At 46.1% G+C, this 115,343-nt stretch carries 98 protein-coding genes, 1 tRNA gene, 4 pseudogenes and 2 riboswitches (2 of these 105 only partly in view); of the genes and pseudogenes, 41 read left to right on the top strand and 62 right to left on the bottom strand.

The window, feature by feature from the left end; translation table 11 throughout:
* Window positions 1-852 carry the 3' portion of a PAS domain-containing protein gene (locus FS373_RS11115; protein ID WP_144045151.1) on the top strand. The gene continues 1,359 nt to the left of window position 1, outside the view, so only the last 852 of its 2,211 coding nucleotides appear in the window; its start codon lies beyond the left edge, outside the window; it ends in the stop codon at window positions 850-852.
* A 43-nt stretch (window positions 853-895) separates the two neighbouring features.
* Here FS373_RS11115 and FS373_RS11110 read toward each other — a convergent pair whose 3' ends face one another.
* The 8 genes from FS373_RS11110 to tkt form a co-directional block, all read right to left on the bottom strand.
* The gene (locus tag FS373_RS11110) at window positions 896-2,281 is read right to left on the bottom strand and encodes a hypothetical protein (protein ID WP_322619484.1); all 1,386 of its coding nucleotides are present in this window, start codon (window positions 2,279-2,281) and stop codon (window positions 896-898) included.
* A 385-nt stretch (window positions 2,282-2,666) separates the two neighbouring features.
* On the bottom strand, window positions 2,667-2,846 hold the full coding sequence (locus FS373_RS11105; protein WP_152829438.1) for a hypothetical protein: 180 nt from the start codon (window positions 2,844-2,846) through the stop codon (window positions 2,667-2,669).
* On the bottom strand, window positions 2,839-3,576 hold the full coding sequence (locus tag FS373_RS11100) for a winged helix-turn-helix domain-containing protein (RefSeq protein WP_152829437.1): 738 nt from the start codon (window positions 3,574-3,576) through the stop codon (window positions 2,839-2,841). Before FS373_RS11100 ends, FS373_RS11105 begins: the two co-directional genes overlap by 8 nt.
* A 362-nt stretch (window positions 3,577-3,938) precedes the next feature.
* Window positions 3,939-4,679 (bottom strand): DUF481 domain-containing protein, encoded by a 741-nt coding sequence (locus tag FS373_RS11095; RefSeq protein ID WP_144045147.1) that lies wholly within the window; start codon window positions 4,677-4,679, stop codon window positions 3,939-3,941.
* 203 nt (window positions 4,680-4,882) lie between these two features.
* Window positions 4,883-5,947, bottom strand: a complete 1,065-nt coding sequence (gene fba / locus FS373_RS11090) for a class II fructose-bisphosphate aldolase (RefSeq protein WP_144045146.1) — start codon at window positions 5,945-5,947, stop codon at window positions 4,883-4,885.
* 231 nt (window positions 5,948-6,178) lie between these two features.
* Window positions 6,179-7,354: a phosphoglycerate kinase gene (locus FS373_RS11085; protein ID WP_152829436.1), complete on the bottom strand. Its 1,176-nt coding sequence runs from the start codon at window positions 7,352-7,354 to the stop codon at window positions 6,179-6,181.
* A 651-nt stretch (window positions 7,355-8,005) separates the two neighbouring features.
* Window positions 8,006-9,028 (bottom strand): erythrose-4-phosphate dehydrogenase, encoded by a 1,023-nt coding sequence (gene epd / locus FS373_RS11080; protein WP_144045145.1) that lies wholly within the window; start codon window positions 9,026-9,028, stop codon window positions 8,006-8,008.
* 338 nt (window positions 9,029-9,366) lie between these two features.
* Window positions 9,367-11,361, bottom strand: a complete 1,995-nt coding sequence (tkt, locus tag FS373_RS11075) for a transketolase (protein ID WP_144045144.1) — start codon at window positions 11,359-11,361, stop codon at window positions 9,367-9,369.
* A 441-nt stretch (window positions 11,362-11,802) separates the two neighbouring features.
* Here tkt and metK point away from each other — a divergent pair, with 441 nt between their 5' ends.
* Together metK and FS373_RS11065 are read left to right on the top strand one after the other, a co-directional pair.
* Window positions 11,803-12,954: a methionine adenosyltransferase gene (metK, locus tag FS373_RS11070; protein WP_144045143.1), complete on the top strand. Its 1,152-nt coding sequence runs from the start codon at window positions 11,803-11,805 to the stop codon at window positions 12,952-12,954.
* Between the two features lie 240 nt (window positions 12,955-13,194).
* Window positions 13,195-14,232, top strand: a complete 1,038-nt coding sequence (locus FS373_RS11065; RefSeq protein ID WP_144045142.1) for a glucosaminidase domain-containing protein — start codon at window positions 13,195-13,197, stop codon at window positions 14,230-14,232.
* Between the two features lie 53 nt (window positions 14,233-14,285).
* Here FS373_RS11065 and FS373_RS11060 read toward each other — a convergent pair whose 3' ends face one another.
* Together FS373_RS11060 and FS373_RS11055 are read right to left on the bottom strand one after the other, a co-directional pair.
* The gene (locus FS373_RS11060) at window positions 14,286-14,798 is read right to left on the bottom strand and encodes a hypothetical protein (RefSeq protein WP_152829435.1); all 513 of its coding nucleotides are present in this window, start codon (window positions 14,796-14,798) and stop codon (window positions 14,286-14,288) included.
* Window positions 14,799-14,823: 25 nt separating this feature from the next.
* Entirely contained in the window at window positions 14,824-15,390 is a 567-nt protein-coding gene (locus tag FS373_RS11055) for a GNAT family N-acetyltransferase (protein WP_152829434.1), read from the bottom strand.
* A 560-nt stretch (window positions 15,391-15,950) separates the two neighbouring features.
* On the opposite strand from FS373_RS11055, the gene FS373_RS11050 reads away from it, so the two are divergent.
* On the top strand, window positions 15,951-16,922 hold the full coding sequence (locus FS373_RS11050) for a GGDEF domain-containing protein (protein WP_144045140.1): 972 nt from the start codon (window positions 15,951-15,953) through the stop codon (window positions 16,920-16,922).
* 275 nt (window positions 16,923-17,197) lie between these two features.
* Complete coding sequence (locus FS373_RS11045; RefSeq protein ID WP_152829433.1) at window positions 17,198-18,142, top strand: GGDEF domain-containing protein; 945 nt, start codon at window positions 17,198-17,200, stop codon at window positions 18,140-18,142.
* A 28-nt stretch (window positions 18,143-18,170) separates the two neighbouring features.
* Here the strand turns inward: FS373_RS11045 and FS373_RS11040 are convergent, their stop codons facing one another.
* Window positions 18,171-18,377: a hypothetical protein gene (locus FS373_RS11040; protein WP_152829519.1), complete on the bottom strand. Its 207-nt coding sequence runs from the start codon at window positions 18,375-18,377 to the stop codon at window positions 18,171-18,173.
* A gap of 89 nt (window positions 18,378-18,466) precedes the next feature.
* Between FS373_RS11040 and FS373_RS11035 the strand changes: the two genes are divergently transcribed.
* On the top strand, window positions 18,467-18,880 hold the full coding sequence (locus FS373_RS11035; RefSeq protein WP_144045139.1) for an META domain-containing protein: 414 nt from the start codon (window positions 18,467-18,469) through the stop codon (window positions 18,878-18,880).
* 161 nt (window positions 18,881-19,041) lie between these two features.
* On the opposite strand, the gene FS373_RS11030 is transcribed toward FS373_RS11035, so the two are convergent.
* Complete coding sequence (locus tag FS373_RS11030) at window positions 19,042-19,290, bottom strand: hypothetical protein (RefSeq protein ID WP_322619490.1); 249 nt, start codon at window positions 19,288-19,290, stop codon at window positions 19,042-19,044.
* A gap of 637 nt (window positions 19,291-19,927) precedes the next feature.
* On the opposite strand from FS373_RS11030, the gene FS373_RS11025 reads away from it, so the two are divergent.
* A complete protein-coding gene (locus FS373_RS11025) occupies window positions 19,928-20,383 on the top strand; it encodes a GNAT family N-acetyltransferase (RefSeq protein WP_144045137.1) in 456 nt (151 codons plus the stop codon).
* A gap of 198 nt (window positions 20,384-20,581) precedes the next feature.
* Here FS373_RS11025 and FS373_RS11020 read toward each other — a convergent pair whose 3' ends face one another.
* A complete protein-coding gene (locus FS373_RS11020) occupies window positions 20,582-21,949 on the bottom strand; it encodes an L-serine ammonia-lyase (RefSeq protein ID WP_144045136.1) in 1,368 nt (455 codons plus the stop codon).
* A gap of 108 nt (window positions 21,950-22,057) precedes the next feature.
* Window positions 22,058-23,350, bottom strand: coding sequence for a serine/threonine transporter (locus FS373_RS11015; RefSeq protein WP_144045135.1), 1,293 nt, complete (start codon window positions 23,348-23,350; stop codon window positions 22,058-22,060).
* A 600-nt stretch (window positions 23,351-23,950) separates the two neighbouring features.
* On the opposite strand from FS373_RS11015, the gene yjjX reads away from it, so the two are divergent.
* The 3 genes from yjjX (at window position 23,951) to FS373_RS11000 (ending at window position 27,319) form a co-directional block, all read left to right on the top strand.
* Entirely contained in the window at window positions 23,951-24,538 is a 588-nt protein-coding gene (gene yjjX, locus FS373_RS11010) for an inosine/xanthosine triphosphatase (RefSeq protein WP_152829518.1), read from the top strand.
* 372 nt (window positions 24,539-24,910) lie between these two features.
* A complete protein-coding gene (locus FS373_RS11005; RefSeq protein ID WP_144045134.1) occupies window positions 24,911-25,861 on the top strand; it encodes a GNAT family N-acetyltransferase in 951 nt (316 codons plus the stop codon).
* A 414-nt stretch (window positions 25,862-26,275) separates the two neighbouring features.
* A complete protein-coding gene (locus FS373_RS11000) occupies window positions 26,276-27,319 on the top strand; it encodes an NADP(H)-dependent aldo-keto reductase (RefSeq protein ID WP_144045133.1) in 1,044 nt (347 codons plus the stop codon).
* 28 nt (window positions 27,320-27,347) lie between these two features.
* Here FS373_RS11000 and FS373_RS10995 read toward each other — a convergent pair whose 3' ends face one another.
* On the bottom strand, window positions 27,348-27,965 hold the full coding sequence (locus tag FS373_RS10995; protein ID WP_152829431.1) for a class I SAM-dependent methyltransferase: 618 nt from the start codon (window positions 27,963-27,965) through the stop codon (window positions 27,348-27,350).
* A 458-nt stretch (window positions 27,966-28,423) separates the two neighbouring features.
* Between FS373_RS10995 and FS373_RS10990 the strand changes: the two genes are divergently transcribed.
* The 3 genes from FS373_RS10990 to FS373_RS10980 all read left to right on the top strand — a co-directional run bounded on the left by FS373_RS10990 (window position 28,424) and on the right by FS373_RS10980 (window position 31,955).
* Window positions 28,424-29,638: a cysteine desulfurase gene (locus tag FS373_RS10990; protein ID WP_144045131.1), complete on the top strand. Its 1,215-nt coding sequence runs from the start codon at window positions 28,424-28,426 to the stop codon at window positions 29,636-29,638.
* Between the two features lie 83 nt (window positions 29,639-29,721).
* Complete coding sequence (locus tag FS373_RS10985) at window positions 29,722-30,159, top strand: SufE family protein (protein WP_144045130.1); 438 nt, start codon at window positions 29,722-29,724, stop codon at window positions 30,157-30,159.
* 641 nt (window positions 30,160-30,800) lie between these two features.
* Window positions 30,801-31,955 carry a methionine aminotransferase gene (locus FS373_RS10980; protein ID WP_152829430.1) on the top strand — a complete coding sequence of 385 codons (1,155 nt, stop codon included), beginning with the start codon at window positions 30,801-30,803 and terminating at the stop codon, window positions 31,953-31,955.
* A 237-nt stretch (window positions 31,956-32,192) separates the two neighbouring features.
* Here FS373_RS10980 and FS373_RS10975 read toward each other — a convergent pair.
* The 5 genes and pseudogenes from FS373_RS10975 to FS373_RS10955 all read right to left on the bottom strand — a co-directional run bounded on the left by FS373_RS10975 (window position 32,193) and on the right by FS373_RS10955 (window position 37,655).
* Window positions 32,193-32,768, bottom strand: a pseudogene (locus FS373_RS10975) (YdeI/OmpD-associated family protein).
* Between the two features lie 60 nt (window positions 32,769-32,828).
* Window positions 32,829-33,347: an AAA family ATPase gene (locus tag FS373_RS10970; protein WP_152829429.1), complete on the bottom strand. Its 519-nt coding sequence runs from the start codon at window positions 33,345-33,347 to the stop codon at window positions 32,829-32,831.
* Window positions 33,348-33,781: 434 nt separating this feature from the next.
* A complete protein-coding gene (locus FS373_RS10965; RefSeq protein WP_144045126.1) occupies window positions 33,782-34,330 on the bottom strand; it encodes an HD domain-containing protein in 549 nt (182 codons plus the stop codon).
* Between the two features lie 268 nt (window positions 34,331-34,598).
* Window positions 34,599-36,563 (bottom strand): TRAP transporter permease, encoded by a 1,965-nt coding sequence (locus FS373_RS10960; protein ID WP_227992684.1) that lies wholly within the window; start codon window positions 36,561-36,563, stop codon window positions 34,599-34,601.
* Between the two features lie 165 nt (window positions 36,564-36,728).
* Window positions 36,729-37,655: a TAXI family TRAP transporter solute-binding subunit gene (locus tag FS373_RS10955; protein ID WP_144045125.1), complete on the bottom strand. Its 927-nt coding sequence runs from the start codon at window positions 37,653-37,655 to the stop codon at window positions 36,729-36,731.
* Window positions 37,656-37,888: 233 nt separating this feature from the next.
* On the opposite strand from FS373_RS10955, the gene FS373_RS10950 reads away from it, so the two are divergent.
* The 5 genes from FS373_RS10950 to FS373_RS10930 all read left to right on the top strand — a co-directional run bounded on the left by FS373_RS10950 (window position 37,889) and on the right by FS373_RS10930 (window position 45,189).
* The gene (locus FS373_RS10950; protein WP_144045124.1) at window positions 37,889-39,043 is read left to right on the top strand and encodes a membrane dipeptidase; all 1,155 of its coding nucleotides are present in this window, start codon (window positions 37,889-37,891) and stop codon (window positions 39,041-39,043) included.
* 87 nt (window positions 39,044-39,130) lie between these two features.
* Window positions 39,131-39,928 (top strand): metallophosphoesterase family protein, encoded by a 798-nt coding sequence (locus tag FS373_RS10945; protein WP_144045123.1) that lies wholly within the window; start codon window positions 39,131-39,133, stop codon window positions 39,926-39,928.
* A 493-nt stretch (window positions 39,929-40,421) separates the two neighbouring features.
* Window positions 40,422-42,134 (top strand): aspartate-alanine antiporter, encoded by a 1,713-nt coding sequence (gene aspT, locus FS373_RS10940; protein ID WP_144045122.1) that lies wholly within the window; start codon window positions 40,422-40,424, stop codon window positions 42,132-42,134.
* 33 nt (window positions 42,135-42,167) lie between these two features.
* Window positions 42,168-43,754: a bifunctional aspartate transaminase/aspartate 4-decarboxylase gene (locus FS373_RS10935; RefSeq protein WP_144045121.1), complete on the top strand. Its 1,587-nt coding sequence runs from the start codon at window positions 42,168-42,170 to the stop codon at window positions 43,752-43,754.
* Between the two features lie 253 nt (window positions 43,755-44,007).
* Complete coding sequence (locus FS373_RS10930) at window positions 44,008-45,189, top strand: AAA family ATPase (RefSeq protein ID WP_152829428.1); 1,182 nt, start codon at window positions 44,008-44,010, stop codon at window positions 45,187-45,189.
* Between the two features lie 69 nt (window positions 45,190-45,258).
* Here FS373_RS10930 and FS373_RS10925 read toward each other — a convergent pair whose 3' ends face one another.
* From FS373_RS10925 to norR, 5 genes and pseudogenes are all read right to left on the bottom strand, one after another.
* On the bottom strand, window positions 45,259-45,633 hold the full coding sequence (locus tag FS373_RS10925) for a PH domain-containing protein (RefSeq protein WP_144045119.1): 375 nt from the start codon (window positions 45,631-45,633) through the stop codon (window positions 45,259-45,261).
* A gap of 453 nt (window positions 45,634-46,086) precedes the next feature.
* A pseudogene (locus FS373_RS32730) lies at window positions 46,087-46,452 on the bottom strand (universal stress protein); the annotation flags it as partial.
* Window positions 46,453-46,712: 260 nt separating this feature from the next.
* Window positions 46,713-47,488: pseudogene (locus tag FS373_RS10915) on the bottom strand (YeiH family protein).
* Between the two features lie 675 nt (window positions 47,489-48,163).
* Window positions 48,164-48,481, bottom strand: a complete 318-nt coding sequence (locus FS373_RS10910; RefSeq protein WP_144045118.1) for a cupin domain-containing protein — start codon at window positions 48,479-48,481, stop codon at window positions 48,164-48,166.
* Window positions 48,482-48,555: 74 nt separating this feature from the next.
* A complete protein-coding gene (norR, locus tag FS373_RS10905) occupies window positions 48,556-50,181 on the bottom strand; it encodes a nitric oxide reductase transcriptional regulator NorR (RefSeq protein ID WP_152829427.1) in 1,626 nt (541 codons plus the stop codon).
* 283 nt (window positions 50,182-50,464) lie between these two features.
* Between norR and FS373_RS10900 the strand changes: the two genes are divergently transcribed.
* From FS373_RS10900 to hmpA, 3 genes are all read left to right on the top strand, one after another.
* Window positions 50,465-50,764, top strand: coding sequence for a hypothetical protein (locus FS373_RS10900; RefSeq protein WP_144045116.1), 300 nt, complete (start codon window positions 50,465-50,467; stop codon window positions 50,762-50,764).
* Window positions 50,761-52,077 (top strand): NnrS family protein, encoded by a 1,317-nt coding sequence (locus FS373_RS10895; protein WP_227992680.1) that lies wholly within the window; start codon window positions 50,761-50,763, stop codon window positions 52,075-52,077. The genes FS373_RS10900 and FS373_RS10895 overlap by 4 nt, the downstream gene beginning before the upstream one ends.
* Before the next feature lie 130 nt (window positions 52,078-52,207).
* Window positions 52,208-53,443, top strand: coding sequence for an NO-inducible flavohemoprotein (hmpA, locus tag FS373_RS10890; protein ID WP_144045115.1), 1,236 nt, complete (start codon window positions 52,208-52,210; stop codon window positions 53,441-53,443).
* 152 nt (window positions 53,444-53,595) lie between these two features.
* Here the strand turns inward: hmpA and FS373_RS10885 are convergent, their stop codons facing one another.
* The gene (locus FS373_RS10885; protein ID WP_144045114.1) at window positions 53,596-53,886 is read right to left on the bottom strand and encodes a winged helix-turn-helix domain-containing protein; all 291 of its coding nucleotides are present in this window, start codon (window positions 53,884-53,886) and stop codon (window positions 53,596-53,598) included.
* A gap of 212 nt (window positions 53,887-54,098) precedes the next feature.
* On the opposite strand from FS373_RS10885, the gene FS373_RS10880 reads away from it, so the two are divergent.
* The 3 genes from FS373_RS10880 to FS373_RS10870 all read left to right on the top strand — a co-directional run bounded on the left by FS373_RS10880 (window position 54,099) and on the right by FS373_RS10870 (window position 57,125).
* Complete coding sequence (locus tag FS373_RS10880; protein WP_152829425.1) at window positions 54,099-54,881, top strand: PH domain-containing protein; 783 nt, start codon at window positions 54,099-54,101, stop codon at window positions 54,879-54,881.
* A gap of 1 nt (window position 54,882) precedes the next feature.
* Window positions 54,883-56,466, top strand: coding sequence for a PH domain-containing protein (locus tag FS373_RS10875; protein WP_152829424.1), 1,584 nt, complete (start codon window positions 54,883-54,885; stop codon window positions 56,464-56,466).
* Window positions 56,467-56,585: 119 nt separating this feature from the next.
* Entirely contained in the window at window positions 56,586-57,125 is a 540-nt protein-coding gene (locus tag FS373_RS10870; RefSeq protein WP_152829515.1) for a DUF924 family protein, read from the top strand.
* A gap of 280 nt (window positions 57,126-57,405) precedes the next feature.
* Here FS373_RS10870 and FS373_RS10865 read toward each other — a convergent pair whose 3' ends face one another.
* The 11 genes from FS373_RS10865 to FS373_RS10820 form a co-directional block, all read right to left on the bottom strand.
* A complete protein-coding gene (locus tag FS373_RS10865; protein WP_227992715.1) occupies window positions 57,406-57,537 on the bottom strand; it encodes a GyrI-like domain-containing protein in 132 nt (43 codons plus the stop codon).
* Window positions 57,538-57,820: 283 nt separating this feature from the next.
* Window positions 57,821-58,027 (bottom strand): GyrI-like domain-containing protein, encoded by a 207-nt coding sequence (locus FS373_RS31950; RefSeq protein ID WP_322619483.1) that lies wholly within the window; start codon window positions 58,025-58,027, stop codon window positions 57,821-57,823.
* Between the two features lie 24 nt (window positions 58,028-58,051).
* Window positions 58,052-58,396 (bottom strand): hypothetical protein, encoded by a 345-nt coding sequence (locus FS373_RS31945; RefSeq protein WP_227992679.1) that lies wholly within the window; start codon window positions 58,394-58,396, stop codon window positions 58,052-58,054.
* Between the two features lie 109 nt (window positions 58,397-58,505).
* Window positions 58,506-58,853 carry a Fis family transcriptional regulator gene (locus FS373_RS10855; RefSeq protein ID WP_144045109.1) on the bottom strand — a complete coding sequence of 116 codons (348 nt, stop codon included), beginning with the start codon at window positions 58,851-58,853 and terminating at the stop codon, window positions 58,506-58,508.
* Between the two features lie 200 nt (window positions 58,854-59,053).
* A complete protein-coding gene (locus FS373_RS10850; protein ID WP_144045108.1) occupies window positions 59,054-59,464 on the bottom strand; it encodes a hypothetical protein in 411 nt (136 codons plus the stop codon).
* Window positions 59,465-59,470: 6 nt separating this feature from the next.
* The gene (locus tag FS373_RS10845; RefSeq protein ID WP_152829423.1) at window positions 59,471-60,409 is read right to left on the bottom strand and encodes a zinc metalloprotease; all 939 of its coding nucleotides are present in this window, start codon (window positions 60,407-60,409) and stop codon (window positions 59,471-59,473) included.
* A 316-nt stretch (window positions 60,410-60,725) separates the two neighbouring features.
* Window positions 60,726-61,217, bottom strand: coding sequence for a FlxA-like family protein (locus FS373_RS32565; protein WP_144045107.1), 492 nt, complete (start codon window positions 61,215-61,217; stop codon window positions 60,726-60,728).
* A gap of 517 nt (window positions 61,218-61,734) precedes the next feature.
* Window positions 61,735-62,247 (bottom strand): hypothetical protein, encoded by a 513-nt coding sequence (locus FS373_RS10835; protein WP_152829422.1) that lies wholly within the window; start codon window positions 62,245-62,247, stop codon window positions 61,735-61,737.
* Between the two features lie 295 nt (window positions 62,248-62,542).
* Window positions 62,543-63,208: a hypothetical protein gene (locus tag FS373_RS10830; protein WP_152829421.1), complete on the bottom strand. Its 666-nt coding sequence runs from the start codon at window positions 63,206-63,208 to the stop codon at window positions 62,543-62,545.
* Window positions 63,209-63,255: 47 nt separating this feature from the next.
* Complete coding sequence (locus FS373_RS10825; RefSeq protein WP_144048829.1) at window positions 63,256-63,951, bottom strand: HupE/UreJ family protein; 696 nt, start codon at window positions 63,949-63,951, stop codon at window positions 63,256-63,258.
* Between the two features lie 181 nt (window positions 63,952-64,132).
* Window positions 64,133-64,612 (bottom strand): hypothetical protein, encoded by a 480-nt coding sequence (locus FS373_RS10820; RefSeq protein ID WP_227992677.1) that lies wholly within the window; start codon window positions 64,610-64,612, stop codon window positions 64,133-64,135.
* Window positions 64,613-65,007: 395 nt separating this feature from the next.
* On the opposite strand from FS373_RS10820, the gene FS373_RS10815 reads away from it, so the two are divergent.
* The 3 genes from FS373_RS10815 (at window position 65,008) to FS373_RS10805 (ending at window position 69,607) form a co-directional block, all read left to right on the top strand.
* Entirely contained in the window at window positions 65,008-65,886 is an 879-nt protein-coding gene (locus FS373_RS10815) for an SRPBCC family protein (RefSeq protein ID WP_144045105.1), read from the top strand.
* A 26-nt stretch (window positions 65,887-65,912) separates the two neighbouring features.
* Window positions 65,913-68,414, top strand: coding sequence for a lipoxygenase family protein (locus FS373_RS10810; RefSeq protein WP_185976962.1), 2,502 nt, complete (start codon window positions 65,913-65,915; stop codon window positions 68,412-68,414).
* Window positions 68,415-68,587: 173 nt separating this feature from the next.
* Entirely contained in the window at window positions 68,588-69,607 is a 1,020-nt protein-coding gene (locus FS373_RS10805; protein ID WP_077754703.1) for a patatin-like phospholipase family protein, read from the top strand.
* Window positions 69,608-69,686: 79 nt separating this feature from the next.
* Here the strand turns inward: FS373_RS10805 and FS373_RS10800 are convergent, their stop codons facing one another.
* Window positions 69,687-70,739, bottom strand: coding sequence for an alkene reductase (locus tag FS373_RS10800; RefSeq protein ID WP_152829420.1), 1,053 nt, complete (start codon window positions 70,737-70,739; stop codon window positions 69,687-69,689).
* A gap of 184 nt (window positions 70,740-70,923) precedes the next feature.
* Here FS373_RS10800 and FS373_RS10795 point away from each other — a divergent pair, with 184 nt between their 5' ends.
* Window positions 70,924-71,505: a TetR/AcrR family transcriptional regulator gene (locus FS373_RS10795; RefSeq protein WP_144045102.1), complete on the top strand. Its 582-nt coding sequence runs from the start codon at window positions 70,924-70,926 to the stop codon at window positions 71,503-71,505.
* A gap of 217 nt (window positions 71,506-71,722) precedes the next feature.
* Here FS373_RS10795 and FS373_RS10790 read toward each other — a convergent pair whose 3' ends face one another.
* A complete protein-coding gene (locus FS373_RS10790) occupies window positions 71,723-72,166 on the bottom strand; it encodes a universal stress protein (protein WP_144045101.1) in 444 nt (147 codons plus the stop codon).
* A 72-nt stretch (window positions 72,167-72,238) separates the two neighbouring features.
* Entirely contained in the window at window positions 72,239-72,670 is a 432-nt protein-coding gene (locus FS373_RS10785; RefSeq protein WP_144045100.1) for a universal stress protein, read from the bottom strand.
* 759 nt (window positions 72,671-73,429) lie between these two features.
* Here FS373_RS10785 and FS373_RS10780 point away from each other — a divergent pair.
* Both FS373_RS10780 and FS373_RS10775 read left to right on the top strand, forming a co-directional pair.
* Window positions 73,430-74,866 (top strand): coniferyl aldehyde dehydrogenase, encoded by a 1,437-nt coding sequence (locus FS373_RS10780; RefSeq protein ID WP_185977050.1) that lies wholly within the window; start codon window positions 73,430-73,432, stop codon window positions 74,864-74,866.
* A gap of 57 nt (window positions 74,867-74,923) precedes the next feature.
* Window positions 74,924-75,499 carry a TetR/AcrR family transcriptional regulator gene (locus FS373_RS10775; RefSeq protein WP_152829419.1) on the top strand — a complete coding sequence of 192 codons (576 nt, stop codon included), beginning with the start codon at window positions 74,924-74,926 and terminating at the stop codon, window positions 75,497-75,499.
* A gap of 346 nt (window positions 75,500-75,845) precedes the next feature.
* Here FS373_RS10775 and FS373_RS10770 read toward each other — a convergent pair whose 3' ends face one another.
* The 10 genes from FS373_RS10770 to FS373_RS10730 all read right to left on the bottom strand — a co-directional run bounded on the left by FS373_RS10770 (window position 75,846) and on the right by FS373_RS10730 (window position 86,781).
* Complete coding sequence (locus tag FS373_RS10770; protein ID WP_152829418.1) at window positions 75,846-76,238, bottom strand: hypothetical protein; 393 nt, start codon at window positions 76,236-76,238, stop codon at window positions 75,846-75,848.
* Between the two features lie 133 nt (window positions 76,239-76,371).
* Window positions 76,372-77,034 carry a hypothetical protein gene (locus FS373_RS10765; protein WP_227992675.1) on the bottom strand — a complete coding sequence of 221 codons (663 nt, stop codon included), beginning with the start codon at window positions 77,032-77,034 and terminating at the stop codon, window positions 76,372-76,374.
* Window positions 77,035-77,073: 39 nt separating this feature from the next.
* Complete coding sequence (locus FS373_RS31935) at window positions 77,074-77,238, bottom strand: hypothetical protein (RefSeq protein WP_227992673.1); 165 nt, start codon at window positions 77,236-77,238, stop codon at window positions 77,074-77,076.
* A 1,038-nt stretch (window positions 77,239-78,276) separates the two neighbouring features.
* On the bottom strand, window positions 78,277-79,677 hold the full coding sequence (locus FS373_RS10760) for a sensor histidine kinase (protein ID WP_152829417.1): 1,401 nt from the start codon (window positions 79,675-79,677) through the stop codon (window positions 78,277-78,279).
* 78 nt (window positions 79,678-79,755) lie between these two features.
* Window positions 79,756-81,258 (bottom strand): sigma-54-dependent transcriptional regulator, encoded by a 1,503-nt coding sequence (locus FS373_RS10755; protein ID WP_144045094.1) that lies wholly within the window; start codon window positions 81,256-81,258, stop codon window positions 79,756-79,758.
* 474 nt (window positions 81,259-81,732) lie between these two features.
* Window positions 81,733-82,944 (bottom strand): FtsX-like permease family protein, encoded by a 1,212-nt coding sequence (locus tag FS373_RS10750; protein WP_144045093.1) that lies wholly within the window; start codon window positions 82,942-82,944, stop codon window positions 81,733-81,735.
* Window positions 82,945-82,978: 34 nt separating this feature from the next.
* Window positions 82,979-84,280, bottom strand: coding sequence for an ABC transporter permease (locus FS373_RS10745; protein ID WP_144045092.1), 1,302 nt, complete (start codon window positions 84,278-84,280; stop codon window positions 82,979-82,981).
* Window positions 84,281-84,291: 11 nt separating this feature from the next.
* Window positions 84,292-85,068 carry an ABC transporter ATP-binding protein gene (locus FS373_RS10740; RefSeq protein ID WP_144045091.1) on the bottom strand — a complete coding sequence of 259 codons (777 nt, stop codon included), beginning with the start codon at window positions 85,066-85,068 and terminating at the stop codon, window positions 84,292-84,294.
* A 113-nt stretch (window positions 85,069-85,181) separates the two neighbouring features.
* Window positions 85,182-85,508: a hypothetical protein gene (locus FS373_RS10735; RefSeq protein WP_144045090.1), complete on the bottom strand. Its 327-nt coding sequence runs from the start codon at window positions 85,506-85,508 to the stop codon at window positions 85,182-85,184.
* 10 nt (window positions 85,509-85,518) lie between these two features.
* Window positions 85,519-86,781 carry an efflux RND transporter periplasmic adaptor subunit gene (locus FS373_RS10730; protein WP_144045089.1) on the bottom strand — a complete coding sequence of 421 codons (1,263 nt, stop codon included), beginning with the start codon at window positions 86,779-86,781 and terminating at the stop codon, window positions 85,519-85,521.
* 707 nt (window positions 86,782-87,488) lie between these two features.
* On the opposite strand from FS373_RS10730, the gene FS373_RS10725 reads away from it, so the two are divergent.
* From FS373_RS10725 to FS373_RS10700, 6 genes are all read left to right on the top strand, one after another.
* The gene (locus tag FS373_RS10725) at window positions 87,489-88,559 is read left to right on the top strand and encodes an efflux RND transporter periplasmic adaptor subunit (protein ID WP_194165840.1); all 1,071 of its coding nucleotides are present in this window, start codon (window positions 87,489-87,491) and stop codon (window positions 88,557-88,559) included.
* A gap of 15 nt (window positions 88,560-88,574) precedes the next feature.
* Window positions 88,575-91,808 (top strand): efflux RND transporter permease subunit, encoded by a 3,234-nt coding sequence (locus FS373_RS10720; protein ID WP_152829416.1) that lies wholly within the window; start codon window positions 88,575-88,577, stop codon window positions 91,806-91,808.
* 66 nt (window positions 91,809-91,874) lie between these two features.
* A complete protein-coding gene (locus tag FS373_RS10715; RefSeq protein ID WP_144045087.1) occupies window positions 91,875-92,090 on the top strand; it encodes a DUF2892 domain-containing protein in 216 nt (71 codons plus the stop codon).
* A gap of 37 nt (window positions 92,091-92,127) precedes the next feature.
* Entirely contained in the window at window positions 92,128-92,475 is a 348-nt protein-coding gene (locus tag FS373_RS10710; protein ID WP_144045086.1) for a rhodanese-like domain-containing protein, read from the top strand.
* A gap of 507 nt (window positions 92,476-92,982) precedes the next feature.
* Window positions 92,983-93,081, top strand: a riboswitch (cyclic di-GMP riboswitch).
* Between the two features lie 65 nt (window positions 93,082-93,146).
* Window positions 93,147-94,565, top strand: coding sequence for an N-acetylglucosamine-binding protein GbpA (gene gbpA, locus FS373_RS10705; RefSeq protein ID WP_144045085.1), 1,419 nt, complete (start codon window positions 93,147-93,149; stop codon window positions 94,563-94,565).
* Between the two features lie 217 nt (window positions 94,566-94,782).
* Window positions 94,783-95,352 carry a cytochrome b gene (locus FS373_RS10700; protein WP_144045084.1) on the top strand — a complete coding sequence of 190 codons (570 nt, stop codon included), beginning with the start codon at window positions 94,783-94,785 and terminating at the stop codon, window positions 95,350-95,352.
* Between the two features lie 181 nt (window positions 95,353-95,533).
* Here FS373_RS10700 and FS373_RS10695 read toward each other — a convergent pair whose 3' ends face one another.
* Window positions 95,534-95,917 carry an MAPEG family protein gene (locus tag FS373_RS10695; protein WP_144045083.1) on the bottom strand — a complete coding sequence of 128 codons (384 nt, stop codon included), beginning with the start codon at window positions 95,915-95,917 and terminating at the stop codon, window positions 95,534-95,536.
* 109 nt (window positions 95,918-96,026) lie between these two features.
* Complete coding sequence (locus FS373_RS10690) at window positions 96,027-96,851, bottom strand: cobalamin-binding protein (protein WP_144045082.1); 825 nt, start codon at window positions 96,849-96,851, stop codon at window positions 96,027-96,029.
* Window positions 96,852-97,014: 163 nt separating this feature from the next.
* Between FS373_RS10690 and FS373_RS10685 the strand changes: the two genes are divergently transcribed.
* A tRNA-Leu gene (locus tag FS373_RS10685) sits at window positions 97,015-97,101 on the top strand.
* Between the two features lie 427 nt (window positions 97,102-97,528).
* On the opposite strand, the gene cobO is transcribed toward FS373_RS10685, so the two are convergent.
* The 9 genes from cobO to FS373_RS10640 form a co-directional block, all read right to left on the bottom strand.
* Window positions 97,529-98,182, bottom strand: a complete 654-nt coding sequence (cobO, locus tag FS373_RS10680; protein WP_416221759.1) for a cob(I)yrinic acid a,c-diamide adenosyltransferase — start codon at window positions 98,180-98,182, stop codon at window positions 97,529-97,531.
* Window positions 98,183-98,262: 80 nt separating this feature from the next.
* Window positions 98,263-99,888: a cobyric acid synthase gene (locus FS373_RS10675; protein ID WP_227992672.1), complete on the bottom strand. Its 1,626-nt coding sequence runs from the start codon at window positions 99,886-99,888 to the stop codon at window positions 98,263-98,265.
* A 217-nt stretch (window positions 99,889-100,105) separates the two neighbouring features.
* Window positions 100,106-100,660 (bottom strand): bifunctional adenosylcobinamide kinase/adenosylcobinamide-phosphate guanylyltransferase, encoded by a 555-nt coding sequence (gene cobU / locus FS373_RS10670; protein ID WP_144045081.1) that lies wholly within the window; start codon window positions 100,658-100,660, stop codon window positions 100,106-100,108.
* 79 nt (window positions 100,661-100,739) lie between these two features.
* The gene (locus FS373_RS10665; RefSeq protein ID WP_144045080.1) at window positions 100,740-101,543 is read right to left on the bottom strand and encodes an adenosylcobinamide-GDP ribazoletransferase; all 804 of its coding nucleotides are present in this window, start codon (window positions 101,541-101,543) and stop codon (window positions 100,740-100,742) included.
* A gap of 57 nt (window positions 101,544-101,600) precedes the next feature.
* Window positions 101,601-102,629: a nicotinate-nucleotide--dimethylbenzimidazole phosphoribosyltransferase gene (gene cobT, locus FS373_RS10660; protein ID WP_152829415.1), complete on the bottom strand. Its 1,029-nt coding sequence runs from the start codon at window positions 102,627-102,629 to the stop codon at window positions 101,601-101,603.
* Between the two features lie 88 nt (window positions 102,630-102,717).
* Complete coding sequence (locus FS373_RS10655; RefSeq protein ID WP_144048824.1) at window positions 102,718-103,782, bottom strand: FecCD family ABC transporter permease; 1,065 nt, start codon at window positions 103,780-103,782, stop codon at window positions 102,718-102,720.
* A 67-nt stretch (window positions 103,783-103,849) separates the two neighbouring features.
* Window positions 103,850-104,776 carry an ABC transporter ATP-binding protein gene (locus FS373_RS10650; protein WP_144045079.1) on the bottom strand — a complete coding sequence of 309 codons (927 nt, stop codon included), beginning with the start codon at window positions 104,774-104,776 and terminating at the stop codon, window positions 103,850-103,852.
* A 30-nt stretch (window positions 104,777-104,806) separates the two neighbouring features.
* Window positions 104,807-105,079, bottom strand: a riboswitch (cobalamin riboswitch).
* Window positions 105,080-105,299: 220 nt separating this feature from the next.
* Window positions 105,300-105,968: a histidine phosphatase family protein gene (locus FS373_RS10645; protein WP_152829414.1), complete on the bottom strand. Its 669-nt coding sequence runs from the start codon at window positions 105,966-105,968 to the stop codon at window positions 105,300-105,302.
* A 92-nt stretch (window positions 105,969-106,060) separates the two neighbouring features.
* Entirely contained in the window at window positions 106,061-108,883 is a 2,823-nt protein-coding gene (locus FS373_RS10640) for an ATP-binding protein (protein WP_144045078.1), read from the bottom strand.
* 549 nt (window positions 108,884-109,432) lie between these two features.
* Between FS373_RS10640 and metH the strand changes: the two genes are divergently transcribed.
* From metH to FS373_RS32725, 4 genes and pseudogenes are all read left to right on the top strand, one after another.
* Complete coding sequence (metH, locus tag FS373_RS10635; RefSeq protein ID WP_152829413.1) at window positions 109,433-113,203, top strand: methionine synthase; 3,771 nt, start codon at window positions 109,433-109,435, stop codon at window positions 113,201-113,203.
* A gap of 662 nt (window positions 113,204-113,865) precedes the next feature.
* Window positions 113,866-114,132, top strand: coding sequence for a hypothetical protein (locus tag FS373_RS31930; protein ID WP_227992670.1), 267 nt, complete (start codon window positions 113,866-113,868; stop codon window positions 114,130-114,132).
* Between the two features lie 93 nt (window positions 114,133-114,225).
* Window positions 114,226-114,471 carry a Fic family protein gene (locus FS373_RS31925; RefSeq protein ID WP_227992669.1) on the top strand — a complete coding sequence of 82 codons (246 nt, stop codon included), beginning with the start codon at window positions 114,226-114,228 and terminating at the stop codon, window positions 114,469-114,471.
* An 8-nt stretch (window positions 114,472-114,479) separates the two neighbouring features.
* Window positions 114,480-114,661 (top strand): annotated as a pseudogene (locus FS373_RS32725) (vitamin B12 dependent-methionine synthase activation domain-containing protein); the annotation flags it as partial.
* 479 nt (window positions 114,662-115,140) lie between these two features.
* Here the strand turns inward: FS373_RS32725 and FS373_RS10625 are convergent.
* Window positions 115,141-115,343, bottom strand: partial view of a GNA1162 family protein gene (locus FS373_RS10625; RefSeq protein ID WP_152829412.1) — the final stretch only. 475 nt of this gene lie beyond the right edge of the window; the window shows 203 of its 678 coding nt (coding positions 476-678); the start codon falls outside the window, past its right edge; the stop codon is at window positions 115,141-115,143.

Below are 115,343 nucleotides of genomic sequence, written 5' to 3'. Positions count from 1 at the left end.
GATGTCAGTGAGCTCAAACACGCACAGCAAGATGCCTACCTGAGTAGAGTCTTAAATAATAGTGGAGTGCCATCGGCCCTGGTTCAGGCTGACGGCACTATCATTCGTGCTAACCCCGCATTTGAACAGCAGATGCAGTCAAACACCGAATGTAGCAATATCATTGACACCTTACCCGATGATTTAGGTGATAAGTGGTCACAAATTTCTCAACTAATATTACTTCAGGGGAGTTGGAAAGGTCAGGTATTATGTTCCTCATCGAGTGCTAATACCTGCTTACAAGCCACACTTAAGGGTCATATCGATGCGTCCGGAGAGCTGGATTATATCGTCTGTACTTTCGAACAGGCGATCATCAAGAATAATCATGATGAATCCGGTGTGCTTGTGCCTCATCGCTCAACTATCTTAGTCAACTATAGAGATCTTGAAAGCTACTTCGATTCATTAGAGCACACGAGTAAAGATCGCTCCAGCCTACTCCTGTTGGACATCACCTCTGAGAGTATGCTGAGTCATATGAGTGATATAGGGCTGCTTGAGAGCAGGCAGAAAGAAGTTGAGATATTTCTCCTCAGAGAGCTGCCATCGAATTACCAGATGTCTCACTGGCAACTAGGTAAGCTTATCTTCATCTTGCCCGATACTGATGCAGACCAGGCACATTATTTCGCCATCAAGTCTTTAGCGAGTCTCAATGATATGGGGCTGGGCAAAGGTATCTGTATGGGCATAGCGTCTTTTCAACCAGAGCAAAATCTCGAACAGTACTTGAGTAATGCCGAGGTCGCACTTAAACGCGCTAAGCAAATAGGCGAACAAAATATCTGTCAGGCCTTTACGCGCTAAAGCTGAGAAAGAGTCTAGTTTCTAGTTTCTAGCATCTAGGCTCTTATCCTATCACTGCTATGCCTTCGGGCAGTTCACTCTGGCTGATATCGATAATCGTCGAGCGATTCATGGTGATCTTATAACGCGCATATTTCACTGCGTCTTTGCCGTCTTTCACCGCTAAGATCAGATTGATCTGGTAACGGCGTTCCACCGAATCATTGCTGATTTTACCATCCTGTTCCTTGTAGATCTTCGCCTTGCCCCGCTCCAGATAGCGGGCGAATGGAGCTAAGCTAAAGTTTACCTGCTCCTGTATCGACGTATAACCAGCCAGAAACTCTTTCTGGGTCACGCGGGTATGAATGCCGTAATGCAGCACTTCGGCATCGAGCTTATTTTGTCTGTGGCGCCGTTTAAGAATTTCAGCGACTGTATCCGGTAACTCGATCGTTTTCATAAAGTCTAACCAGACCAGCTGCTTAGCAATCGGGGCTTGGCTGTTGGTATCTCTGAGTAGTCTGCTCCACTTGGGCCTGCCCTTCTGAATCAGGCGCCAGAGTGCATTTCGAATATCTTCCTTAAAGATCTCACGAAAACCATAGATCACAGCCAGAGTTAACACTAAGGCTATGGTTAAGCCGCTAAATACACCCTGAGCCTTGATAATAAGCGCCGACACTACCAACATCACCATGGCCGTCGCAAAACCGGTAGTCATCTTCTTCAGGCCTGTGCCTAAAGTTTTCATCTCCTCTTTCAATACAACACCTTGTTGTATTAGGCGCCTGAGCAGCAACATCTTATTGGAGATGCGATTAGGATCATCCTTTGTCTGTTGAGAATTATACCGCTTAGTTTTTCTATGTTCGTTCTCAGCCCTACACAGGGCAATAGCCGAATCTAGAACCTCACTGTACTCGCTACTTCTAGGCGCTCTGGATAGCAGTTTCAGTAGACGCTGTTCACAGAACCAGGAAAGGTAATTGTCGGCGTTCTCAAAATAAGACTTCCATTTAGGATCGCTGGGCTCATTGCGACGAAACTTCTTCAGCAGTTGACTCACTAAGTCACACAGACCTTGCAGAGAATTGAAGAAGTCTTCAGGCTCTTCAATCTGTGCCAGCTCCTTGCTATCCGTCTCGATGGCAACAGAAAATTGATAGGCAAATAAATTCAAGTAGAGACGAAATTCTTCTACCGTACGTTTTTTCTGACTGGCAAAACGGCTCTGTACCAAGGGAAGGTGAAGACCGCTGGAATAATATGAGCGACGCCCCGTGATGGCCGAATGATAGTACTCCTCTTCATTTAAGCTCTGAGGACCTATTCCCATCTCTTTAGGCAAGAAGAAATAGAGATCCAGACGTCGGTTATCTCCCACCTTCATCTGATGGATGAACTTAATAGAGAGTGACTCTTCCTGCTTGACTCTAATCTTAGACACTTAGCTCCAATTTCCTTTAAATTCAGTATAATGCCTTATCGATCTAGCCTGTTCCCTCTACGTCATCATACTGTTCTTGAGAAAGAGCAGGCGATTATCTCAGGGGACAAGGTTAACAATTTACTATGGCAATGTTTGTGTGCTGCAAAGCACGATCTCTCCTCATATTCGCCTGAAAGGCCATACAGAGAGTAATAGTTTGATCACTTTCTCATGCAGAAAATACAAGAGGTGGATTTAGATAAAAGAGTTAGAAATTAATAGGATATTAGATCGTAAGTATAGTCTAAAACCTTATTAATACCATATCAGAAATAAGAGAAAACTTTACCGTGAAAGGCCTTTCTTAAGGTATCACCTATCAATAGCTTCAGTGCTAACACGATTAATTAAGATCGCAGATCCAGATACCATTACCAAGATTAAACTGAATGACAGCATAACCTTTAGCGCTATCCATATCCATAATGTGGAGATTTAAACTCGCTATTTTTGAATATGCTAAAGCTTGTTTCGCCGAATCGATGATGGAAGAGATTTTATTTTTCCAAGGAAAATCAGCCACAGATACCAGTCCTTTTTAACCATGTCTGGTCGATATAATCCTTACTAGCACCAGATGAAATACCTTTAACGTTTCTCACCTCTGTCCCCTCAGCGTTTTCCCGCTTTAACACTATACTGCTCACTGTCTCATTATGAGTAAATGAAACAAAAACATCGTCCCATAGTACAGTGTCGCAAAGCTCAAGCTGCTGTATAAAAAAGCTAGATAGATCCTCAATATCAGCAAGGCTTGCCCCTTCATTAGGCACAGGGTAATAAGATACGATACCTGTCGAGGTAGTTATTTCATGGTTATTCAATGGTTTAATTGATTTTTCAGGTTCGAAAATTGAATGCATGAAGATAATCAATAGCAGAATTTGTGCGATTAAAAGCCCATACTTCTGCTTAGTCATGCCCGCTAGGGGGCCTGAGAGAGTATGATTTATAGACGCCTTCATTCTAGTATGCAGAATGAAACCTTGATCATCTATAGTCTCTAACAACTGGGCTGATTGCTTGCCCAGAAAAAACCTGAGTCTATCGATCGCTTCTTGTAGCTTAGCCGGTGTTCTATGCTCTTCTGGTAGTCGTTGCAACAGCTGCTCTTTGGATAACACCTGATCCCTGAAACGTACTAAGAGTTCGAGTACAACAAACTCCACCAAAGGCATTTTCCAGCTGGTATCATTTTGCTGATTTGATAGTGTGGTTCGCTTTATATCAAACCAGCAGCAACCAATTTGCATAGTTAGCGGCCTAATTTATCTTATGGACAAACATTGTATCTATTCCCATCACTGTCGTCAGCGATCTCAATAACCTATCTATAACCAATGAAAGGAATCGTGACTGAGAGCACACAAGTGATTGATAGTAGTGAACAAGCATAGATACAAGTTAACGTAAGTGTAAATTTATAGTTAACAGCTATACACATTGACTTAAAAGAGAATAACCATTTCCTTTTAAGTCAATGTGCCTTGAATTGAAAATACTGAGAGTCTCTGAACTAACCAGATACTTATATGGAATGGTATTAGAGGCGTGTGGTGGAAGAGGGGAAGTAAGTTAACAAGCGCCATGATGACGCTTATTATTTTCAATACGACTAGAATGCGTAAAGCAAGGTCATATTGGTTTCTGTATCTGTACTCTCTTTATCATCGAGAGGCGAATCGTTGTAACGCACAATAATGGCAAATTTCATGGCTAAAGCACCTATGATATTGGCTGTGATCGAAGTTTCAGAGCGGCCTTCGAAACTTTCACCATAATCGGCAACAAACATCTGCTTAAACCTAGAACTCTCGGTTATATCAGTTTCAAAGTTCATCACCCCGTGAGCAACCCAGCTGTCTTCCGTGTCATAACCAGCTTCAGCCGCACTCTCAGTGTCTAAGCGTTTATACTTATAACCTGGACCGACTTCAACATTAAACAGAGTCTTACCATCATCAATAAACTTATGACCATAACCGGAAGAAACCGTCGAAGTAGAATCAAAACCAGTGAAAGGATCGATCTCATGGTTTCCGTTTACAAATATATAGCTTGTGTCGGTTAACTGATAATCGCCCTGGATCAGGCCGTAATAACGTTTACCAGTGACTTCACCCGTATCTTCTTTATATAGAGCTTCAAGCAAGTACTGGTTTTCCCAGTTACCAAACTCGTGCTTCATATCTAAACGGCCTTTTATTGAGGTCGTTTCCGTATTACCTGTGGTCAAGGTCGCACCTAGCTCAGCGTCGCCGCCGAAGGTCTTATCGCCTTCGACAAAATCAGCACCAGCTTCTGCAGCGAAAGGCGCTGCCATTAAAATAGCAGACGCTATCAGCATTTTTTTCATTTTTATTCTACTCCGAAAAATCATATCCCTTAAAATCGGCGCAATATTAACACTCACAAAACAGAATTGAAAATCTGTGATACACATTAATGCAATTAGGGGAAGCGCCTAAAAGGGGATAAAGACTGAAAATGTCTATAAACAAAACCCAGATACAAAAATGCCCGCGAGTAGCGGGCATTTTTAAAATATTCTATTTAGCTTTACTTAATCTGTGGATCTAACTCACCAGATTGATACGCCTTATACATGGCTTGCAGCGACTTAGGCTTAATCTTAGAGCCCATGCCAGCAGCGCCAAATGCTTCATAACGCGTGGTACAGATATCAGCCATGGCTTCCATAGACGCCTTAAGGAATTTACGCGGATCGAATTCGCTTGGATTCTCGGCCAGAAACTTACGTACAGCACCGGTTGATGCTAAGCGAAGATCGGTATCGATATTGACCTTACGCACACCGTGCTTAATACCTTCGACGATCTCTGCTAATGGCACGCCATAAGTTTCCGGGATCTCTCCGCCGTACTCGTTGATGATCTTCAGCCACTCCTGAGGCACAGATGAAGAACCGTGCATCACTAAGTGAGTGTTAGGGATACGTGCATGAATTTCCTTGATACGATCGATACGTAGTACTTCACCGGTAGGCTTGCGGCTAAACTTATACGCACCATGGCTAGTACCAATGGCGATCGCTAAGGCATCGACGTGAGTGTCAGATACGAAGCGCGCCGCTTCTTCCGGCGTGGTCAGCATCTGATCCATGGTCAATATGCCCGCAGCACCGATACCATCTTCTTCACCGGCTTCACCTGTCTCCAGACTACCCAGACAACCGATTTCGCCTTCAACAGACACACCACAAGCGTGTGCGAAAGCAACAGTCTTACGTGTTACATCGACGTTATATTCGTATGATGCTGGTGTTTTACCATCGGCCATCAAGGAGCCATCCATCATCACAGATGACATGCCAAGCTGAATAGAACGCTGACAGATATCAGGATCTGTACCGTGATCTTGGTGAATACACACAGGGATATCAGGATACTGCTCGAGAGCGGCAGCCATCAGATACTTGAGAAACTGAGGACGAGCATACTTACGTGCGCCAGCCGATGCCTGAACAATCACAGGACTGTCTGTCGCTTCGGCAGCTTGCATGATGGCACGCATCTGCTCAAGGTTGTTTACGTTAAAGGCTGGTACGCCGTAATTATGTTCTGCAGCATGATCAAGCATTTGTCGTAGGGAAATTAAAGCCATTTTTTACTCCAATAATAGGGTAACTCAAGCACTTAAGTTTTAGCACTCAAATTGTAGAGTCACCGAGGTCACTATCGTTTGGATTGATTTTTATATGCCTTGGCCAAACACAATACTCAGACCTAAGTCTTAGCATCTGGCTTAACCAAAGCACGGTTTCTTTTTATCGCTGATTTAGAGGATAATTATAATTTTAAGAGCGTTATTTCGCTCTAAATCAGTTTATGTTTGTTATTTTCCGCGAGATTCTAACATAGCTACGGCAGGAAGTTCTTTTCCTTCGAGAAACTCGAGGAAAGCACCGCCACCGGTAGAGATATATGAGATCTTGTCGGCAATGTCATATTTATCGACTGCCGCTAACGTATCACCGCCACCGGCGATAGAGAACGCCTTAGACTCGGCAATTGCCAGGGCGATACGCTTAGTACCTTCACCAAATTGATCGAACTCGAACACGCCTACCGGACCGTTCCACACTATGGTACCAGCACCTTCAATAATTTTTGCTAAGGCTCGCGCGCTGTCGGGGCCGATATCGAAGATCATATCGTCCTTGGTCACTTCACTCACGTCTTTGAGCGTCGCACTTGCTGTCGGACTGAATTCGCCGGCAACAACCACATCGGTCGGCACAGGAATATCACCACCACGACTCTGAGCATTAGCAACCAGACGCTTAGCCTCGTCGATGAGGTTGGCCTCATACAGAGACTTACCCACTTCATGTCCGGCAGCTGCAATAAAGGTATTAGCGATCCCCCCCCCGACTACGAGCTGATCGACTATGCCAGATAGACTCTCTAATACCGTAAGCTTAGTCGATACTTTAGAACCGCCTACAATCGCCACGAAAGGACGAGCAGGATTGTCCAATGCCTTACCTAAAGCGGCGAGTTCATTGGCAAGAAGTGGACCGGCGCAAGCTATTGGCGCATGCATACCCACACCATGAGTCGAAGCCTGAGCCCTGTGTGCGGTGCCGAACGCATCCATCACATAGACATCACAAAGAGCCGCAAGCTTCTTCGCTAAGGCTGCATCATTTTTCTTCTCACCGACATTGAAGCGTACGTTTTCAAATACAACCACTTCGCCGACGTTTGCTTCTACACCATCGAGATAATCATTAGCCAGACGCACAGGACAATCTAATGCCTTAATCAAGTAATCTACTACTGGCTTGAGGGAGAATTCAGCGTTGAATTCGCCTTCTGTAGGACGGCCCAGATGTGACATCACCATCACGGCAGCCCCTTTTTCCAGAGCAAGCTTAATCGTCGGCAATGCAGCCCTAAGACGTGCATCACTGGTGACAACGCCTTCACTCACAGGTACGTTCAGATCTTCACGGATAAGCACACGCTTACCTTGTAGATCTAACGCTGACATATTAATAATCGTCATTTACGTTTCCTTAAAAGTTAAAAATTAAAAGTTAAAATTAAAAATGGGTAAATCAATTCGGTTCACTCTGACCGCCGGGACAAAACACCGGGCCATCAGATAAAAATATTCAAATCAAAAACCAAGACGACGGGCTCCGCCCTGTTAGTAACAGCGAACAGCTCAGCGTCATCTTTTCTGTAGGAGGGTCCTTTAGCCCCGAAGACCATAGGCTCATTATCTCCCGGCTAAAGCCGGTCCTACAACTAAACGTAAACGGTTGAATAGCAAAGACGACGGCCTTCGGCCTATCGCTTCGCGGACGGCTACGCCTATTCGACGGGCTCTGCCCTGTTAGTAAAAGCGAACAGCAATAGCGTCTTCTTAGCTCCACCAGCGCAGCGTCATCTCAGCCTTACCAGCGCAGCGTCGTCTCAGCCTTACCAGCGCAGCGTCGTCTTAGCCTTACCAGCGCAGCGTCATCTCAGCCTTACCAGCGAAGCGTCTTCTTAGCTCCACCAGCGCAGCGTCATCTCAGCCTTACCAGCGCAGCGTCATCTCAGCCTTACCAGCGAAGCGTCTTCTTAGCTCCACCAGCGCAGCATCATCTCAGCTTTACCAGCGCAGCATCATCTCAGCCTTACCAGCGCAGCGTCATCTCAGCCTTATCCCTTACGCTCTTCTCGCCTTAATCATCTCTAAGCTGGTATCTAACATACGGTTGGCAAAACCCCACTCGTTATCGCACCACAGCAGTAACTTAACCAGATGACCGGCACTCACTCGGGTCTGAGTGCCATCGACGATGCTGGATCTTGGATCGTGATTGAAGTCACAGGACACCAGAGGCTCATTAGTATAGCCTAAAATGCCTTTATAGAGTCCCGTTGCCGAATCACGAAGCACCTGATTTACATGATCAATATCGACTCTTGAGGCTAAAGTTACCGACACGTCTATGGCGGTAACATTTATCGTTGGCACTCGCACCGAGATAGCTTCAAACTTGTCTTTCATTTGGGGGAGTATTCGCTCTATGCCTCGAGCCAGTTTAGTGTCCACAGGAATGATCGATTGACCCGCGGCTCGTGTACGACGCAGATCATCATGATAGGCATCGATCACCTGTTGATCGTTCATCGCCGAGTGTATGGTGGTGATTGCGCCGCTTTTCACACTAAAGTGTTTATCTAACACCTCGATGACAGGGACAATACAGTTTGTGGTACAGGATGCATTGGACACGACGGTATGCTCAGCCCGTAAAAGTTCATGATTCACGCCGTAGACAATAGTCGCATCTACATCACTCGATGAAGGATGGCTGATGAGTACCTGCTTGGCCCCCGCATGGATGTGAGCCTCACAGCTTGTTCTATCGGATAACACGCCAGTCGCCTCATAGACGATATCGATATCCAGATCCGCCCAGGGCAGTCTGCTGGCATCGCTTTGATGCAGTAACTTGATGACATCATCACCCACATGCAGGTAGTTTTCATCCGTACTCAGTTCTACTTGAGACTGAAAACGTCCATGAGTCGTGTCGTACTTGGTGAGATGAAGAATTGCTTCAGGTTTAGCCAGTTCATTGATAGCGACGATCTGGATCTGATCACGCTTACCTGATTCATAAACGGCACGGAGAATTGAACGGCCGATACGGCCATAACCATTGATTGCAACTCTGATCATTAAGCGCTTATACCCTATAGAAAAATATTGGAATCGACATCTGTAGCTCAACAAGAACCCCATGGGGCTAAGTTAAAGCAGCAATTTCAATTTGCTTATTTCAACATGCTTATTTCAACATATATGTAAAAAGACTATTTTAAAAACTGGCATTTATCAAAGGTCACTGACTGTATTCAATGACCTTTGATAAATATCCACAACAAGCGAGACGTACTCTATCAGATGTAACAACGGCCTACCCCATTATTTGTAGCTTAAAGTAAGCCACATGAGATAAGCCGTTAGTAAGATCACCTAGCCAAATAAGCTAGGTGATGCACCGCTAAATGAACCGATTAAACTAACTCGTTCACTGTAGCAACAACATTTTCAACGGTGAAGCCAAAATGCTTCAACAAGTCAGCACCCGGAGCCGACTCACCGAAGGTAGTCATGCCCACAACAGCGCCGCCGAATCCGACATACTTGTGCCAGAAATCAACGTGAGCCGCTTCGATAGCTACACGCTTAGTCACAGACTTTGGCAGTACAGATTCTCTGTAAGCCGCATCTTGCTTATCGAACTCGTTAGTAGAAGGCATAGAAACCACACGGACCTTGTTACCTTGCTCAGTCAGTGCAGCAGCTGAATCGACAGCCAGTTGAACTTCAGAACCAGTAGCAATTAAGATCAGGTCAGGTGTGCCAGCACAATCGATTAAGGTGTAGCCACCTTTAGCGACGTTAGCTAATTGCTCTGCAGTACGAGCCTGAGCCTTAAGACCCTGACGACTGAAGATGAGTGATGTTGGAGCATCACGACGCTGAATAGCAGACTTCCACGAAACCGCAGTTTCTGCCGCATCACATGGACGCCAAACAGTCATGTTTGGAGTCATACGCAAGTTAGCAAGTTGCTCTACCGGCTGGTGAGTCGGACCGTCTTCACCTTGACCGATAGAGTCGTGAGTATAAACCCAGATATTTTGGATACCCATAAGTGCAGACATACGTACCGCATTACGTGCGTACTCCATAAACATCATGAAAGTTGCACCATAGTTGATGAAACCACCGTGAAGTGATGCACCATTCATGATACCGCTCATACCGAATTCACGTACACCGTAATAGATGTAGTTACCGGCTGGATCGTCTTGAATACCTTTTGAACCAGACCAAAGCGTCAGGTTAGAACCTGCAAGGTCGGCAGAGCCACCTAACATTTCAGGCAAGATAGCAGCGAATGTGCCAATAGAATTTTGTGATGCCTTACGGCTGGCAATGCCTTCAGCCTTGTCTTGACACTCTTGAATGAAAGCTTGTGCTTTCTCTTCAAAATCTGCCGGTAAGTCACCCGTGATCACGCGGCGCTTATATTCTGCGGCAAGTTCAGGGAATGCAGCTTCATAGGCAGCAAACTTGTCATTCCAGCTAGCTTCGTTAGTCGCGCCAGCATCTTTAGCATCCCAACCTGCGTATACATTGTCAGGGATTTCGAAAGGACCGTGATCCCAACCCAAGAATTCACGAGTCGCTGCGATCTCGGCATCACCCAGTGGTGCGCCGTGGCAGTTATGCGTACCTGACTTGTTAGGAGAACCGAAACCGATAACCGTTTTGCAGCAGATCATAGTCGGCTTGTCGGTAACTAACTTAGCAGCTTCGATGGCGGCGCGAATAGCATCGCTATCATGACCGTCAACGCCGGCAATCACATGCCAACCGTAAGCCTCGAAACGCTTTGGCGTATCGTCGGTAAACCAACCTTCGACGTGACCATCGATAGAGATGCCGTTGTCATCCCAAAACATGATGAGCTTGCCAAGACCTAAGGTTCCCGCTAAAGAACAGGCTTCGTGTGAGATGCCTTCCATCAGACAACCGTCACCCAAGAAACAGTAGGTGAAGTGATCGACTATGTCGTGACCAGGTTGGTTGAACTGAGCCGCTAAGGTCTTCTCAGCAATTGCCATACCTACGGCGTTACTGATACCAGCGCCCAGTGGACCTGTGGTCGTTTCAACACCCGGAGTGTAACCATATTCAGGGTGACCCGGTGTCTTAGAGTGCAACTGACGGAACTGTTTAAGCTCTTCGATAGGCAGTGCATAACCTGTCAGATGAAGCAAAGAGTATATAAGCATAGAACCATGGCCGTTTGATAAGACAAAACGGTCACGATCAACCCACTCAGGGTTATTAGGGTTGTGCTTAAGGAAGTCATTCCAAAGCACTTCAGCGATATCAGCCATCCCCATTGGTGCACCTGGGTGACCAGAATTGGCTTTTTGAACGGCATCCATACTTAATGCGCGGATAGCGTTTGCGAGTTCTTTACGAGATGACATGCTCTCTCCTGCTTGGTTTTGAGGTCTAGATCATCGAGCGCCATATCAATCAGCACTTAAATTAGAAATCGATGTTCTACTGCAAATTTTGGAGCCATATTTTCGCCCACATAACAGACGGACGCAAACGATAATTCACCAAATCACAATATTTCCCTGTAAGTCATAGGGGCGAACCGCCATCTTCGAAACATAGGATTCGCCAAACGCCGCTTTTACCTCATTTAAAGCTGAATTAAATTCATCAGCTCTAGTGAAGCTATAACGCTGATAACTAAGAGGTTACAACTCAACAGCAAAATATATTTACATATTGAATGTCACAATATGTACTAATAATTAGTGAACGGGGGTGATCGCCGACTCATTTTGAATTAATATAGACGTCTAGATGTAGATACTTCTACACATTCAAATTGTTCAATGACGAGATTTCCCACCATGGCAAAGCACTTGTTTACTTCTGAGTCTGTATCAGAAGGTCATCCAGATAAAATCGCCGATCAGATTTCTGATGCGGTACTAGACGCAATCCTAGAGCAAGACCCTAAGGCTCGTGTCGCCTGCGAAACTTATGTAAAGACCGGTATGGTCATGGTCGGTGGTGAAGTCACGACTTCTGCTTGGGTCGATATCGAAGAGATCACCCGTAAAACAGTACGTGAAATTGGTTACACACATTCTGATATGGGCTTCGATGCCGACTCTTGCGCTATATTAAATGTCATTGGTAAACAGTCTCCAGACATTAACCAAGGTGTTGACCGTGCCGATCCTAAAGATCAAGGTGCCGGTGACCAAGGCTTGATGTTTGGTTATGCCAACAACGAAACCGACGTACTCATGCCAGCCCCTATTACCTATGCTCACGCTCTGGTAAAACGTCAATCAGAAGTACGTAAGAACAAGACTCTACCTTGGTTACGTCCTGACGCTAAAAGCCAAGTTACTTTCGCTTACGAAGACAACAAGATTGTCGGTATTGACGCAGTTGTTCTTTCGACTCAGCATTGCGACAGCGTGAATCAATCTGATCTGATTGAAGGTGTAATGGAAACCATCATCAAGCCAGTACTACCGGCTAAATGGTTATCTAAAGACACTAAATACTTCATCAACCCAACAGGCCGTTTCGTTATCGGTGGTCCAGTAGGTGATTGCGGTCTGACGGGTCGTAAGATCATCGTCGACACTTACGGCGGCATGGCTCGCCACGGTGGTGGTGCATTCTCGGGTAAAGATCCCTCGAAAGTCGATCGCAGTGCAGCATACGCGGCACGTTATGTGGCTAAAAACATAGTTGCTGCGGGTCTTGCCGATCGCTGTGAACTACAAGTTTCCTACGCTATTGGTGTTGCCGAGCCAACCTCTATCAGCATTGAAACCTTCGGTACCTGCAAGGTATCTGAAGAGCTACTAATAGCCTTGGTACGTGAGCACTTCGACCTACGTCCCTATGGCCTGACTGAGATGCTAGATCTGGCTCGCCCAATCTATCAAGCTACAGCGGCATACGGCCACTTCGGCCGTAATGAGTTCCCTTGGGAACGTACCGATAAAGCCGAGGCATTGAAAACGGCTGCTAAGCTATAAATTGGTTTATCCCGTCTAACGACTGTTAAACCCTAAAAACCGCCAAGTGGCGGTTTTTTTGTGCCTTTAATAGCTCACCTCATCCCCCTCGAAAATTCTCCCGACCATTTTCATTTTTTACTACAAAATTAGTGATAAATTAAGCTGCAGTTAAGCTAGAACTCGGTAAACTAGCACCTCATATTCGCCAATGTATTTATTGGTAACACTTTTTTGGGAGAGACTAAGGTTGGAGAGACAATGGGAACTAACATAGGAAAATTGGTACTCCTTGCCCTTTTAATAGGCACTTCACTCTATTGGGGAGCCGATAACTTCACCAGCGGACCCACCAATCTGAAAGATACAGATAAGCTAAAGCTAGAGGCAACAGATGAAAGCGGTGAGCAAACTGCATCACCAGATGTGGCACAACTGAAAAGCAATCATCCACAACTGAGCGACAATATCCCCACCAGCTTGGCTAAAGATGTAGTACTGGACTCACTAGACGATCTTATCGCCCTATTTGATTCATTGGACTACAACACCCAAAGCTGGCTCGACGGTAATCGCGAAGTACCGCGTCTCACCTTCGAAGGTGTCAGCGATAACTGGCATAAGACATCTAACGAAATCCCCGTTCAACAAAAGAAAATGGTTTTTTTCCGACTGATGGCCCCCCTAATTCTTGTGTCTAACGAGAAGATATTGCTAGAGCGTCAGATAATTGAACGAGCCGGGCTTGATGCCCCGGAGCTAAAGCGCATAGCGTTAAAATACCGAGCGATAACGGATAGTAAGCTTCCACTTACCGAGGAGCTGCGCATGAATTTATTAAATCAGGTCGATATATTGCCACCTTCCTTAGTGCTAGCTCAAGCTGCCGAAGAGAGTGGCTGGGCCACCTCAAGATTCACTTTAGAGGGCAATGCATTCTTCGGTCAGTGGGATTTTAGTGGCAACGGCATGATCCCCAAGCAACAGCGTAAAGAGTTAGGTAACTATGGATTGGCAAGATTCGATAGCCCGTTAGCATCGGTAGAAGGTTACATGTTTAACCTAAATACCAATAATGCCTACCTGAAACTACGCCATCTTCGTGCCGAGCTAAGAAAGAGTGAACAAGCAATTACAGGACCGGAGCTCGCCGGTACGTTAGATAAGTACTCGGAACGTGGTCAGGCATACATAGATGGCATTCGTGAGATGATACGTTTTAATAAGTTAGATCAGGTGGATCAAGCTTATCTCAGTAGCAAGGCCCCGCTGCATTTAATCGGTAAGAATCAAGACTAGTTCGGTTCTATAAATTTAAGCGCTAACTTTCAGGTTCGAGTTAGCGCTTAAATCTAGCAATGGTCAAAATGCGCATACTCCATACACATGAATTCAACTTGTTGTAGCGATAATACAGGTACATTCACTTGCCTCAATAAAGACGTCTCTATATGCATGATATCGAGTGTACCTGTAGTAATGGCATGCTCACCTTTGCCATCTGATGGACCTGGCTCCTTAATGTGCTGTACCTTACCATCATGAGTTATCAGCTGAATCGACGCGCTGTAATCATTGATGAGACCACAATTGATCCAAATCCTTTGCCATTTCACACAGTAAAATTGCTCACTGAACTCGCTCTTATCCCCTTCAATATCCGCGTGGTTATCCCTATGTAGAGTCACTTCATAGGCAATGCCAGACTCAAGTTTAATTGAATCATCTGCTCTCTTCTCCACATCTGCAGAAATAACAGCAATGACTAACTTCATATTATCGAAAGCCGACAGCGACTCTCTGGCATAGGGCGCGAGTAAACGTTGAACTTGCTGTAATATGTGTTTATCTGATCCGGAATTCATAATGACATTACCTGTGGAGGTTAATTCAAGTAGACAAGGCCAGTAAATAATAGTCTCTGTCATCGAAGGTAAAAAAATCCAACACCTGCATCGATGCTTTATTTGTGTGTGCCGAAAATGAAGCCATATTATCTTCGGCGATAAAGGTAAGCATAAATGGGAATTTAACTTGCACCTGAGTTTTTATCTCACTGACCAGAGCTTCAAAAATACCTTGACCACGATAATCCTTCTTAATCCAGATAGGACCATATTGGCATGAATTACTCTTAGTTAACTTGATCCCGCCAAGGCTGAATTCCTTTATTCTCTTAAGAATATGTCGGTACACAGGCCAAGATTCAAAAAAAGACCAAGTCCCCGCAATCACGTAGCCCACTATTTCACCATTCCCCCCATCGAAATCTTCGAGTTTTCGCTCAGCAACACAGATCCAATGGGAGTCAATCAGCTGTCTCAATTCAGCTTCCCCAAAAGCTTGCCCATCTAATGCGTAAGCTTGTGCTCCGTCACTGAGCTCGTCATTAAGATGTATTCGTTCGAGCTCTACCAACTGCTTGAGATCACCCATACGGGCTAGTCTGATGTTCATGGTGCAGGTATTGACCTTTTAATTATGAGTAAACAATTATACCATTCCGAGTAAGTATCTGATCATTCAGCGGGAGTTCAAAGCACTGTAGGCAAGGGCTATATTTGCTCCTGCAATATAGACATTCACCACATCCATGCGGCTTGCGAATGTTTGAAGCTAATAGTTATTCTCGGCAACAAGCTCCTGCGTTGCTCTACCTCCTGCATCCATGCAGTCGTATATCGAGAACATTTAACGTAGCATAAAGGGCTTTGCCCTTTTCTTTAAACATCAGCCGCACTGCGTGAGGCTCTCAGTGTTTCCACTTCGGTGTTACATTGACTTAAAAGGGAATAACCATTTCCTCATCAATGCGCCTTGAATTGAAAAAACTGAGGGCCTCTGAACTGACCAGATACTTATATGGAATGGTATTAGCCATGATTATAACTTAAAACTCTCCAGTGCTAGGTTAATTATCCGCTCTCGGAAAATGCCCAAACACGCCATCCATTTGCATAATGACGTTCTGACTACCACAATTAACGAAATAACATGATGACTTTACCTAGGTTCCCATGCTTCCTGAAAATGTTGATACCAGTATTAGTTTACTTGAAAGTGATAATACCCAGCTAAACTTAGTTCGCTGGATGCACCAGTGCGAATTGATGAAGCGTTATTATGAAGCCGATGTGGTATTTATCATCCAAGAAACCGGGTCCAGCTTTGAAGTTATCGTTAGTTCCATTTGCCAGTCCAGACAGTTTACTACCGGCACTAGCTTCGATAGAGATCATAAAATTTTCCAGCGCCTAGTGCGATCGCTACCCGATGGATTAAATATCGATTTAACTAACCATGACCATGTCGATCTACATGAAGAGTTCGATCAAGCCCAAACCCTATTAACTCGCCCAATTCTCTGGCCCGATGGTACACATTTCGGCTGTATCTGTGTCTTGAATGCCAAAGCATCCACTTCGGCATCTAACTCCTTTATGTTGGAACCTTTTCAGGTGTTGCTTCAACAAGAGCTGACTCTTTACTGCCAAACTCAACGAATAGAATCTTTATCCATGCGTGATAGAGAAACCGGCATGTTGAACCAATATGGTTTCATCATGATGGCACCGAGACAGCTTAGTTTAGGGCGACGTTTCGGCGCCCATGCTGGCATCATCTTCTTCGAACTTTACTCCGCTCACACCATAGAGCATATAGAAGAAAAACATCATAGATTATTGGGAAGCATCATTCAGGATACGATAAGGACTGCAGATATTGCGGCTCACTACAGTGACAATCAGTTTGTTGTGCTGGTCTTTGTCGATTCAGAGAGAGATCTTCTCCACATAGGTAAGCGAGTCGACAAGCTAATTTTTCAACAAAACGATCAACTTAAAGTCGATTCAAGCTGTAATTATTTCACGCCAGACTCGACACTTAAACTCGCCCCCATGCTTGAAAAATCAAAAAAAGGACTGAAATCTGAGCAGCTTAAGTTAGAAGCTCAAGCCGCTAAACTAAAGGCCCCCGCTGTAACCTGAAAAATACACTCTACACATAGGCTTGACGCTTTTCTTCTCAAGCCTAATTTCTGGTGTAAACCCACACTCATTAAGCCATGGTTGAACACTCTGTTCTGCAAAAAACACACATAGCTACATTTTATTAACCTTAGAAATTAAGTATGCTAACCAGCGTCATAACAAACCAAACTCAGAGTAATACTAATTTAAGAACCCTTAACACAGATAAGCATTATTTTAGTTCAGATAAGAATCATTTAACTCAGATAAAAAATAACTAAGAGAGAAGTCTCATGCTAGCCCAAAGCAATCATCACCGACTCTGGCTAAGAGAACAAGATCATCCAGCTATCAACTTGCCAAGATGGCAGCAGCAAATGGATCTTTTGACCAGTTTCTATCGTTCACAAGCGAGCCTGATATTGCAATTATCCGATAATAGCTTTCAAGTTGTTTGCGCTCAGCAGAGCCAAGATTACAAGCTTAATGGGGGGACTATTTTTTTCGATGCTGGATTATTAAAGCTGGTTGAATCTCAGAGTGGTTATGGCCAATCTCATGCAAAAGGAAATGAATTTACTTCAGGCCTGTCTCAGTTTCAACATGTGATATGTCAATTAATTTACTGGCCTGATGGGGAACTCTTTGGCTGTATATTGATCTGTGATCCTAATCAGAATAGATTTCAAGAACGTCTCGCCCCTCTGGTAGAAACAACTAAATGTTTAATTCAGGCGGAACTTAAACATTTATTCTTGATGATGAAAGTGCAGATGCTATCGGTACAAGATGAACAGACCTGCATGCTTAATCAATATGGTTTTAGCCTGATGGCACCAAGACAGTTGAGTCTGAGTCGACGTTTTGGCTCTCATGCGGGGATAATCTTAGTCGAAGCTCTTTTCGATGAATCGACAGAAGTACAAACTGAATCAGAAGAGCAGAGGCTGCGCATACTCGCCAGGATAATCCATAGCAGTTTAAGGGATGCGGATGTATCGGCAAGAATAAGTCATAACCAATTTATTATTCTTTGTTTCATCGACAATGAGTCAAACCTTGACTCATTGGTCTTAAGGTTGAAGAAACAATTCGCCAAAGAAGGTCAGAATTTAAACTTAGTCACGGGGCAGAGTTACTTTACTCCAGATACTCAAATCAGCCTTGCTCCTATGCAGCAGCAAGCTATAAAGAGTCTAAACCTAAACCGGATCGAACTACAAAAAACAACAAAATAGCGCTAGTCCGATTAATTTTTAAATTGGACTAATCTTGCTTTTCCTCCTGTGCTCTTGCCCATTGTATAAATAGCACAATGGGAAAGGGTGACATCATTACCGCTCCCAATCCAATCAAGCTAGACACCAACACCATCCCAGATATTTCAAGTGTCATATCGGTAAAAAGATAAGCACCAATGCCGCTAAGAAGCATCAGCAAGCCTATCCAATGTAATAGTTTTAAAGCTTTCATTACACTTTGAGCCCTTATATCGAGTTTTCGCTGTTTATCTTGTTCTAAACTTGCCACAATATAAGCATAAATTTATTGGGATCCCAGTCATGTCTTTAAAATCTTTTTTGATCGCCAGCACATTCTTCGCATTATCCGCCTGTCAAAGTACACCAGAGCCTGAGTCTCTGGAAATAGCACTTGCTGGAACCTGGCATATAGAGGTAATCGCAGGTAACCCTGTCATCGATTACAGTCCGGCTCAACTCATCTTTAGCCAAGAAGGCAAATTGAGTGGTAATAACAGTTGTAATAGCTTCTTTGGTGAATACTCACTGCAAGGCTCATCGATCACACTTTCCCCTGCAGGTCACACGATGAAAGCCTGTGTCGATGCATTGATGAATCAGGAGCAAAGAGTCATGACTGCCATACCCAAGGTCACTTCGGGTCAAATAGTCAAAAGTAAACTTGTATTGAAAGACGCCAATGGAAAAACTCAATTTGTATTGAGTAAGCTCTGAATCCATTTGAACAGTTGAACTGACTCTCTCTGTATTAAAAGAATCCCGTAAAACAATAAAACCGCCTCATGGCGGTTTTTGGTTATGTGTCACTAAGTTATCTAGATCTAGATCTAGACTAACGTCTACAGGATTAGGTCTACTGGATTAAGCCATCGAGATCAGGCATCGAAATATCCAGTCTCAACCTCTTGATCGACTTTCATTTTATGAAGTGATGCAGGAGGCTGCTCCCGCGTTATGAGGTAACTCCAATAAGCATCATCAAATCCACGAAAAAGTTGATCCGTTTTCCCTTCAGATTTTAAAATTAACCACCACCAGACAAGCCCCCAGGCACCGAAAGTAACAAGGGTAAGAACGAAGTGAATCAGCTTGTTTTTTTCAAGATTGGTCGGTTCAACTTGGATCGACTTAGCACCATCACTGTGACTATCTGTCCCTTCTTCCGGAACGAGTCTATCTTGATTAGCTGCCGTTCGCCTAAACAATGAGTGTAAGTCCTCACCTCTGCTTCTGACTCTCACATAACAATGGGAACAAGATTTGACCGCTAAGCGATGAACGCGATATTTATGGTGGACTGATGCCATAGGCGCCTCTTTTTCTTGAGCCGACTTCTCTTGAGCCAATAATAAAAGTCTAGCAGAGATAGGGCCTGTTGACCTTTCATGGTTATTTTTGCAGCGAGTTGTTGACCTTTTTATACAAGTTGGAGCTTGAGTAGTGTAGTGATTCTACATAAACAAGCGATAACGCGGTAAAGATGGTCAACAAACGCTGCCCTACGGGCTCATCTCAATGGGCTTCTTGCTGTGTTACGAGCTTTTCACCTAATCCATTAGGCGTCATCGCTCGATGCCTTGCATCAAACCCATTAAGATTGAGCAAAACTCAAGCTCGAAAGATAAACAGACCCTGGTACTTTAGTCGAATAAAAAATCAGACATTATTCGCCAAAATAAACTCGTCGACATGCTAGAGTGTCTGCAAATAATGGAGCCTTCTTCCGTGAAATCAAATGTGCAGTCGAGTGTGGAATTAAATATGCAAACAAATGTTCAATTAAGAAAGGGCCAGCAATCGGATCTGCCAGCACTTGTTCGATTCAACCAAGCAATGGCATTGGAAACTGAAAACCTGTCACTGGATGAAGTCCTACTGACAAAGGGGGTAAACGCCTTACTCTCGGAGCCAGAAAAAGGCTTCTATCTAGTCGCCGAATCCGATGGCGAGATAGTGGGTTCTTTGATGGTGACATTCGAATGGAGCGATTGGCGCGCGTTAAATTACTACTGGATCCAGAGCGTTTATATCCGTCCGGAGAATCGCCGCCAGGGTATCTATGGCAAGCTATACCAGCAGGTGAAAAACCTAGCTGCAGAGAATGGTGGCGCTGCGAGTTTCAGACTCTATGTAGAGCAGGAAAATACCAAGGCGCAACAAACTTATCAAGCACTGGGGATGGAGCAGAGTTACTATTTAATGTACGAAGAGAAATAGCGAGAGCGAACGCTTCGCTTCGAGGACGTTCGCGGGAACTAGTTCCCTGCTAGAGCGCTTCGCTGCGAGAAAACGAGAATAAGCGAAGCAACAAGCAACAGCTTGTCGCTTTTGACTCATATTTTCCTCTAAGGCCGTAGCCCTCACAGTGACGAAGTCACGCTCTCGAAGACCGAAGGTCGCCCTCGCAACTATCTTTTAAGCACAAATACTCGTTACTTTAATGGCTAAACCACCTTGACTGGTTTCACGGTATTTAACGTTCATGTCTTTTCCTGTCTCGTACATGGTTGCTATCACCTTATCTAAGCTGACTCTAGGCTCGCTGTTACGACGCATCGCCATACGCGACGAGTTAATCGCCTTTACTGCGGCAATAGCGTTACGTTCGATACAGGGCACCTGCACTTGGCCCCCAACCGGATCGCAAGTTAACCCTAAGTTGTGCTCCATGCCAATTTCCGCGGCAATGCACACCTGAGAAGGACTAGCCCCCATGATCTCAGACAAACCTGCAGCAGCCATAGAACACGCCACACCGACCTCCCCCTGACAGCCCACTTCGGCGCCCGAGATAGATGCGTTGCGTATATAGAGTGAGCCTACCGCGGCTGCCGCCAGGTAGAAGCGGGTATATTCTTGCTCGCCCATTGGCTGAATATACTTATCAAAATAAGCCATAACCGCAGGGATAATACCTGCTGCACCATTGGTCGGTGATGTCACCACCCGCCCACCAGCCGCATTCTCTTCACTGACGGCCAAGGCAAACATATTGACCCAGTCGATGACCACCATAGGGTCTGCAGAAAGTCTCTCATTCGTCATCAGCTGACGATAAAGCGCTGCCGCTCGTCTCGGTACTCTAAGAGGGCCATCGAGCACTCCCTCGGTTGTCTGCCCTTTTTCTATGCCGGCTTTCATCACATCCCAGACAGCACCGAAACCTTCATAGATGGCCTCTTCACTGTTAAACACCTTCTCATTTTCCATCATCAAGGCGCTGATGCTCATGCCCGACTCGGTACATTGCTCGAGTAATTCAGATGCATAGGCGTAGGGATAAGGCACTAAAACATCATTGGCCGCCGTTAAACCGAAGTGCTCTTCATCAACGATAGAGCCACCACCGGTTGAGTAGTAGGTCTTACTGAAGATACAATTATCTTTAACCCAGGCATGAATCGACATGCCATTCTCATGGAGTTGCAATGCATGCTTATGGAAGGTGACGGCATCTCGCGGAAAGTCGACCCTGCGGGCCTCTGTACCTAACAAGAGACTGGTGCTCTGCTCAATCTCACTGATGATGGCAGGAATTGACTCAATATCGACGCTCTCGGGGCTGTTGCCGCCTAAGCCCATCATAATAGCGATATCCGTGTGATGACCCTTGCCGGTTAACGAGAGTGAGCCGTAAATATCGACACTCATGCGGGTAACAGACTTTAGCTCGCCACGTTGACGCAACTCATCGACAAATTCTTTGGCGGCCTTCATCGGCCCGACGGTATGCGAGCTCGATGGACCCACACCTATCTTAAAAATATCAAATGCGCTAAACATAGATTTACCTCTTAATTCATGAGTGGAAGGTGAAATGAGGAGGGTCAGTCCCAAAGATTGAAACTGACCCGAATAACCAAACGTTATGAAAGGATGAAAACGGAGAACTTAAGACAACATACCGAACAGAATGGCTGTCATTGCCAGCACACCCGCAATAACAACGAAGATATTGCTGATACGGCCGCGGTAGGCCTTAAGTGCAGGTACCTTGTAGATAGCATACATAGGCATCAGATAAAGAATCGCGGCGATGATTGGACCACCAAGTGCCTCAATCATACCTAAGATACTTGGGTTGATGATGGCCACGCCCCAGATGGTGACGAACATGAACACAAGGATAAACTTATCTACTTTCTTGTCTGACACTTGCTTATTGCTGCTACGTAGCTGCTTAGTGATAATGCCCTTCATGCCTTCTGTCGCACCCATGTAGTGGCCGAAGAAAGAAGAAACGATGGCAATCACAGCTATGATAGGACCAAAGTAGCTGACGAAGCCGCTTGAGTGAATGTTAGCCAGATAAGAAAGAATCGGTAAGTTTTGCGCCTTAGACTCGGCAAGTTGTGCCGGACTCAAAGAGAGAACACAAGAGAACACGAACAACATGACGAAACCCACTAACATCATACTGGTATTACGCAGTATCACATCGGCTTTCTTTGATGCATCTTTACCATGTTCGCGCTTGAGTGCCACAGAGAACTGAGAAATAGCTGGAGAATGGTTAAAGGCAAACACTAATACCGGAATAGTTAACCATACGGTCCCCAGGAAGTCGCCCGCTGACGGAACCTGCGTCAAGGCATCCATTTTCCAGCTTGGAATCAGGTACAGGGACATAAAGACTAAAATACCCACCAGAGGGTAAACCAGAAACTGAGTCACCTTCAGCATTAACTTCTCACCAGATACCATCACAGACATCATGGCAAGGATAAGCAAGCCAGATAATATCCAACGTGGAGGCGATGCCATACCGAGCTGATTAACGATAAAACTGTCTACGGTATTGGTAATACCCACACCATAGATCAATACAATCGGGAAGATAGCAAAGAAATAGAGCAAGGTGATCGCCTTACCGGCACCTACACCAAAAAACTCTTCGACCACATCGGTAATGTCACTGCCCGGCTTCTCAGAGGCGCAGACAAAACGTGACAAGCCACGATGAGCTAGATAAGTCATAGGACCTATAACCAAGGCCATCATCACCAACGGCCAGAAACCGCCCATACCTGCATTTATTGGAAGAAAAAGGATACCAGCACCAACGGCTGTACCGAACAGACTCAACATCCAAGTCGTATCTTTACGTGTCCAGCTCTGACTGACGGCTGGGTTTACTTGGGTTCCGGTTCCATTGACTGGAGAGACGGTCGATTCTTTCTGCATAAACATTACCTTTGAGGTGTTCTACACCTTTGGTTTTCCAGAAGCCACTCCACCTAAAACCATTTTCAAAGGGGAAGCAGCTATAAATTTCAAGGCCAGATTATAGAACTCAAGCCATGAAAAATTGATCTGGAACGGGGTTTTATCATCAAATTTCAGAACAAGTTCATAATGGGAGCTATGTCTAAATTATCATGGGCTAAATCTTTATTCTGACCCCACCCCCGCAACCAAATCGAACCTAAAATTAACACTTAAAGCACATATATTACCTATTGGTGATATTAGAAAATTTATTCAAGAAGGCGGCAAGGTGAGGCGGGTCGCAAATAATAGCAGATCTGATGGGTGGCACCGCACAAACTTCATGAAACATGAGTGAGATCACAGGCTTTTTCACTAGCTCAGCCCAAAAGTTAAACGTGATCCACTATACATTTGGTAAAAAGCAAAAGGTGATCTAGATCTGGTATCAGTTTTTCTAAGCCAAATTAGAAAGCCTTGATACATCTCCACCAACAAATTCAAGGCTCACCGCCCGTAATAAAATAGGCGTAAATTTGGTATCATCCCCCCAGGTTGATTGGAATGAATAAGAAAATGCAACGGATAACTAAATTAAAGAAGATCAGAGTATTAGTCGGCTCGAAAAACCCGGTGAAAGTAAACGCGGCCAAAATCGCTATCTGCCAACTGTTTCCGGATATTGATATCGAATGTATTGGTATGCACGCCCCATCAGGCGTACCGGACCAACCCATGACAGATTTTGAAACCCGCGAAGGCGCCATAAACCGTGTTAAATATTGCCGAAATTTTTCCGCTACGGCGGCGAAGCAACCTGATGGCGAGTCAGTTGCCGAACTCTTTATCGCAATGGAAGGCGGCGTCGATAATTTCGAATACGGGCCAGCCACGTTCGCCTATACTGTGGTTGCCACTCAGAACCAGCTTTCCGTTGGACGTAGCGCACAACTCCCCATATCTCAATCTATCTATAAGTCACTGGTTGCCGGTGAGGAGCTGGGAGATGTGATGGATAAACTATTCAACACTAACAACATTAAGCAACAAGGTGGGGCAATTGGCCTATTAACCCAAGGGCATGCCACCAGAGAGAGTGTCTATACTCAGGCATTAATCTTAACCATGGCCCCCATGCTAAATCCTGAGCTTTATCTCGATTAACTGTTTCAACCCCCTTTTAATGCAAGCAATCGACTTTCATTAGCAATTGCTTGCATTCTCCTCCATGAGCAATTAGGTTAGTCACTAACTTGATACACTTCATACTAGCCGTTTAGCTTTGTGCGCTGAATCTGGCGCGTGCACTTAATGTTAGTGATCACGCATCACATTATACTTGTTAATCGCAACTTAACTCCTCCTAGAACACAAAGCCATTACTCCCTACTTGCAATTTGTTGAATACCCCCCTAGGTTAGATGTTAGTCGCAACCATATTCATCCAGTGTCGGCAGTCAGCTTTGGATGAAGAACGTTATTTCTGACCAAAATAACCAATGTCTATTCAGACAAGATAAATTGCAGGAACAGGGTATGACAGAAGATAATAGACCAAGCAATCAACAAGGTTCTACACTCAGAACCGTATCTCGCCATATTGTGCGACAACTCGGCATGCTTAACTCAGCCTGTGGCGACCTTCCTCTATCTCCTGTTCAGGCCCATGCGCTTATCGAAGTCAGCCACGGCGCAATATCGATTAAAAAATTGGCGCAAATCCTTAATATCGATAAATCCAACGCCAGTCGTGCCGTCAGCCATCTGGTTGAGAAGCGATTTGCTTCTACCAAGAGTAATCCCAGAGACAGCCGCAGCCTACTGGCTCACCTGACTCCTCAAGGGCGTAAATTATTACAGAAGTTAGATCATCAGCAAAATATCATCTTCAATGAAATCTTATCCCAGTTATCTTCCTCCGAAACCCAGCAGATTGAGATTGCAATGACCCTATATCACAAGGCCATTGATCGTTCCCGGCTTCAGCAGGAATATACGCTTAGGGTAATGACCCCAGAAGATAATGCCTCTATGGCCGAAGTGATACGCACGGTCTCAGCAGAATATGGCCTCACCTCAGATAAAGGTTATAGCGTAGCGGATCCCACCTTAGACATTCTTAGTGAACAATACCAAGCAAGTGATGCCTGCTATTGGGTCATAGAGAAAGAAGGTGAACTCTTAGGTGGAGGAGGAATTGCACCTTTAACCATAAATACACCAACAGCAAATCAAGAGCGGGTATGTGAACTACAGAAGATGTATTTCAGCCAAACACTTAGAGGCAAAGGATTTGCTAAACGCCTGGCTTATCTGGCGCTCGACTTTGCCCGTGAACAGGGATTTAACGCCTGTTACTTGGAAACTACCGCGGATCTCAATGAAGCAGTCAAACTGTATGAGTCTATCGGATTCAAACATCTGGACTCTCCTCTGGGTGATACAGGACACGATGCCTGCGAGATGCCTATGTTGTTAAAGTTATAAAAGGTTCTAGATCTTAGGTCCTAGGAACTAATACCATTCCATATAAGTATCTGGTCAGTTCAGAGACTCTCAGTTTTTTCAATTCAAGGCATATTGGTGAGAAAATGGTTATTCCCTTTTAAGTCAATGAAACGCAGAAGTTGAAACACTGAGAGCCTCACGCAGTGCGGGTTTCAAAACCCTTTATGCTACGTTGAATGTTCTCGATATAGAGTAACTATTAGCTTCAAACATCCGCCTTGCCTACAGCGATTTGAACTCCCGCTGAATGATCCGATACTTACTCGGAATGGTATAAGATCTTTATTTCCCTAGTCTTTCCTCTGAAAGCTTGTTAGCTTCGAATGACAGTGAGCGCACTCTTGATCCAAAATATGCGCCCAAATAACAAGCTAAAGTAACCGTGGAGATTTTATGGAATATCGTCGTATCCCACATTCCAACCTTGAAGTCAGTGAACTCTGTTTAGGTACCATGACCTGGGGTGAGCAGAACACACAAGCCGAAGCCTTCTCTCAGCTAGATTACGCCATAGGCGAAGGCATTAACTTTATCGACACAGCCGAGATGTACCCGGTTCCTCCCAAGGCTGATACTCAGGGCGAGACCGAGAGAATCCTGGGTAACTATCTTAAAAAAAGTGGTCACCGAGACAACTTGATCATCGCCACTAAAGTATCCGCTCCGGGGTCTAAGAGTGACTACATACGGCCGAATATGGCTCTGGATTGGCGCAATATACACCAAGCCGTCGATGCCAGCCTGGAGCGACTCAAGATCGACACCATAGATCTGTATCAGATCCATTGGCCAGACAGAAACACCAACTTCTTCGGTGAGTTATCCTACCAACAGGTCGATGACAACGAGCAACAGACTCCTATCATAGAGACCTTAGAAGCCCTAGCCTCTTTAGTGACGGCAGGAAAAATCCGTTATATCGGTGTCTCCAATGAAACCCCTTGGGGCTTGATGAAGTATCTACAGCTCGCCGAGAAACACGAGCTCCCTAGAGTCGTCAGCGTACAAAACCCCTATAACTTGCTCAACCGCAGTTTTGAGGTCGGCATGGCAGAGGTAAGCCATCGCGAAGAAGTGCCCTTACTGGCCTATTCTCCCTTGGCATTTGGCGCACTGACGGGAAAATACCTGGACGATAAATGGCCCCAGGGCGCCAGACTCACCCTGTTTAAGCGCTTCTCTCGTTATACGGGCACACAAATAGCGCTCGAAGCCACCAAGGCCTATGTAGAACTTGCACGTGAATTCAAGCTGAGTCCGGCGCAGATGTCACTCGCCTTCGTCACCTCACGCAAATTTGTCGCCTCAAACATCATAGGTGCCACCAATCTTAAACAGCTGAAAGAGAATATCGACAGCATCAACACCTGTATATCTCCAGAGCTAATGGTAAGGCTAGATGAGCTGGCACAAATCTATCGACTGCCTTGTCCTTAACAGGATGATAAAGAGTCGTATAAAGAAACTAGGCTAACTTTCTACAGAAGCAGTAGACGAAATGCTGTTCGCTGCCATCTGGGGTTTGATGGGACTCTTTCTCATGGCCGAGCAAAGAGAAAGGTTCTCCAAATTCTTCATGGAGTTCATCGGCGCTATAACGCTTTACGGGAAGGCCACTGCACATGGTGGGGCCATTCTCGGCAAACGTGGCCACGATAACTACACCGCCGGGCTTTACAGCATACAGCACGGCTTTCACATAGGCCTGACGCTCCTCGAGAGTATTGAGAAAGTGAAACACAGCCCTATCATGCCAGACATCATAGCCGTGATGGGGGTATTCGGCCTCAATCACATTAGCCTCAAGCCAAGTCACATTCGACGCCTGCTCGCCCAGCCTGTTTTGAGCTTTAGCGAGCGCCGCCGCAGAAAGATCGAGTACCGTAATATTGCGATAGCCGTTAGCTAAAAGATCATCGACGAGTGTAGAGGCTCCCCCTCCGACATCTATGATTGAGGCGCTCTTGCTTGCATCCGAATTCTGGATCAATTTCAATGAGAGCTTTGCATGTTCTTGAAACCAACTGACCTCAGCTTCATCTTTGCTTGAGTAGACCTTTTCCCAATGTGCTTTCGATTGCATTTTCACTCCCTAGGTAACTTTCATCTCTAATACCAATCGATATAAGAAAGTGGTCAACTCAGAGTTATTTTTGGCTGCATAATTCAAGGCGAAAGAGTGAGGGAATGGTGATCCCTTTTGAACTCATTCAACACAGAAGTAGGCTGCCAGAAACACTCCTGAAAGGCGAGTTTTAGCACTTCCGATCGGCGTTAACGAGCTTAAACGTAGAATAACTATGTTCCTCACTCGTTGCCTTGCCTCTGAAGCGCTAAACTCTCGCTGAGTGACCACACCTTTATACCGATTGGTATAACCAAACTCTAGCAAAAGATGGTCTGAAAAGATTGCTAAAAAATGCAACCAAAATACGCAAGTAAGCCATGCAGATAATCCGCATCAAAAGCCACTTGCATTAGTCGCCTAAATCTCCGAAGATCTAAGAGCCTTTTTACCCGATGAACTACCGGATCCGAACAATGGACTTTCCCCAGTTGCGTGCTCAATTTCCTACACTCGAGCAGACCTTAGAGGGATACCCTCTGTGTTATCTGGACACGGCAGCGACCAGCCAAAAACCCAAGTGTGTCATAGATGCCATGACTCAGTATTATCATAAAGATAACGCCAATGTTCACCGGGCCGCTCACCAACTCTCATCCAGAGCCACATCTCAATATGAGGCGGTGCGCGAACAGCTAAAAGGCTTTATCAAGGCCAGTCGCCGCGAAGAGATAATCTTCACCCACGGCACCACTGAATCGATAAATATGGTCGCACATGGTCTGATTAATCAGACAAAATCTGGCGATATCATCTTAATAGACACAGCCGCCCATCATGCCAATATCGTCCCCTGGCAAGAACTCGCCAAGCGCAGCGGCGCCATCATCAAGCCCATCCCGCTGACAGAGGATTGCCAACTCGATGAACAAGCCTATGAAGCACTACTCGAACAAAAGCCTGCCATCGTCGCTCTGTGCCATGTTTCCAACGCACTAGGCACACTTAATCCGGTGAATCATTTAGTCGCGAAAGCTAAGGCCGCCGGTGCTATTACCTTGGTCGACGGAGCTCAGGCTATCGCCCATCTGGAAATCGATGTACAGGCGATAGATTGTGATTTCTATGTATTCTCCGGCCACAAGATGTATGGCCCGACGGGGATAGGCGTGCTCTATGGCCGTTTCGATATTCTGGATAAGCTCGAGCCTATGATGACAGGCGGCGAGATGATCAAGACCGTCAGCTTCGATGCCACCGAGTTTAATATCTTACCCAACAGACTCGAGGCAGGAACACCGCCCATAGCCGAGGTTATCGGGCTTGGTGCAGCCATCGAGTTTATACAAAATCTACCTAAAGCTGAGACGGCCCAACGTGAGCAGGAACTGCTGACTTATCTGCAAACTCAGTTAGCTAATTTGGGCGACATAAAGCTCTATGGTGCCCACGAAAACAATATCGGCGCAGTCGCCTTTAACTTGGCCGATGAACATCACCAGGATGTGGGGATCTTGCTGGATCAACAAGGCATCGCCGTCCGCTGTGGCCACCACTGCGCCATGCCTCTGATGCAGAGTTTAGCGATCAAGGGCTGCTGCCGGGCATCCATAGGCGTCTATACCAGTAAAGAAGATATCGATCGCTTCATAGAGGCGCTAACGTCGGTAAAAGAAATGTTGTTAGAATAAGGGTCTAGGCTCGAATATTAGAGATTCTAGGTTCGAGCAAGTTATTTAAACATCATTCAAGGTAACTAATTCAGGTCAATTTTATGAGCTCAGCAGTACAGCCCGCCACAGAGACATTTTTAGCCCTTAAGTTCGATAGCGGTGAAATATTGCCTAGATTCGACAATGCCAACAACTGGCAGGAGCGCTATCGTCAGATAATGCTCCTGGGCAAGACCTTACCTAAGCTAGAAGATGAGTTTCGTGTGGAGCAGGCCCAAGTCAGGGGCTGTGAGAGTAATGCCTGGCTCTATCATAGTGAAATAGACGGCAAGCATTACTATCTCGCCGACAGCGACGCCCGCATAGTCAAAGGCCTGGTCGCACTACTGCTAACTGCTTGTCACGGCAAGAGCGCAGACGAGATAGCGGCGTTCGATATAGAGGCCTACTTCGACCGACTAGGCTTAACCGGACAGCTCAGCCCCTCACGCACCAATGGTTTGTTTGCCTTGGCTAAGGCAATTAAAACATCAGTCTAATTGACTTGTTGGATAACAAGTTTCAAATATCTTTTTTGATTGGGTTCATTGGGCTTTATTGGTATTTGATTATTGCCTGGTAAGCATAGCTTCATTGGTATCTATTGCTTGCAGCAGGCTCACATGTAAATACTTCTGTGGGACGCTGGCTCTTGATCTCATAAGAAGTGTCCCTATACGCTCTGCGGTTTCAAACAACTTCCATGTTTAAAGGCCAGTTCGGCATCCTAGTCTCTCGTTCGGAGAGTATCACTTCGTCACGGAAGGTCACAGCCGCGTTCACACCTGCTATGGCTTAGAAAAAAGTGCTTCTTCGATTTTAGCTTTACTGGCTGGTAACTCGTTTCTAGCCAGAAGCGTGTTCACTTGTTGGATAACAAGTTTCAAATATCTTTTTAAGTTGGGTTCATGGTACTTGTTTGGTATTTGATTATTATCTGGCAAGCATAGCTTCATTGATATCTATTGCTTGCAGCAGAGACTGTGCATAGATGCATCACTTTCGACCCAAATAGCGACAAAAAATGGCCATGTTTGACTGGCTTATTTTACTAATATCAAATTAAGATAATTTAGAATAAGATTAGATTACAAAGAAAAAACTGACTAACCAGAGTGGTTTATAAACGGAGAGAGTCCCATTGAGTACCTTAGATCTTAGCAGTAAATTACCGAACCTTGGCACCAGCATATTTACTTATATGACAGGGCTGGCAAACCAATACAATGCCATTAACCTCTCTCAAGGCTTCCCAGAGTTTGATGCCCCTAAACTATTAAAGCAAGGCTTGGCCAAATACTGCGATCAAGGTTTTAATCAGTACGCTCCCTCCTCTGGACTGGCACCACTGCAGACTCAAATAGCCTCCCTCATCGGGCGCAAATACGGCATAGATGTAAACCCAAACGATACGGTAACAGTGACTTCGGGAGCGACCGAAGCATTGTTTGTCGCAATACAGGCCATCACCCACCCAGGAGACGAGATAATAATCTTCGATCCTGCCTATGATTCCTATAAACCCGCCATTGAGCTGGCCGGAGGCCGTGCGGTGCATATCACAATGCAGGCGCCGGATTATGCCATAAACTGGCAACAGGTAGCGGCAGCTATCACTGACAAAACCCGCGGAATTATCATCAACACGCCCCATAATCCCAGCGCAAAAACGTTAAAACAAGCTGATTTTGATAAATTAAAGGCACTCGTGCTCAAACATGATCTGCTGATAATAAGTGATGAAGTATATGAACATATCACCTTTGGTAACACGCCCCACATCAGTGTATTAGGCGATGCTGAACTTTTTTCGCGCGCTTTTGTGATCTCCAGTTTTGGCAAAACGTTCCATTGTACTGGCTGGAAGATGGGTTACTGCGTTGCCCCCGAGGTGCTGACACAAGAGTTTAGGAAGATTCACCAATATGTCACCTTCTCAAGCTTCACCCCAGCGCAACTGGCGTTAACAGATATGCTGGCCGAAGAGCCTGAACATATCACAGCACTCGCACCTTTTTATCAACACAAGAGAGACGTGCTAGTTAATGCGCTGCAAAATAGCCGCTTTACGATTTTACCCAGCGAAGGCACCTACTTTTTACTGCTAGATTACTCAGAGTTCTCAGAACTAGACGACATGTCATTTTGTGAATATCTAGTCAAAGAGATTGGTGTAGCAGCAATCCCACTGAGCGTGTTTTACCAAACTGCACCAGGTGATAAAGTCATTCGCTTATGCTTTGCCAAAGAGGATAAGACATTGCAGCAAGCAGCCAAAAAATTATCTGCTTTATAGCGATTTACGGACGCTTCAAGGAGATGAGGGAAATACAAGGCACAGCTATCAAAGAGGCTTATCAGCTAATAGCTACAAAGGAAAAAATAGAAAAAATGGCAATAATATCCGGTGTCAGAAAGATGGTGGTGACACCCAACTCATTGTTGATAAATGGTGTTTTGTGGGAAACGCCAAAGCTTAAATAAGTTATTAACGCCATAGTCGTTTGTTATGCCTTTTTCGTCTTTTTGAAACCTAAGTCGGCTTTTCTTCGCTAACAAGCATGTCTATGAATTTTGCAAATCGCCTCTGTCTGGTTTCGGGTTTCTTCGCACTTGTCAGTCCGTACGCGATGACATAATGACTCGATTTAGTGAGCGTTTCAAAAAATTGTTTCGCCTTCGGCTTGCTATCTAGTGCTGTTAAGAAATCCGCCAGCACTTTCATTTCACTTACAGCATAGGCGCTCTCCCACCGGCCGTCTGCTTTGGCGGCACGAACGTGCACGAGTCCTGACTCCGTCATCTAGCCCTCGTTTATTAAATGCTCCACATGCTCTCTGTTCCTTTTTGACCAGTTGCTTCGTGCTTTTCTTGGAGTGACCCGCTGGAGATAGGCTTGGTCATCGATTGACTTCTTGACGCCATCGATCCAGCCCCAGCACAGCGTCTCAATCACGACATCATCCCAAGTCACGCTCGGAATTCCAGTCTTTATCTTGAATATCTTCACCCACAGTTCACTTTCGATGGCGTGATTCACCTTAAGCCACCGGCCAAGATCTTTCGGCGATGTAAAGGTCATGATTCTCGCTGGATCGGGTTCAGGCATAAAACTAGATTCTCTTCGGCATAAAAAAGACAGGACAGGCACATCATTAACGATGGCAGCCTACATATCTCGGTTGTTTCCCGTAAAGGTTAGGTTACTAAGATAACAGGTCTTCTTGCTCTGAAATGCAGAATAAAAGTCTTCATGGGCCCGTCTTGAAAAAGTGTCATCTCTTAGATCGTATTGGGCTATCCATTCAATAAGCATGGATAAATTAGCATCTTGGGCCTGTTTTGAAGGGTACTTGTGTGGCTCCCAGGGACGTTGCTTAGCATTCTCGATACAGAGGTCGACAGGCAAGTTCATAAAGATCAACTCAGTGACATTGCCAACTAGCAACTGTAAGAGGTCCGTGTAACATCCCTCTATCACCCAGTTTTGATTGTCTTGGATAAAAGTCATAAGCGAGTGCTCCGACTCATTAAGCGGCATACGCTGCGGCGGTTTAGGCGGCTCATAGGGTTGCCAGGCCAGACTATCGAGATCTAAATGGGCTAGGCCATCAGAACTAGCTAAACGCTTGGCAAGCGTCGACTTTCCCGAGCCTGAATTACCAAAGATGAGCACTCTTCGATCCATATTATCTCCCACTAGCTAATCCTTTTAGATTTATACGATTGTCGGCCTAGCCTAATACTATCGAAGATAAGACGACCCAAGCCAAGGCTGTCGAAGCTAAAGCTGTAGATACTGGCTTATTTAAGTAGGCCTATCTCCACTGCATGCGATAGCTTCTTCTCCAGACTGGACCATAGCGCTTCACTACCTTAAATACCAATTCCATTAAGTAAGTGAGCATTCAGCGGGAATTAAAAATGTTGTAGGCAAGTAAGGGGATTGAAGCTAATAGTTAATCTATATCGAAAGTCACTTCCGCAGCATAAAGCATTTTTAAACCCGCACTACGTGAGCTTCTCAAGACTTCCACTTCTGCTTTGCATTGCCTTGAAAGGGAGTAACCATTACTTCAACAATGCGCCTTGAATTAAAAGCCCTGAGAAGCTCTGAATTGTTCATAAATTTAATGGAACTGGTATCACTATACGGCGATTGACCGAAAAAACCTTCTCTTTAGGCACCTCATTATCACGCCAGCTATGCCCCTCGCCATACAGATTATGTAGCAGTGGCGGCACCCTGTCGATTGCCTTCGCAAAACTGGCATCGGCGGTCTCACCCAGCTCAAATTCATACCACAGAGCCATATACGTATCGGCCTGCCCCACAGGTAAGATATCTAGGATACGCTTAAGACCAGCCGCTTCCTTCTCTTTTATTCCCTGAGTTTCAGATTGATAGATGATGGTATCCCCTGCATCTACCTCGCCTAAGTCATGTATGAGTAGCATCTTGATGACCCGGTCAATATTTATAGGCTCATTAGCAAACTCTTTGAGCATCAGAGCCGATAGACACACATGCCAGCTATGCTCGGCCGAATTCTCATAACGATCAAGACCAACAGGCCTGGTTTTTCTCTTAACATCCTTAAGCTTCTCTATCTCAACGATAAAGCTCAATACTCTTTCGATATCACCATTAACTGAATCCGCTGCGTTCACTCGTCCTCCTTAATCTGTCATATAGGGTGCTGCTGGCACAACACCTTGTACCATCCCTATAAAAGCGTTTTGTTTCGGTCCAATCTGCTTCAGCAGATATTATAAGGATCTATAGTCAGAGATAAAGACGGCAACCTTCTACACACTTTCAAAAATAAATTGTTAATAATCAATTTACTCCAGTTAAAAGAAAAGGCCTTCTGTCGATAACAGAAGGCCTTAGGTGATGTTCAAACATTTACATCACAGCAGTTCTTAATTGCGCCAGTTACGTTCCCTCAACCAGCTCCCGACTCTTCCACTGCACAATTATCAAGCCTAATATCACTAATATTCCGACAAAGCTTGCACCGAAGGGATTGAACAAGATCAAGGGAGCCATCATCAGAGCGACAATACGTTCCATATTAGACAGTGGTCGCAATAAATACCCTTCGATGGATATCGCTAAGGCCAGTATGATTGCCGCGGTCTGAGCGATAGCAAAACCAAACTCCAATGCACTCGCCTCAGGGCTTACCAGATCCGTATAGGCCATCATAATAGGAATAATAAACAGGCCGCCAGCAAGCTTAAAGGCCTCCACCGAAGATTTCATCGGGTTCGCCTTGGCCACACCGGCTGCGGCGAAGGCGGCTAATGCAATCGGCGGCGTCACATTCGAGGTCTGGGACAGCCAGAAGATAATAAGGTGGGCCGTTAATAGCGGCAGACCAAAATCCCCCAACATGGGCACGGCCATCACGGCGAGCACGATATAAGCCGCCGTCACAGGTAATCCCATGCCTAACACCAGGGCGACAATACTGATTAGCCCGAGAGCCACCAGCATGTAACCACCGGAGAACTCCATCACGAACTGAGTGAACTGTAAGCCAATGCCAGTCTGACCCACTACGCCGACTATAATCCCAGCCGCGCCGCAGGCCACCGAGATAGGCAGTGCCATCAGGGCACCGTTTTTCATTCCCTGAATAAACTTAGTCAAACCTATACGACTGTGTTTACGCAGTGCTGCTGTCACTAAGATTGCCGCACAACCAGCAACACCGACTAACAATGGCGAATAGGCCATCATCAGCAGTGCGGTGATTAAACCCAGTGGAATAAGATGATGGGCACCGTGTTTCATCACAGAAATCACCGCTTCGGTGCGGCTCACGGCCTGCAGATTTAACTTACAAGCCATCAAGTGTACATAAAGCAAGGTACAGAAAAAGTAGAGAATAGCTGGGGCGATAGACGCTAACATGATCTCGCTATAGGGAACCCCGGTGAACTGCGCCATCACAAAAGCGCCCGCACCCATGATAGGTGGCATGATCTGCCCGCCAGTCGATGCTGCCGCTTCGATACCCGCCGCCTGCTCAGGTTTATAGCCCAGCTTCTTCATCATAGGTATGGTCACCGACCCTGTGGTCACAGTGTTGGCAATCGCAGAACCCGAAATAGAGCCAAGACCAGCGGAGGCCAATACAGCGGCCTTTGCAGGACCACCGCGATACTTACCTGCGATAGAGAATGATAAATCGATGAAGAATTTACCCGCACCGGTCACTTCTAAGAAGGCGCCGAAGAGTACAAAGATAAATACCGTCGTCGCCGCAATCCCTAAGGCCGAGCCAAATACCCCATTAGCGGAGTAAATCTGAAACTGAATAAGCTCTTGCAGCGAATACGCCTTAGTTGCAATCGCGCTTGGCAACATATCACCAAAGGCACTGTAGGATAAAAACAGCGCAGCAATCAGTACCATCACCCAGCCCACAGTACGGCGACAGCCCTCCATCAAGAGAACTAACAGGGCGCAACCCGCCACTAAATCTGGCATCTTGAGGCCATAAAGCAAATGATCGATATCGTTATAATCAAAAATGCTCATTCGGTAGGCACCAAACAATGCCAAACCACAGAGCGCGAGATCAAACACCCGGCCTAGGAGGTAGAGTTTGCTGTATCGATTGTTAACTAGCGGGTAATGCAAAAAAATCAACACCAGCACCCAGCTCAGGTGGACTGGTCTGAAGTAAGTCGCCGAAATGGTGGAAGTGATCCCCTGCCAGATCTGAAATGCAGACAGAGCAACTGCAATGGCTAGAATCACATAGCCAAATACTTTTAACGTTGGCTCATAAGGCAGAGATGTATCGATGGTCACTGAGCTATGATTAGCTTTAGTATCTTCGAGTACAGGTTCATCATGACCTAATTTAGTATTATTAGTTTGGGTCATATCATGCCCTCAATAGGTCAATGCCAAAGTGACTCCTTGCTTGCGAAAAGAGAAGTTTACATCTGGCATCAACAAAAATGAAAAGGATATATCAGAAAAAACAAAGGTAACTCATTAAGCTACCTTTGCCTTTGTCTCATTGTATTTATTAAATTGGAAACTAGCCTACTTAGCCAATGAGTCCAGATACTTCTGTGCACCCGCATGCAGTGGCACACCGGCTAGGCGATGGGCATTTTCAGGCGTGGTCGCTTCGGCAACTTTCACCACCTTACGCACTTCACCCATATTCTCAAACGCTGATTTAGTCAAGTTGTAAGCCATTTCATCACTCATCTTGGCGCTAACAACAACGACGTTCCACACACTCAAGGTAGATACCGCCCCCACATTCTTGTACACATCTGCAGGTATGGTGTACTGACTATAAGCTGGGTTTGTCTCGATGAAAGCAGCGCTCTCGGCATCGGAGATAGGAATAAGATTGATCTTATGAGTCAGCGAAATTTGAGTCACTGCGCCAACACCTTGGCCGCCAACGATGAAACCAGCATCAATCTGACCATTGGCTAACGCATTGGTTGTCTCACCGTAATTTAAGTAGACCGCATCGATATCTTTCTTCACATCGATACCAACAGAGGCCAGCAAGGCCGCAGCCGTTACCGCTGTACCACTTGCCGGAGCACCTAAGGAAATACGCTTGCCCTTAAGATCGGCTAAAGATTTAATCCCGGATTTTTCCAATGCTATGGTATGTACCAGGTTTGGATAAAGCGCAAACAAGGTTTTAACCGGCATTTCGCTGCGGAACTTACCTTCGCCTTTATAGGCATCGAGTACCACATTGCCCATGGCAATACCGGCAATCATGTCACCGCGCACTACCTTGATGGTGTTCTCAACTGATGCTGCGGTCACTTCCGCTTTGACGTTCACATCTGGAACCTTGTCAGACCACACCTTGGCTAACGCACCACCGAAGGGATAATAGATACCACTTTGACCGCCGGTACCGATAGAGTAATTTTCAGCTTGTACTGCCGAAGGTAAAATGAGCAGTAAAGCGAGTGTAAGCGCGCGATGAAACATAGCCTTCCCCTTAATTAATTTGATACATTTGTTATTTTTCAGGTCATTAATCTTAGTCAAAAACCTGTTAGTTATTAGTGTATTTCCACTTCAATTTGGCATCGATATTACTTAAGGGCTAGCCAATGTCAAGGTATCGAATAGTCTAAGTGGATAGGTTAATATGAAGATTATCGGAATCATAAAATGCATATGTACTATGGGGGTTTCATCCCCATGAAATCAGGACAAATATGAAGCACGAACTGAACAGACGACAACTGATTAAAGCCATTGCAGCAGGCAGCGTGCTAAGCCAACTAGGCAGTTTCTCGGCACTAGCCACAGAGGCGAAACGCCTTTATGTGGATGGCTTATGCTTTCTTCCCGATGACCTCACCGATCTAAAAGCCTCAAGCATAGATGCTTACCTGTGTGATATCTCAGATATTGAGGCCATTAAGCAGTCCGACGGCACCACCAACTATAAACGTACCTACAAGGCGTGCATGAGGAGCATTTCGGAAGCGCTCACGCGAGTAAATGATAATCCTGACAAGCTTATCTTAGGTAACACCAGTGTCGATATCCGAGAAGCACATACCACAGGTAAGACTGCAGTATTCTTCCAAATTCAGGGCGCAGATTGTGTCGAGGACAGTATTAGCTCGAACCTAAGTCAGGTCGATGAGTTTTATGATAAAGGGCTGCGAGCACTGCAACTCACTCATCACTATGGCAATAAATTTAGCGGCGGTGCTTTAGATAATGATGGCGTTCGAGGGCTCAATAAGCCACTAACCCAAGCGGGCAAACAGCTAATCGCTAAGCTTAACGATAAACGCATCTTGGTCGATGTCAGTCATTCCAGTCCGCAATCTGCGCTGGACACGGCCAAAGTATCGAACGCCCCAATCGTTCAGAGTCACGGCGCCGTACGCGCCATCGTCAATCATGCTCGCTGCTCACCCGATGACGTCATTAAGGCTATCGCCGATACCGGCGGCTTGTTTGGGGTCTTTATGATGAGTTTCTGGCTGACTAACGACAAGATACCCACCACAGAGCACTATATCGCTCACCTGAAACATGTGGCTAATGTGGCTGGCATTGATGCTATCGCTATCGCCAATGACTATCCACTCGCTGGCCAGAAGAAGCTGCTTAAGCTCGACAACAATAACACAGAAGGTATAAAACAGTATCTTGAGTGGTGGCACAGCCTACGAGCCAAGAATGTACTGGGTTACGACATTGAACCTGTGCACGTAGTGATACCCGAACTCAATCATATTCATCGTATGGATCGCATAGATTCTGCCTTGGCCAAGTCTGGTTTTAGTGGCAGTGACAGAGATAAGATCATGGGCGGCAACTGGCAAAGAGTGCTAAAAGATGTATTAGCTTAAACTTAATTGCGCTCTCATCGATAAGAAACTTATCTCATCGATTTAGCTGATATCTGCATCAAAATACAAAATGCTTTGAAGGATAAAATGAGAATATATCAGTTGAGTGATTGTCACTTACAGGTGGACGAAGAAATGCCAAGGGCAAATCTAATTCGCGCTTTAGCCTTGATTGAAGGCAAGAGGGATGGCGATGTACTCCTGTTAACCGGTGACCTAGTCTGCGACCCTTCTATTGAGATATATTCGCAGTTTAAAGCCATCGTTCAGGCGCACACTTCGATCGACAGAGTCTTTGCCATTGCGGGGAATCATGACAACCTGACTATGATGAAGTCAGTGTTTAGCGGCAGTAGAATCCAAGTGAAAAACCATGTTCATCTTAACGATGACTTGAGTCTATGCTTTGTCGATTCCAGCCAGAAACCGCTATCTAACATGCCTCTCGGCGCAGGTAGGGTATCAAGCAAAGCCCTTAGTTCTTTAAAAAAAATCACCAGAGAACATCAGTCCATCGTGGTGATTCATCACCCTGTGGTTAATTTAGGTGCTAAGTGGTTTACCCGGATAGGTATTGAAAATAATCTTGATGTCATCAAAGCTATACATCCACAAACGTTGGCCATTTTAAGCGGACATGCCCATGGGTTTTTCAAACAGCCAATAAAAAACCGAGGAAAAATCATCCCGCTCATCGTCAGCCCAGCCACCTCCTATGGCTTCGAACACACTAATCCCGATTATGAGAAAAACACCAATATAGGCATCATGGTTTACGACCTAAATCCGGCTCCTAACGAAGAGATAGCAGTGAAAAAGACGGGAACGAACAACAGACAGATTGAATACACCTTGAGTGAAACAGTGATAACTCTCAACCACTAGTGATTTTATTATAATCAAACAAGCCTACTGCAGATTAAATCCCCCAAGCATATCTGAGCCAAGTCATGAACTTAGACATACGTCCTAGTACAAAAGGTTAAGTTTCCCTGCTTTATGTAAATATCATTGTTCAAAGATAGCAATTAGCTGTCTACTTCAACTTAACAATTTTATTACCTACGTATGTCGCCCCCCCCATCTTATTTGGCCTGAGACATTAAGCTAACACCATTGATAATATTACAGATTCATTACAATAAACTAGTAAAGATAACCTACGGGATTACTAATCTCTTTGATGTTATTTGTAATGCTAACTCTTTGATGTTGAGGAACCTGTCAATTAATAAATAAAAATTAACGAATGTAACAGTGTGACCATGATCACACATTGACGTCATCAATCGACGCATTATTCAGATCTGACCATGCGGTTCAATCTACCAATTGAACCACACATATATTAAATCATCTCGACCAATGAAGGTTTTATATGGATATTTTAGAAGAACTTTTCCAAGCAGCTCCCTTAGTCGCACTTTTTATTACGCTCACCTTTGGTTATCTCATAGGTAAAATAACCATAGGGAGGTTCGTTTTAGGCGGGGTCGCCGGTACATTACTCGTAGGTGTGGTTGTTGGCCAAGTCGGTGTAGATATTGACAGTGGTGTTAAGAGTATCTTTTTCGCATTATTTATTTATGCTGTTGGTTTTCAAGGCGGACCACAATTTTTTGGTGCGCTGAACCGGCGCACACTCAATATACTTCTCTCAGCTGTCGTCATGACAGTATCCGGCTTAGTGTGTGTTATTGCTGCAGCTTGGTTTTTCGACCTTGATAGAGGCACAGCAGCAGGATTAGCTGCCGGAGGATTAACACAGTCATCGATCATAGGGACTGCGGGAGATGCTATCGCGAACCTCATGGGAGTCAGTGGTGAGGCGAAAAAAATCATGGAGACCAATGTTGCCGTGGGTTACGCCGTAACCTACATTTTCGGCTCATTAGGACCGATAATAATGGTGACCTGGTTTTTCCCCACTATCATGGGCTGGGACATTCGAGCCGAAGCGATCAAGAAAGCCAACTCAATGGCGGGTGGCAAACCCGATCTAGAGCCAGGGCAATTCAATGCTATAAGCAGAATTGTTTCAAGAGCTTATAAAATCACTCCTGATAGTTATGCCATAGGTAAAACCGTCGCCGAAGTCAATGAAGCACTCTATGATGTGGCTATTGAACTCATTCAACGACAAGGCACCGACACCCCAGCCGATGAAGAGGCAATAATTCAAGAGGATGATGTTGTCATTGTCACAGGTGTCAGAACGTCAATTCATAAAATACCTGATTACTTAGGCGTAGAGTGCAATGTGCCAGAAGACTTTACCTTAATTGAAGAGCATCGACAGTTGCTGGTAACAGGTAAAAAACTGGTTGGTAAGCGACTAAAAGAGATAAAACAGGTCACAGGCATGTCAGTGCGCCGAGGTGTTTACTTATCTGATTACAAACGCGCAGGTAAAACCATCACCATATCGCCAGACCTTATTGTCGAAAAGAACGACCAATTGCAATTAACAGGTACGCCTGAAGATATTAACCGTGTCCAGAACACCATAGGCGACAGGTTAGTCTCCCCCTATTTCACCGATTTTGTATTTTTTGGTCTGGGCATGACAGTAGGCATGCTGATTGGCCTGATACATTTTAAAATAGCCGGTATCCCCGTCACCATAGGTTCAGGAGCAGGCTGTCTAGTTTCCGGTCTTATGTTCGGCTGGCTCAGAAATACTCACCCAAGGTTTGCATCACTGCCTATGGGGGCCTCTAATTTCTTACGTGATTTTGGTCTTGCGGTATTTGTTGGACTGGTTGGCTTATCTGCTGGTCCTCAGGCGGTAGTCACCATCAAAGAGTACGGCCTCACACTGCTTTTCTTAGGCGTTTTTGTCACCCTGGTGCCTCAAATAATCGCCTTTTTCTTCTCCTATTACATCTTGAAAATAAAGGACCCAATAGAAGCTTTGGGCGCCTTAGTCGGTGGCCGAAGTGCTAATCCCGGCTTTGCCGCCTTATTGAGTAAAGCGGGTAACCCTACGCCAGTATTCTCTTTTACCGTTACCTATGCCGTTGCGAATGTACTCCTCACATTATGGGGGCCTATCATCGTCGGCATCATCACTAAAAATGCAGCTGGTTAATTGTTTTTTCTATATAAATAAATGGATGGTTATATGAAGAATTTAGATTTCTCACAATTTACAGACCTAAGCCCGTTTGAGCTAAAAGATAAGCTAATCGAAGTCGCTCAAGCCACGCCTGACCGAATATTATTAGATGCTGGACGCGGAAATCCCAATTTTCTAGCGACATTACCGCGACGCGCTTTTTTAAGGTTAGGTGATTTTGCCTTAGAAGAGTCTGAGCGTTCATATGCTTACCTCAATGAAGGCTTCGGTGGCATTCCCGACGGCAAAGGCATAGTTGCCCGTTTTGATACGTTTGCCAAAGAGCATCAAGATACCGAAGGCGTTAAGTTTCTCCAGTCTTCAATCAGCTATGTAAAAGACCAGTTAGGCTTAAGCCGCGAGTCATTTCTACACGAAATGGTGAATGCATTTTTAGGTTGTAATTACCCCGTGCCCCCTAGAATGTTGACCAACATCGAATCTATCGTCAACGCATACATAGCGCAAGAGATGTATGGCAGCTTACCCGTCAGTAACGATTTTGACTTGTTTGCCACCGAGGGCGGTACGGCAGCAATGACCTATACCTTCCAAACCATGTTTACCAACGGCTTGTTAAAGAAAGGCGATAAAATAGCGTTAACCACACCTATCTTTACCCCTTATCTGGAGATCCCGGAACTGGCAGAATTTGGACTGGAAGTGGTTGAGATCCGCTTAGATGAAGAGACATGGCAGTTAACCGATTCGGAAATTGCCAAACTGGAAGACAAGGACATTAAATTGCTCTGCGTCGTGAATCCAAGTAATCCACCTTCGGTTAAGTTTTCCAATGACATTTTGGATAAGTTAGCCAACTTAGTGGCAACCAAGCGCAAAGACCTGTTTATCATCACTGACGATGTATATGGCACATTCGCCGATGACTTCGTGTCGCTGTTTGCTAAATGTCCATACAACACCTTATGTGTGTATTCCTTCTCTAAATACTTCGGCGCGACGGGTTGGCGTTTAGGTGTTATTGGCATTCAAGATAAAAATATCTTCGATGACACCTTAAAGTCCATGTCTGAAGAGCACAACTTAACGTTAGATAATCGCTATAAAACCTTAACGCCTAATCCCAGAGAGATAAAGTTTATCGATCGCATGGTTGCCGATAGCCGAAATGTCGCCCTTAACCACACAGCTGGCCTATCTTTGCCACAACAAGTACAGATGGCCCTGTTCTCACTCAGCTGCCTGATGGACAGAGGTAACGACTACAAGCGAGCAACCAAACGACTTATTCGAGAACGTTACCAGACACTCTACAAGAATATGGGCGTCGCATTTGAGCAAAACGAGAATAGTGTGGACTACTATACCTTGCTCGATTTAGACATTCTTGGCGCTAAGATGTATGGCGATGAATTCGTGAGCTGGTTCAAGCAGTCTGGCTTAGGTAAAGAGTTTTTATTCAGACTCGCCGATGAAACTGGCGTAGTGCTGCTACCGGGTAAAGGATTCGACGTAGTTCACGCTTCAGTCAGAGTCTCCTTAGCGAATTTAACCCATCATGAATATGCAGCCATAGGCCGCTTAACTCGAAAAGTGATGGATGAGTGCTACGCTGAGTACCTGAAAAAGTAAGCCAATCTAACCCGCTCACTCAAGGTAATAGGTGTGACCTTGAGTGAGCTTTTCCCATTAGCCTCTAGCTCAAAAACCCGCTCTACTTATGCTAATGACCAGCTTCCCTCATTCGATTTTACTCCCAGATGATCACCCTTAGTTTGAATAATCAATTTAAGCTCTGAAAACTTTCTACCACCATTGATTTAATGCCACTATTCTCATCTAATAAGCCTGACTATCACAGACAATCACAAACAAAGAAACTCTTATGCTAACCACCTTGGCCATTCAAAATTACCGTTCACTGCGTGAGATCCGTGTCCCCCTCAAGCAACTCAATCTAGTCACAGGGGCTAACGGTAGCGGCAAGTCTAATCTTTACAAGGCATTGAGGCTATTGGCACAAACTGCACAAGGGGGTGTAGTTAACGCACTGGCATTAGAGGGCGGACTCGACTCCTGCTTCTGGGCTGGACCTGAAAATATTACCAAGGGCATGCTCAGAGGCGAAACCCCTATAGAGCCAACGGTGCGTCAGCAAGTAAAGCGCTTAAAACTTGGCTTTGCCAGCGATGATTTCAGCTACCTAATCGAACTTGGGCTACCGAAACCTGATTCCACCACCTTATTTGGCTTAGATCCCCAGATAAAGCGTGAGGCCATCTGGGTCGGTAACAAGTATCGTCCCGCTTCTGTATTAGTTGAGCGTCGTGGCGCCTTGGTCAAGAGCCGCGCCGAGAAAGATAAGCAAGCTGGCTGGCAGACTCTGAACTTACATATGCAGCACGGTGACAGCATCTTCAGCGAACTTGCCGATCCCGAGCGTGCTCCCGAAGTGCTCAGATTGCGTGACAGCATTCGTGCCTGGCGTTTCTATGACCACTTCCGTAGCGACAGTGATGCCCCGGCCAGAAAACCCCAGCTAGGCACACGAACACCGGTTCTGCACCATGATGGACGAGATCTCGCCTCGGCGATTCAGACTATTTTCGAGATAGGTGATAAGGAAGGCTTCGATCATGCGGTCAGTGATGCTTTTCCCGGCGCACATGTGCACATCGAATATGAATCTAACGGCATGCTTAGCCTCAACTTCCATCAGGAAGGTTTACTCAGGCCCCTCAAGGCAGGCGAATTATCCGATGGCACCCTTAGATACCTGTTATTGGTCGCAGCTCTATTAACCCCAAGGCCACCAGAATTGATGGTACTCAACGAGCCGGAAACCAGTTTACATCCGGATCTCCTGCCCGCCCTGTCGCGCTTAATCGTTAAGGCATCGGACTTGTGTCAGCTTTGGGTCGTCTCTCACGCTAACCGACTCATCAATGCCCTCAATGAATTTGAGCACTGCAATCTCATCGAGCTAGACAAACAGCTGGGTCAGACAGAGATAATAGGCCAAGACATCTTGAGTACGCCCAGCTGGAACTGGCAACAGAAAGGCTGAGTGTGCCTCGGAAGCTTATTGCGCTCTCTATAACGACAAGCTTATAACGACTTATTTATAACAAGAAACTTATAACATGAAGTTCGCTATGGTCTTCTGAATACCGACCACATCTGTGCCCTTTTTGAGCTCTTTGACTAGTGGCTTGTCTTGACCCGATATCCACAGCTTTAGCTCAGAGTCCATATCGAAGCGACCCGCAGTTTCCACCTCAAAATGCGTGATAGCCTTGTAGGGGATAGAATGATAGCTGACCTTTTTGCCGGTCAATCCCTGCTTGTCGATAAGGATGAGACGTTTATTGGTAAATACAAACATATCGCGGATCAGCTTATAAGCTAATTGCAGTTCTTCGTTGTCGGCCAAGATTGGACCTAGCTCGTCGGCAAGTTCTTCGAGGTTAACTTCCGAAGCGTTGCCCATCAATGAATCTAATAATCCCATTTATTCTTCCTTAAAAAAGTGTGCAATATGATTTTTCTGGTATCGTTTGGCTCATCACCATCAAGATAACATAATACCAATTTCATTAGATATGTTAAGGGCACCTCTGCAGGCTTAGCTTCAGCTAGGTATAGAGACTAGAGTGACACCATATCGCCCAGTGCATAATGTCATAGGTAGAAGGATCACTGAAACACACATCTAGCTTATTGGCTGAATAGCTAAAATGCACGTTCATGTCTGAGGAGTCTCGGGGATGACCAATAGAGCGACCATCTTGTGGCGGATTATCCATGTAACGCATGGCGCCGTAGCCCGTCTTGAGCTTGTCCCCTATCTGCCAGGTAAATAATATAAAAAAACTGATTAAGAGGTTTAGTATATTAACTACAACCTAGATATTAGAGTAAGACGGAATCGATAAGCCACTATTTAGTGGCTTATCTGTGCCAGCTAGGTCTTAACAAGCATTAGATCACAAGGCATCTTCTTAATAACGTCTTTAACTGGTGATAGAAACAGTTGATATATAACGTTGCTAGACTTATGGCCCATAACTAATAAGTCTGGTTTGTATTTCTCAGCTACGTCTAGCAAGGTGTTATCTATATAACCAGATACAAGCAAATGCTTATAAAATGGATATGGGTGTTCGGCCATTAATAATTTCATCATCTTAACTGATGTGTCGTGTTCTTCCTGCTCTATCGTATCCAGATCAACTTCTAAGATACCGTTATATAACTTATGCAAATCAAAATCGACATGAATAACTGTTAATAGCGCGTCTTTCTCTGCTGCTAGATCTATAGCCTTATCTAATACTTGCTTGAATACTGATCAAAGTCAATTGCAACCATAACGTGAATTTTTTTCATTTACTTCCCCTTATCCAAAAATCAATTCTGTTCCAATCGTGATACCTAAACCACCGACCAATAACCAAGCAAACAACACACTAGCTAACAATATAGGCTTTATCCCAACACCTCTAATCTTCGCTATATTGGTATCAATGCCTAGTGCCCCATTGCCATGGTTAAGAAGAAGACAGACGATTTAGTTAATACCTCTACTATTTAAGCCGGTATAACATCAAATGAATTGATACCCGCCACAACAACAAACATGACAGCAAACCAAGGGATAGTGATTTTAGCTTTGTCTGAACCTGTACTCTTATCAGATTTAGCAAGATAAATACTTAAAGCAATAAGGAAGGGCGCTAATAGCATTACTCTTGTTAGTTTTACAATAACTGAATAATGCCTATATCCTGGCCTAATGCGTTACCAGCAGCGACCACTTGTGCGACTTCATGAATCGTTGCACCGGTATAGATACCCATAGTAGATTTAGCTATTTCTAAATATGGGTACATAAGCGGATAAATAAACATTGCTATAGTTCCAAAGATAACCACTGTTGCTACGGCTACAGCCGTTTGGTGTGGTTTAGCTTTTACTATTGGTTCCGCAGCTAAGATTGCCGCCGCTCCGCATATAGCAGAACCGGCCGCAGTTAACATACTGGTTTTTTTATCGAGTCCAAATACTTTAACGCCTAACCATGTACCGCCTATAAAGGTTGTAGCTATGATTAGAAGAGCAACAACCAAACCCGTTAACCCAACGGCTATGATCTGTTGAAAGGTTATAAAAAATCCGTAAAGAATAATCCCAAGCCTTAATAGCTTTTGCTGACTAAATTTTATCCCTGTATTACATGAGTTTGGAATCTGTTTTTGAAAGCAGTTACCTAAAATCATACCCATTACAATACATATCACTAATGGGCTTAGTTGATAATCTTTACAGAATTGAAGTTCAGCAAGGGCAAACGCTATCGCCGCCATTACTGCCGTTATTAAAACACCACTTAGATACTTCATTTATGACCCTAATAATTTCGTTAGCTCATAGTAGGGTTTCCCGATGAGTAATTAAAATTTATTTCATTCATTAACTCACATGTTCAATTTTACTTAACATTGTTAATGTTCATCAATTGATCGCTTAGTCAATAAATGTGGTGAATGTCTTATTGCACGACTATACGGATATATAGGAAGTAAACTAACGCGGGAGCTGTTACCAAGGAGCAATACATAGACCTTGCCTACTGTGCTTTGTACTCCCGATGAAAGATCACATATTTAATAGGCTTGGTATTATACCTCCACCACAAAGTTTAAGAGGAAACTTGCTACACTAATATTTCCTAATTTGGATATATTTTCAGTTAAATCAGTAGCTAATTCTTGTTGTTAGATAACTAAGATGAATGTGACACAGTCCCACTTATCAATGCCTAAAGACTATGAGCATAGGAATGGGTGAGCAGGAGATGCTTAATAAACTCAATTATTAGCATGCTGATGAAGTGTTTCTATAAATAAGATAAGTGCGGTCTTAGCCACTCATCTTATTCCAATAGCATTACTGCTACTAAAGGACAATTTGAGATCAGCCCCGACCTTCATTTGGTACCTGTCGATTTGCTCCAACCACCAGCATCAATAAAGTCACAATCAGTAATGCACCGCCAGCCATAGAGTTTCAGTCTCTGTACTGGTCCAGACAACCCTATGCTTGCAGTGGGCGGCAATATCGACATGATCACCCGCCTTCAGATGTACCAGCTCACCTTGCTCAAATTGCAACTTAGCTTCGCCCTTTAAGACCATCACCCATTCGCTACGGTCTTGATCGTACCACTGACCCTCAGGAGTCACATGAGCCTTAGAGACTATCCTCTCGATGAGTATTTTATCATTGCCACCAATCTGCTCGAAGGCCTCATCAGTCAGGTCCAATGGTATCTTGTCGAAAATATTACTCTTTTCCATAGACACTCTCCTCAAATATTTATGCTAACTCTTTAATTATTTCTTTTTAAGAGCGGCTGTTTAACCACTCCAGATTAACTCGTGCTGAGGGTGACAGCTTTGGTCACGCTAATCCCTAACCTCTTCGCTAACCGGCTCAAATTGGCTCTGTCTGTTTGCAGGCGCTTCGCCGCTGCCGACCAGTTTCCAGATTCCTGACTCAAGACTCGGGTAATAAGCTTGCGTTGAAACGTTTCCGTTTCCAGCTTGAGGCCTATACTCGCCCCTTTCTCCACCACAAGACCGGTCGTTAACAGCTCGGCATTTAACCCATTCGAGGCTGAAGATGACAACTTATCTTCAGAGCGTCCCACCGAGTCCACCAGTTGCTCGATATGCCTGATATCTATTCTCACGATAGCCTGGTTTCCGCGCCCTCTGGCTCTGAGAGCCGCCCTGCCAATCACGTGCTCCAACTCGCGGACATTGCCCGGCCAATCATAACGATTGAGTATGCTGATGGCCGAGGCATCGATTGTCAGCTGACGGATCCCCAATTTACGCCGGATCTGTTCGATAAAATACCCCGCCAGCATAGTCACATCTCCTTCTCTCTCTCTAAGAGCGGGTACTGAAATAGGATAAACACTTAGCCTGTGGTACAGATCGGCCCTGAACCGCCCCTCACTCACCTCCAGTTTCAGCTGCCTGTTGGTCGCCGCTAAGATACGAACATTGACCTGCTCGGTGGCATCTTTGCCCACGGGCTGGATCTCCTGGCTCTGCAGTGCCCGCAGTAACTTACTCTGTACACCTAAGGGAAGCTCACCAATCTCATCGAGAAAAATAGTGCCGCCATCGGCCAGGCTGAATTTACCGGTACGATTCCTATCTGCCCCGGTAAATGCCCCCTTAACGTGACCGAACAGCTCACTCTCGATCAAGTTTTCCGGCAGCGCAGCGCAATTAACATAGACGAGGGGCCCTTCTGATCGCGCCGATTGCCTATGTAAGGTTCTGGCCACCAGCTCCTTACCCACGCCTGTTTCACCTTCAATAAGAATCGAAAAACCAGACACCGCCACCATGTCGATCTCTCGCTTAAGCTTTAACATCACAGGGCTATCGCCAATCAGCTCGCCACCATCCTTAACCAGAGCTTCATTAGTCAACTCGGCAACCAGCTCCTGACTGTGCTGGGAATGGCTCTCCAGCTCTTGCAGTAGAATCGCCGTTTTTAGGGTCGCAGCCGACATGGCGGAGATGATGTCTAAGGTACGTTCAGGTAATTCATCGAACACTTCAGGCGTCATGCTATCTAAAGTCAACACCCCGATAAGCTGGTCATCGGCCAGCAGAGGCAGGCCCATGCAGGCATGAACCGGAAGGTCTCCAGCATGGGCTAACAGCATGCCGTCGTAGGGATCGGGAAGCACGCAGTCGGCGGCGAATCGCACCGGAGTGGATGAGCCACAGATAATTTCGAACCTGGGATGAGCCTGAATATCGAAGCGCCGCCCCAGGCTATCTTTACTCAGTCCCTGTTGGGCTAAGGGTTTTAACCTCTCGCCTTGAACGTGCAACAAGACCACGGCATCACAGCTCACGGTACGACGCACTGTGTTCAGTAAGCGATCGAAGCGATCTTTGGTGGTCAAACTGTTCGTCAAATCCAGAGCCAGCTCTATCAGGGCCGTCGAAGAGATATCTATCATGGTCATAAAAATTGCCGCACTCTTGTCTGCTCAAACGAGCCAAGTCATATGAAGTATAAAGTGACGATAGCACGCAAGCACAAAAAACGCATCATAAGAGTCATTTCGACTCAAACAAATAGAGTCAAAATGACTTATTAAGATTCAATAAATCAAATAAAGCATTGTAAATAAAGACTTTAAATACTTGGCACAAAATTGGCAATACTAAAAACATAATAGGTTCTATATCAGTTATTTGAACTAACTATCTGGCTCAAACACAGACTCAGATTTAAGGAGTTCCGCCATGTATGCTACTCACGCTAATGATTTTAGCTTCGCTCATGACACAGATCTTAGCAAAGATTCGCTCACCACTGACGCTAAGCGATTTAAGCTGGTATTGCACAGTGGCAATGCTGCCATGTTGATTGCGGTACTCGGTATGCTGCTGTCTATCTTTGTTGGTTATGTCCTTGCAGAGCAGTTTTCATTGTGGGCTCAAGTCGCCAGCCATATCACACTCATCTTGTGCGCCACCGCCATCAAGATTGGCTACGTCATGCGTTGTATCGGCCTTCATGGATTGGGAGCAACTCAGCTATGAGCCAAACCTTACATAAAATCAGCGAGCCTCAAACCAATCAAAATAAGAAGCAGCGGGGAAGTAACACACAAAAATTCAGTTTCAGGCTCTCTTCGACCGGGGAGGTCGAGCAGGTGTCTAAAACCAGAATGACCATGGAAGCCCCACTGTCTAAGATCACTAAGCTTCCAATTTGGGATCTGGCCTTTCGCCCTTGGTTTATCTCGGCCACAGCCTTATCTGTGGTCAGCTTGAGCATCTGGATCTTGTTCCTCCATGGCAAGATATCGCCTTTTAGCGCTGAAGGGATCAGTCCACTGATCTGGCATATTCATGAAATGCTTTTTGGTTTCGGCGCCACCATAGCCGTGGGGTTTCTGTTAACCGCGGCGCAGACCTGGACCAAAATTCGTAGCCTCAACGGCCTGGCCTTACTCCTGCTCACTAGCATCTGGTTAGCCGTTCGCGTCTTACTCTTAAGCAATTCCGTTAACCTGCAACTGTTGGCTATCGCATTGCAGGCTCTATGGTGGCTGGTGTCCATCAGCTATCTGACCTATATGGTCACTCGCGCTAAGAGTCGTCGCAATTATCAGTTTATCCCCCTATTGTCGGCCATGATGCTGCTGAACTTAGCGCTCCTGTTGGCAGATATCTTCGGCGATACCGAACTCGCCCTGCACCTATCCCGCAGTGCCATACTCATGTTTGGTTTGCTGGTTGGTATCGTCGGCGGACGCGTTATCCCCTTCTTCACCGAACGAGGCGCCGACGGAGCTCAGGTTAAGGCCACGCCATTAATCGACAAGTTACTGCCAATTGTGACTTTACTCGGTGTATCTGTGTTCTTTAGTGGCCACTTTATCGCCCTGCCATTCACACCAGCAGCCCTGCTTATCACCGCAGGAATCTTACATCTGCTGCGTCTATATTGCTGGGATCCCTTATCTACACGCAAGGTGCCCTTACTCTGGTCACTGCATGCCAGTTACTTAGCCCTGGGCCTAGGTCTGGTACTGCTAGGCGCAAGCTACTTGACCGACGCCATACGTTTCGCCGATGCCTTGCACCTGATAACGATAGGTACCATAGGCGGCATGATACTCGCCATGATAGCCAGGGTTTCTCTGGGTCATACGGGCCGAGCACTCAAGCCGCACGGCTCACTGAATATGGCCTTCGCTCTGATTTTATTTGGCGCTCTGACTCGTTTCATTCTGCCCCTATTTCAACAAGCCAGTTTGGGGTGGGACATAGCCGCCGCTTCTTGGGTCATCGCCTTCAGCCTGTTTCTGTGGCACTACACGCCTATCTTGTTTAGCGCCAGACACTAAGGATCCAAATTATCAAACCGTTTCACACACAAATTATGAAGTTCATTGATTAATACACTCAAGCTAAAACCTAAGACAATCACCCTAAGGGATGACACATATAGTCACCCATAAAATGAAGGATATTTAGATGTTATCTGCAAAACATATCGAACTGGTAAAAAGCACTATTCCCCTATTAGAATCTGCAGGCACAGACATTACCGAATACTTCTATCAGCGCATGTTCAAGCATAACCCTGAGCTTAAACACATCTTTAATATGAGTAATCAACGCAGCGGAGGCCAACCAGCAGCACTCTTTAGCGCCATCGCAGCCTACGCTAAAAATATCGAAAATCTTGCTGCACTCTCAGGGGCAGTCGAACGTATCGCGCATAAGCATACCAGCTTAAATATTCAACCCGAGCACTACCCGATTGTGGGACACCACCTGCTAGCCACACTACGAGAGCTTGCACCGGAGGCGTTTACCGCCGAAGTCGAAGAAGCTTGGGCCGCAGCCTACGGCGTGTTAGCCGGGATATTCATCAACCGTGAAGATGAGCTCTACCAAAAAAATGCCAATCAAGTCGGTGGCTGGCTCGGCGCAAGACAGTTTAAGGTGATAGAGAAACGTCAGGAATCGGCCCTGGTTACCAGCTTTATATTTGCTCCAGTCGATGGCGAGCCCGTGGTAGATTACCAAGCCGGTCAGTATCTGGGCATCAAGGTAGAACCTGCCAATCATGAGTACCGGGAGATGCGTCAATACTCTCTGTCAGACAAGCCCAATGGCAAGACTTACCGCATATCGGTAAAACGTGAAGATTCCAGAACGCCTGACGATAAGCCGGGAACCGTGTCCAACTACCTACATGACCAAGTGCATGTGGGCGACGTGCTGGATATATTCCCACCGGCAGGTGATTTTCATTATGTGGAGCGTAACGAACCTGTAGTACTTATCTCGGCGGGTGTAGGTGTCACCCCCATGCAGTCTATGTTGGAGATGCTTGCCTCGAAAATGTGCGACAAGCCGGTATTTTACCTACATGCCTGTGAAAACTTAGCCCAACACTCTTTCAATGAGCGAGTACAGGCGCTGACAAGCGAACTCAAGCTGGCTCACCATACCTGGTACAGAGAACTCGATGGCAATGAGCAGGAAGCATTGAATTCACAAGGCAGTAGCGGCAGTGTCAACAGCCATATGGGCTTTATGAATCTTGTCCCCTTGAAAGCCGAACTGCCTCTGGATAAAGGTGACTTCTACTTATGCGGTCCGGTCGTCTTTATGAGCTTTGTCAAACAGCAACTCATCGAGTTAGGCGTCGAAGATACCCGCATTCATTACGAAGTCTTCGGTCCACATTCCGATTTATAAGAATTGGTATAACCACAGCGATAAAGGTGACTCAGGAGGATGAAGCATCACGGTTAACAATGAGGATGGAATCTTAACCTAAACGACTGGCTGATAAACCCCGTGATACAGGTCTGTATCACGGGGTTTATTTTATTCAATAAACAAGGAATCTAAGCAAGCACCTTGGTTATCTCATCCAGGTGCGTATCTACCCAGGCTGAGCTTATCGGTCCCCAGGTACGAATCTTGTAATATCCCGAATTATTACGCTCTCCATCCTGTATAAACTGGCATTCGATACCGACATCGCTCAAGGCGGCTATCGAATCTTGCAGGGTTCTCCTTGGCATGCCAGTCTGTTTATTCAAAGAGAGTAAGTTATGCTGCTCACTGTCGATGGCGTGAGCGAGATAGAGCTTACGTAAAAATGCTTTTTTCTGTTTAGAGACTTCAATATCCACAAAAACACCTATTTTCCAGCTAGTGCTAATCAATTACCTATTGATAAAATAGCACATTATTAACGAATACTCGCAATGTGGATGGTTTCAGACAATTTTATGCAATCGTTTAAATTCCCCCATTAAATTGTTGTGAAATATGTCTGACCTAGAGTATGTTGGCGGGATCCTGATATAGTGATTTTCTAATAATAGGCACAAATTGAGAAGAGATGGATAATTCGACTGATTCGGCCAATGCTACCAACGAGGCTACAGATAATGCTTCAGGCAATGCCTTCGGGACTCTGCAAACCTCTGAGCGAGTTGCAGACGAAATCTCTCCCCAAGAGCATGAATTACCCAGACAGACTCAAGCCGAGTCCGACTGGCTTAGCTTCGATCAAATCCCGTTAACTCCAGTGGATCCCCGTCATTACACTCAGGTCTTATGTGAGACCATCATAGCGACACTGGTTCTTTTCAGTGTACTGTCGGTATTTATCATCTTCGTCGCTGAATTCCCTATTCAGGTCGCTTTGCCTGTGCTGTCTGTTTTAGGCTTGGCCTTTAGTGTCATCACCTGGTTACGTTATGCCCATGCTAAGTCGATTGCCTTCGCCGTATGTGATCACGAGCTATTGATGCAAAAAGGAATTATTTGGTTTAAACGTATCTCCCTACCTTATACCCGACTGCAACATATCAGTCTGTCTCAAGGCCCCTTGGAGAGAAAGCTTGGCCTACATACACTAAAGTGTTTCAGTGCCGGTAGCGGCAGCGCTGAGATAGAGCTGCCAGGTTTAGAAAGCAGGACGGCCGAAAAACTCAGGCAGCATCTGCTGGCTAAGGCAGGTATTGCCAGTCAAAGCGGTAATCCAGGCCCTAGCATAAATCACTCCTTTGACACTTCGCCAAAGACATCCCTCAAAACTTCCCCCGATACTTCTCCTGATACACATCCTGAAAGACAAGAATCGAAACCAGCCAGCCTCACGACAGAAAGTGAGCGCTAATATGCACAAGAGATTCGCACAATGGTCAGGACTCTCGCCCTGGTCGATAATCAGCTATACCTTAAATACGATTCGGTTAGTAATAACCAACGGTTATGCCATGATTCCTGTGGTCTATACGGGGTGGAAACAAGGTTTTAACTCCCCCTGGGTCATAGTGGCAGTTGTCGGTGTTGCCCTCGCGGTACTCGTCTATGCCATCGTTCAATGGGCCATGTTTCGTTATCGCTTATATGAAGATAAACTCGGGGTTCGTCAGGGACTCATTTTTAAGAAGACCCACGAGATCCCCTTGAGCAAGATACAAAATGTGCGTCTGGAACAACCCTTCTATTTCAGGCCCATGGGACTCTACAGCTTAGTCGTGGAGACAGCTGGTTCCAAAGAAGATGAAGCCGTACTCGCCGCAGTAAACTATCGCAAGGCAATCCAATTAAAACACAAGTTGGTTAACCCTCTACTTCCCACACCCATAGATGATTTTGAAGCTGATGCAGAAGATAAATATCAGGCTAATAATGCAATAGGAAATAGTGCCGAAATCAATGGCACCGTATCTAATGGCAAGCTTGACAGTAAAAACCCCAAGACCAGAAGCGAAAGCTTAGTTCGCAAAGATTTAAAGCAACTATTGTTGTTTGGCTTATATCAAAATAACTTGTTTTGGTTTGCCATTATCGCCGGTCCAATCATAGGGCAATTTGACTGGTCGCAACTTGCCGACACTCATCTGGCTCAATCGGTGTGGCACTGGTATGAGCTAACTATCAGTACCAATGTACTTTATCAAATCGTATTGGCTAGCCTCTTATTCATTGGCTTCTACTTGCTATTGTCATTGATCTCTATGGCCGCATCAGTTCTCAAATATTATCCCTATCACCTGAGCAGAGATAGCAGCACGCTACACAGGAGTGGCGGTATTATCGCTAAACAGAGTGATGCCCTGGCCCTACAACGAATACAGGTCATACGATTCTCACAACCCATCATAGGCAGACTACTCAAGCTGTGGACCGTCTATTTCAAGCAGGTAAAAGGCACGGAAGTCGAACAAAAATCCCAACGCCATATGTTAGTGCCCAGCATGACTCGACAGACCGTATCTGCGCTACTGAAGAATATGAAGGGCATCGAAGCTAAGACGACTGAGCTTCCCAAACACTATAACCCCATACATTTTGGCTGGTACTGGCGACGCGCCCTGGCCCCGCTTATCGTGCCAGCGGTCAACACCCTAGGTATGGGACTCAACCCCATAACCGAATTAATGTGGTTGATAGGTTTAGGCTTTACTATTGGTCTCTATTTACGATATCGACAATGGGGCTACTTCTTAGATGGCAATGACTGCTGGATCCACACAGGCATGCTTGGCCATAGCTGGCACCTCATTGCGCTAAAAAAAGTACAACACGTCGCTATTATTCAGACTAAGGGTCAGAAAAGAAAAGGCCTGGCGACACTTGAACTCGGTCTTGCAAGCGGTACTCAGACCATCCCTTATTTGCCTCTGAATGATGCCAGAGAAATTGCCGAGCGCGCTTTAGCCATAACCGGTCGCTCTCATCAAAATTGGATTTAAATGCACTAATTTCTAAACCCTAGAACCTAGAACCTAGGAACTGAATGCTAATACATAGGAGAATACTCTTGAACACAAGTGAACAAGCACAGTTACATACACAGTCACAGACGATACAGATGACACCTGAAACGATTATCAATTTTTGGTTCGACGAGATAGAGCCTAAATCTTGGTGGGTGAAAGATACTGAGTTTGATGCACTGATAAAACAGAGATTCGGTTTGCTCGTCGAGCAAGCTAAAGCTGGGGAGCTCTATCATTGGCGCGCCACACCCCAGGGGCGACTCGCCGAGATTATCCTACTGGATCAGTTTTGCCGCAACATACACAGAGATACACCACAGGCCTTCGCATCGGATCCCTTAGCGCTAGCCCTGGCCCAGGAAGCAGTGGCACATGGTGCAGATACCGAACTCAAAGCCAAGCAGGTACCCTTTCTATTTATGCCTTACATGCACAGCGAGTCTAAGAAAATCCATGAGATTGCCATGATACTGTTTAGCAGAGAAGCCGCAGCGGGTAACTTAGAGTTTGAGCGCAGGCATAAGGTGATTATCGACCAGTTTGGCCGATATCCACATAGAAATGAGATCCTTGGACGAGAATCGACTCCAGAAGAAGTAGAGTTTCTGTCACAGCCAGGATCAAGCTTCTAATCACTTGTAGAATAACAAGTGAGGAAGTATTTCTAAGGTTGGGTTCATTTACCGGTAATTTTGTAGCCTAATCTGTAGAGCACCATAGCCGTATTGGTACTTATTGCTTGCAGCATGCCTAAATGCAGATACTTCTGTGAGACGCCGCGAGTACAGTCCCTGTAGTCTCTGCGATGACATCCTTGTCATCGAAGCTCACAGCCGAATCTACATAAACTATGATTTCAGGATTTCCTTACCTTCGATTTAACTTCTACTTTACAGTAAGTTAAATCGAAATTTAGATTAGTGGCAGGTAAATATCTGTTATCAGTTCATGCTCTGCCACTTCGGGGAAGAAGTTCTGATAATGGAAGAAACAGTGAAAGTCTCTTAGAGACTCGCCGCTATCCGGTAACCACTGGCCATACAGATAATGAATCTTGGTATTTCATACCAATCCCGATAGATGTTTGCTCACTTCAAAGCTCTCTCAGGGCTTTCGCTTCAAAGCGCATTGTTGAAAAAATGGTTGTTCCCTTTATGAGGCAATGCAAAGCAGAAGGGGATGTCCTGAGAAGCTCACGTAGTGCGGCTGATGTTAAAAGCAAAGGAAAAGCACTCTATACTGCGTACGTGACTTTCGATATAGAATAACTATTAGCTTCAATCCACTCACTTGCCTATAGCGCTTTTAACTCCCGCTGAATGAGCAACTACTTATCGGGATTGGTATAATCATCATGTGAATCCAAATGCCTGATGACGGCGCAGCGGCCTGCAGGAATGGTTTTGTTGATAATCCCCGAAGCGTTATCTGGCACCTCATGCAATACCGAGCCTGCTATATCAAACCTAAATTTATCAGCTGGAACTGATTTAGGGTCTTCATAGATTAGCCCGAACGTTTGGCTCTTCGTCACAGGCTATAGGCCAGTCTGCTTACGTCAGGCTATAAACTTACCGGCAGATACATTAACCAGTTCGGGGGCGCCCCTATGCTCGAATACCGCTATCTTAGTCTCAGCAAAGTTGACGATATCGACGCTAACGTCTAAATGCTCTGCCTGTTGTTTCTTATCCATCTTACTACCTCCAAATTGATACTTAGAGAAACCAGCAAACAGGCTCAGATGTTCAACTGACAAGTCTTCATCCAAATTTTTATGGATATAATCACAGACCCGCTTCATCACCTTAGCGTAACTGTCTATTTTTGCTTTCGACTGCATAATAAACTCGGTTCCCATCAAACTTTCAAGATGGCGGGCTCCACGATAAAGCTCACTCATCGCACACTCAATACTACACGCCCTTCTGAATATGAGGCTAGTATGCAGATGACACCGAAGGCTTTCCTGACAGATATTGCTCGAGTCAGTATCAGTCAGGAAATAGCTATCAGTGACGCTTCAAACGACGATCCCACTTCCCTTCGGCTTGTGAACTGCACTTTTCTTCGGTATCAAAACTGACCTTACTGGTTAAATCACCTACCTTAATAGCCACCTTGGCGAATTCCTGCTCAATGAGCCCGATGAGGTACTCATCCTGTTTATTGGCAATCGCATCGGATAACTCAGCATTGGTATTAAATACACAGACAATTTTGAGTGACTGAGGAAACTTGTCGTAATTAACCAGATGAGTGATCCACTCAAAGCCTTCGACATGCTCCAGTGCCAGTTCACAGACATGAGTCAGTGATACTCTCAGGCTATTTTCAATCTTCTTATCCGACTTTCTCATCTCAGTTTCACCTTAATCATTTCCATCTTACTTTGTTTATCTCAATCTCACAGGGAGCACTAGCCAGTACTTTCTGAGGTATTTATGCATTGGCTTGAGTTTACAGGAACTATTACCTATCGGCATAAGAGGATGTCAGTTAGCAGCTTATGGCTAAGCCAAGAAATGGGGCAAGGAAAGGGGAAAAACAGAAGCAGAATCTACAAAAAAGTTCCGATCTGCCAGTCGATCAAGGTGGCATTGCCATCATTATCACAAAGCCAGATTCTGGCTCTGGTCATCGGCTTGAGTAGGCCGACTTCCGACTCGACTTTAGACCAATCTTCATAGGTGAAATGCTCACCATTGATCAATAACTTATTCAGACTATAAGGCGTGATCAGAGACTCTTGAGTCCCATCATCTGTGTCTATGGTGAAACCAAGCTGGGACGCATCTCGCCAGTAAAAGACTAAAACCCCGGTCCAGGAGGTCATATGATTAGGCTCACAGGCAAAGTCTGCCGGAGGACGAAGACGTCCTCCGGCTACTACCAAGAGCGAAGTAAATAATATGAGGACAGCAATCAATGCTGTACCCATCACCGTAAATAACTTACTAATATCGAACATAACTTATTACCAACGATAGCTCCCACTAATCATATCCATGCGTTCAGACTGACGCTCTGTAAACTCAAACATGCAACCATCATCGGTGTAATTCATAAAGTTTTCTATGGGATCATCTCCTCCTTTCCTACAGGTGTTACGACCTGTGGGACAACCGTAGGCGGGGGAACGCTCAGCTGCAGTATCAGACACCAAGTCACCAGACTTACTACAGCCACCTTGGAAGGTATGATACAAACCGAGCCAGTGGCCCACTTCGTGTGTTGCAGTATCCCCTTCGTGGTATGGTGCAGCACTCCCACCAGGCATAGACTCATTAAGAATAACGACTCCATCGTCAAGAGGGTCGCTTGCGTAGCTAGTGGGGAAAGTAGCCCACCCCAATAAACCGCCCCCCATATTGTTAGCATAAATATTTAATGCACTTGCTCCTCCTTGACGTAATGCACTTTTCATAGATGCTTCGGCACTACTATTAGGACCTGCTATATACCAACTATCATTTGCTGTTAACGTCGTCTTAACCAAGTCGAATACAAATTTAGTATCGAAGCCGCCTTCACCATTGCCAGCAGCAAAAGCCTTATTCAAAACCTCGATTTGCTCATCTACTTTATTAGTCACATCACCGCTGCCAGAGGTACTGGTTATCACATGAAAATATACAGGGATGATATTCCCTACAGGCGTATAAGATAAAGAGCCACCACCGCCACTACCTCCATTCCCACCACCATTACCATTACCTCGCCTAAGCAGAGATTTTAAGTGCTCATTAAGCATTTTAACTTCCCTATCTGAGGGCGTTCGCGTTCCGCAACGTTTAAAAGCGGCATTAGGGTTGGCGTTATCCCAACCGTTACCACCCGGATTAGGCCCTTCAGCCATAGATTGCGGCACGGTTAAGAGTAGTAACCATACCAATAAAAATAGTGACCTAAACATCTTAAACCTCCTGGGAGGCTTTACCCTCCACTGATTCATGTGACTAATATAAACAACTCATTCAAATTTCTCTTTCGAATAAGCCTTTCAAACAGCTAGCTCAACAAAAGGTTAGAAATAGAAGATGTGAGTGAATAATTGCTTACATAGTTAACTTGTCATGTCTAAATTATAACCTAAGAAAAAATGGCTGAAGCTTTGATGGCATCACTACTTAGCTCATTTCAGACTCAACAAATACTTAACTAGATAAATTGATTATTTAGCTCTCTCCTCTCCTAATATCTACTCCGCCTACTTTTTACAACTCATCGATTCACACATTAGCTGCGCGCATCTTCCTCTCGAGTAAACTGACTATCTGTACAGTCAGTAACATGATCTGATCCTGAATGATTCTTCGCTCTAATTTGGCATTTTTAGAGTTATCACCAGCGATGGCTCTGAGTTCCTCTTTTAATTTTTGTAACTGTTTTTGTATGCGTTTTATCTGTCTCTCTATGATCGACAAGTCTTCGTCAGCCCTTGAGCCATTTTTGAGTTTATGAGCATTTAGGCCATGCAACAGCTCACCTATGTAGGTTCCTATGGCTCTTTTGTGATCTAACTGACTTTGCTCTACTCGCTCAGCATTAAGTGCGTATTTAGCAGAGTCAGAGATTGAAACACTAATTTCAGTGGTACGTCTTTCTGATGAGAGGGCAGATGAAAAACTTGAGGGCTGAGAGAGAAAGGCAGGAGAGGTGAAACCTATAGAATTAGGCTTGGTAAAGTTTAGATATAGGCCCTCCAGCCCGATAATCTTCACATAAACCTCTAACCTGAATGTAAACTGATATCTAAGCTATCGACAGGGTAATAATTAACTGGAGGGGTATCATTAGAGCATTACCTTCTATAAAAAAAGCCAATAGCTTGTCTCGTTATGACAACTCATTTCTGCAGGGAGTTATAGCAATCGGTTTTAGATAAGGAGTCCCCAAAAAAGCAGCCTGCTTGAACTTGTAATCGTTAGCATGAAGGATATTACAATACTTTCCAGAGCCATTGATAAACTTCCATCTTATTTGGATTTTCAGCATCAGCTAGCGGGTAGATTTAAAGGCCTGTGCGCCATATATTAGAGGCTAATGCCTTCGATTGACGTTGCCGTCATAAAAGTTAAGCTCGCCAATACGAGTCTCAACTTTATTTGGGGTCACGATCTCTTCAGGGATCTTCTGGTTAAAACCAGGGGTGACATCTTTATCTGGTGACCCATACCTGACAGCGCTGATATGATACAAGTACTTAGCAGTGCTGCTTTAATAAGCAATTGGGGACTATTATGCAGACAAAGATTTAACATCGCGGGTTTTCTTCTCCATTAAGCTCATCAAGACGCCTGTGAGCTCTAAAATCTGATCTAGTATGAGTTTACGCTCGTTATCCGCTGCTTCAGAGCTATCGCCTTCCAGCTCTTTCAAGCGCTCTTGTAGCTCTTCTATCTGCTCTTTAACGCGTTGGATCTGCTTGTCGATGGGAGACATCGCCTTCTCCTCTTCCATCTCCTTCGCCTGCTGAGCAGATTCGGAGTGCTTACCGTGCAAGGTGCTGCCCATGTTTGAGCTTAGTGCCTTTTCTGTATCCGCAGATTTACTACTAAGTGCTTTGTCTTCATTGAAGGCCTCTTTACCTTCCTCGGAAATGGTAACCTTATCACTGGATTGAGCCGAACTTGCATGGCTAAGCGCTGAGGATATAGGTGTTGCTACTTGTGGTGCCGGTCCTGTAGAAAACTGGACATCTAAGGGTCTCTTACCCGCAATAATATTGAGTGTTAATCCATTAATGTTCACCGTTTACTCCTGTAACGTCAAATGTCAGATCTTAAAGTTGAGTGGAACTTGTATTTGCTGTACTTACTCTAAGCATACAGATTATCGACACATATAAGATTAACTAAAGGCTTGTTTTCAGTGTTTTACTCTAAAAATAGAAATTAGTTCAGTCAAAACCTGAGGCATTGTTAAATTAACGAGGATTCACAAGTCTTAGCCGATTTAGTGGCAGTAAAGCAAAGAGGCGTATCCTATGGATACGCCTCTTATTGGCTTATGTAACTCAACCTACATACCAATTGGTATAAGGTTTCTAGCCTTTAATAGTGTAATCCCCTGTTGTTGATAGGGTCACTGTAATTGGAGAATCTGTTTTGTTTTTCCAATACCAGCCATGTGCACCAGCGAATGGCGTAGTCAGCGAGCCTTTCACCTTATCTGATGTAGTAATGGAGAAACTCTCGAAATAACCTGTGGTATCGCCCTTGGGCTCTCCGTGGAAATCAAAGTACAACTCCTCACCACCAGTGCTCCACTCATATTTTAAGTGAACAAACTCATCCATCAGTAACTTATACTCTAAGCCTTTACCCGCAGGGATATTAATTTTAACAGTATCGCTTCTCACCCCAGGAGTTTGGCGAGCTTGAGCTATCTCGCCAACACTCGGGGCATTAGCAATTTCTTTACTATTAACAGGCGCAGTTTGTCCAAAAGCAAAAACAGTCTCGCTACCGCTCACCGCGACCTCAGGAATCACACTTGCCGCTTCAGCTATCTGAGTTAATCCCAACGCCTTACCTATGCCAGTTGGATCGATATTGTATTCGGCAGGCAAGATAGCAGTAATTAAGACAACAGCTGCAATCGCCGAAGCTGCGACACTGGCTTTGACTAAGGTGGCACTGGAGTGCACCGGAATGCTATTGAACAGGGTTTCGTTCTGATTTATTGAGTTTGGTTTATCATTGGTTTTCATAATTATTCCTTAAGCTTATATCTGTTTATGATGTTTAATTGAGTCTGTTAGCTAACAAAAAATCCCGTTAACTGAAAGCCAACTAACATCAGGCCACCACTCATCAACAAGGTATTAGCTGCTGTTGAAAATTGCAGGTAACTCCTGTGTCGCCGCCAGAAACTCATCAAGATAAGTACCACTCCCAGAGCTAGGAACTGACCTATTTCCACCCCAACATTGAAAGCTAGGATATTGGGAACCAGGCCTTCCTGTGGCAGATTAAACTCCTGAATTTTGGTGGCTAAGCCAAAACCATGGAATAAGCCGAAGATCATCACTGCAGCCTTAGTATTGGGCTGAAAACCAAAAAACCGCTTAAAACCTCCCAAGTTATCGAACCCTTTATAGACGATAGAGAAACCAATAATGGCATCGATAAGATAGGCATTAACTCTAATGTCACTCAGTACACCAAACAACAAGGTGATACTGTGGCCCAAGGTAAACAGGCTGACATAGAGCAACACATCTTTACTTCTAAACAGGAAGAAAATCACCCCGACAAGAAATAAAAGATGATCGTAACCGGTAACCATATGCTTGGCACCGATATAGATGAAGGGCAGAATCGATACCCCTTCATTTTGAGTTAAAAATTGCTTGGTATCTTCATCAACCCCGTGGGCCGATAATGAAAAAGAAGCAAACACCCCTAAGAAAACCACGAATAAGGTCATAACGTTAGTCATAGTACCAGTCATGGTTTTGGCCAAATGATGACTCATTACACATACTCCAAAATAATATTTAAATCAGTTGAATAGCACTCAGCCCTGGATTGTAGAATCCTAAATTTTGGAGCAGCATGAGTGCCTAAACAAATTTGAATTAACGTTTTTACTCGCAAAAATAGCGAGGTATCACGCTAAGAACATGAAAAAACTAGGTATGTGGAGGGGGAATTGGCGGCGCGTAGCGACAATTAAGGTATGAGATATCATCATAGATAAGGATCTCAGATTCAAAAAAACTCGAAATCAATATTGGTTCTTCAGGCGGATGAGACGGAGTATGTGAATGATTGGCATGCTCATGCTCTGCTTCCGCATTTACTGCCAACTCTCCATCTAAAATAGTGAGTACATTAGTCTCAAAATCAAAAGATACTGGCTCTGTGGCATTAAACGCTATAGGCCCTTGATGATGGGCGTCTTGGTCATTTGAAGTGTAAGAAACTGGTCTATTAGGGGATTCACTATGACTGTGATGATGGCTAACATTTTTCCCCATAGGATGCTCGCCACTGGGGTATTGCACAGAGAAAGCCGAACCGATTGCGAAAAATTGACACAGTAAAACCACCAGCACAATGGCCAATGTTAATTTTGAATGCCCCTTAACGGGCGATATTTGGGTGTGCAATAACATCTTAGTATTAAGCAGGAACGACTCCAATACGCTTATTCATATCATATCTGTGTAAAGCTGTAGCATTAAATCAGATCCCCGTACAAACATCCAGCCGAAGGCATTTACTCAATGGTGCCTGATTCGTTTAAATACTCTCCGATAGTCGACAAGTTACCAGCTGTCAACTGTTCCTAGTAGACAGTTATTTTAAGTAGTCGCTTCCCTTATGTTAACGAGATGTTTCAACCCGATCTTTCAAAATCACTATATAAACAGTCAATTAATGAAAGATATTGCAGAAATAATTAGCCAAAACTCGCCAGTAAAAGTGCTTAGTTCGAGAAGTTAAGTGCTTACGCTGACAATGAGATTCGGTCAATAACACGTGTGTTAACCAAGGAGAACTTATGAGTAATGTAGATCTTGAATATGGCCGCTTAATAAGCCAGAGCCATGAACAGGAATTACCGCTAACAGTGGCCGAATTTTGGTCTGGATTTGACGATTATCTAGCCCTGCAAAAAGCCTTAGGTGGACATGAGGATACCAAGCTGCTGACTGGAGGCGGACGTCCTAATAATGGCGTCAATGCCGAAGTCGCCTTTGCCTTTGCCGGCGGAGAAACCCGTGAAGTCCTTTGGCAAAAGGATGATACCAACCACATTTGGGTCATGGGACTCCCACAGCCTAATGTGATGTTTTCATATTATCGCGCCACAGTGTCGGTCTGGCAGGCAGAACAAACCACAAAGGCAAGGCTGACCATTGACGGTGTTTTGGTCAGTGAAAAAGAAAAAGAACGTCAGATCACCTTAGATACCTTAGCCAAATTCCTACCGACCCGTATCAATGAAATCAGTGATCTGGTCTTGCAGCGAGATGGCCTGCGTATGTCTTTAAAGTTAAAACTCAATTATTCCATTGATGATTTTTGGAAAATTGTCAGCAACTGGAGCGATATCTCCTGGGTCATGGGGGCAACCTCGATGGAAGATCTGGGTAATGACATTCGCCGGGTTCACTTTGGAGACGTAGCGCTGGAAGAGAAACTTGATTCGGCAACGGAAGAGACTCACACCTTGGTCTACTCAGTGCTGAAATCAGCCATGCCAGTCAGCATGTATCAGGGGACTCTACGCCTTAAATGTAAGGGAGATAATAAGCTAGTACTTTACTACGACTCAGTCTTCTTACCTCGTGAGGGTCTAGATCGAAAAACAGTAAAAAATGCCATAGAGCAAGGCTTCTCACAAAGATTAGAGTGGATGAAAAACAAATTTAACTAATAAGAATCATGGAAGAGGAACGTAAAATGACCGATAAGACTGAGCAACCTACGGTTCAAGTAAAAGGAATAGTAAACGCCGCCATCGAAGATGTCTGGAAACTTTATCGCCCCTTCGGTGAAATGACCCAGTGGTGGCATATTTATAAGACCATGGAGTTAGCTCCGCCTGCTAAGGACGAAATTGGTGCAATTCGAACCTTTAGCTTTAAAAATAGAAATATGACCATAAGTGAGCAACTGATCTCTCGTGATGATAAGACTCACACCCTGCAATATAAGTTGGTCAAAATGGAGCCAGCTATGCCTGGTCTCGACAGCATTACGACTCAGGTACAGATGCGATCCATCTCGGCAGTTCAAACCGAGATTATCTGGTGCAATTGGGTGATGGCCCCAGACGTCGTCAGCAGCATAATAAAAGGCCCTCAAGCCCAAGGCTACCATGATGGAATCGCAGCCTTAAATCAGTATTTCAATCCCTCTTTAGGCAAGGTCACTGTCACCTTAGGCAGTATTAAAGATCTCCCCCAGACGTTCCCGCCGGTCAATCCCTATGTGATCGTTGAACTAGATGGAGAGCATCACCAAACGGCTAAACCAAACTTCCCCTACAGTTCAACGTTCAATGATACCTTCGAATTTGAATTGCTAAGCAAGAAAGGTAGTTTAGGTTTTGGTGTCATGGACTCTTGTTTAGGAAGCGATACGCTGATCGGCACCGCCTCTCTGGATTTACATGATTTTGAAAATGATAAGCCTAAAACCCTTGAGCTAGAACTCGACGAGGGCGCCTCTGTGTCAGTGACCATAGAGATGGAACTCAATAATGATGCCGATGCTTTACCACTAACGGATAAACAGCAGCAGTTTGTCAGCCTTAAGGAAATGTCAGATACCATCAATGGTATCAAAGATAAGCTACAAAAAATTGTCTTAAACCTGCTGGTCGAAGAGAAACCACGCTGGGAGTATGACTCTTATCCGGTGCATCCTATGCCTAAAATGGTCAAAGGTCTGCCCAGAAGCCAGGCTCTCTCTCCCCATAAATTGAGTCGCATGGCCGAGCGCGTACTCGAGTTTTCATTCTCGGAATTAGAGCTAAAGCAACGCTTAGCACAATACCCTTCGGGCTCGCTCAAAGCCTATGGCGCTTTTTTTGGTGGCTACCTGCCGATCCCGGAACTGCTGGAATCCTGGCAGGATGACAGTGAATTCTGCCGCCAACTGCTGCAAGGGTTAAACCCCTTAATGATCGAGGTAGTTAACAGCATAGAGCAAGTACCTGAAGCGATGCGAGAGCTAAAAGCGCAAGACAAGGGCATGTCGGAACTCATTGCCGATAAACGCCTCTTCCTAGTTGATTACAAAGAACTTGTACCATTCAAGTGTGAAGATGGTAAATACTTCTACGCCCCCTATCTCTTGGTTTATAAGCAGCAGCTTGAAAATAATGACAGCCGTCTGAATATCGTCGCCATACAGCTAGAGCGTAACGAGGGCATAAACCCTATCTACACGCCAGACTCGAATCAGCCAAACCGATTTATGTTTGCCAAAATTCATACGCAATGTGCCGATAATCAGATCCATCAGTTTCTCTATCATCTGGGACTAGCCCATTTGGCCATAGAAGCTATGGCCATAGCGACCCATAACAGCTTACCCAAAGAGCATATTGTCTCTAAGCTGTTAACCCCGCACTTCCATGACACCATAGGCATCAACTTCCTGGCTCGACAGACCTTGGTTGCTGAGCAAGGCGCCATCACCCAAAGCACATTTGCTTTGGGTACAGCTCAAGGTGTTCAAATGGTGTCTAACGGTTGGAAAAGCTATGACTTCTTCAAGTCCAGTTTTCCGGAGCAATTAAAGGCACGGGGCTTCGATGAAGAGATGAGTGATGGCTTACAAGGATATTATTACCGTGAAGATGGATTCCTCATCTGGAACGCCATAGGTAACTACACCTCAAATGTCGTGAAATCTGCCTATAGTGATGACGCAGCAGTGCAAGCCGATCCAGCACTACAGGCTTGGGCTAAAGAGCTGGCCGATCCAGAACTGGGCGCCATGCCAGGCTTCCCTGCTGAGATAACAGATTTGGCACTCCTGAGTCACACATTACAGACGATTATCTGGATGGGCAGCGCCTTCCATTCTGCAATAAACTTCCCGCAATTTCCTTACACAGCATTGGCACCGAATCGACCCGCTACGCTAGCGAAACAGATGCCAGAAGGGGAGCAGGACATTAGCGCCGAGTATATTGCAGCGGCGTTACCCAACCAGAAAAACTCCGCCTTCCAGTGCCTGCTATCCTGGATGTTGGCAATGCCCTCGGAAACCTCTCTTGCTAGCCTAGATCCCCTGCAAAAGGATCACCCAGAAATAAGCCAAGCATTTACTGCTGAGATGATACAAATCAGCGAGAAAATCCAGGCCCGCAACAAGCAGTTAGCTGCCGCGGATAAACCTGAATATGGCTATCTGTTACCGGAGAATATTGCCGCCAGTATCGATATCTAATGATTGATAGATAAATCAAACCAATATTCAGCGACTAATGGGCGAGTCAAGCTCACCATTTGTCCGCTGATATTTAGCTGATATGGCTAAGTTTATAGCGATTGGTATTCATCCTGTACGAGCAAATATTCTATAAATCACTCACGTGTACGTATACGAAAAGGAACAGATAAATGTCAAAATTGATTTTGTCTCTCGATGGCGGTGGAATACGAGGGGTAGCCATCACTCAATTTCTCAGTATGGTCGAACAGCAATTACAGCAAAACCATGATAAATCGATTCGCGATTGTGTCGATCTATACGCAGGAACCAGTACCGGAAGTATCATCGCCTTAGCCTTGGCGACTACTGACATGACTTTAGCTCAAATCGATGAGCTTTATAATTATGAAAATGGCCAACGGATTTTTACTGAGCATAAAGGCTTGCTCGATATAGACGGTATCAATGCTCCGAAATATGAGGCAAGTGGTAAAACAAGCCTGTTACAGGAGAATTTTAATCAAGCTAAGATTGGTGATGTACCTGAAGGTAAACATGTCTTAGCCGTATCCTACGACATTGAAAAACGTAAGCCCGTTATCATCAAGTCAACCAAACCTGACTATCTTGAACTTCTGTCATCAGAAGCTGCAGATGCAACCAGCGCAGCGCCAACATTCTTTCCCACTAAGGGTCTGGAATCTCCCGACACGAGCGAAGAATCTTGGTTGATAGATGGTGGCGTAATCGCGAACAATCCCACCATGTGTGCCATTGCCGAAGCCAGAAATGTATGGCCCCATTACTCACTCAGCGATATGCGGGTGTTATCCATAGGCACAGGTTTTTTAACCAGAAAGATCAACGGTGCCAGCTCCAGAAAATGGGGCGCCTTACAATGGATGACAGAAGGTAAACTCATGGAAGTGTTGAGCGATGAACGTATCGTTTCTTACCAGAGCTTAACCATCATGGATCGGGGCAACTATATCCGTGTAAACGCCAAACTGAAACCCCAACCCGGATTGCCCAATCCACCCGATGATGCAATGGATGATCTGACCAAAAGCAACATCAATAGACTCAGAGAATTAGGTAAGTTCTGGTTTAGTGAATATGGCGAAGCCGTGGTTCAGTTGTTGTTGAACACCTATCAAGGCCCTTCACTCGATCGCATAGACCCCAAAACGGGTCACCCCATCGCTTAACGACCGTTGCGCGTCATGAAAAAGCCAGTCAAAATATCGACTGGCTTAACACAACTAAATACTCAATTAAGGATGACCATTACACTAAGCTGGTCAACATCTCATCTGAATATTCCACTAGTGCTTTACCGTCACGCACTAACTCCACGTAATCCGGATTAGCGATAAAGGGTCTGCCTATGGCCAACAAGTCGAACTTATCTTCAGCAATGGCGCTACTGCCACTCTCGGCGGTAAAGCTACCGACTCCCACTAATGTCTTGTTATAAATACTGCGTACATAGCTTGATGCACGACCATCTAAATAATCAAACTCCATAGCATCATCGAAGATACCTATGTGCAAGAAGGCCAAATCGCGCTTCTCAAGCTCAGGAATAAGATAATCGAACACAGCACGATCTCGGTTATCACCCGCCATGTTGAAATATGCACCGGGGGACACGCGTAGTGCAGTTCTGTCATTGCCGATACGTGCAGCAATGGCATCGACCACTTCGAGAGCGAAACGCGACATATTTTCAGGGGTCTGACCATATTCATCTGTACGGCGGTTACTGTCGTGATGTAGGAACTGATCGATAAGATAACCATTAGCACCATGGATCTCGACACCATCGAACCCAGCATCGATAGCATTAGCTGCCGCCTGGGCATAATCCTGTACCAGCTGAGCTATCTCTTCAATAGATACAGCTTTAGGCACTTGATAAGTCAATTCTCGCATTCTGGGTACGCTACCTTCTACACCAGCTGCTGAAGGCGCCATCACATCACTGCTGCCAGTGCTTTGATAGAAATGAGGATGAGCGACGCGACCAGTATGCCAAAGCTGAGCGAAAATCTTACCGTCAGCCTTATGTACGGCATCTGTCACCACACGCCAGCCATCAATCTGCGTCGGAGTAAATAGACCCGGAGTATTGGGATAGCCTTGACCGTCCGGACGAATAATAGTTGCCTCAGAGATGATAAGACCCGATTCGGCACGGCGTGCATAATAATCTGCCATGGCCTGAGTCGGCACGAGTTCATCATCAGCCATACAACGAGTCAGTGGCGCCATGAGGATGCGATTTTTAAGAGATAATGTGCCATTAAGCGCATAAGTTTGAAAAAGGTTATCAGTCATAGCGACCTCTGATTCTTGAATGAGCATTCAAGATATGCTTTTTTGAACAAGCATTCAAGATCTTTTTTGAATAAACGTTCAAGATTGATTACAATGGATTTGAACTGCACAATAAAGCGCTAAGATGACCCTCACATGTGAGAGCCAAATACGATAGCCACATACAAGAGTCAATTGATAACCCATGCGAAATGCCGAATTTGATAGAGAGAAAGTACTGAGATCAGCCATGACAGCGTTTATGGACAAAGGCTATGGCAAGACCAGTATGCAAGATCTAAAAAAAGCCACGGGCCTACACCCGGGGTCTATCTATTGTGCATTCGAAAATAAACGTGGTCTATTATTAGCGGCTCTAGAACAGTACAGATTAGACAGAAATGCCGAGTTTGAGGGGTTCTTTGCCGGAAAACATCCAGTTCTTGTGGAGCTTAAAACCTATCTCGATCATATCGTGCACGAATGTCAGAGCTGTGATGCCGCCCAAGCCTGCCTACTCACTAAGGCGCTCAACGAAATTGCCGAAACAGATGCAGAGCTACTAGCCATCATCACAAGTAACTTAGCTAACTGGCAACTGGCACTGACTCAAGTTTTTGAGCTGGCTCAAGCCAAAGGTGAACTCACAACTGAGCGCGATGCAGAACATCTGGCACGCTACTTCATGCTGGGAGTTTATGGCTTGAGAACCTTCGCTCACACTCATTCCGAAGGCGATACCTTACAAGAACTGGCCGATCAGCTTTATAAAGATGTATGCCGATAAGCGGATAGAGGGTTCGAGGTTAGAGCCGCCAAGCTGGATTCCGGCCAAAAGCATGCCGGAATGACCTAGGGGCTATGGCTTTCTTCGCTCTATCTTGACTCGCGACTCGCTGCTTTCTTAGCTGTATCTTGAGCTTTCTTAGCCTTTCTTAAGACTTAAAGCTTACAACTCGAGACTTTCTTAGCCTTGCCTTGAACTCGAAGCTGTCTTAGTCTCTTTATTTAACCACCAACACAGGGCATAGGGCCTGATTGGCTACGGCCTCGGCTACATTAGGACTTAACATGTGTGATATACCAGTATGACCATGACTGGCCATCACTATCATACCCACTTCACGTTCTTCAGCTTCTTCCAATATTTGAGCTAATACCCCTCCGCTGCGAACATTGGTGTGCACAAACAAACCACTGGGCATTTGCTCGCGCACTTCTGACACCATTTTTTTCATCTTCTCATTGGCGTAGGCTTCTTGATCTTGCAGTAGCTCGGCAGGACTATCGACAACAATGCCATAATCAGGTGCGCCGTAGGGCAGACTGATCACATTGAGCAGCCTAATATCAACCCCGTATAGATTTGCCATCTCGACGGCATAACCTAAGGCATGAGATGCCGTTTCCGAAAAATCGGTCGGGCACAGTATGTGACGTGTACGCATAACTATCTCCTAATGAATCAGCTCTCAATAAGTTTTCTAGGTTCTAGGAACGAGGAACTCAAACTTCAAAACTTATTTAACCACTAAGACCGGACACTTAGCCTCATTTGCCACAGACTCCGCCACATTCGCATGGAGAAAATGGGTTAAACCTGTGTGACCATGACTGGCTAAGACGATCATCCCGGCGTTTATCATATTAGCCGATGCCAAAATCTCCTCGGCCGGAGAGCCATGACGAATTACCCCCTCTACCGACAAACCTGAAGCTAAGGTTCCAATCAGTTTACGCATCTTTTCTGCTGCCTCCCCCTCCATTCGACTAGCAAGCTCCTCAGGAGTCACAGATAACACGCGAGTGTATTTGTCTCCGAATGGCTTATCGACCACATGCAGTAAACGAATGCCGACATTATAGAAATTGGCCATCTCAAAGGCGTAGCTCATTGCATGGGAGGCTGTCTCAGAAAAATCTGTGGGGCAGAGTATTTGACGAGTTCGCATAATGTTCTCCTAATAGATAAACTTTTTATTCCTAGCTCTTAGCTTCTTCCAGAACCTTAATCTGAAAATAAGTGGCATAGCCCCAGTCTACTGCCTACAGGTCGCTGATGACATAAACGCCACGAGCAGCACCATACTTAGTCCAATAGGGCTACGCCAAACCTTGTTTAATCAACCTTCCAAGATCGCATTCGACATCCCTATCGGAAACTTTAACTCTAAGCTATAAGCATTGAACATTTAGAGCTGTTTTCAACCATGTTAATGAACCCATGCCGACACAATAAAAGCCATCTATATCAATGATACAGCTAAGAGCGTGAGGTGCTGTCTCATAAAAATCTATTAGACCAGAGTGTTGGACCAGTTCTCATGTACTAAGCATAGTCCCAAAATGCCTGTTAATCCTTCCCTTTATCATCCTCTTATCCCCTATAGATATCACTCACCTCTCCCCCTGTTGATACCACTAGCCAATAGCCTATATCTGTAATAGATCGTAACTAATAATTCTTAAATAACAGCTCTAAATATGACCTCTTCCGAGATGCCGACCTCACTGCCGATTTACACTCAACTCATAAAAGTGAATCCAAAAGAGTCAAAGTGATTTGTATCAATTTTAAACAGGTGTAGATCTTAGTCCCGTTGTGAATTATGATGGAGCAACACAGACCGACCAATCAGTCGGCTTGTAAGTTGAACAGTGCGAAAAACTATAATCGACTAGACTGGATACAGATCAGGAGCTATGAGCAGATGAATATGCCTATTGAGACAGAGAACAAATCAGCGATGCAATCACAACTCGATGAATTGCTCAGACTACAAAGAACCAGCTATCGCTCAGAGCCAGCTCCAACTTATGCACTGAGAGTCAAGCAGCTCAAAGAACTTAAGCAAGCCTTGCTGACCTTTCAACAGCCACTAGCCGATGCCCTCAATCGAGATTATGGCACCCGTTCGGTCGATGACACGCTAATCTCAGATATCATGCCCTGTATCAACAACATCAACTACAGTCTCAAGAACCTGAAGAAATGGATGAAACCCAGTTCTCGCCATGCTGGACTACTACTGGCTCCAGCTAAGATCAAAGTACATTACCAGCCAGTAGGTGTGGTCGGCATCATAGTGCCATGGAACTTCCCTGTCATGCTCTCAATTGGCCCATTGATCACCGCCCTGAGTGCGGGGAATCGCGCCATGCTTAAGCTGTCAGAATTCACACCTGAGACAAACAAAGTCTTAGCCCAGATGCTGTCTAGCATCTTCGACGAATCATTAGTTGCCGTGGTAGAAGGTGAAGCCGATGTCGCCGCCGCATTCTCGGGACTGGCATTCGATCACTTGCTGTTTACAGGCTCCACCACAGTTGGAAAACATGTGATGCGCGCCGCAGCCGCTAACTTAACTCCTGTGACTCTAGAGCTGGGCGGAAAGTCTCCAGTGGTTATCGCCCCAGATATGCCCATAGACACCGCCGTAGAGCGCATGATCTATGGTAAATGTTTAAACTCGGGCCAAATCTGTGTCGCACCGGATTACGTCTTGGTTCCTAAAGAGAAGCAGGCCGAGTTCATCGCCGCTTATCAGAAAAAGTTCAATGCCATGTACGGCAAGGTGAGTGACAACAAGGATTACGGCGCCATCATCAACCAACGTCAGTTTGATCGCCTAACCTCGGTTCTCGAAGATGCCAAAAGCAGAGGCGCAACAGTGGTTTCAGCCAATGATGAGGCTATCGATACCGCCAAGCGTAAAATACCCACGCAACTGATCACCAATGTCAGTGATGAGATGATCTTGATGCAAGACGAGATCTTTGGCCCCTTACTGCCAATCGTAGGATACGAGACCCTGAATGATTCAATAAAGTATATCAATGAGCGTCCCCGTCCATTGGCACTCTATATCATGAGCTTCGATGCACAGGCTCAAGCCAACATACTCAACAACACCCACTCAGGTGGCGTCTGTATCAACGAAACCGTGTTCCACGTCGCCGCCGACGATGCACCATTCGGTGGCATAGGCCCCTCGGGCATGGGCCACTATCACGGCAAAGAAGGCTTCTTGACCTTGAGTCATGCCAAGACAGTATTGAGCCGCGGTAAACTCAACACAGGCAAGCTTGTTCACCCACCCTATGGCACTGGCATTCAAGCCATGTTATATAAGTTTTTCTTGCGTTAACAGCCGTAGGAGCTGCTTTAGCTGCATGTTTCCAAATGCTAAGAGAATAAGTTGTAGATGAGTAAATTAGATAAGAAGCAAGCCATACTAGATACCGCGCTGACTCTGTTTGTCAGCCAAGGTTTCTATGCCACCTCAACCGCATCCATAGCCAAGCAAGCAGGGGTAGCCACAGGCACCCTGTTTCATCATTTTCCATCCAAAGATGAGCTTATGAACCATCTGTTTCTTAATATCAAGCAGGAGTTTGCCGACGCGATTTTAGCGTCAATAAAAGACAGTGGCGATCTAAAAAAAGATGCTAAACACCTCTGGACCAGCGCCATACAATGGGCCATGGATAACCCGCTGAAACAGGAGTTTTTTCAGCAGTACTCCATGTCACCATCGATATCCACTGAAATCAGAGAGCAAGCCATGAACTCGATACTCGGTTTTATGGGCGCCCTGATGCAAAAAGGCCAGGCCCTAGGCTTGCTGGCTAATTATCCGCTGACCCTGATGCAAGATAACAGTCACGGCCAGTTCTTAGCAGCCACCCGCTTCTTCCTGGACAATCCCCAAAAATGGCAAGACCCACAACACCAAGAAGCCAGCTTCCTACTATTTTGGAATGCAATGGTGAAGGGCTGAAGGGCTGTGAAGCTATAAGCTATAAGCTATAAGCTATAAGCTATAAGCTATAAGCTATAAGCTATAAGCTATAAGCTATAAGTGGTAAGTTTCGAGCAAAAAACTGAACAAAGAAAGTGACGAGTTGCGTTCACACCAGAATATTTTCTTCTTCGATTTGAGTTTTACTGGCTTGTAACTCACTTCTGGACATAAACGTGTTGGAGCTAAGACTCTAAAGGTAGGTAGTGGGATTAGGAAATGTATAGTAATCAGATATATAGTGACGCCACCATAAAAGGCCCGAGTTTACGAGCGTCCAGCCCACGCTTTTTTGTGGGCGTTTTTCATGGCCTTGTTAGGTTCATTACCTACAAACTGCTGGGCAACTATTTCCACCACCAACACCTGAATAGCAAGGACCACCCACACCTGCATAACATGGTCCGCCAACACCATCATATGCAGGACCGCCAACTCCGTTATATGCTGGCCCACCTACCCCATCGTACATGGATCCGCCAACACCCTTATATTGAGGACCACCAACACCATCGTATTGGTCACCACCAACACCGGCATAACATGCACCACCGACACCGGCATAAGCAGGGCCACCTACTCCAGCGTATGCGGCACCACCTACGCCAGCATAGCAAGGCCCACCTACGCCAGCATATCCTTTACAGTTACAGACATCATTTGCCATAACTGGAGATAGCCAGCCAGCAAGAAACAAAATTAAAATTACTCTTTTCATATTCTAACTCTCCGTATTCTGGATTACTGTTTTTGACACCCTATGCCGCAAGCAACGGCGCGTGCTGCCGCTATTTTTGCTATCTCTTTAGCAAAAAATGGGACAGTTTTAGCCATCCGATTAACTTACCTTGTTATGTACGACGCAGATGACAGATAAGCTCTTCAACTAAATCAAGAGCTTCATTTTTTGTAAGGTAAGGTACTTTGATTGTTCTTGCCCAAAAGAAACTCTTACCCGTTTTTAAACTCACCTCTGAAAATGGCATAGCACGAATTTTCCCATTATTTCTATTTGGAATGGGCGTCAAAAATTCTACATCACGATACAAAGTGTCTTCATCAGGAGCTTTTACTTCACCTTTTACTTTTGCTGCGGCTATTAGCCCGTATTTTTTGTGTGAGAAAAAAACAATATCACCTACGTGAACATGATGAACGAATCGCTTTGCATCGCCATAAGATTCTAAGCGAGCATTATCCATCATTGACCAAATAGAGTCCTCGTTATAACTTCGATTTGTGTCAAACAGCACACCTTTAACATCACTTGGATTTTTGTGTTTATCATATGGTAATGCAAAAAACTCAAAATATTTTTCACCTGCTAGTTCGTACACACGATATGGCAAAAAGTCTATGGATATTCCATTGCTTTTCCAGTAGTCCACTGATGATATTAAGGATTCATCAGCCGCACTGCCAATAACTAAAAGATGCTGTTTATTATTAATTTCTTTGGGATCTAGTTCATGCTCAAGATTAAAAGCATCTTTATGTGCTTCAACTAGTGACATTTCACTTTTACTATATTCTTTGAACTTCTTAGCTAACTTTTAATAGCTCCATTGCCCTGCATCTTGTGCATATCTTAAGGCTTGATGGACTGCATCTTTTCCTGCTGATGCACGTTTAAGCTCAAAGATAACTAATTCTCCGCTCTCGTTGAGTGCATAGATATCAGCCTCAGCCTGCCATTGCCTCTCTTGAAATACAGGCATTAGCTTAGCGTCTTCAAATAAAACTTCTCAAGCTTTCCAAAACTAGAGAAATCCTTAAATTCAACGGGCTCCAGTTTTTCAAAAACACCTGCACGTTCCTCGATTTTGTAGAGCATCGGAGTATTCCCTTGAGTACATAACGTCTTAGTATTTATGCGTTGCGCTATCTGCAAGGCATAAATCGCTTGTTGGACTTGGCCGCTGCCACATCCAGATTAGTTGGTACGCTTCATGCTATAGGAATTTGCTTTTTTTATGCTGGTTCAGGACTGTAGAGCGGATCGACAACTGATATCGAGTAGATGGTAGGTTTTTCATTCTAATTCCTTTCTCATATTTGTGTTCCTTCACATACCTTTAAGTCTAACTGATTGAAAGTCGGTTAGACACTCGATTGAACCATTTTTTGGCTCCGCGCAGCGGCTTAGTTCAATAGCTTATTCAATAGCTTATTCAATAGCAGCACGATAACGTTCCAGGCTGCTCAATTCACACTCTAAAGATACCACCACTAAGTCATTGTTATAAGTCGAATATTATTCGTGTATAGGTAAATAATGCTCATAATACTGCCGGAGAAAGCTCATTTTGCACATCCTTTGACGCCGAAGTTATCTGAATTTGGAGCAAATCAGTTATACCTGTATAGGCAATCAGTCTTTTGGGCGGCAAGTATAGTGGGTAAAACGATTAGAAAAAGTAAGACTATGTTGACTGGATCTGGATCCTCTCGTTGTGCTTGATAACACGTAAAGGGGCAGAAACGAGTTACAAACTAGAACTTGAGCGACTTACAAAACTCAAATCGAAGAGGTAGATAAACGGGTGTAGATGCGGCTGCGAGCTTCGGTTTCAGGGATGAAACCGCAGAGCGGCCAGGGACGGCTTCACAGCGTCTCGCAGAAGTATCTGCACATAAGCCCACCACAGGTGATAGATAAAATTGAAACTACGAAACTCAAACACACTACTCAATACCAAACCAGCCAAATGAAACCACAACAAAAATGTCATCCAGCTTCATTCGAAGCTGCTAACTTATTGGGGTAACCAAAGCTTCACACAGAGCCCCGCTTCTTCCCGGTTATGCAGGCTGATGCGGCCATCGTGGGCCTCTAAAATCTCCCGGCACAGGGGCAAGCCCAGTCCAGTACCCGATTGTTTGGTGGAGTAAAAAGGCAATAATGCCTGCTTGAGCACCTCGGCTGACATGCCGCTACCAGCATCACAGATGCTAATGAAGACCCCCTTATTTCCACTCGTTCCATCGACGCCATGACAGGGATTGGAATTGGGATTGGCCTCGGTGATGCTCATGGTGATCTTATCGACAGCGGATCCCGACTCGTGAGCATTCTTCAACAGATTCAGTAGCACTTGCTCCATCTGAATAAGGTCGAAGTAACCATCGCCCTCGGGTAAGTCGCCATCTAAGGTGAACTTATAATGATGGCTCAGGTGATCGGTCATCTTCAGCCAATTAACCATAGACTTGTTGGGCAGCGGCAGCTTGGCGAATCTGGCGTAATTGAAGATAAACTGGCTCAGGTGTTGGGTGCGATCATCTATGGTGTCGAAGATCATCTTGAGTTTGGGATCATTAAGATCTTTGGTGATCATGCGGCCCGAGTTAACCATGGAAGCTATCGGGGCCACCGAATTATTGAGCTCATGACTTATGATGCGGATCACCTTCTTCCACACTGCCACCTCTTGTCGATTGAGCTCATGGGTCATCTGTTTCAGCAAGAGCAGATGATGAAACTGGCCATTGAGCTTGAAACGTCCCCTAGACAGATGCCAGGTCTCATCCTCATTCATGGACTCATTGCTTGTATCACCTTGGCCATCTGTACCGAACGGCTCCTTGGCCGCCAGGGTAAACAGGCCATCTTTGGGATTATTTAGCGCTGTGATAAGTTCGGGGGAACTGCCTTCGAGCAGCTCATTCAAAGTCAAGCCTTCTATGCGTACGCCTTGATTGAACAAGTGCCGGGCGGCGTCATTAGCATAAATAACCCTCTGTTCATCATCGAGCAGTATCATCACGTTGGGGGAGCTTTGGATCACCTTATCGAGTAACAGCTCACGCTGATAGATGAATTGCCGCTCCCGCCTCAGGGTGTGTGCTGATTCATTGAACAGTCGAGCCAAGGCGCGGAGTTGCTCATCTCCTTTAACCGGAATACTGATGCTAAAATCATTATCCTTGAAATTGAGCAGACCCACCTCCAGCGCCGTCAAACAGTCCGCCAGACTTCGGGTCATGTAATGGCTCACCGCCCACACTAGCACCAGCGACAGCACCAGGATCAATACCAGATAGTCCTGACCCAGCCAGTTAAACAACAATCCTGCCGAGACTAAGCCCAAGAAACAGGCCAAAACGGCCCCCAGAATCAACTTAGATCTCAGCGTTATTGCAAAATTACCCATCATAACTACACATAATTAAATCCATGATTAATCTCCCCGAACATCACCCGAAATCCGTAATCCCGAGATATTCGAGTCCCGCTACTTATTGATACCAAACTTTTCCATGCGGCGATACAGGGCCTGCCTGCTGAGTCCCAGAGATTTTGCCACACGCGCTATGACGCCTTTATGCTTGTCTAGCTCGGCTTGTATGCTCGCCTTGTCGATGACGCTTACGCTAGAACAGGCACTAGGATTGGCACTAACATTACCTGATTCTTGTACCCTTGGTGTTTTGGCTATCGGCTCTATTTTTGACTCTGGCTTAAGTACGGGGTCCGACACTAGCTTGTCCTGGGCAGACTCAATGACTTCACTTCCACGAATACCCCATTCTGATTGAGTAACTAGGGGGTTAGACACGAGTGGCTCAGAGGCCAGACCGAAATCGGCTGCGGTCAGTATCTTTGATGGCGCTAGGATCACCGCGCGCTTACAGGCATTTTCAAGTTCCCTGACATTGCCCGGCCAAGTGTGGGCCACCAGTACTCTCTGAGCCTGTTTATTGAGGGAGAAGTCTGGGCCGATAAAGTGATTAACCAGAGGCAGGATATCATTCTGGCGCTGATTGAGGGGAGACAACTCCAACTCGATAACATTGAGACGATAGAAGAGATCCTCACGGAAACGTCCCTCGCGAATGTCGAGGGCAAGCTCGGCATTGGTGGCGCTAAGCACGCGCACATTGACCTTGCGGGTCTGATGACTGCCCAAGCGTTCAAACTCACCAGTTTGTAGTACGCGCAACAACTTAATCTGGCCCGACAAAGACAAGTTACCTATCTCGTCCAGAAATAGTGTGCCGCCATCGGCCGCCTCGAAACGGCCTATGCGGGTCTTGTTAGCTCCGGTAAAAGCACCGGCTTCTGCGCCGAAAAGCTCAGCCTCTAACAAGTCCATGGGCAAGGCACCGATATTCACCTTGATAAAAGGCTTATTCTTCAAGGGGGAGTTAGCATGAATAATGTCGGCAAGCTTATCTTTACCCGCGCCATTGGGGCCAGTAATCAACACTGACACATCCGAACGAGCGATCTGCAGGGCAAGGTCGACACTGCGCTGCATCGAACCACTAGCGAACACTATTCCACACAGATCCGCATCCTTGATGGCCACCATTCGTTGGCTCTCGACACGCTGTAATTGGGTATTTTCCCGGGACAGGGTATGCAGTGAAATAAGGTTACCCACACTGTTGAGTAGCTTGGCATCGTCCCAAGGCTTACCCATATAATCCGCCGCGCCCTCTTTAACCAGCTCGACGGCAATATCCAGCTGAGTCCAGGCGGTGATCAACACGATAGGGAGTTGAGGCTGTAAGCGACGCAGATCATAGAAGAGTGATTTTCCTTCTTCACCCGAGGTGGTGTCCTGAGTGAAGTTCATATCCTGGATCACTAGGGCAATATCATGGATTTTAACCAACTCAAGAGCCACTTCCGGGGATAAACAGGTGTGGGTCTTATACCCGTGAAGTTCCAACATCAGTGCCAATGCATCACACACGGCCTGGTTATCATCGACGATGAGAATCGTATCCATACTGCTTTTATCGTTCTTCTTTTAGTAGTTTAAAATCGTTTGTGGCAAGCGTTTTAGCTCAACAAGTTAGGTTCAAACTAACTGAAAGCGAAAGAGAATTAAAGGCTAATTCTCTTTCGCTTATTTCAGCACTCCCCGAACAGAGGAGCTGATGTTTAAGATCCTGCTAAATACACGTTAAATCAAGATACAGACTAAATGACAGACTATACGCTTCTGGTCGCTGTAGCTGGCGATATATATTGGCCGCTTTTCTCGCCGGTAAGATGACCGCTATACGCTCCGAGTCGCTGTAGCCGTCGATAAATATTAACCGCTTTTCTCGCTGGTAATATGACCGCTATACGCTTCTGGTCGCTGTAGCCGGCGATAAATATTAACCGCTTTTCTCGCTGGTAATATGACCGCTATACGCTTCGCGTCGCTGTAGCTGGCGATATATATTGACTGCTTTTCTCGCTGGTAATATGACCGCTATACGCTTCTGGTCGCTGTAGCCGGCGATATACAAGCCGCTTTTCTTGCTGGTAAGATGACCGCTACGGTAGTGAGTACCATCAAGCCGGCGACCGTCACTATCGGATAGATAAGCTCAAGCTTAGGCAAGCTATAGAAGGTCATCAATTGCTGACCCAGCTGTACTGCCACCAGCCCACCTATGATGCCGCCCACGATACAGATGATGTAGTTCTCCACTAAAAACAGGCTCAATATGTCCCTGCGCTTAGCCCCAAGTGCACGTCTGGTGCCTATCTGCTTGGTGCGTCGCTCAATATTAAACATCACCATACCGGCTAATCCCAGAGAAGTGATAAGTAACAGCAGTACCACCATCATAGACAGTACCGTCGCCATCAACTCATGATTACGGTACACCCTTTTTCTATGCTCGCTGATCAAGGTAAAACCTTCAATAACACGATTGGGTTGATCTTTATGTAACACTGCCGGAATCGCCTCTTTGAGCTGAGCTAAGGTGCCAACTTCGGCGCGGACTAAGACCTTAGTGAACACGTTCACCAGTCTCACATTCAGTATCACACTGTTATCCAGATATGAGCTATTGACCCAGGCTCCCTGAAGTTTATCCACCACGCCTATGACCTGCAACGGCTGACTACCGAAATCTCCCGCATACATGATCTGACCAATGGCTGGCTCATCTCCCCAGGTCGCCTTAGCAAACGCCTTAGACACTATGGCATGAGTCGCCAGATCCGGACTCCCGGTGACGATTTCTGCCGCATAGAAGTTACGTCCCTCGATCAGATCCACACCTAAAGTATTGACCATATGATCATCGCCATAATAGATAGCGGCACTCTCAGTATCCTTAGCCGTTTCCTCACTGTTACCTATGGTATAGCCGGAAGACCAGCCTCCACCGCTCAGAGGTACCATGCTGGTCATGGTAGCATCTATCACCCCAGGCAATTCACGAATGGCTCGCATATCACGCGGACTCTGAGACTCAATGTCGATATCAGAATCGAAGGCGTAGAGGCGAAAATCAAACACCTCCTCTTCCATAGTCCCAGATTCACGATCCATCAAGGCAATGCGCTCGCTGATAATGAAACTGGCATTCGCCACAATCGCCACAGAAAGAATGATCTGTATCAGCAATAAGATCGGGCCACTCTTGCTGCGCATCAAGGTATTGATGATAGGTTTAATGTGTAACATGTAGAATTCCTTTTACTAATTTCACGGGCAGCCTTTACTGACTCTTAAGATGAACACTTGGATTCGTAGAGCAGATGCGCCAGGCCGGATAAGTCCCGGCAATTAAGGCGGCGCAGATGGCAATAGCCGGTGCGATTATCCACATACTCGGATCCAGGTGAGTCAGAGACTCTTCTAGATCGAAGTGTGCCGACAACATAGACAATGACCCCCATGCCCAGATTAAGCCCAAGACACCACCACAGAAGCCAATTAAGCCCACTTCAACCATGTGCTGAGCAAATATCTGATTACGGCTCGCGCCTATGGCACGGCGAACACCGACTTCCGGGGCTCGTTTCAAAAATTTAGCCAGTAACAGCCCCAACATGTTCACCAGACAGACCAGCAAAAACAGCGCGCTGAGACCAACCAATATTTTGTTGTCTTCGGGAACCACTTCATTGAGATCCAACCACTGAGCAACATTCGAAAGCTGAGCACCCGCTTCAGGGCTCTCGAACCGACCCAAGAGCTGTTGCTGCTCCACATAACGCGTCAACCACTGGGCATATTCATCACGCTGTTTATCATCGGTCACCTCGGCCCAAAACTGTATCCAATGCATCTCAGAATTAAGGCGATCACTATAGGTATCCATGGATTCTCGCTTCCAGCTTTGATTATTGCCCCAACTCTGAAACTCTTCGATAGGCGCCAGAGAGAAAGGTACAAACAGCTGGGCGCTATCTTTGAATGCCCCAGTGGTCACATCGTAATATTGAGGACTGGGATTCCAGGTCTTAATCACTCCAACAACTTGATACGGTTTGCTGTCTAAGAACAGAGTCTTACCAACACTGTTTTCGCCCGAGAATAACTGCTTATTGATTTCTTCGTTGATCACCACCTGATAAGCGGCCTCGGTATCGACACTCTTATCCCAGGCTCCACCATAGAGAAAAGGCACAGAAAACATCCCGAAGAAATCGCTATCGGTCACCCGAACAGACTCTAACAGAGGAGAAAAATCAGCATCTTCTGTCTGTATCGCTAAACCGGTAACGAACATAGCCGTTTGACGTACAGGCAGATCACTCTTACGTAAGTTAAATGCATCCTGATAGGTCACTTGGGCATTAAATTCTTTCCAGGCATCCTTGCCCTGACTCCAAAGCTGCACTGCAATTAACTTATCTGAACGCTCTCCCGCAGGATTGACAGACATAAGCTGATAAACATTCAGAGTCGTTATGGTAGTGCTGATGCCAACAGAGATGGCGAGTACCATCAACAATGACAACAGAGGCGTCTTCTTAATGCTGCGCCAGGCTAAATCGAGATAATAGAAAAACATGGTCACTCTCCTTAGCTAGCGACTTGTTGAGTCTGTTTTGACTCATCGGCACTTTTATCTAAACCAGAAGCTGCCCCAGCAACTAGGTGTGGCTTTTCGGCTCCTGCACTGCCTTGATACATAGTAAAATCACAAACCTGACCATCGACAATCTGAATATTACGTTGAGCTCGGCGTGCAAGCTCAGGATCATGAGTCACCATGATGATAGTCGTGCCAGCCTTATTGATATCTTCCAACAACTCCATCACCTGACGCGCCATCATGCTGTCTAAGTTACCCGTAGGCTCATCGGCAAGCAGGAATCTAGGCTCGCCGGCAAGGGCACGGGCAATCGCCACACGTTGCTGCTGACCACCGGACAGTTGTGATGGCAGGTGCTTCATACGTGCCGCCAGACCCACTTGCTCTAATGCATGTTGCACACGGCGCTTACGTTCTTTAGCGTTGAAACCACGATAGCGCAGAGGCACCTCAACATTTTCAGCTAAGTTAAGGTCAGGGATTAAATTAAAACCTTGAAAGATAAAGCCTATTTTCTCGTTACGAATGGCTGCACTCTTGTTGTCACTCAAATTGGAGATATTGACGCCATCGAGGAAGTAGTCCCCGTGGGTGAAGCCTTCCAGCAGACCAGCAATATTAAGGAAAGTAGTTTTACCTGAACCCGATGGTCCTGTGACCGCTACAAACTCACCTTCTTTTACCTCGAGATTAAAGTCACGCAACGCATGAGTCTCTACTAAGTCCGTTTTAAATACTTTACTAATGCTTTTCATCGATAACATTTTAATATTCCCTGTTTTTATCGTTTAATTCTTTATCACTCATTGTAGGAGCGGCTTTAGCCGCGATGCTCCCGGTTATCTTGGTTCTCCAAGCTTAAGCCGGTCCTACGGATTTAATCCAAGGCACACTCGATAATTCCTATGACAAATTTCTGCGTGAAAATACCTATGTCGGTCAAGATATTCGCTATATCTGAGTCAGTGCCTAAGCCAGAGACCATACCTGTGCCTAAGTGTGTGTTTAGGCCTGTGGTGACATTTGATACTTCAGTGAATACTGGCGTAACAGGCGTCGTCATCTCTAATACGTTAAGGCCAAATACATACCAATCGCCGATGCTCTGAGTCGATACCTGAACGGCAACCAGCAGGAGTAATAATGCCGACACTGTGATCACTCTCTGTATGTTTAAGCCACTTTTTTGATTTAATTTATTCATCTTGCTCTCCTTAGCGTACTAAGACTTGCTCGGCTTTGTTGAATGGCTGGATACTGGAAATCACCCAGACATCCCCCGCCTTGCCGCCTTGCAATACTTCGATATGACTCATGCTACGGGCCCCCAACTGAATATCGGTTTGCTCGGCGATGTCGCTATTCATGGCATAGACTTCTCTGCCGCCACCGGTTGAGACAAATGCACCGCGCTTCACCATCAAGACATTAGGTCTGTTTTCTAATAGCACCCTAGCCGATAGACGCTGGTTCTGACGCAGATGCAGACGCTCGTCTTGCTCAAACCTGACACGAGCGGTAACTTCACGATTTCTCACCTCGGGTGAGATAGATGACAGCTCGCCAATCAGGGTAAGTTCGCCGAAACTCAGTTCCACTGCCATGCCGAGTCCTAACTCGTCGGCATAGGACTCAGGTACCGCTAGCTCTGCTTCGAAGGCACTTAAATCAACCACAGTGAGTATGGGTTGGCTCTGACCGATACGGGCTTTTTGCTCCGTTAACCAGTTACCTATGATGCCGCCAACGGGCGCCTTGATATTTAGCGCGCCGACCTGACGTTCAAGCTCGCTGACCACTAACTTCTGACGATTCACTTCCGACTCCTTGTTCTTTATCTCGAAGGCCAAGGTGTCTCGCATCAGCTCGGCGTCCTGCTTAGCATGAGCGGACAACAACTTGGCCTTATGCAGGTCATCCTTGCCCTTCTCGAAATCAATTTTGGAGATGAGTTTATTTTGGATTAGCTCATCACCGCGGCGACTCTCTCTATCCGCCGCCTCCAGGTCGACCTTGGCCATGTCTAATGTTTGTAGTGCTTTAAGTTGCTCACGACGGGCATCGAGACGAGCTCTTTCTAATGCGCTCAGCATGCCTTCTAACAAGGCTTCTTGTTGTTTAAGGCTGTTGGTCAACTTGTGACTCTCGATAGTGGCCACCACATCACCCAATTCGACTCTGTCGCCAGGCTTTGCCAGTAGTGTCACTGTACCTTGGTCAGTGCTATATAAGATGGGCGCGTTAGCCGCGACAATTTTACCTGTAGTGGCTATGTCTCTGGTCAGGGTGCCTAGCTCTAAGGTGGCAAATCTAAGTTCACTGCGTTTAATCGACTCGCTGATCTGACTGCCGCCAACACTGGACCAAACCAGACCGGAAACCAATAGCACAGCCGCCCCGGCCACTAAAGGCCATTTCAGTTTCTTGCCCATGTTTGGCTGAATCTCTGTGTCCTGTCCGCTGGTATCCTGAATCATCTTATACTAGTCCTCATAAATATCTGTTCATTCAGCGGGAGTTCACAGCGCTGTAGGTAAGGCGGATGATTGAAGCTCATAGTAATTCTATTTCTAAAGCATTCAACGCAGCATAAAGTGCTGTGAACCCCGCACGTTGTGAGCCTCTCAGGCTTTCCACTTCTACTTTGCATTGACTTAAAAGGGAATAACCATTTCTTCATCAATGCGCCTTGAATTGAAAACTCTGAGAGACTCTGAATAGACCGTATATTTATACGGACTAGTATTACTATCCCTGTCCGTTTAGTGAGTGCTGTATCACTATCTTTCAATTAATCAATCTTGCAGTGACTTACTATATACAAGGAGTGTGCCAGAAATAGACATTAGCTAACATTCAATGAGTTAGAGTGAAAAGTTGGAAACCGGACGCTAAAAGTGTCCGCGGACACATAGAGAAAGTGTCCGATTATCTGCTCATTTGAGCAGCATGTGTCCGATCATTTACTCAAATGGGCATTATTTGTGTCCGATTTGTTAGCGGACAGGTGAACACCTTGTCCGTTAACTGAATTTTAAGTCACTCATCGCAGCCACTCATCCCTGTCCATTACAAACCACATCGAGCGTTCCATCGCATTTTTCTAATAAACTAATTGCAAGCCCGCAAAAACTCCATTAGAATTTTCTCATGAACTTTTATCAATCAGTTTTGGGTACTCGATATGTCCGCTAGCTCTCATCAATCCAGCCTAAGTTCGGCTGTGTTTATTACAGCCTTGCTCCCCCTGATTTTCCTGGGCGTCAGCACCCCGGTCCTAGCCGCGATGGCAAGTTCAAACTCCATAGAGACGATTCGGGTATCCAATACAGAGCAAACCAAATGGGTCGAACTCGATGCCACACTGGAGGCGGTAAAGGCAGCTACAGTATCGGCACAAACCTCGGGGCGGATACTCAGGCTCAACTATGATGTGAACGATATTGTGCCTAAGGGCGCGGCATTACTCGAGATCACCAGCAAGGAACAAGGGGCAGAGCTTGCCAGCGCCGAAGCTGGGCTTGCCAGAGCAGTGGCATTAAACACAAAGGCGCAGCAGACAAAAAATCGTTATGAAGCGCTATTCCCCCAAGGCGCCATCTCCCAGGGTAAAATGGATGAGGCCATTGCCCGGGCAACATCCGCCGAACAAGAGGTCTCTGCGGCCAAAGCCAACATCATACGGGCCAATGAATCACTCACCTATACCACGGTGTCCGCGCCCTTCTCAGGCATAGTCACCCAGAGACATGTTGAGCTAGGGGAAACCGTCAGTCCGAGTCAGCCTCTACTGTCTGGTTTCTCACTGAGCCAGATGCGCGCTATCACTCAGGTGCCCCAAAGATATATAGATGCGTTAAAACGTCAGCCTAGGTTTAAACTCAGCCTCAAAGATGGTCGTGAGTTCAGCTCAGATAAGCTCACCATCTTCTCTTTCGCCGACCCCCTCAGTCACAGCTACCAGGTGCGCATCTCGCTTCCCGAGGGCGAGCCTAATCTGATGCCGGGGATGTGGGCTAAGGCCAGATTCAGTTCCGGGATCATTAAGCGCATCACGATCCCAAAATCAGCATTGATCGAGCGTGGCGAGCTGAGCGCTGTATATCGAAAATTGGGACAAGGTTTTGTGCTTAATCAGGTACGCATCGGCGTATCCGATAACCACAAAGCAGAGATCCTCTCCGGCCTGGATGATGGCGATGTTATCGCCCTGGACGCCTATCGGGTGTTACTCGAACAACAAGCCAGCAAGTAAGGGGAGCGCAACAGGATGAGCAGTTCACACATTCCAACTGAGCCGGGTTCCTCGAAGAGTCTCGGCATCTCAGGCAAGATAGCCGCTGCATTTCAGCTTAGCGCCATCACACCTTTACTGGCCATTCTCGGCCTGTTATTGGGACTGTTTGCGGTACTCGTCACCCCAAAGGAGGAGGAGCCTCAGATAGACGTCACCTTCGCCGATGTCTATATTCCCTTTCCCGGTGCCACACCGGCAGAGGTGGAGAGTCTGGTCACCCTGCCTGCAGAGCAAGTGATCTCACAGATCAAAGGCATAGATACCCTCTACTCCTTCTCACAGCCTGACGGTGCCTTGATCATCGCCATCTTCGACGTGGGAATCCCCAAGAACGAGGCCATAGTAAAACTCTACAATCAGATCTACTCCAATCTGGATAAGCTCCCTTCGGGCGCTGGTGTGGGCGAGCCCATGATCAAACCCAGAGGAATCGATGATGTACCGATCATGAGCTTAACCTTGTGGTCAAAAGACACTCAGGTGTCGGCGGAAGATCTGACTCATGTAGCCCACAGACTGGAAACCGAGCTCAAGCGCATTCCCGGCACTCGCAAGATCTATACTCTGGGCTCCCATGAGCTGGTGCTCAATGTGCGTATCGATCCGGTAAAAATGAACTACTACGGCCTGAGCTTCGATGCCATAGGTCAGGCATTATCGAGCAATAATCACATCTCCATGCCCGCCTCTCTGATACAGGGAAACCAGGAGATTAAAGTGCAGGCGGGCCAATTTCTACGTAGCTTAGACGATGTGAAACAGCTGGTCGTCTCCATCTATAAAAATAATTACGGTCAGAGTGTTCCCGTGTATCTGGCCGATATCGCCGAGCTGTCACTCAAGGCCGATATCCCCAGCAAGAGCGCCTGGCATGGCGACAAGTCAGGCATGTATCCCGCGGTCACTATCGCCATAGGTAAGCAGGCGGGCGAGAATGCCGTCGGCGTCGCCGAGCAACTTCTCCAGCGAGTCGATAAAGTCAAAAATATTCTGCTGCCGGACAATGTCGAGATCACAGTAACGCGCAACTATGGTGAGACCGCCGGAGATAAGGCCAATACCTTAATATTTAAGTTGATATTTGCCACCGCCGCCGTGGTTATCTTAGTGCTAATTACCATGGGCGCACGAGAAGCTGTAGTGGTCGGCATGGCCATCATCATCACTTTAGCCATCACCTTGTTCGCCTCCTGGGCCTGGGGCTTCACGCTCAATCGCATCTCACTGTTCGCACTGATTTTCTCCATCGGCATCCTGGTAGATGACGCCATAGTCGTGGTTGAGAATATTCATCGTCATATGGCCATGGGCAAGAAGAGCCTGACTGAGCTTATCCCCGAGGCCGTCGATGAGGTAGGAAGCCCCACCATATTGGCGACCTTTACCGTTATCGCCGCCCTGCTGCCGATGGCCTTCGTCTCCGGCCTTATGGGCCCTTATATGGCGCCAATCCCCATCAATGCCAGCATGGGCATGTTGATTTCCCTGGCCATCGCCTTCATCGTCACCCCTTGGCTCAGCCATAAACTACTGAAACATAAACGCGCTTTGCCTGAAGGAAATAGCGGTGAAAATCAACAAAGCACTGGCCTGATGTTCAGGTTATTCACCCGCCTTATCGGCCCCTTTGTGTTGGGCAAAGGAGCGAGGAAGGCTAGACTCGGACTCGCGGCGGGCATCTTTGTTTTAATTGGCGTCGCGGTCGCGCTGCCTATTGGCCAGTTGGTGCTCCTTAAGATGTTACCTCTGGATAATAAGTCCGAGTTTCAGGTGATGGTCGATATGCCCGAAGGCACGCCTGTCGAGCAGACTCAGCGCGTGCTGCAGGACTTGGGACGTTATCTGGCCACGGTAGAAGAAGTAGACAACTATCAGCTCTACGCCGGTACGAATGCACCGATGAACTTCAATGGCCTGGTCAGGCACTACTTCCTCAGGGAGAGTCAGGAGCTGGGCGACATTCAGGTCAACCTGCTGGAAAAAAAACACCGGGAGCGTGATAGCCACACTATCGCTCAGTCGGTGCGCGGGCCTCTGCAGGAGATTGGCAAGCGCTACCATGCCAACATCAAGGTGGTTGAGGTTCCGCCCGGGCCACCGGTATGGTCACCCATAGTGGCCGAGGTTTATGGCCCCAGTGAGGTGATTCGGGAGCGGGCCGCTAACGAACTGCTTACCTTGTTTAAACAGACAGATGGCGTCGTCGACATCGACATTTTCCTACCGGCCGCACAGCAAAAGTGGCAGGTAAAAATCGACCGAAACCGAGCCAGCATACTAGGCGTCCCCTATCAGAATATCGTCGACTTGATCGCCACCTCCATTGGCGGAAAAGACATGAGCTACCTACATGATGATAAGCAAAAATATCCTGTGCCGATCCGCTTACAGCTGAAAGAGTCGGCCAAGGTGGATCTCGATCAGGTACTCAATCTCAAGCTAACGGGAGCCGATGGCATACGCATCCCGGTATCAGAGCTGATCACTATCCACAAAGGAGTCATAGACGCGCCCATCATCCACAAGAATATGATCCCCATGATCATGGTGGTTGCCGACATGGCCGGGGAGAATGATAGTCCTCTGTATGGCATGTTCGACATGGCCGCTCAGATAGATAACAAAGAAGGGCTGGGATTCGAGCAACACTATATCAATCAACCCACGGGACTCGATTCCGTAGCGGTACTCTGGGATGGCGAATGGAAGATAACCTATGAGACCTTCCGCGACATGGGGATCGCCTATGGCGTAGGCATAATAGCCATCTATCTGTTAGTGGTGGGCCAGTTCAGATCTTACACAGTGCCTTTGATCATCATGGCCCCCATACCGCTCACCATCATAGGCGTCATGCCGGGACACGCACTGCTGGGGGCTAATTTTACCGCCCCATCCATGATAGGCATGATCGCGCTGGCCGGGATAATAGTCAGAAACTCGATCCTGTTAGTGGACTTCATCAATAAAGAGACCGCCGCCGGTGTTCCTTTCGAGCAAGCGGTGATCCACTCTGGTGCGGTGCGAGCCAAACCTATCATGCTCACGGCTCTGGCAGCCATGATTGGCGCCCTATTTATCATAGATGACCCGATATTTAATGGCCTGGCCATCAGTTTAATATTCGGCATCATGGTATCCACCCTGTTAACTCTGGTAGTGATCCCTGTGCTCTATTATGCCGTGATGAAGAATAAATTCAGCTAAATCCATTATTTAAGCTGGTAACTTTAGTCAAACATTGGGGAGCCTAACTCCCTTCCAGGAGAACATATGTCAATAGAGCGTTTTATCATGGCCTTCGCAGGGATCATGGTACTGATATCACTTGCCTTAACTGTGTGGGTCAACCCACACTTTGTCTGGTTCACCCTATTCGTCGGAGCCAACTTGTTTCAGAGCGCCTTTACCGGCTTCTGCCCCGTCGCTATTCTAATGAAGAAACTGGGTATGAAAACTGAGGCTCAGTGCGCCCTGGCTAAGCCTTAATCCAGTTAAACCATAGTAAAGAGAAGAGGAAAAATCTATGTTGAGATCCATAGCCGACATCATGGCCGAAGTGAAAGCCCCATTAAATACCATCACGGCGCAACAAGCCGCCTTAATGTGCCAGAGTAAAAATGGCGTATTAATCGATGTGCGTGAAACATCCGAACGGGCCCAACAGGCCGTAGAGAGCGCAGTACATATTCCCCGTGGCGTATTAGAGATGAAGATGCTCACCCTCTATCCTGACGAGAAACAGGCCATCTTCATTCATTGTGGCTCGGGGGTCAGAGCATGTCTGGCGGCGGAGCAGTTGCTGAGACTTGGATATGAGAATGTGTGGGCGATCACCTGTAAACAGGATGCCGTCTTCGCCGCCAATAGCTAGTCGCCGATCATAGCCTCGCTAACAATAGAGGCTATCAAATCGACGAGCTAACCAATGAGTCGGTCACCACTCGATGACTGACCCACATTTTCACACTGCATCCAGCTTGTTTTGCGGAGCAAACAATACAGATTAAAATATTAGTCAAATTATCTCAGAAAATGAAAAAAATCATCCCAGTCAAAAAATACTCCCAGTGTCGAAATACTAGCGTAAGAGTCAAAATTCTATCCACAGCTAAAAAGACCAATAAACCAAATGTCTTACAGACTGGGCCATCAGCAAATGGCCCAAAACATAAATCAACAGTTACGCAACCCATATGGCACGGTAAAAAACGCAAGCATTAACATACTCTAAATTAGAGTATTTATTCACATGCAACACTTTGTAACCAGGCAAATAAAATAGCTTTAACTTTTTGAATTTAAACTGTAGTTTCTCGCTTACATTCGTTCATTCGTACGGTAAAGCAGATACAAGCCGCTCAATAAACGAATGCCATTATTAGTCACTTGGCAAACTAGTTGAAAGACTAGGACGCAAAGCTTCCGATCTAAAGATGTTAGTCAGTTAACTAGCATCCAAGATAGCGGGGTTGCAACTTACTGAAGTTAGCGCTTCAGGCCAAATTGACTGTTCACAAATCTATCAATTAATTGGAAGTATTTATGACAGTAAATCAAAATATAATTCGCCTCTTTGCTGCAAGTACACTGCTTGCCAGTACAGGCGCATTCGCCCATGGGTACATCACAACACCTGGGACCGAAGCCCGAGGTTACCTTTGTGATAAACAGCCGGAAAACAGTAACTGTAATGAGCTAAGAGGAAACTCTCAAAGTCTGGAAGCACTTAAAGGTTTTCCAGCTTCTGGGCCTGCAGATAGCCAAATAGCCAGTGCAGGCACTCCCTATAAAGTACTCGATGAGCAGTCCCCTTTGCGATGGGTAAAGAAAGAGATTGAATCTGGCCCGATGGAGATCCACTGGACCTTCACCGCCAACCACAGAACCGCTAAGTTTCATTACTACATGACCAAACAGAACTGGAACCCGAGTGCGGCACTCACCCGAGACAGTTTCGAACTCGAGCCGTTCTGTGAAGTAGATTATAACGATCAGGTTCCTCCTATGGCTCTGTCCCATATGTGTAATATTCCTGAGCGTAGCGGTTACCAAATAATGCTAGCAGTTTGGGATGTAGCGGATACGGCTAATGCCTTCTATAACGTTGTCGACCTCACCTTCGATGATGAAACACCTGAAGGTTGGAAGCATGGCGGTACTATCATCCCATCTAGCGACTTAAAAGCTGGTGACTTGGTGAGAACCCGTGTATTTGCTAATGGCAGCGAAGTTTCAGGTTTAGCTACACGCCTTGAAATAACACAAGATACTCAGGCCTATGTCTGGTCTTATGCTTTAGCCACTAAGATCAATGCCGAGCAAAGTGAAATCCAATCGGGGCAGGTCAATACTCAGGCTGAATTTGTGCCAGTCTACGGCAGCAATAAGATATTTGTCAGCAAGGCAAGCGACATCACCAGCGTAGAAATTCAGATAGAACAATTGCCACCAGAACATGATGTCACTATCACAGGAGTAGAGGGCAGTTATGAAATCCAAGATGGCTCAGTGACAATAAACTTCGAAGCTAGCGCAACTGGCGATACCATGTTGGTAAATGCAACCCTATATGATCATGGCGGCGCACCGCTGGCCTACGAACATGCCGTGGTTGAAGACAATGCCAGCCATAGTTTTGCAATTACGCCAGTGGCTAATGTCCAAGCTGACCATCATATTCTCAAACTGATAAGTAGTCCCAAAAATGGCGGAGATAATGTCCATGAAAACTTCGATATCATGTTCAAAGAGCCAAGCACTGGAGAGTATGACTATAGCTTCCCTGAAGGGTTAGGCTCTTACGTTGAAGGCACTAAGGTGTTTCAACCGAAAAACGGTCAAATCTATCAGTGTAAAGCCTTTCCATACAGCGGTTGGTGTAACATCTGGAGCGAAAGTGCCTCTCAGTATGAGCCAGGTGTAGGCAGCAACTCTTCCGATGCCTGGGATGAAGTAAACTAGTTCACACTGACTAAATACCAATCCTCCCAAAAATAAAAGCGATCGTTAACGATCGCTTTTTTCATGCCTCATAGACAAAGAGTCAGATTTAAATTAATGCTCAATTAAAACACTTAATAGAAGGTGCCGAACATACAGAAGGTGGCATAGCCTTCTGTCATAAACCGGAGAAGTTGACATCTATTTCGTACTCTTATCTCGTTTGAAGGAGAGAGCAATGACAAGCTCACCATTAAAAAGCACACAGGCTCATTACGACTTATTAACTCGTTTTTTTCACTGGGTGATCGCGTTTACTATTATTTATAATACAATTGCTGGATATACCATGTTCGTACTCGAAGAGACATATCCAGTCATCTATCAATTTATTGGAGATATCAACGTATCCCTAGCCAGTGTGGTAGCAATACTTTTTATATTTCGCTGGATATGGTCACACTTCAGACAGGAGCCTGATTCAAGCAGCGGCCTCCCATTACTACAGAAAAAGATAGCCAACATTGTTCATTCAACTTTGTATTTAAACATGTTTATTGTTTATTTATCAGGATTTTTAATGCTAGAACATAGCTTTGAAATTTTCTGGTTGTTTGAATTACCCAATCCAATAACCACACCAGAAATAAACCATTTCTTTTTTATAATTCATCGATACAGCTGCATTTGTTTAGCTATATTTATGTTAGTACATATTGCTGCGGCGCTTAAACATCATTTAATAGAAAAAAATAATGTACTCATCCGCATGTTGGGACCTAAATTTATACTTCGTAAAACCATTTAAATAAGGGTTATTCATATATGGATGGATATTAATAATGAAAAACTTCAATATTAATATCGGCTAGATACACAAAAGCCAGGTTTTTAATCGCGTAATTAGCCTATCCCAAAGAAAAGCGATCGTTAACGATCGCTTTTCTTATGTTTCATGGCTTAAGATTCTGACTGGAGCTTATGCTCAATTAAAACGCCTGGAAGAAAATGCCGAAGGAGCAGAACACAGCCACAAACCAAGCCAGAGAACGTAAAGTCCCTTTATCGATCAAATAGAGAATCTGATAGGCGATACGTGCAACCACATGAATTATCGCCAAGGTCACTACTGTTTCATTAACGCTATCGGTGGCAATGACAGCCACTACCGACGAGCCAAAAATCAATAGAGACTCGAAGGCATTTTGATGCCCCGCCACCGCGCGAGCACCGAAGCCAGTTAGCTTGGCCTGTTGCGCCCTCGGGTGGGCGTTATCGTAGCCACCCGCTTTAGCCATGGCCCAAGCAACAGGCCCTTTCGTCAAATAAGGCAACAACATGGCAATAAACATACAAATAAGTAAAGTCGTCATAGGGCACAAAGTTCCATTAAAATTGTAGGACCGGCTTTAGCCGGGAGAGATAACACAGATAAAGCTTCGCAGCTAAAGCAGCTCCTACATAAAAGCTCATAGTTCGCGGCTATCTCGCCTTATCTAACGCATCACACAGGGCTTGAACGCCTTGAAGTGCGCGCGGTGTAGCTCTGTGTAACAGGTCTGCATTGAGCTGATAAATATGCTCATTCTTAACTGCCGGGATCTCCTGCCACTCACTCCAGTCGACGCCTAAAACATTGCCTTCATCCTGGCTCTGCAGAATAACGTCCGGCATCTTCAGCAGCACACTCTCCAAACTGACCTGAGGGTAATCACTGGCCGCATCGAGATAGACATTGTCGCCATGACAAACAGCTATTATCTGTTGTATCCAGCTATTCTTAGCCACTGTCATCAAGGGAGTAGACCAGAGCTGATAGAAGACTTTCACCTCAGGCTTAACCAGATTATCGTTTCGCAGAGCCTCAAGCCCAGCAAGGTAATCAGCGGCGACCTTGTTTGCCTCGACTTGATGGCCAGTTAACTCTCCCAGCTCTTTTAGCTCATCGGCAACGGCTTCCAGTGTCTTAGGGTCGCTGTTATACACATTAAATCCCAGGTCCTTTAAGCGCTGTAGATCCTCGGCCTTATTGCCACTTCCCCAGACCACGACTAAGTCGGGCTCCAGCTCAAGCACCCTCTCTATCTGAATGCCGTGATAGCCACCGATTCTAGGGATATCCAAGGCCGATTTTGGAAAGTCGGCATGATCTGTGGTCGCGAGTATTGAGTCTCCGGCGCCAATCGCATACAGCATCTCAACCGAGTGCGGCGATAGCGCAATCACTCGTTTAGCGGGCGCGGCCATAGACGAAAATACTGGCAGACAAACAGCCAATAACAAGACGATTCTTTTTATAGTTTTCATTACCTTCTCTTATAAAAATACACATAGCGATTTCATTCAATGACAGGCCAAGACCAATTACTCTGAGATTGATTGACAGCAATAAGATAGAGCAGTACTATCAGTCTTGCAAGCAGTTGAAAAATAGGTGTATTAATGAACTATTTTCTTGACTATAAGCAATGCAGATGTGGTGGAATTGGTAGACACGCTAGCTTCAGGTGCTAGTGCCCGTAAGGGCGTGAGAGTTCAAGTCTCTCCATCTGTACCAAACTTATCTTAATATCCAAGTACTTATCCCGTTTCACTCTAAAACTCTTCCAAAAAAATCACCCTAGATTTATCTAAGCAACCCCCAAGATCCTCTCTAAGAATCCAAAGAAATTCTCTTAAGACATTCACTGAAAGCCTGCCCCTGAGCATACGCGCTTTCTACCCAAAAGCCGCCGAAGGCTCTTTATTAGATAAGCTGACGGCTCTATGTAATTGGCTGAACTCTTTATAACTGCAAGCCGGGCAGACAATAACGCCACAGTGGTTAGCACAAAGAAATGTAATTTCAAACAGGCAGAAAGAAAATGGCGTGATGAAGAAGCGAAGTGCAAGGCGCCCCACAGCGAACAACGAAGACATACCTTTAGGTAGGCGAATTGTGAGCGAGGACGTAACGCAGCAATTCACTTCTGCAATAGCCATTTTTAGTAGTCGAAGCCGGGTTGGGCTTTAATTCCATTATCAAACGCATGCTTAATAGGTTGAACCTCACTCACAGTATCCGCCAGCTCGATAATAGCCCTGTGACACGCCCTTCCGGTAATAATTACATGCTGCATTGGCGGACGACTCTTCAGTGCCTCTATGACTCTGTCGACTTCGAGATAGTGATAGCTCACCATATAGGTCAGCTCATCAAGCATAAGGCAATCTATCGACTCGTCTTTGAGTAACGCTTCCGCAGCAGTCCAGGCACTCTCGGCGGCTTGGGTATCTTTCTCTCTATCTTGGGTTTCCCAGGTAAAGCCGGTACCCATCACATGAAATTCGACCCCGGCTCCTTCGAGTAGAGTACGCTCGCCACATTCCCAGTTACCCTTGATAAACTGCACTACCGCAGACTTTTTACCGTGACCGACACTGCGCGCAATCGTGCCAAACCCCGAGGTAGACTTGCCTTTACCATTACCTGTTAGCACTAAGAGAATGCCCTTCTCTTCTTGAGCCGCAGCAATTTTGGCATCGACAGACTCCTTGACTCTCTGCTGCCTCTGCTTATGACGTTGGGCTTTCCTCTCTTCCAGGCTCATCTGTTTCTCTTCATCAATTGAATTCGAGTTTTCGTTATTATCTGTCATTTTATTCCCATATTTTTATGTAGGATCGGCTTTAGCCGGGAGATTCGATGCAAACTAAAGCAGCTCCTAGCCCCTAATTCCTAGGTGGTAGTTCCTAGGATCAGCTCTAATTTATCCATATCTAAATCTTTCTCTAACTGATCGGCAAAACGATTCAACTGCTGATCACGAATAGCATCTATGTCGACAGGTTCTGCATCCGACATACCGGCCCACTTAAGTAATAGCGCGCAGGCATCCGGTGAGTCGAACAGGCCGTGCAAGTAAGTGCCTAACACTTGGCTATCTTCTGAGAGTAAACCGTCACTGAACGAGCCTGCAGCAGACGCACCTTCAACTTTTGACTCCACCGGAGATAAGCTCAGGGGCTGAAGTTGGCCCTCGGCTTGAGTTTTGAGTAACAGGGATTGGCCACAATGGATCTCATAGCCTTTCACCTCGGTCAGCTCACCGAGTAACGAAAGCTTACCTGTCACCTGACGTAGGACTTTTTGCGGTTTTAGCTCAGTGACCAGAGACAATAGCCCGAGTCCTTCGCTTTCACCGGGCTCGCCTTCGACACCGCTAGGATCATCGATAAGCAGGCCTAACATCTGATAGCCACCACAAATCCCCAGCAGCTTGCCGCCGTATCTCAGGTGCTTCTTGATCCCTATGTCCCAACCTTGATTCCTTAGGAATTCCAGATCGGCACGGACATTTTTACTGCCGGGCACTATGATGAGATCCGCTGGTGGTAACACACCAAACTCAGATTGACTCTCGGCTTGGATCTGCAGGGATACATAGTTAAATTCAACATGGGGATTGAGCCGCAGAGGATCGAAATCGGTATGATTACTGATCCGCGGGAAGACGAGCACCAAGACCTTGAGCCTGGTCTGAGTCGATTTATTGGGTGCTGGTGTCAGCGCATCCTCGGCGTCCAGATGCAGATCGTGCAGATAGGGCAGCACACCCAGAACAGGCTTATTGGTGTACGTTTCTAGCCAGTCTAATCCCGATTGCAGCAGGGCTATATCGCCGCGGAAACGATTGATAACGAAGCCTTTGACTCTGGCCTGCTCTGACTCAGACAATAATGCTAAGGTGCCCACCAGATGGGCGAATACACCACCTTTATCGATATCGGCAATGATGATCACGGGACAATCTACCGCTTCGGCGAACCCCATGTTGGCGATATCACCTTCGCGCAGGTTGATCTCAGCCGGACTACCCGCCCCTTCTACCATCACCAGCTCATAGGCATGGGTTAAACGCGAAAACGAATCCAACACGGCAGACATGGCTTTGACCCGATAACCGGGCAGGTACTCGCCTCCACTTCCATCACCCTGACCTTTATGCAGACCGAAGAAGGTCTTAGCCTCCATCTGGTCCAGTGCCTGGCCTTGAACTATGACCTGAGCACCGGTATCTGAGCTAGGTTTAAGCAAGATGGGATTAAAATCTGTGTGCAGGGGTAAACCACAGGCCACCGCTTGTAATGCCTGAGCACGGCCAATCTCACCACCATCGGCCGTTACCGCACTGTTGAGTGCCATATTCTGTGGTTTAAACGGGGCAACGCGCCTCCCCTTGCGGGCAAATAAGCGACACAGGCCAGCGACTAAGGTGCTCTTACCTGCATCGGAAGTGGTTCCCTGCACCATAAGCACACGGGCTGAGCCCATCTTTGAATCGATCGTGTTATTAGAATTCATTTTGTTCTTTTTATTTAGTATGAAGCCGCAGGCTGTAAGGTTTTTAGAAGCCATAAATACTGAGAGACATGAAGGATACAAGCCTTCTTAACCCCTAACCTTGTTTGCTTTATTTTAATCTACTGGCTAATAGATTGGATTCCGGCCATAAGCATGCCGGAGTGAAGAGTGAAGAGTGAAGAATGCCTTCAACTTTCCCTTATAGCTTTCTTAGCTTCTACCCCTTCAATCTCATGGGTAAACCAGCTGTCACTTTAGTCACTGTATCCGCAATAGCCGCTATATCTTGATGCAGCCAACCCGCCTCATCGACGAAGCGGCGATTAATCTCTCCCAAGGGCACAATGCCGCAGCCAACTTCATTGCTGACCAGATAGATCTCACCGGGTAATTCGGTTAATGCCGAGAGTAAAGCTTGCTTCTCGGCGTTCCACTTGCGATCGCAATCGGTAAATACCGTCGGAGAATCTTCGAGCATCAAGTGATTGGTTAACCAGAGTGTCAAACAGTCGACCATGAGTACCCTATCCTTCCTGGCATATTCACTCAGGGTTTCCACCAGATTTAACGGTGTCTCGACGGTTATCCAATCCAAGCTATCAGCCTCTCGGTCAGCTTTATGACGAGTAATTCTGTCATTCATCTCGTCATCTAAGGCCTGAGCCGTGGCAATGTAGACGCACTGATAACCATTTTCGCTGCATGTCTTTGCCGCCATGGCAGCATAACCCGTCTTACCGCTACGGGCCCCACCGAGTACCAGATGAATCATGTTATACCTCCTGAGATGCTCTTAGCTCTCATAATAGCTCTTAAACAGCTAACGAACACATCACCGAAAGCTGGTTCTATCATGCTAGGCTAGCTAATAAGAGTATATAAAATACTAGCTCGGAGACTTGTTGAGCAGCGCCTAAAGTGTCACCGGTATAACCGCCTATCTGTCTTCGAAAAACAGTCACTAATAACCAGCGAGCTAGGAATAAACTTACTGCTATCAGTATGGCTGACCCCAGACCACTAAGCCATAAAGCCAGAACACCTGTGACCAGCAAAATAGCGAGTTCATTGGTGGTTTGGCTTTCGGCCAATGGCTTGCTCTTGCTGCCCTTCTCTTCACTAACACTAGTAGCGCTAGCATAAGCATCACTGACATATATGTCGGTAAAGATAATACTCGCGGCTAACACCCGGCTGAGGCAATGACCCAGAATCAGCGCCACAATGACAAGTTCAGGATCATATAACGCCAGCTCCAACAGCAACATGTACTTTAATATCATGGACAACAGCAGGGTTACCGCGCCATAGGTACCGATACGAGAGTCTTTCATTATTTTCAGTTTATCGGCAACCGCCCAACCGCCACCAAAACCATCGGCGGTATCTGCCAGACCATCTTCATGAAAGGCCCCTGTCACTGCCACACCAGCGATCATAGCTAAGATGATGCTGATAGATGTTGGCAGAACAGTCAGGCTGAGCTCATAGACCAGTGCCGAGATAGCACCAACGAGTATCCCAACCAAACCAAAATACCTGCTGGCCTTATTGAGATTATCGGCATCGACTTTGACCCAAGTCGGCATTGGAATGCGGGTAAAGAAGCCCATAGCAATAAAAAACAGCGTTAGTTCTCTGCGTAACACGTCCATAAATAATCCTTTAAAGAAGTTCCTAGGCCCTAGAACCTAGGAACTGAAACCTTCTTTTTAAATCTCTATTCCTGCATCGCTGAAGCTGGCCATCTCATTGTAGAAACCAGCAGCGGCCTGGATCATAGGTAAAGCCAATGCTGCACCGGTTCCTTCACCTAACCTCATGCTTAATGTCAATAAAGGTCTGGCCTGAAGGTGCTCCATCATCAAGCAGTGTCCCCGCTCATCGGATTGATGGCCGAAGATCATATAGTCACGAACATTTTCATTGATCTGCACCGCAACCATAGCAGCCGCTGTAGCGATGAACCCATCGACCACGACTAACATTTTCCTTTCCGCTGCGGCTAACATGGCTCCTGTTATCTGCACAATCTCAAAACCACCTAAACAGGCCAGAATATTCATAGGACTGGTCAATTCAGGCCCATGAAGATGCAGGGCTTGCTCAACCAAAAGCTGCTTTCTCTTCAGGGTCGCAGCGTCTATACCTGTGCCGCGGCCGACACATTCGGCCCCCTCCATATTCATGATGGTGGCCATGATAGCCGCCGCCGATGAGGTATTGCCTATGCCCATCTCACCTAAGGCGATTAAATTTGTCCCTTGCTGGTGATGATATTCGATTCGGTTACGGGCCATCTCGAAGCCTTGCTTTACCGCACCTAAAGTCATAGCTGGCTGTTTATGAATTGGGTTTGTTCCCGCACCTAATCTCTGTTCGATAATACCTTCAACACCTTCGAGTGGTTGTAGTATTCCGCAGTCGATCACCTCTAGTTCGAAGCCAACTTGGCGACAGAAGACATTGATTGCAGCGCCGCCTTTGATAAAATTCATCACCATTTGAGTGGTCACATCACTGGGCGCTATCGACACTCCGGATGCTGCTATGCCATGGTCAGCGGCAAAAACCAGCAGTTTAGGCTTGATGATTTCAGGCTTATCCTTATCTAAAATTCGCGCCAGTTGCATGGCTATATTTTCCAGTTCACCCAGAGCACCTAATGGTTTGGTCTTATTATCGATCTTATACTGGATCTCTTCATCGAACTCATGGCTCACTGGACTAATATCAAACATTATCTACACCCTGTTTATTTTCGTTATTCATTATTTTTTAAAAGCAAAGACAGCTTCGCGGCTAAAGCCGCTCCTACCTAGAGGAGGTTCACTTCCTTCGACTTAAGATCCCTAAGAAGAAGATGCTGCCTATCACAGCTGTGATTATGCCTACGGGCAGTTCCTGATGGCTCAACATGGTCCGTGCTAAGACATCTACCCACACCATAAATACCCCACCGACTAAGGCAGTGGTAATGAGGGGGAAATGACCGGGAAACAGCATTCTTACGGTATGGGGTACCATTAAACCAACAAAACCTATGCCGCCACAATTGGCAACGAGAATCGCGGTGATGATGGAACAGAGCAGCAGCATTTGCAGCCGCAATCGACTCACGTTTATACCCAAAGTATGGGCCGTTTCATCACCTGCCCGCATGGCCATTATCTGTCTCTTAAACAGTAAGATGATACCTGTACAGCCAGTGACAATCACAAAAGGCGCGATTAACCCACTCCAGCTGGCTTTCGAGAAGCTCCCTAGACTCCAAAACAGCACTGATGCGGCCGCCTGAGGGTCTGAAAAGTAGAGCAACAAGCTAGTTAGTGCGCCGAACATAAATGATATCGCCACGCCCGAGAGCAACATGCGCTCTATCTGGCTGCTCATGTGTCGGCCACACAGAGCCAGTACCATAGCAACCGACAAGCCGGCCCCCATAAAGGCCCCCAGAGGCAATGTCATCCAGCTAAACTGTTCAAACAGACCAGAGCCGGCGAGCAGCCCTGAGCCGGTAAATAGTGTTAGCACAATAACAGCACCAAAAGATGCCCCAGAAGAGATACCGAACAGATAAGGGTCCGCCAGTGGGTTGCGTGTGACAGTTTGCAGCACACTACCTGCGATAGAGAGACCAGCTCCAGCAATAAATGCCAATATGACTCTAGGAAATCTCAGTTCCATCACTATGCGCTGGGTGATGCTAGCAACGTCGCCAATCCCGAACAACTGATGCAAGACCACATCTAAGGTGTCCATAAACGAGATATTTGCGGCACCAAAACTCGCGGCAAACATCAGACTCAGCAGAGATAATAAGCTCAGGGAGAATAAAATCCATTTATGAGCAAACAGCTCATGCTTAACCAAATCGACTTCACCAGTTTTCATTTCTCTGGTTTTCACTGCAACTGAATCAGTTTCCGCCATTCCAATTCCTGCTGGGAGTTTGACACTTCTAGTCATGGGCTACGTCCTCGAGAGAAACCGGGCCACTTTTATTACCCTGACTCTTCTCACGGCCCTTCTCATAGCTATTCTTATGTCCTGGCTCGTAACCCTTGTCGTAACTCGTCTCATAACCATAGTAGTAACAGATCTGTGGATTTCCATGTTGAGGATGAGGCGCGACATGGGAACAGACACCGAAGACCTCGCCTATGGCCTGCTCTGTGAGCACCTGTTTAGGCGAACCGTAAGAAATACACTTTCCCTCTTCCAGCAGAAGTAATTTGTCGCACATGGCGCTAGCGAGATTAAGATCGTGAATAGAGGTGATCACAGTGATCCCGATTGAGCGCAACAGCTCCATGATCTGGATCTGATAATGGATATCTAAATGATTGGTCGGCTCATCGAGAATAAGAAGTTTAGGCTGCTGCACTATGGCACGCGCTATCAAGGCTCTTTGCTTTTCACCGCCAGAGAGATATTCATAACTCTGCTTAGCCTTATGGGTTAAACCAACTTTTTCCAGCGCATCGGATATCAAGACCCGATCGGCAGAATTAGTGAATTCGAACGGGCCTTTATGGGGCGTCAAACCGATAGCCACCAATTGCGCCGTGGTCAACTCGAAGTGATGAGGGGTATCTTGCAGTACTACTGCCACCTCTCTGGCGAAGGCCTTAGAGGAGAGACAAGTTATCTCTTGGCCAAACAGCTGGATTCGGCCACTATCAGGCTTGATATATCGATAGATGCAGCGAAGCAAGGTCGACTTTCCCGCACCGTTAGGCCCGATAATGCCGAGCATCTCACCGCGCCTTATGGAGAAGCTTACCTGCGACAGAATCGAGCGTGACTCGACTTGCCAGCTAAGCTCGCGCACATCCAAGGCGAGCTCAGGTGTGTTCTGTGACGTTGAGCCTGAAACTAATGACATCTATGACTCCCCCGAGTTACCCGCTCGAGTATTATCGCGACAAAATGAGGCAGGTATCCTGACTGGTGATTAAAAACAAGATTCTAGTTCCTAGGTACTAGATTCTAGATTCTAGATTCTAGGAACGTTTTTAAAAATCACTCACAGTTGCGGGCACAGTTTGGGCTTCTAAAGCTGATAGCTAATGCTATAAACATAAGCTAAAGACATAAGCTAAAGACATAAGCTAGGAGCTATCGTCCCAATTCCCTTTTAAGTTTGAGTTAGCAATAAAATGGGCACACTTGATTAAACGGCCAGATTAGCTCTCAACACCTCATTTTGCGAACTTGAAACCTTCCTCTTAGAAACTAAAAAGAATAAAAAATTAAATAAAGTACTAAATAGATAATTTACATAACAAGCTCTAATGGGCGCTATTATGCCGATTTTACTTGTATTGGCAAATTGTACCTGTGAAGTGATCGCGTTGATTCATACTAAGACATACTCAGATAAGTCATAGAGACAGAGTAAAAAGCGATTAGTCATCGCCCCAATGCAGCTTAGTGAAGTGGCCCTGAGGAGAGGTGAACACAGATATCTTGACCACAGAAGCATAAGCTAATGACAGCTGAGTGTAAAAACCGGCCACCCCACTCACACCAAGGGCATTGGCCATCAAGTGTCTCATCACTCCAGCGTGAGTGATCAAGAGTAAGGTTTGTCCCGAATATTGCTGCAAAATAGATTGCCAAAGGGCATCGATTCTGAATTCAAACTCAAGCATGCTCTCACCATTAGGTGGTGTCACGGCCCAGGGATTCTTCCAATAGCTTTCTATCATCTGAGCGGAGTTCTGATACAAACTCTCTAAGGTCTCGCCATCCCAATCACCAAAATTAACCTCCTTTAAACCGTCCTCCAGTTTTAATGGCACTCCATTTTTCAGATAGAGGTTGAGTGCAAACTCACTGCAGCGACGCAGGGGGGATGAGAATAGTTGGTCAAACTCCACATCGTGACGCTCAACGAGACCTTCAATGGCAGCTGTCATCGATGCTCGCCCCGCTTGACTCACGGCGACATCTGTATGCCCCCTGAGTATATCACCGCCTTCGCATTCACCATGACGGAGAAGATAAAAGACAGTGGTACGCTCAGCCTTATTCTCAATGCAGCTCTTGCTGTCACCTTGAGCTCCTTCAGACATATTTTCTCCTTTGCTGGTTTCCCGTTTCTATTTCTAGTGCTACTTCCTAGAATCTAGATTCTAACTCCTATCCTCTTGTTCCCAGTATAAGTCTAACTCTCAATATTTTGCGGGAAACGTATATGGTAACAGAGTCCCTTACCTGGCGATGTTTCGACGTCAACTTCCCCCTTGAGTTTCTGGGTCACCAAGTTATACACCAGATGTGTGCCCAGTCCACTGCCTCCCTGATTACGCTTAGTGGTATAGAAGGGATCAAATAGATTCTTCTCGCCATCTTCATCTAAGCCGACACCATCATCGCTGTAATTCATTAATATGTTCCCCTCACTGCCAGTCACTTCTATGGTGACCTTACCGACCTGTTCAGGCTTAAAGGCATGCAGTAAGCTATTCATTATCAGGTTAGTCACCACCTGCGAAATAACCCCAGGATAGGTATTACAGATAAGCTTATCTGGACATATAACCTGTATTTTATGAGGCTCTTTTTTCAATGTTGGACGCAGCGACATTAAGATCTCGCCGAGATATTCTTTAAGGCCAAACTCTCTAACCTGCTCACTGGATTGATCCACAGCGACCCGTTTAAAGCTCTGGATCAACTTAGATGCCCGAGCATTGTTCTTAAGAATGATATCCATCGACTCGGTGCAGGTTAGCATAAAGCCTTGAAACTCCTCTTCACTCAGCTCCCCGGCGGCAAACATCTTCTTCAGTCCAACGACCTCATCATGTAGGTGAGATGCCGCGGTGACACAGACACCGATTGGCGTATTGATCTCATGGGCTATTCCCGCGACCATTTTACCTAATGATGCCTGCTTCTCGGTTTCAACCAGATGGGCCTGAGCGCTCTTGAGTTTATCTAAGGTCTCTTGTAGCTCGCGGGTTCTGTCATCGACTATACCCTGCATCTGCTCTGAGTATCGCTTAGCCAACAACTCTTTCTCTTTCGAGTAGTTAAGTTGTTGCCTTAACTGAGCCGGACTTATTTTCAACTGTGCCAATAACTGACCGTAATAACGCTCTAAGGTGCGGATCTCTTGCTCGGAATAAAGGTTAGACTGAGTCACCACCATGTGGGCCACCGCTGCCCCAGTGATACCACTCAACTGCCTCTCAGTGGTTCGCTCCAGATTTGCCAGTTCCTGCACATTGATCAGACTAGCCTCATTGAGTTCAGCCTCGATCAGACAGGCTGCCAGTTTCATCTCGGCATATTCAGGAGTCAGATACTGGCTGAATATACCTTTGAGTAATTTAAGCTTAGGATCAAGCTCGATATTTCTGGGCAAGGTATCCATGATGGCTTCATCTTCAGCCACACGCTCAGCCATCACATCCATAAACTCGGCATTGTAACGCTTCTCTTCCCCGGACATCTTAGAGTACAGACTGCCCAATACCAGCGCCGAGATGTTTGCCGCCATGGACCAGAAAGCGCCATGACTGATCTTGTGCATTTCGGTGCCCAATAGATGCTCGGGATGCAGCCAACCTATGCCGAAGGGACCCGTTAACAAAATATCGGCATTGATCCAACCACTTTTCATGATTGCAGGTAAAAGCAAACAATAAGCCCAGATGCCAAAGCCAGCGCACAGGCCCGAAAATGCGCCTTTCGTTGTGACCTGAGGCCAATATAAACCGGCAATAACCAAGGGCAGAAACTGTAACACGGCGCAAAATGAGATCATCCCCATGTTAACCAACATGTAGGACTCGCCCAGATAGAGGTAAAACATCTGCCCGGCCCCAAGCACGATAAAAACCGCCAACCAGCGAGATTGCAGTAAATACTTCTTCAAGCGACTATCCGGTCTGAACCACTGAATGAGAGGTAAAACCAAGTGGTTACTGAACATGGTCGATAGAGTCATTCCCGACACCATAAGCATGGCCATAGAGGCTGAGAAACCACCAATGAACACGAAGATAGTCAATAGCTCTTGCCCGGCTAACATGGGAATAGACAACATATAGCTATCGGCTGTTTCGGGCCCCAACAGTAGCAAGCCCGCCGCCGCAATAGGCGTGACAAACAAGGTCATCAAGATGAGATAGACAGGCAGCCACCACTGGACTTTTTTAACATGATTAGGGTCCGGGTTCTCCACCACCATCACATGGAACTGCCGTGGAAGTAGCATGAAGGCTGTTCCCGCTAATATGAGGTAACTAAACCAAGTGACAAATGCGGGTTTCGACGACATATTAGCCGCAGCCTCTGGCATCTTCTGTTCCAATTGAGCAAAGATATCCAGGGGAGAGTCGAACATCACGAAACAGACAAATACCCCGACGGTCAACATGGCTGCCAGCTTAACCACACCTTCTACCGCCAACGCCAACATCATGCCTGGGTGACGCTCAGTGGGGTCCAGATGGCGGATACCAAACACTATGGTAAACAGGGCGACGCCCAGCCAAACCAACCAGGCTATAGTGAGCTTAGTCCCGACTTGCACCGCCAGAAGCAAGTCGATAGACGTATTTATCGCCTTAAGCTGCAGGGCTAAATAAGGCACTATGCCTATCATGGCCACTAAGGCCGCGAGTCCCGCCAGCGACACACTGCGATTATATCTGGCAGAGAGGAAGTCAGCGATACTGGTCACCCTGTATATCTGCTTAATCAGCAATATTCTTTGCATCAAGGGCCAGATAACGATCATCAAGAGCGTCGGGCCCAGATAGATAGTCAACATCAAGATGCTAGAGCGAGTGGCGATACCGACACTGCCGAAGAAAGTCCAACTGGTACAATATATGGCTAAGGACAGGGCGTAAACTGCGGCGCTGGTGGTGATCTTTTGGGCTAGTTCGCTACCAGCTTCAGCCCAGGCAGCAATCATATATAGAAAGCCTACATAAGCTAATATGATCAGCAGCAAACTCGTAGCGCTAATCATCTCACCACCTTGGATTTTACATAAAACTCTCTGTCATGAGGAATTTGAGGATACAGAGCACAAAGCACAACTTTTACCGTCTCAGCGAGAGGCTGGAGAGGTAAATTGGGCTCCAATGCATGTCTACACATCATCGACTAACCTACTTAGTCAAAGCATATAAAAATAGAATTAAAGACAGCCAAATCAAAGTGATACTCAGTAACATACTAGATAGGCTGAATGCTATGTTGCTGGCGACTGGCCATGAGACAATAAAAAACCACATAATTAGAGCCAACAGTCTGAAGGCTGCTTGATTATTATTTTTCCTCCACACCACATTTCTCCAGTAAAGAGCCTGCTTAAAGCATAGTTCAGACCTTAAAAGAGTGGAAAATTCATTCACAAATAAGTCAATATACAAGGTGATAGAACACACAATATGGCAACTCGACACAGATACGTGTCTGGTTTAGTATAGACGTCTATACGTATAAACATCCAAACGATACCACGCAGTGGTTTCAATAGAGATGCAGCGCAGATCTATTAAGGCAGGTAGAATTTATGGCCAGTGGCACCCTAAGTACCCAAAGATTAACCAAAGAGAAAGGTCAACAACTCACCTTAAAATTGACCCGACAACTCGAACAAGGGATCCTCATTCTCGATGGTGCCATGGGCACCATGATCCAAGACCTTAAGTTGGAAGAGGAAGATTTTCGCGGCGAACAATTCAAAGACTGGCATAAGGATGTTAAAGGCAACAACGACATGTTGGTGCTGACTCAAGCTGCTGCCATCAAGGGCATTCATAAACAATACCTGCTGGCCGGCGCCGATATTATCGAGACCAACACCTTCAACTCGACGCGTATCGCCATGGCCGACTACGACATGCAGGAGTTCTCGGCCCAGATAAACCTTGAGGGAGCCCGCCTCGCCCGCGCCGCTGCCGATGAAGTGGAGCAAGAGACTGGCCGCAGCTGCTATGTAGCCGGTGTACTCGGCCCGACTAACCGCACCTGTTCTATCAGCCCGGATGTGAATGACCCGGGATACCGAAATGTCACCTTCGATGAACTGGTCGAGGCTTATGTTGAGTCTATCAATGCCCTGATTGAGGGCGGCGCCGATATCATCATGGTAGAAACCATTTTCGACACCTTAAACGCCAAAGCCGCACTTTTTGCCGTCGAGACTGTCTATGACGATCTCGGTGCACGCTTGCCTATCATGATATCCGGCACCATTACCGATGCATCGGGCCGTACCCTGACCGGACAAACCACCGAAGCCTTCTACAACTCACTACGCCATGTTAAGCCGCTATCAATTGGCCTTAACTGCGCCCTGGGACCTAAAGAGCTGCGCCCTTATGTAGAAGAGCTATCTAAGATTTCCGAGTGTTTCGTCTCGGCTCATCCAAATGCGGGCTTGCCCAATGAGTTCGGTGGCTATGATGAAACCCCTAAGCAGATGGCCGATATTATCGGTGAGTGGGCCCAGGACGGCTTCCTTAATATAATCGGTGGCTGTTGTGGTACCACGCCGAATCATATTCGCGTCATTCGCGAAGCCGTTATCAAGTACCCCGCCCGTCCGCTACCCGATATCCCGGTGGCCTGTCGTCTGGCTGGACTTGAGCCGCTGACGATTGATGAAAACTCGCTGTTTCTTAACGTGGGTGAGCGTACCAACGTCACTGGCTCGGCCAAGTTTTTACGTCTTATCAAGACTGGTGAATTCGAAGAGGCGCTTTCTGTTGCCCGCGATCAAGTAGAGAACGGCGCGCAGATCATAGATATCAACATGGATGAGGGCATGCTCGACGGCGCCGAAATCATGCACAAATTCCTGAACCTTATCGCCTCCGAGCCTGATATCTCACGTGTGCCGATTATGATCGACTCCTCCAAATGGGAAGTGATCGAGGCCGGACTTAAGTGTATCCAGGGTAAAGGTATCGTTAACTCCATCTCGCTAAAAGAGGGAGAAGAGAAGTTTATCCAGCAGGCCACCTTAGTTAAACGCTACGGCGCTGCGGCCATCATCATGGCCTTCGACGAACAGGGCCAGGCCGATACTAAGGCGCGCAAAATAGAGATCTGTACCCGCGCCTACCGGGTATTGGTAGATAAGGTGGGCTTCCCGCCGGAAGATATCATCTTCGATCCCAACATTTTCGCCATCGCCACGGGTATCGAAGAGCATGATAACTATGCCGTCGACTTTATCGAAGCCACCGCCGAGATAAAGCGCACCTTGCCCCACGCGATGATTTCCGGCGGTGTATCTAACGTCTCCTTCTCCTTCCGTGGTAACAATCCGGTCCGAGAGGCGATTCATGCCGTGTTCCTCTATCACGCGATTCAGGCCGGCATGGACATGGGTATCGTCAACGCTGGTCAATTAGCCATCTATGACGATATCGACCCAGAGCTTAAGGAAAGGGTCGAGGCCATAGTCGGGAACTTTGCTTGCACCGCAGTCGATAAGAATGGCGATGCCACCAATAACACAGAACTGTTATTGGAAGTAGCGGAGAAGTTTCGCGGCGACGGCAGTCAAACCGCCAAAAAAGAAGATCTCGAATGGCGCAGCTGGGAGGTCAATAAACGTCTGGCCCACGCTCTGGTTAAAGGCATCACAGATTATATCGACGAAGACACGGAAGAGGCGCGAGCAGCGTCGAGCCGTCCGCTTGATGTGATCGAAGGCGCTCTGATGGACGGCATGAATGTCGTCGGTGACCTGTTCGGCTCAGGCAAGATGTTCCTACCTCAGGTGGTAAAATCTGCCCGGGTAATGAAAAAAGCCGTGGCTTACCTCAACCCCTATATCGAAGAAGAGAAGACGCCGGGTCAGTCAAACGGCAAGATCTTAATGGTCACCGTTAAGGGTGACGTGCACGATATCGGCAAAAATATTGTCGGCGTGGTACTGGCCTGTAACGGCTATGATGTTATCGACCTCGGAGTCATGGTGCCGGTGGAGAAGATCATCGACGTGGCCATAGCCGAGAACGTCGACATCATAGGCATGTCAGGGCTTATCACCCCGAGTCTGGATGAGATGGTGCATAACGTTAAGAGCTTCCATAAGGCGGGCTTAACCATTCCAACGATAATCGGCGGCGCGACCTGCTCGAAAATTCACACCGCGGTAAAAATTGCCCCACACTCACCGACAGGGGCCATCTATATCGCCGACGCCTCACGCGCCGTGCCTATGGTGTCCAAGCTGATTAATAACGAGACTCGTCAGGCCACCATAGACGCCGCCTATCAGGAGTACGATGTGATGCGCGAGAAACGCCTGTCACAGACCAAGCGCAAGATCATCACGACTATCAAAGCGGCCCGTGATAATCGCTGCAAGTATGACTGGGACAACTACACCCCGTTTATCCCCAATCAGCTGGGCCGTCAGGTATTCGATGACTACCCATTAGAAGATCTGGTCGAGCGTATCGACTGGACGCCGTTTTTCCGCAGCTGGGAGTTACACGGACACTTCCCTAAAATCTTAACCGATAAGGTCGTTGGCGAAGAAGCCACTAAGCTGTTCGCCGATGGCAAGGCCATGCTTAAGAAGATCATCGATGAGAAATGGCTCACCGCCAAGGGCGTTATCGGCCTGTTCCCTGCTAATACTGTCAATCATGACGATATTGAGCTGTACTCTTGTGATGGGACGGACGAGTCTCGCGAGAAACCAATAATGACCCTGCACCATCTGCGCATGCAGATAGAGCGTGTGGGCAACGACAACTTCTGTCTGGCCGACTTTGTCGCACCAAAAAACTCAGGCGTCGCCGACTACATGGGCGGCTTCGCAGTCACTGCGGGTCACGGTATCGACGAGCATGTTGCGCGCTTCGAAGCAGACCACGATGACTACAGTGCCATTATGCTCAAATGCTTAGCAGACCGATTGGCCGAAGCCTTCGCCGAGCGTATGCATGAACGTGTACGTAAGGAGTTTTGGGGTTATGCCAGCGATGAAGTGTTGGATAACGAAGCACTGATTCGTGAGAAGTATAAAGGCATACGTCCAGCCCCTGGTTACCCAGCTTGCCCCGATCACACAGAGAAAGGTCTGCTTTGGGATCTGTTAAAGCCCGATGAGACTATCGGCCTTAATATCACCGAGAGCTACGCCATGTTCCCAACCGCTGCAGTTTCTGGCTGGTACTTCGCCCATCCTAAGTCGCGCTACTTTGGCGTGACCAATATCGGTCGAGATCAAGTCGAGGATTATGCGGCACGTAAAGGAATGAGTATTGAGGATACAGAGCGGTGGTTAGCACCAGTGTTAGATTATGATCCTGAGTAATCATAAGGTTACTCTTTTTAGTAGGGGTTCCTGAATCATCAGCTATCCCCTGTCATCCCGGCGATGCTTTTAGGCCGGGATCTAGCTTTCCAAACTTCGTTTGGATGTATATCGCAGGATTCCACCCTTCTCGCAATGAAAAGTAGGGCAAGGAGGACTGCTCGTCCTATCCTCCTTGCATCCACCATGACGCCCGGCGAAGTTACATGCATTGAGTACGGGCCTCATACTCCAATATAAATCGCCTAACAACTCAGATGCTACATCCCTGTAGCTCCGAGCCTTATCCATCATCCATGATGGCTATACGGCATTTTCAATTACGTATTTCAGCAACTTCCAACGGGGAATAGTTGTAGCTTTAACCTTCATTTACTAGAGCACTGTGAACTCTTACTCTGACCCTGATTAATCCCCTGATATTCAAAACCAGCCATATATACCCTATTCATTCTTGTATTTCAAAGTAACTAAAATAGTGTAAACTTAATTTGCTGGTTAAATTGATTAGAGAATGATGATGAAAAAAAGCAATGTTACATCCAATGCTGAACGTACATTTAAACCAAGCCTACAAAATATGAAAACGAGTTTAAGTTATGAAGGGCTTAGCATTAAAGCAAACAGTACAAGTAAAACTATCTCCCAATTAAAAGCACAATATGCGCGATAAGTACGGTACAGAGTCGGATCCATATTGTTACCCAGACAGCGACACTCTAATCAACCTTTTCGATATACACGATCCCAATACTCTAAGTGAAGCAGAAACCGACTTCTACGCCCAACGACTGCTCGCCTATCAAGCAACTGACCCATCCTTATCTCACTTTACTCTTAATCATTTGCAAACGATTCACCACCACCTTTTTCAAGATATGTATAATTGGGCTGGTGAAATAAGAAGCATTGATGTATCGAAAGGCTGAACTCGATTTTGCGCTGCTAGCCGCATAGTCCAGCAATCCTCAAAGGAATTTTCCTTAATCCCACATCTTAGTGAGATATCTGACTTAACAATATTGATTGCTGCTTTTGCCGACATTTATTGTGAACTTAATATTATTCACCCTTTTAGGGAAGGTAACGGCAGAACCCTGCGTTTATTTTTTGAAGAGTTAGCATTTGTATTAGGACAGGAATTAGTATGGCCAAATATCGATAAAGAGGAATGGGTACAGGCAAACATTGCAGGCTATAACGGAGATTTACAGCTGCTAATTGAGATTTTTACGATTGCTTTTAATGCAGAGAATCACGAAATATAGTGCGATATAAAAGCTACACCATGCTCCCAACAGCGAGGTATCAGGTTGGTACTTTGCCCACCCATACCCACCATCAGTAACGCTACTTTGGCGTGACTAATATAGGTAGAGATCAGCTGCGCGTAAGGGGATGAGTTTGGCTGAGACTGATAGGTGGTTAGCACCAGTGTTGGATGATGATCCAGAGTAATCATGTTTACTCTTATTAGTGGGGATTCCTGAATCATCAGCTATCCCCTGTCATCCCGGCGATGCTTTTAGGCCGGGATCTAGCTTTCCAAACTTCGTTTGGATGTATATCGCAGGGTTCCACCCTTCTCGCAATGAAAAGTAGAGCAAGGAGGATTACTCGTCCTATCAATAACATCCATGTTTAACAGCCAGTTCGGTATCCATACCTCTCGCTCAGAGAGGTTACTGTCGCAACCTTCGCCCTTGATTCTTCGTAAACCAAAGTACCTATGACGCCGGCGAAGTTGTCTTCCTCTGTTCTTATGGGTAAATGACTACCGCTTCCGATGGTACATCCTGCACCCCGAAAGCTAATCAGACATCCGTGTCTGACTCACATCATTTATTCCAACGCCCTTCAGCAACTTCCAGCGGGATTATTGTAGCTTGTGGCTCTATTTAGAAAAGCCAAAAGGTATATCCCGTCTTTTTAAGGTTCTAGAACTTTTCTACTGGAGCACTCGCTAGTTCAGGAATAACATTTTTTACTTTCCCATCTTGTAGGTATTTGGGGTGATACTTGCCAACTGGTAATGTCATTACAGCGTTAGAATGTACACGTCTTGCTACTGGAACATAATCAGTTGCTGCAGTTGATATCGCTGTTACGATTAAATCTGCAAGTAAATTTCCAGAAGAAC

The sequence above is a fragment of the Shewanella sp. YLB-07 genome, assembly GCF_009377275.1.
This window is presented reverse-complemented; position numbering and strand designations above follow the sequence as displayed.

What these genes read in the sequence shown, in the direction of transcription:
- FS373_RS11100 (WP_152829437.1), bottom strand. Translation starts at nt 3,576, where the DNA reads ATGCAAATTGGTTGCTGCTGGTTTGATATAAAGCGAACCACACTATCA.
- FS373_RS11095 (WP_144045147.1), bottom strand. Translation starts at nt 4,679, where the DNA reads ATGAAAAAAATGCTGATAGCGTCTGCTATTTTAATGGCAGCGCCTTTC.
- fba (WP_144045146.1), bottom strand. Translation starts at nt 5,947, where the DNA reads ATGGCTTTAATTTCCCTACGACAAATGCTTGATCATGCTGCAGAACAT.
- FS373_RS11085 (WP_152829436.1), bottom strand. Translation starts at nt 7,354, where the DNA reads ATGACGATTATTAATATGTCAGCGTTAGATCTACAAGGTAAGCGTGTG.
- epd (WP_144045145.1), bottom strand. Translation starts at nt 9,028, where the DNA reads ATGATCAGAGTTGCAATCAATGGTTATGGCCGTATCGGCCGTTCAATT.
- tkt (WP_144045144.1), bottom strand. Translation starts at nt 11,361, where the DNA reads ATGTCATCTCGTAAAGAACTCGCAAACGCTATCCGCGCATTAAGTATG.
- metK (WP_144045143.1), top strand. Translation starts at nt 11,803, where the DNA reads ATGGCAAAGCACTTGTTTACTTCTGAGTCTGTATCAGAAGGTCATCCA.
- FS373_RS11065 (WP_144045142.1), top strand. Translation starts at nt 13,195, where the DNA reads ATGGGAACTAACATAGGAAAATTGGTACTCCTTGCCCTTTTAATAGGC.
- FS373_RS11060 (WP_152829435.1), bottom strand. Translation starts at nt 14,798, where the DNA reads ATGAATTCCGGATCAGATAAACACATATTACAGCAAGTTCAACGTTTA.
- FS373_RS11055 (WP_152829434.1), bottom strand. Translation starts at nt 15,390, where the DNA reads ATGAACATCAGACTAGCCCGTATGGGTGATCTCAAGCAGTTGGTAGAG.
- FS373_RS11050 (WP_144045140.1), top strand. Translation starts at nt 15,951, where the DNA reads ATGCTTCCTGAAAATGTTGATACCAGTATTAGTTTACTTGAAAGTGAT.
- FS373_RS11045 (WP_152829433.1), top strand. Translation starts at nt 17,198, where the DNA reads ATGCTAGCCCAAAGCAATCATCACCGACTCTGGCTAAGAGAACAAGAT.
- FS373_RS11040 (WP_152829519.1), bottom strand. Translation starts at nt 18,377, where the DNA reads ATGAAAGCTTTAAAACTATTACATTGGATAGGCTTGCTGATGCTTCTT.
- FS373_RS11035 (WP_144045139.1), top strand. Translation starts at nt 18,467, where the DNA reads ATGTCTTTAAAATCTTTTTTGATCGCCAGCACATTCTTCGCATTATCC.
- FS373_RS11025 (WP_144045137.1), top strand. Translation starts at nt 19,928, where the DNA reads ATGCAAACAAATGTTCAATTAAGAAAGGGCCAGCAATCGGATCTGCCA.
- FS373_RS11020 (WP_144045136.1), bottom strand. Translation starts at nt 21,949, where the DNA reads ATGTTTAGCGCATTTGATATTTTTAAGATAGGTGTGGGTCCATCGAGC.
- FS373_RS11015 (WP_144045135.1), bottom strand. Translation starts at nt 23,350, where the DNA reads ATGCAGAAAGAATCGACCGTCTCTCCAGTCAATGGAACCGGAACCCAA.
- yjjX (WP_152829518.1), top strand. Translation starts at nt 23,951, where the DNA reads ATGCAACGGATAACTAAATTAAAGAAGATCAGAGTATTAGTCGGCTCG.
- FS373_RS11005 (WP_144045134.1), top strand. Translation starts at nt 24,911, where the DNA reads ATGACAGAAGATAATAGACCAAGCAATCAACAAGGTTCTACACTCAGA.
- FS373_RS11000 (WP_144045133.1), top strand. Translation starts at nt 26,276, where the DNA reads ATGGAATATCGTCGTATCCCACATTCCAACCTTGAAGTCAGTGAACTC.
- FS373_RS10995 (WP_152829431.1), bottom strand. Translation starts at nt 27,965, where the DNA reads ATGCAATCGAAAGCACATTGGGAAAAGGTCTACTCAAGCAAAGATGAA.
- FS373_RS10990 (WP_144045131.1), top strand. Translation starts at nt 28,424, where the DNA reads ATGGACTTTCCCCAGTTGCGTGCTCAATTTCCTACACTCGAGCAGACC.
- FS373_RS10985 (WP_144045130.1), top strand. Translation starts at nt 29,722, where the DNA reads ATGAGCTCAGCAGTACAGCCCGCCACAGAGACATTTTTAGCCCTTAAG.
- FS373_RS10970 (WP_152829429.1), bottom strand. Translation starts at nt 33,347, where the DNA reads ATGGATCGAAGAGTGCTCATCTTTGGTAATTCAGGCTCGGGAAAGTCG.
- FS373_RS10960 (WP_227992684.1), bottom strand. Translation starts at nt 36,563, where the DNA reads ATGACCCAAACTAATAATACTAAATTAGGTCATGATGAACCTGTACTC.
- FS373_RS10955 (WP_144045125.1), bottom strand. Translation starts at nt 37,655, where the DNA reads ATGTTTCATCGCGCGCTTACACTCGCTTTACTGCTCATTTTACCTTCG.
- FS373_RS10950 (WP_144045124.1), top strand. Translation starts at nt 37,889, where the DNA reads ATGAAGCACGAACTGAACAGACGACAACTGATTAAAGCCATTGCAGCA.
- FS373_RS10945 (WP_144045123.1), top strand. Translation starts at nt 39,131, where the DNA reads ATGAGAATATATCAGTTGAGTGATTGTCACTTACAGGTGGACGAAGAA.
- aspT (WP_144045122.1), top strand. Translation starts at nt 40,422, where the DNA reads ATGGATATTTTAGAAGAACTTTTCCAAGCAGCTCCCTTAGTCGCACTT.
- FS373_RS10935 (WP_144045121.1), top strand. Translation starts at nt 42,168, where the DNA reads ATGAAGAATTTAGATTTCTCACAATTTACAGACCTAAGCCCGTTTGAG.
- FS373_RS10930 (WP_152829428.1), top strand. Translation starts at nt 44,008, where the DNA reads ATGCTAACCACCTTGGCCATTCAAAATTACCGTTCACTGCGTGAGATC.
- FS373_RS10925 (WP_144045119.1), bottom strand. Translation starts at nt 45,633, where the DNA reads ATGGGATTATTAGATTCATTGATGGGCAACGCTTCGGAAGTTAACCTC.
- FS373_RS10910 (WP_144045118.1), bottom strand. Translation starts at nt 48,481, where the DNA reads ATGGAAAAGAGTAATATTTTCGACAAGATACCATTGGACCTGACTGAT.
- norR (WP_152829427.1), bottom strand. Translation starts at nt 50,181, where the DNA reads ATGACCATGATAGATATCTCTTCGACGGCCCTGATAGAGCTGGCTCTG.
- FS373_RS10900 (WP_144045116.1), top strand. Translation starts at nt 50,465, where the DNA reads ATGTATGCTACTCACGCTAATGATTTTAGCTTCGCTCATGACACAGAT.
- FS373_RS10895 (WP_227992680.1), top strand. Translation starts at nt 50,761, where the DNA reads ATGAGCCAAACCTTACATAAAATCAGCGAGCCTCAAACCAATCAAAAT.
- hmpA (WP_144045115.1), top strand. Translation starts at nt 52,208, where the DNA reads ATGTTATCTGCAAAACATATCGAACTGGTAAAAAGCACTATTCCCCTA.
- FS373_RS10880 (WP_152829425.1), top strand. Translation starts at nt 54,099, where the DNA reads ATGGATAATTCGACTGATTCGGCCAATGCTACCAACGAGGCTACAGAT.
- FS373_RS10875 (WP_152829424.1), top strand. Translation starts at nt 54,883, where the DNA reads ATGCACAAGAGATTCGCACAATGGTCAGGACTCTCGCCCTGGTCGATA.
- FS373_RS10870 (WP_152829515.1), top strand. Translation starts at nt 56,586, where the DNA reads ATGACACCTGAAACGATTATCAATTTTTGGTTCGACGAGATAGAGCCT.
- FS373_RS31945 (WP_227992679.1), bottom strand. Translation starts at nt 58,396, where the DNA reads ATGAGTGAGCTTTATCGTGGAGCCCGCCATCTTGAAAGTTTGATGGGA.
- FS373_RS10855 (WP_144045109.1), bottom strand. Translation starts at nt 58,853, where the DNA reads ATGAGAAAGTCGGATAAGAAGATTGAAAATAGCCTGAGAGTATCACTG.
- FS373_RS10850 (WP_144045108.1), bottom strand. Translation starts at nt 59,464, where the DNA reads ATGTTCGATATTAGTAAGTTATTTACGGTGATGGGTACAGCATTGATT.
- FS373_RS10845 (WP_152829423.1), bottom strand. Translation starts at nt 60,409, where the DNA reads ATGTTTAGGTCACTATTTTTATTGGTATGGTTACTACTCTTAACCGTG.
- FS373_RS10830 (WP_152829421.1), bottom strand. Translation starts at nt 63,208, where the DNA reads ATGAAAACCAATGATAAACCAAACTCAATAAATCAGAACGAAACCCTG.
- FS373_RS10825 (WP_144048829.1), bottom strand. Translation starts at nt 63,951, where the DNA reads ATGACTGGTACTATGACTAACGTTATGACCTTATTCGTGGTTTTCTTA.
- FS373_RS10815 (WP_144045105.1), top strand. Translation starts at nt 65,008, where the DNA reads ATGAGTAATGTAGATCTTGAATATGGCCGCTTAATAAGCCAGAGCCAT.
- FS373_RS10810 (WP_185976962.1), top strand. Translation starts at nt 65,913, where the DNA reads ATGACCGATAAGACTGAGCAACCTACGGTTCAAGTAAAAGGAATAGTA.
- FS373_RS10805 (WP_077754703.1), top strand. Translation starts at nt 68,588, where the DNA reads ATGTCAAAATTGATTTTGTCTCTCGATGGCGGTGGAATACGAGGGGTA.
- FS373_RS10800 (WP_152829420.1), bottom strand. Translation starts at nt 70,739, where the DNA reads ATGACTGATAACCTTTTTCAAACTTATGCGCTTAATGGCACATTATCT.
- FS373_RS10795 (WP_144045102.1), top strand. Translation starts at nt 70,924, where the DNA reads ATGCGAAATGCCGAATTTGATAGAGAGAAAGTACTGAGATCAGCCATG.
- FS373_RS10790 (WP_144045101.1), bottom strand. Translation starts at nt 72,166, where the DNA reads ATGCGTACACGTCACATACTGTGCCCGACCGATTTTTCGGAAACGGCA.
- FS373_RS10785 (WP_144045100.1), bottom strand. Translation starts at nt 72,670, where the DNA reads ATGCGAACTCGTCAAATACTCTGCCCCACAGATTTTTCTGAGACAGCC.
- FS373_RS10780 (WP_185977050.1), top strand. Translation starts at nt 73,430, where the DNA reads ATGAATATGCCTATTGAGACAGAGAACAAATCAGCGATGCAATCACAA.
- FS373_RS10775 (WP_152829419.1), top strand. Translation starts at nt 74,924, where the DNA reads ATGAGTAAATTAGATAAGAAGCAAGCCATACTAGATACCGCGCTGACT.
- FS373_RS10770 (WP_152829418.1), bottom strand. Translation starts at nt 76,238, where the DNA reads ATGAAAAGAGTAATTTTAATTTTGTTTCTTGCTGGCTGGCTATCTCCA.
- FS373_RS10765 (WP_227992675.1), bottom strand. Translation starts at nt 77,034, where the DNA reads ATGTCACTAGTTGAAGCACATAAAGATGCTTTTAATCTTGAGCATGAA.
- FS373_RS31935 (WP_227992673.1), bottom strand. Translation starts at nt 77,238, where the DNA reads ATGCCTGTATTTCAAGAGAGGCAATGGCAGGCTGAGGCTGATATCTAT.
- FS373_RS10760 (WP_152829417.1), bottom strand. Translation starts at nt 79,677, where the DNA reads ATGATGGGTAATTTTGCAATAACGCTGAGATCTAAGTTGATTCTGGGG.
- FS373_RS10755 (WP_144045094.1), bottom strand. Translation starts at nt 81,258, where the DNA reads ATGGATACGATTCTCATCGTCGATGATAACCAGGCCGTGTGTGATGCA.
- FS373_RS10750 (WP_144045093.1), bottom strand. Translation starts at nt 82,944, where the DNA reads ATGTTACACATTAAACCTATCATCAATACCTTGATGCGCAGCAAGAGT.
- FS373_RS10745 (WP_144045092.1), bottom strand. Translation starts at nt 84,280, where the DNA reads ATGTTTTTCTATTATCTCGATTTAGCCTGGCGCAGCATTAAGAAGACG.
- FS373_RS10740 (WP_144045091.1), bottom strand. Translation starts at nt 85,068, where the DNA reads ATGTTATCGATGAAAAGCATTAGTAAAGTATTTAAAACGGACTTAGTA.
- FS373_RS10735 (WP_144045090.1), bottom strand. Translation starts at nt 85,508, where the DNA reads ATGAATAAATTAAATCAAAAAAGTGGCTTAAACATACAGAGAGTGATC.
- FS373_RS10730 (WP_144045089.1), bottom strand. Translation starts at nt 86,781, where the DNA reads ATGATTCAGGATACCAGCGGACAGGACACAGAGATTCAGCCAAACATG.
- FS373_RS10725 (WP_194165840.1), top strand. Translation starts at nt 87,489, where the DNA reads ATGTCCGCTAGCTCTCATCAATCCAGCCTAAGTTCGGCTGTGTTTATT.
- FS373_RS10720 (WP_152829416.1), top strand. Translation starts at nt 88,575, where the DNA reads ATGAGCAGTTCACACATTCCAACTGAGCCGGGTTCCTCGAAGAGTCTC.
- FS373_RS10715 (WP_144045087.1), top strand. Translation starts at nt 91,875, where the DNA reads ATGTCAATAGAGCGTTTTATCATGGCCTTCGCAGGGATCATGGTACTG.
- FS373_RS10710 (WP_144045086.1), top strand. Translation starts at nt 92,128, where the DNA reads ATGTTGAGATCCATAGCCGACATCATGGCCGAAGTGAAAGCCCCATTA.
- gbpA (WP_144045085.1), top strand. Translation starts at nt 93,147, where the DNA reads ATGACAGTAAATCAAAATATAATTCGCCTCTTTGCTGCAAGTACACTG.
- FS373_RS10700 (WP_144045084.1), top strand. Translation starts at nt 94,783, where the DNA reads ATGACAAGCTCACCATTAAAAAGCACACAGGCTCATTACGACTTATTA.
- FS373_RS10695 (WP_144045083.1), bottom strand. Translation starts at nt 95,917, where the DNA reads ATGACGACTTTACTTATTTGTATGTTTATTGCCATGTTGTTGCCTTAT.
- FS373_RS10690 (WP_144045082.1), bottom strand. Translation starts at nt 96,851, where the DNA reads ATGAAAACTATAAAAAGAATCGTCTTGTTATTGGCTGTTTGTCTGCCA.
- cobO (WP_416221759.1), bottom strand. Translation starts at nt 98,182, where the DNA reads ATGACAGATAATAACGAAAACTCGAATTCAATTGATGAAGAGAAACAG.
- FS373_RS10675 (WP_227992672.1), bottom strand. Translation starts at nt 99,888, where the DNA reads ATGAATTCTAATAACACGATCGATTCAAAGATGGGCTCAGCCCGTGTG.
- cobU (WP_144045081.1), bottom strand. Translation starts at nt 100,660, where the DNA reads ATGATTCATCTGGTACTCGGTGGGGCCCGTAGCGGTAAGACGGGTTAT.
- FS373_RS10665 (WP_144045080.1), bottom strand. Translation starts at nt 101,543, where the DNA reads ATGGACGTGTTACGCAGAGAACTAACGCTGTTTTTTATTGCTATGGGC.
- cobT (WP_152829415.1), bottom strand. Translation starts at nt 102,629, where the DNA reads ATGTTTGATATTAGTCCAGTGAGCCATGAGTTCGATGAAGAGATCCAG.
- FS373_RS10655 (WP_144048824.1), bottom strand. Translation starts at nt 103,782, where the DNA reads ATGAAAACTGGTGAAGTCGATTTGGTTAAGCATGAGCTGTTTGCTCAT.
- FS373_RS10650 (WP_144045079.1), bottom strand. Translation starts at nt 104,776, where the DNA reads ATGTCATTAGTTTCAGGCTCAACGTCACAGAACACACCTGAGCTCGCC.
- FS373_RS10645 (WP_152829414.1), bottom strand. Translation starts at nt 105,968, where the DNA reads ATGTCTGAAGGAGCTCAAGGTGACAGCAAGAGCTGCATTGAGAATAAG.
- FS373_RS10640 (WP_144045078.1), bottom strand. Translation starts at nt 108,883, where the DNA reads ATGATTAGCGCTACGAGTTTGCTGCTGATCATATTAGCTTATGTAGGC.
- metH (WP_152829413.1), top strand. Translation starts at nt 109,433, where the DNA reads ATGGCCAGTGGCACCCTAAGTACCCAAAGATTAACCAAAGAGAAAGGT.
- FS373_RS31930 (WP_227992670.1), top strand. Translation starts at nt 113,866, where the DNA reads ATGCGCGATAAGTACGGTACAGAGTCGGATCCATATTGTTACCCAGAC.